Below are 115,343 nucleotides of genomic sequence, written 5' to 3'. Positions count from 1 at the left end.
TGCTGCAAGGAGCAATGTTTAAGTTTATAACCATTGTTGAGGCATCATTGGCAAACAGTACTCCCGGAGTAAGTGCGTCCGAAGTTTTCAACGAAGCCCGTCTTACGGAATTGTTCATAACAGTAATCATTCGTGCTTTTTGATCTGCTGTAAAGATGTTCATACAGGCGTCATCCGTATAGTCCATGTAATTTTCAACCATATCTAAGCCTGGGGATGCGGGACAGGAATCAATATTTGATGGGCAGCCCGTGTTTTCTTGTCCTGCATTAGGCGTATCTTGACAAAAATCGTCAACGTCACAGCCTCCGTCACCCCAGATGTGGCGCAGCCCAAGCCAGTGTCCTACCTCATGGGAGGTTGTTCTCCCTTTGTCATAAGGAGTAGAGTAGTTTCCTCCGGTAAAATAACTGGAGGAGCCAAAAACAGAATAACCAATCACAACACCGTCAGTGTTAGCGAAGCCTCCATTTGTATTAATTCCAGTAAGTCCTGACGTACTAGGAAATTGTGCATATCCCAAAAGATCGGTTCTGTTAAATTTGACTACCCAAATATTAAAGTATTTTTCAGGATTCCATTGTGTTTGTGGTTTTACAGAGCCATCAATATCGTCAGTAGACCAGCTTTCTCGCCCTAAGTTTACATGGTTTATCCCGTTTGATAAAATGCCCGATGGATCTCGTTTAGCCAATGCGAATTCTATTTCTACATCAGCTCCTACAGAATTGGTGTTGAAGCCAGGAGTACCTGATTTTTTTCTGAAATCTTCGTTGAGTACTTGAATTTGAGAAATTACTTGTTGATCAAAAATGTTTTCATCACTGCCTAAAAGGTCACCATTATGAATCACGTGAACGACAACCGGTATGGTAATTAATGCATTTGTTTTGAATCCTTGTGCAGCATTCTTTTTTTTATTTTTTTCGAGTTCAATCTTTGGTGTTATCCATTGTTCAAATTCAGCAGTAGATATTCTATTTGGATTTTTGGATTTTAGGTATTCTTCATATTCTGTCGTGGCACATCGAATTACAGAACCTTCCGGAATGATTTTATTTTTGCCAAAAAGAAGTGTTTTTGAAGGGTTGTTATTTACTTGTGCAAACGCAGGATTTATTAAAAAAAAAAAGCATAATGCAATAAAAAAAATAATTTTTTTCATGTTAGGGGGTGTTTAGAAACTGGTAATTTAATGCATTGATTTTTAGTGCGTATTAAAAATTTGCTCTAAAATTAATTATTATTTTTATCTAATACAAATTAAAAAAAACACGCAGGCATATACTACAAGTATATTCCCTTTTTTTTATTTCCCGTTAAATGTGGTCATGGTGATTTCCAGTCCTGCAGTTCCAAAGGATTTTATGATTTCGGAGGCTAATTCCAGTCGTTCCGGAAGCGCTATTTTTTCAGTATCATCCCAGTCGCCAAGGACATAGTCAACTTGTTTTCCTTTTTTGAATTCGTCACTGATCCCAAAACGGAATCGGGCGTAATTTTGCGTATTCAATACCAGATTGATGTTTTTGAGTCCGTTGTGTCCGCCATCGCTTCCTTTTTGTCGGATGCGAATGGCTCCAAAAGATAGATTCAAATCGTCAGTAATCACCAGAATATTTTCAAGTGGAATGTTCTCTTTTTCCATCCAGTACTGCACGGCTTTCCCGCTCAAATTCATGTAGGTGTTGGGTTTGAGTAGCACAAAAGTTCTTCCTTTGAATTTGTATTTGGCCAGTGTACCCAGTTTTACGGTTTCGAAAGTAACACTTTCTTTCCGGGCGAGGAAATCCACGATTTTAAAACCAATGTTGTGGCGAGTGTTAACATATTCGGCGCCAATATTGCCGAGTCCTACTATTAAAAATTTATTACTCACGTTTTCTATATTATTTTTTTGGTGTTCGAGAGGCTCTGATTTCCTACAATCTGTATTATTCTCAGTTTTTGTAGGTGAGAATAAATTTGAAATCCATTTTATCATATTGCAAAAATAGACTTAATTAGAATAGTGTACTATTAGATTTTTAGAAAATCGGTATTGGGAACAAAATAGTTCTGGATAGCCCTGATGGGAGTGGCATCCCACGCTTTTTGGCGTGGATACAACGGACAGCAGGAGGAGCGTTGTTGTGAAAATGGGTAGTGGTGCTCCTTATAATTTAAAATAGGATAATGAGGTTTTTCGTTGCTCTAAATGAAAAAATAAAAAGCAAAAAAAAGCACCAGTTGTTGAACTGATGCTTTCTTGAATGATTGAAAAAATATTATTTTTTCTTTCCTTTTACGGGAGCTTTTGCTGCTTTTGCTGCCTCTTGAGCTGCTTTCATAGCGGCACGAGAGATTTTCACTTGACAGATTACAGTGTTGTCCGGGTGCATGATTTTGTAGTCTGGAGAAGCTACTTTAGTAACGTACAATTTGTTACCCATGTCTAAGGCAGTAATGTCAGCTTCAATAAAATCAGGAAGATTTTTTGGTAAAGCTTTTACTTTTAGTTTACGAGTGTTCAAACGTAAATCTCCACCGGCCATAACTCCTTTAGAGTTACCAATGATTTTTACAGGAACTTCCATAGTGATTTCTTTGTCATCAAATAATTGAAAGAAGTCAATGTGTAAGATCTTGTCAGACACCGGGTGAACCTGAATGTCTTGTAAAATAGCGTTAAATGATTTTCCTTCACCTAGATTGATCTCAACTGTGTGAGCATTTGGGGTGTAAACCAAGTTTTTGAAAGCCATAACTTCTGCTGAGAAATGAACTGCCTGATTTCCTCCGTATAATACGCAAGGAACCAATCCAGCATTACGTAGGGCTTTAGTCGCAACTTTACCCACGCTTTCTCTTTCTGATCCTTTAATTGTAATCGATTTCATTGTAAAAAAAATATAGTTATTAAATAATATTACTTGTTTGGCTTTTAGCTTTTGGCTATCAGCATGACTTTATAACTTTAAGACATTGGACTTTACGACTAATGTATTACATTATAAATTTTCCACTTATGGAATTGTTGTGGTGCACCATGTGCATAACTTCAGCAAAAAGAGGCGCACAACTCAACACTCTTATTTTTTTTGATTCTTTCTTTAACGGAATAGAATCGGTGACAATTAATTCTAATAATTTAGAATTCTCTATTTTTTCGTAAGCATCCCCGGATAAAATCGCGTGGGTACAAATTGCTCGTACGCTCAGCGCTCCTTTTTCGATCATTAAATCTGCGGCTTTCGCCAAAGTGCCTCCAGTATCAATCATGTCATCTACTAAGATTACATTTTTACCTTTAACTTCACCAATCAATTCCATGGTGTCAATAATATTGGCTTCTTTTCTTTGTTTGTAACAAATCACCACATCCGATTCTAAGAATTTAGAGTAGGCGTACGCTCTTTTAGAACCACCCATATCTGGAGAAGCGATAGTCAGATTGTCTAAACCTAAACTTTTAACATACGGCATGAATATTGTCGATGCAAAAAGATGGTCTACTGGTTTTTCAAAGAATCCTTGAATTTGATCTGCGTGCAAATCCATGGTCATTACTCTTGTTGCGCCTGCTGCATCAAGTAAATTAGCTACTAGTTTAGCTCCTATTGGAACTCTTGGCTTGTCTTTTCTATCTTGTCTAGCCCAACCAAAGTAAGGAATCACTGCTGTTATGTGTCGCGCCGAAGCCCGTTTTGCAGCATCAATCATCAGTAACATTTCCATCAAATTATCTGCCGTAGGAAAAGTAGAACAAACGATAAAAACCCGTAATCCTCTGATAGACTCTTCATAAGAAGGCTGAAATTCACCGTCGCTGTATTTTGACATGGTGATTTTCCCTAAAGGAATTCCGTATTGCTCTGCTATTTTTTCAGCTAGATAGACACTTTGTGAACACGCAAAAATTTTAGCTTCTGGTTCTAGGTGTGACATTTAATTTATTGTTTTTATTCCGTTGCACTCCATACTGTTGGCTTTGTCATTTGTATAAAGCCGTATGTTTGTATTTGCCTCGGGTGTAGTTAGTTGTGTGTTGTGTTTTTAACGAGGTGCAAATTTATAAAATTTATTCAACTCTGAAAGGAAAAAATTAAGTATTTTTAGTTGAACATTTAATATTATTTTTTACATTTGCACCGTGTTAAAGGAATTGATGGTTGATTTAAACACAACCACCTCTTTTATTGCGTTGAAATAACTGTTGTTATTTCATGTCTAGCTAAGCCCGGATGGCGGAATTGGTAGACGCGCTGGTCTCAAACACCTGTGGGAAACCGTGCCGGTTCGACTCCGGCTCCGGGTACAAAAACCGCTTCGAAAGAAGCGGTTTTTTTGGTTTTATGTCACAACGAATTCCTGTGTAGTTTTGCTTTGTTTGCTATTGATTGCGGGTACGGAATTCAATTCCGCACGATCAAAGAGAGATGTATCCGGGCGATCTGGCTATTGAACAAAAAAAAAGGCGTTCCGTAATGGTTCGCCTTTTAACTCTTTTACTAAATCTTTAATTATTCAACTAAAGCAAGTGTTCTATTAATCAATTCCTTTTTGTGCTTTAAAACATCGTCAATGTGTTCTAAAGTATATTCATTGTTTTCAATAATCATTTTCATTTTTGAATCACTGAAAACTAATTTACAGATAACTTTTTTAGAATTGTCGTCAATACCAATATTGAGAAAGCTTTTGAAATCTTTGTAACCTAATCTTTCATTAGGAATTTTTTTGTCTTGAATTAACAAAGTTCTTATTGTGTGGTATGCTTGAATTTCTAATTCAGTAGTTACTACACCTAAAGAGTTTGAATTTGTTTCAGCAATAACTTTTTTATCATACAACGATTTTAACAATGAAGAATTAATTAAGCTTATCATTTTAACTTGTGTATCCTCATTAAACTTAGTTTTAAAATTCATATTCCTATGTATTATTTTTAATAAGTCTTTTGTTGGTGCTGTTAATTCCTTAAACAATGCACTTTCAAAATCTTCAACAAAAACAGATTCCTGTGCAGTTTGAATAATCTCTTTTACTAAAATATATCTTTTGTCAAATTTTATAAGTGTGTCTAAATCTTTATCTACATACTTACTCAAATTAAAAATAAAAAAAGGTTTACCATCAATTACGTTAGGATCTAAAACGTCAGAATAAAATCTATATTCAATACCATTTGTTAAAACTGCAATTTTAGAATTTTTAGTATTATTAAAATATCCGTTTAATTGTCCAGCTTCCTTATCTGTTAATTTACTATTTTGCTTTTTAGCTTCAATTAGTATAGTATCTTTTTTGTTTAATATGATAGCATAATCAATTTTTTGACTTATTCGTTCCCCAAAATCAGCATTGTATTCAGGAATTAAATCATTTGAAACATAGTTCAACATTTCAAAAAAAGGTTCAATTAAAAACTTACGTGTTTGTGCTTCATTTGTACTCAATTCAATTGCATCAGTAAGTTTAAAATTATCCAATGATTTTTTTAATTGATTGACTGACTGTTTAGGTATGTTTATTTCCATAATATTTTTGGTTTGGTTTTAGAAATCTAATCTACACACAATAAGTCATTTAAATTAAAAATGTCATTCTGATTATTAATTTTTTTATTTTTTTAAATTAACTTTCGTGATATTCCAATAAGGCGTTCCGTTATGGTTCGCCTTTCTTGTTTTATTCTTTTAAAACATTCCTGTTTCAATTTATCTCCTTTGTAACTTTTTTAATTTAAACGCATTCGTAATCTGTTAAAAAGATGTTCCTTATGGTTTATCAAAAAACACAGTCTTTATTTAATTATTATTGGTGTAAGTTCAGCTTTTAGTTTATCAAAATCTTCTTGTTTAACTATTCCTAAATCAAATAAATCTTTTGTTTCCTTTAATTTTGCGATAGCTTCTTCTTTAGTCATTCCATTTGTTCTAATTTCTTTTGTTTCTATAGCTAATTCAATATCAACAATTAAATTATTGCAAGTACCACATGTTGCTAATTCAGCCATTGTTTTAAATCCTAATTTTCTTGTTCCAGCTATAAATAACGTTTTAATTGTTATTTCGGTATTACTCATTGAGGTATTAACAGTTGAATTAAATCCGCTATTCCCTAGCATATCCATTACGGTTGGCTTGTTTTGTATGGAAACAAATGTTTTAGCTCCACCTTCAGGTCTGTTTATACGGAATTTATCACCAATTTTTATTACTGCACTATTTAAAGCAGTATATTGTGAAATTCCATCCTTAGTTAATACTTTTGCTTCAGCCTTTTCTTTTAAAGCCTTAACTTGTTCAAAATTTACTTGATTATCAACCAATGTTGTTTGCGCAAATGCTATTGTTGATAATGCTAATGCGAATACTAAAATAATTTTTTTCATTCTTTTTTTTAAATAAATATTCCTGCTAATAAACCCTTTTATAATCATTTCAGCAATACCCACTTTTAGTGATATTTAATAAAAAAATCACTCATCTCTGAACGGTTATAATAATAATAAAGACTTTCGTATATTAGTGTGGGTTTTATTTTTCTACTTCAACTTTTTCATCGAAAATAAACTTTGTTTGATCTGCGTTTGTAAAATAGATTTCATCATGTGTTTGTTTTATTTTTAGTAAAGGATTTGTTAAAGAATAACTTACCTTATATTTAGTGCTTATTATAGAGTCTGGATTTTTGGAATATAAATCAAATTTACTTTTCCAAGCTCCGGCGTATACTGAAATTTTAATGTTTTCATTTCGCTTTTCTTTATATTCATAGTTTTTATACTCCTCATCGTTCCTAATATTACCTAGTATTATTTCTTGATAAGTATTAGTTAATTTATTAAGTTCTTTTATCACGTAATTAAAAGTTAATGTGTCTTTTTCTGTCAAAACAGCATCTTTTCCAAGCCAAGCTAGAACAAGCTTATCTTTTAAAATTTTAATGCTATCGGAGGACTTAACTCCACCAATTTTCTCAATTGAATTTATTTCAAAATCTAACTCTTCTAAACTTGTGCTAAATAATTGTTTTATAGATTTAGACTTATAGTCATAGAGCATTTGTTCTTCATTACTTTTCCACAAGAAAACATTAAAGCAACAGCTAAAAATAATAATATTTTTTTCATTTTCATTTTTTTTTAATATTACGAATAAACCAATTTAAAATCATTGTCACAATACCCACTTTTAGTGATATTTCAAATATTAAATATAGACATCAAATTTACTTGTTGTGGTTGGTAAGTCCTGTTTTGTTGTTGTTTCGGGTTCTATCTTCATTTTAGCGAGAATGCTTCCATTCGCTTCGTGGTGGTATGGTTGTTTTTATGGAAATAATAATCAAAGTGTTGTATGACAACTTCTTTGGTGCCCAATGCATTTAGGAAGTCTTCAGGAATTCTAATCCCGTGAGAATTACCTATTTTTATTATTTGTGTTTGGCGGACTTTTATCATCCAACAAATGTATTTACTTTTGTGGTTACTTTTTTGTTTTTTTAACATATTATCTCAAAGGAGTTTATAGAGTTTAGTTCATTACAATGAATTCCTGACATTCAAAGCACTCTTATTCTCGATTTGTTCTTTTTTGCCTTTTAAAATCATCTGTGCCAATACCTTTCCCATGACTTCAAAGTTCGTTGAAATTGTAGTGATGCCGTTTTCAACTACCTTTTTAAGCGGGGTTTCGTTGTATGATATAATGCCGTAATCACTGCCCAATTGTAGGTTTTGCATTTTTGCTTTTTCTATAACGCTGACTAAATCCCGGTCACTCGGGATGATGTACACTTCGCCTTTATTAATTTCGCGATTCTTAAATTCAGTGATGATTTCATAATCGAAAGCAAAGTCGCTGCAGAAATTTTCAAAACCTATTTTCATGCCCAGCGGTTCACGAAATCCCGGGAAAATCATAATCAGTTTTTTGTATTTGTTCAATCTGGATTTCCCTTTCAGTAAGCCGTCATAAATGTCTTTTACGAAATTTTGATACACGGCAGGAAAGGATTTTAGTTCTGGATTGGTCTGGTCTAATATGTATACATCATTAACTGGTAGGGTTTTTATCACGGTGGCGGCCTGGGTTAAATTGGTCGGCATGATGATGTATTTGGTGTAATTACCATTACTGTCATTAATTAGTTTCTGGAAAACAGGAGCATTAAAATGATGAAAGAAAATGTCTACCTGAACATTTGTACCAATGTTTTCCAGAAACGAATTATACAGGTCTTCTTTGAAAATATTCAATTCGTCAAAAAGTAAAAAAATCCGTTGTTTTATAGTGACTTCAACACTTTTTATATAATAGCCTTTGCCCGGAATGGCATAAATAATACCTCTTTTTTTTAATTCGTCGTAGGCTAGAAGAACCGTATCTCGAGACAATGAAAACTCTAAGCACACTTTATTTATTGAGGGGAGTTTATCTCCTTTTACTAATTTTCCTTCTTCAATTCCCTTCTCAACGGTAATGATAATTTGTTTGTATTTAGGAACTCCAAGATTGTTTTGAATGGAAATTATTTTCATATAAAACGGAATTTCTTGGCAATATACAAAAACTGGTAGGTACTGGTATGTAAGTAACAGTAATTATTTTACTTTTGGTTTTAATATTTCATAAATAAATAATGAAAATAAAACACATATCACATTTTAAAGCTAATTCTGTAATGAAATTATTTGGTTTGATGCCAGATGGACAAGAGGTGTCGGTTTGTGAACTTATAAACAAAAATGGCATGCAACTTAAAGTTACCAATTACGGTGCAACTATTACTTGGTTGAAAATGCCACTGAAAAACGGTGCATTGGTAGATGTGGTATTGGGTTTTGATACTTTGGAGGCCTATATTAAATCATTTGATCTGAAAAGTGCGCCTTACTTTGGAGCGACTGTTGGACGTTATGCCGGCAGAATTAATAATGGCTTTTTTAGTTTGAACGGTAAAGCTTTTCATTTAAATAAAAACAATAACCATAATTCGTTACATGGAGGAAATATTGGATTTAGTCAAAAAATTTGGCGGGTAAAAAACGTGAAAGAAGGGAAGAATCCATCAATAACTTTAGCGTATTTCAGTCCTGATGGGGAAGAAAATTATCCAGGAGGCTTATCAGTAGAAATTACCTATATGGTATCGGAAGACAATGAATTAATTATAGAGTATAAAGCCATTTCAACCGAAGATACAGTTGTGAATTTAACCCATCACAGTTATTTTAATCTCGATGGTCACGATTCTGATATTTTAAAACAAGAGTTAATCGTTAACGCTCAAAAAATGGTAGAGACTACTGATCAAAATAGTCCAACTGGTAGGTTTTTGGATTTAGATAATAAACCTTTCGATTTTAATAAACCTAAAAAGTGTCCCTCAAAAATTGATGCCACTTTTATATTAGAAAAGAAAAATGAATTTGCTGCTTCCCTTTTTAATAAAAAAAATAATTTGAAAATGTCTGTTTACACCAATCAGCCCGCGGTTCATATCTATGTTGGTGGTAATTGTTTTAATACAATAAAAGGGAAAGATAACGCAGATTACCATGCTTTGAGCGGTATTTGTTTTGAAGCGCAAAATTTCCCGGATGCGCCCAATCACGAACATTTCCCGAATGCTATTCTAAAAAAAGGTGAAATATATTATCATAAAACAAGTTATAAATTCCAATCTTTTTAAAATGAAAAATAGTAAAACTATATTGTCGTTGTTACTGTCGTTTCTGTTTTTTACGTCTTGTAATTCTCAAATGAATGTGGATCATACGCCAGCTCCAACGGTTTCTGCTTTTGCAAAAGGAGCAGATGTGGGATGGTTGCCGCAGATGGAAGGTACTGGATATAAATTTTATGATACTGATGGTATTGAAAAAGATTGTTTACAACTCCTAAAGGACAGAGGAATGAATACCATTCGGCTTCGTGTTTGGGTCAATCCAAATGACGATAAAGCCAGTGGGCATTGCAGCAAGGAAGAAACCGTTGTCATGGCTTTGCGTGCGCAAAAAATGGGAATGCGCATCATGATCAATTTTCATTATAGCGATTCGTGGGCAGATCCTGCCAAACAATTTAAACCCAAAGCATGGGAAAACCATACTTTTCAGGAGTTAATGACGGATGTGTATGATCATACTTTTGATGTTTTGAGTGCCTTGAAATCAGCAGGAGTTACTCCGGAATGGGTTCAAGTAGGCAATGAAATTCCAGGCGGTATGATGTGGCCGGAAGGCAGCACTAAAAATTGGAGCCAACTCGCACAATTACTCAATAAAGGCTATGAAGCAACAAAAGCCATTGATCCTAAAATCAAAGTAATTGTTCATCTTGACGAAGGAAATAACAATGAAAAATTCCGCTGGTTTTTTGATAATGCGACTGCTAATAATGCAAAGTACGATGTGATTGGATTGTCCTATTACCCTTTTTGGATCAAGAAAGATTACACAGAAACTATTGGGGATTTAGCGTATAATCTAAACGATATGGTTGCCAGATACAACAAAGAAGTGATGGTTGTAGAAGTTGGTGGCGAATATGACAAAGTGCAAAATACGTACGAAATGTTAGCAGCAACAATCAAAGCAGTCGAAGCGATACCAAATAACAAAGGACTTGGCGTAATTTATTGGGAACCACAAGGAGAAAAAAGTTGGAGCGGTTATTCCCTGAGTGCTTGGCAGTCTGACGGAAAACCATCAATGGCTTTAGATGCGTTTAAGGATTAGTTTTGATTAGTTAAAGAAAAGAAATGCCGCTTAATCCTAGGAAAAAAACAGCATTTTATTAATTTTTTTTGCAACATAAGTAACAACCATTGTTTAATGTCGTGTTTTAAAATTAGACAAAACGACGCAACAGATTGATTTTAAACTACTATTCACAATATTGCTCTTTTTGACTTTATGACGTTTAAACTTTCGACTTACTTATAAGTCATATAAGTCTTTAATTTGAATTAAATCAAGTGAAAACTCAGAATTCATTTAAGTCATTAATCATGTAAAGAATATTTTAACTTACATTCACTGTAAATGGTTAATTGACAAGCGTACAATGCTATACAACCAGAAGTACATGGAGCAGGACTAAAGAGCGGTAAATTGACCTTGTACGCTACGAAACAAACCAAAATTCATATAGTTTTACTGAATATTTAAAAAAATAACAACAGCGAGTTCCTAAAAAAAGGAAATGGATAATTTTTAAATCATGAATGACATTTTAGTACACAAAACAATTGATTTTTTTCAGCAGACTTTTGGATCAGAGCCTGAAAAAATTGTTCTTTCCCCGGGCAGAATCAATATTATAGGAGAGCACATTGATTACAACGATGGTTTTGTTTTGCCTGCAGCAATTGACAAAATTATCTGTTTTGCTTTCGAAAAAAATAAATCTGATACGTCAAAGATTATTGCGATTGACCTTGACGATTCCTTTGAAGTAGATCTTTCAACCGATATGAATTTGAGTGAAAGTGTTTGGACGAATTACATCCGAGGTGTTATTCATCAACTGAAAATTAAAGGTTTTAAATTTGATGGATTCAACTGTGTTTTCAGCAGTAACATTCCGGTAGGTTCTGGATTGTCCTCTTCGGCGGCACTAGAATGTGGGTTTTTATTTGGAATCAACGAACTTTTTGATTTGAAAATAAAACCGGTTGATATTGCCTTAATGGGTCAAAGTGCCGAGCATTGGGTAGGGATTAATTGCGGAATTATGGATCAGTTTTCGAGTGTCATGGGAAAAGAAAACAAAGTCATAAAAATTGATTGTAAGACCTTAGAATATGAATATCACAATGCTGATTTTATTGATTATTCTTTGGTTTTATTCGATTCGAATGTAAAACATTCCTTAATGACATCGGCTTATAATGAAAGAAGACAGCAATGTGAAGAAGGGATTGCGATTATAAAAAGTAATTTTCCTGAGATAACTAGTTTTAGAGATTGTAACGAACAACATGTTTTAGGATTGCAACATGTAATGAGTGCCAATGTTTTTAAAAGGTGTCTTTTTGTTGTAAAAGAAATCAAACGAGTAATTCAGGCTTGTGAAGCATTAGATCATGGAAAGATTGAAGTTTTAGGTAAATTAATGTTCGAAACGCACGAAGGATTGTCGGTTGATTATGAAGTTAGTTGTGCTGAATTGGACATGATTGTGAATACGCTTAAAAAGGAAGAAGCCGTAGTGGGTTCCCGATTAATGGGCGGTGGTTTTGGAGGTTGCACCATCAACTTGATCAAAAAAGGGCATGAAGAACGAATCAAACAGCAACTATCAGCGCTCTATTTTGATACTTTTGGAATAGAATTAAAAATTTATGATGTTAAAATCGGAAACGGAACATCACTTTACAACAAAAATTAGAATGAAAAAATTTGATATCAACGAAGATCCGCACAGACGCTTTAATCCGTTAATTAACGAATGGGTTTTGGTTTCTCCCCATCGTTCGAAACGTCCTTGGCAGGGTCAAAACGAAACCGTTCACTCCGATGAACTTCCAGAATATGACCCAACGTGTTACTTATGTCCTGGGAATGTTCGAGCGAATGGAATGGTAAATCCGGATTATAAAAATTCTTTTGTTTTTGAAAATGATTTTGCGGCTTTAAAGCAAGACGAAATTGCTTTTGAAGAAAACAAGAAAGATACTTTTTTTAAAGCGATACCCGAAAGAGGAATTTCTCGTGTGGTGTGCTTTTCGCCAAAACATAATTTGACATTGCCTGAAATGCCAGTTAAAGCAATTGAAAATATCATTCATACCTGGCAACAAGAATATACGGAATTAGGTGCTGTGGACTACATCAATCACGTTCAGATTTTTGAAAATAAAGGAAGTGCGATGGGGTGCAGCAATCCGCATCCGCACGGACAAATTTGGGCGCAATCATCTTTGCCAACCGAAGTGGAAAAAACGCAAAAAAATCTAAAATCGTATTTTGATAAACACAACAGAACTCTTTTTCAGGATTACTTACAAGAAGAAATGAAACTGGACGAACGCATTGTTGTTGAGAATGATCATTTCGTGGCATTAGTTCCTTTTTGGGCGATTTGGCCCTATGAAACTATGATTGTCAGCAAACGAAATGTGACTAAAATAACTGATTTCACGGAAACCGAAGTGACGGATTTTGCAATTATTTTAAAACATTTGACAACCAGATACGATAACCTTTTTGAAACATCTTTTCCATATTCATCCGGAATTCATCAGTCGCCAACAGACGGAGAATTGCATCCGGAATGGCATTTTCACATGCATTTTTATCCACCGTTATTGCGGTCTGCAACCGTAAAGAAATTTATGGTAGGGTATGAAATGATGGGTGAATCGCAAAGGGACATCACGGCGGAGAAAAGTGCAGCCGTTTTAATAGCGCAATCAAATGTACATTATAAAAATAGATAACCATTAACCAATAACTAAATACATTTAACCAATGCAAACTTTAGCAATCCAAGATTATATTGTCTTTTTCTTCTATTTCATCCTGATTGTCAGTTATGGAATATGGATTTACAGAAAGAAAAAGAAAGAAGAAACGAGCAGTAAAGATTATTTCTTAGCAGAAGGATCGCTTACTTGGTGGGCCATAGGCGCATCATTAATTGCCAGTAATATTAGTGCGGAGCAATTTATAGGAATGAGTGGAAGTGGTTTTAAAATGGGACTGGCGATTGCTACGTATGAATGGATGGCAGCTTTTACCTTGATTATTGTTGCTATTTTCTTTATTCCGGTATACTTGAAAAATAAAATTTTCACCATGCCGCAATACCTGAATCAAAGGTATAACAGTAATGTTGCTATGATTATGGCTGTTTTTTGGTTGTTGTTGTATGTCTTGGTCAATCTTACTTCTATATTGTATTTGGGCGCTTTGGCGATAAGCAGCATTTCTGGTCTGGATATTACTTTGTGTATGATTTTCTTAGCGTTTTTTGCGGTGATGATTACGCTGGGCGGAATGAAAGTGATTGGGTATACGGATGTGATTCAAGTTTTCTTTTTGATCTTGGGTGGATTGGTTACTACTTATTTAGCATTGAATTTAGTTGCCGAAGAATTTGGTTCTACGGGAGTTATAAATGGGTTCAATTTGATGACGACGCATGCAAACGACCATTTTCACATGATTTTTGAAAAAACGAATCCTAATTATATGGATTTACCAGGATTGTCAGTTTTGATAGGAGGAATGTTAATCATCAATTTAAATTATTGGGGATGTAATCAATACATTACACAACGTGCGTTGGGGGCGGATTTAAAAACGGCGAGAAATGGAATTTTGTTTGCTGCTTTCTTGAAATTGCTAATGCCTATAATTGTTGTTTTGCCTGGAATAGCTGCTTTTGTATTGTATCAGAACGGGCATTTTGGTGCTGAAATGTTGCAAGATGGTACAGTAAATCCTGATCGTGCGTATCCGGTTTTGTTAAATTTGCTTCCTGTGGGCCTAAAAGGACTTTCATTTGCTGCTTTGACTGCGGCGATTGTAGCGTCATTGGCTGGAAAAGCGAATAGTATCGCTACTATTTTTACGTTGGATATTTACAAAACCAAATTGAATGTGCATGCCGATGAAAAGACATTAGTTAATGTGGGGAAGAAAGCAATTGTGGCGGCGATGTTAATTGCAGTTGTAGTAGCGCCTTTTCTTGGAATTGATAAAAAAGGAGGATTTCAATACATTCAGGAATATACAGGTTTTGTAAGTCCGGGCGTTTTCGCCATGTTTATTTTAGGATTCTTTTGGAAAAAAACAACTTCTAACGCGGCTTTGTTTGCAACAATTGGTGGATTTATGTTTTCTATTCTGTTTAAATTCATACCGGCTTTTGTAGATTTATCGTTCCTTCATTCTTCCGGTTTTTCAGTTCCAAATGGGAATGGTGTCTATGAAATTCCTTTTATTGATCGCATGGGATTTGTTTTCTTGATTTGTGTCATCGGGATGTACAGCATCAGTATGTATGAAACAGCTCGAGGCGTTAAAACTAACGGTCTGGAAATTGATCGTTCCATGTTTAAAATGTCACCAGGTTTTACTGTCGGGATGTTGATTGTTCTTTCGATTATTGCAGCGTTTTACACTATTTTTTGGTAGATAATGTTTTAGATGCAAAAAAAGTGATGCGTTCAATTTTTATTGAATTCATCGCTTTTTTGTTGTTTAAAAAAGTGTATTGAGGATCATAAAAACGATTCAAATCCATTAGTTATGAATCCATAAAAACTTCAATTAATCTTAAATAAAAAAGACATCTAATAAAAACATAGAAAAAAGAGCCAGATAGCCCAATTATTAGGTTGCTTCGCCAGTCCTTCTGTGGTATTGGGTCACATAGATTTGGTTTTTTCTAAAAAAAAGTGACAGGCCTACCGGAATTATAAAATCGATATTTCTAGCCAGCACAGAGCGAAGTCGGAGTGAGGTTTAAAAATTAGACCTAATGGGCTATAAGAACTTTTTTAATTTAGGACTGATTATTTCCCGAAGAAACGTTATATTCTTAGTTTAATTTTTCGTGTCCATTTTTTTATTAGATGAGACAAAACTCTAAAGGTGTATTAACCCAAAAATATAAGGCACAAAAAAAAGCCTTCGGAGTAACGAAAGCTTTTGTAGTTGTTAAGGTCTTTTTAGTTGGTTACTAATGCTTCTTGTTTCCAAGTTTTTACGGAAGCAATTCTGCTGTCAGAATAGTCTACTTCGTTTAAATTATTGCCATTCCAAAAAAGCCATTTTCCAGTTTTTTCTCCATTTTCATAAATAGCAACAGATAGTTTATTACCATTTGTGTCGTACGCAGTCCAGATTCCTTCCAATTTTCCATTTTTAAAGAAGCCTTCTTGTTGTACTTTTCCATTTTCAAAGTAGTAAGTTGTTTTTACTAAATCACCTAGAGCTTCTAATTTTGGATTATTTTCTTGAGCGAATGCTATTCCTGAAAAAAGCAGTGCGGTTAATATTATATATTTTTTCATGGTTTTGGGTTTTTAAAATTCATATTGGCTTAACAAATATATAAATTATTTTACAATAAAAAAACTTTTACTTAACAATTTAGTAACATTAGAATAAAATTTAACATTTTAACGAAGTGCCTTGCGTTACTCATTACTAAAATTTCTTATTTCTCAATTCATTATTCATAATTAGTCCTAAATTTGCAGCCATGTCCAAAGGACAAAATAATCAAAAATTTAGAACATGTATAGAAGTCATAACTGTGGCGAGTTGAACGCCTCACACATTAACACCGAAGTTACACTTGCCGGTTGGGTGCAAAAATCACGTGATAAGGGATTTATGAACTGGGTTGATTTGCGCGACCGTTATGGAATTACGCAATTAATTTTTGACGAAGGTCGTTCGGATAAAACAGTTTTTGAAAGAGCTAAAACCCTTGGTCGTGAATTTGTGATTCAAGTAAAAGGTACTGTTATTGAGCGCGAAGCCAAAAATAATAATATCCCAACGGGAGCGATAGAAATTTTAGTAACGGAACTTACTATTTTGAATGCTTCTCTCACGCCTCCTTTTACTATTGAAGACGAAACGGATGGTGGCGAAGATATCCGAATGAAATACCGTTACCTTGATATCCGAAGAAATCCAGTGAAAAACAGTTTGATGTTTCGTCATAAAGTAGCGATGGAAGTTCGTAAATACCTTTCGGATTTGGATTTCTGTGAAGTAGAAACTCCTTATTTGATCAAGTCTACTCCAGAGGGAGCCAGAGATTTCGTAGTGCCTTCCCGAATGAATGAAGGACAGTTTTATGCATTGCCACAATCGCCTCAGACTTTTAAACAATTATTGATGGTGGGCGGAATGGATAAATATTTCCAAATCGTAAAATGTTTCCGTGACGAAGATTTACGTGCAGACAGACAGCCGGAGTTTACACAAATCGATTGTGAAATGGCTTTTGTCGAACAAGAAGATATTTTAAATGTTTTCGAAGGACTGACCAGACATTTATTAAAAGAAATAAACGGTATTGAAGTAGATAAATTTCCAAGAATTACCTACGATTATGCTATGAAAACTTACGGGAATGATAAACCGGACATTCGTTTCGGAATGGAATTTGGCGAGTTGAATGAAGTAGCGCAACATAAAGAATTTTCGGTTTTCAATGCTGCCGAATTAGTGGTGGGAATTGCAGTTCCAGGAGTTGGAAACTACACCCGAAAAGAAATTGACGGACTTATTGAGTGGGTAAAACGTCCGCAAGTTGGCGCATCCGGAATGGTGTATGTAAAATGCAATGAAGATGGAACCTATAAATCATCCGTTGACAAATTTTACGATCAAGACGATTTAGCACAGTGGGCAAAAATCACCGGAGCAAAACCCGGAGATATGATTTTTGTGCTTTCTGGTCCTACTGATAAAACGCGAACGCAGTTAAGTGCGTTGCGTATGGAACTCGCCACTCGTTTAGGATTGCGAAATCCAGCTGAATTTGCTCCGTTGTGGGTGGTTGATTTTCCTTTATTAGAGTTTGACGAGGAAAGTGGCCGTTACCATGCCATGCATCATCCTTTTACATCTCCTAAGCCGGAAGATATGCACTTACTGGAAACCGATCCAGGGAAAGTTCGTGCCAATGCGTATGATATGGTTTTGAATGGAAATGAAATTGGTGGTGGTTCAATACGTATCCATGATAAAGCAACACAGGAATTAATGTTCAAATATTTAGGCTTCACAGCGGAAGATGCAAAAGCGCAATTTGGATTCCTGATGGATGCATTTCAGTTTGGCGCACCGCCACACGGAGGATTGGCTTTTGGATTGGACCGTTTAGTAGCCATTCTTGGCGGACAGGAAACCATTAGAGACTTTATTGCCTTTCCAAAAAATAATTCGGGCAGGGATGTTATGATTGATGCTCCGTCTAAAATTGACGAATCACAGTTAAAAGAGCTGCATATAAAGTTAGCGTAATTGTAGTTTGTCGATAAAATTCGTTAGAAAACGTTGAATGTCAATATTTTTGCAAAATAAAAACACAACATCGTATTTCGTATTATATTAAATATTACATTTGCTCCATTATAAATTATTATTACTATTACAATGCGTACAGGTACAGTTAAATTTTTCAATGAATCTAAAGGTTACGGATTCATTACAGACGAAGAAACAGGAAAAGACATTTTTGTTCATGCATCAGGAATCAACGCGGAAGAATTACGCGAAGGGGATAGAGTTAGCTATGAAGAAGAAGAAGGAAGAAAAGGAAAAGTTGCTGCGAAAGTAGCAGTGATCTAAGCATAAAAATTAATTTTTTTGCCTACGAATGTTTAAAACGTTCCGATATTTATCGGAACGTTTTTTTTTGCACCAAAGCGTAGTATTCAAAAAGACTACTGATATTTGACTTTGTTAAACCCTTGGGATGTTAAACACATCACAAGATAAATATTTTTTGTTATTTATAATTAATAAAAATTGTAAATTTACATCGATATAGTAGCCATGTATTTTTAAGTTTTCATTGCTATTTAATAATTTGAAGGGTATCTTTGTCATTTATATTTATTTAAAAAAACCACAACCATGCAATCCGATCAATTAAGTTATATTCCAATTTTAATGCAGTTAGTTTTAGCGGTGGGATTTGTTGTAGGCACCATAATAATTTCTGGTAAATTAGGGCCTAAAAGATCTTCAGAAGCGAAAGATAAAAACTTTGAATGCGGTGTTGAATCGGTAGGAAATGCCAGAATTCCATTTTCTGTTAAATATTTTCTAGTAGCCATATTGTTTGTTTTGTTTGATGTGGAGGTAATTTTTCTGTATCCCTGGGCAGTCAATTTCAAAGAATTAGGAATGGAAGGAATGGTAAAGATGGTGATTTTTATGTCTTTGCTTTTGATAGGGTTTTTCTATATCATCAAAAAGAAAGCGTTAGAGTGGGAATAAAAATTTATTTTTAAATGCTGAATTTTAAATTTTAAATGGTTTCATTATAATTTACAATTCAAAATTTGTAATTCAAAATAATAAAAGATGAGTGATTCTAAAATAAATATGGTAGCGCCACCCGAAGGAGTTGTAGGAGAAGGTTTCTTCGCTACAAAACTGAATGATGTTGTGGGTATGGCTCGTGCTAATTCATTATGGCCATTACCTTTTGCAACCTCTTGTTGCGGTATAGAGTTTATGGCAACAATGGCTTCGCATTATGATTTGGCTCGATTTGGCTCAGAGCGAGTGAGTTTCTCTCCGCGCCAGGCCGATATGTTAATGGTAATGGGAACGATTTCAAAAAAAATGGCCCCTATTTTACGTCAGGTATATGAGCAAATGGCAGAGCCTCGTTGGGTAATAGCCGTTGGTGCTTGCGCTTCCTCTGGAGGGATTTTTGACACCTATTCTGTTTTGCAGGGAATTGATAAAGTGATACCGGTCGATGTCTATGTTCCGGGTTGTCCGCCAAGACCGGAGCAAATTGTTGACGGAGTTATGAAATTACAAGAGTTGGTTCGAACTGAATCCGTAAGAAGAAGAAGTTCCCCGGAATACCAAGAATTATTAGCTTCGTATAATATCAAATAAAAGAATGGCGCTAGAAACGATACAAATCCAAGAGAAATTAGTTGAGACATTTGATTCAGCTGTTTTTGAATTCAATCAAGAGAGAGATATATTTTCATTTGAAGTTACTGCGGACAAAATTACTGCGGTGATTCTTTTTTTAAAAAATGATCCCATATTGCGTTTTCATTTTTTAACTGATCTGTGTGGAATTCATTACCCAGATAATGATGTAGAACATCAATTTGCGGTAGTATATCATTTACACAATTGGTACGAAAACAAAAGAATTAAAATCAAAGTGTTTATCAATGGTGAAACCCCTGAAATAAAATCGATATCAAGTATTTTCCTAAGTTCAAACTGGATGGAAAGAGAAACGTATGATTTTTATGGGATAAACTTTATTGGTCATCCGCAATTGAAACGTATCTTGAATATGGACGAAATGATTTCTTTTCCAATGCGAAAGGAATTCCCAATGGAAGACAGCGGAAGAACGGATAAAGATGACCGTTTCTTTGGTAGAACAACCGACAATTATTAAAAAAAACAATTATAATTTTTCACATTAAATAAATGTCAGAACTATTATTATCCCCAGAGCATCGCTATGCTAAAAGAATTGCAGCGCAGTTAAATGAAGATGGAAGCGAGCTTTCTATATTGAATTTAGGGCCTACGCATCCTGCGACTCACGGTATTTTTCAAAATATCCTGTTGATGGATGGAGAGCGAATTCTGGAGGCGGAACCAACCATTGGTTACATCCACAGAGCTTTTGAAAAAATCGCTGAAAACAGACCTTTTTACCAAATCACTCCCCTCACGGACAGAATGAATTATTGTTCGTCGCCTATCAATAACATGGGTTGGTGGATGACATTAGAAAAATTATTAGATATTGAAGTTCCTAAAAGAGCACAATATTTAAGAGTTATCGTAATGGAGTTGGCGAGAATTACGGATCACATTATTTGTAATTCAATCCTTGGTGTCGATACCGGCGCCTATACCGGTTTTTTGTATGTTTTCCAATTTAGAGAAAAAGTATACGAAATATACGAAGAAATTTGCGGGGCTCGTTTGACTACCAATATGGGAAGAATTGGTGGTTTCGAAAGAGATTGGTCACCAGAAGCCTTTAGAAAATTAGATGTTTTTTTAGCTGATTTTCCAGCCGCTTGGAAAGAATTTGAAAACTTATTCGAAAGAAATAGAATTTTTATTGACAGAACTGTAAATGTTGGCGCTATATCGGCTGAGCAAGCTATGGCATACGGATTTACCGGTCCTAACTTACGGGCTACCGGTGTTGATTACGATATTCGTGTTGCGCAACCCTATTCTTCTTACGAAGATTTTGATTTTATTGTTCCGGTGGGAAAATCAGGCGATACATATGATCGTTTCTGTGTTCGTAACGCTGAAGTTTGGGAAAGTTTGAGTATTATTCGTCAGGCATTGGAAAAAATGCCAGAAGGCAACGAGTTCCATGCGGATGTCCCGGATTATTACCTTCCGCCTAAAGAGGATGTGTACAACAATATGGAATCCTTAATTTACCATTTCAAAATTGTAATGGGTGAAGTTCCGGTTCCGGTTGCTGAGGTGTATCACCCGGTAGAAGGAGGTAATGGAGAACTTGGTTTTTACTTGGTTACTGATGGAAGTCGGACGCCGTACAGATTGCATTTTCGCAGACCTTGTTTTATCTATTACCAAGCCTATCCAGAAATGATAAAAGGAGCCTTGCTTTCAGATGCAATTGTTATTTTATCAAGTTTAAATGTTATTGCCGGAGAATTAGACGCTTAATGAAATTATAAAAGATGAATTATAAATTTTGAATAAAAGTTAAAAAACATTAAAAATTTAGCATTCAAAATTTGAAATAATAAAAAATGGAACGTACGTATCACAAACAAGAAATAAATATGACTGAAGTCTTGATGTCTCGCATCAATGAATTGATTAGTCATTATCCTGAAAACAAAAGAAAATCGGCGTTATTGCCTATTTTGCATGAAGTTCAAGACGCTCATGAGAATTGGTTGAGTATTGAATTAATGAATAAAGTGGCCGAAATTCTTTTGATTAAACCAATTGAAGTGTACGAAGTAGTGTCGTTTTATACGATGTACAACCAAAGACCAATTGGAAAATACATGTTCGAATTTTGCCAAACCTCTCCTTGTTGTTTGAACGGAGTCGAGGATTTAATGGATTACACTTGTGAAAAATTAGGTGTAAAAGTAGGTGAAACTACTCAAGATGGTCTTTTTGAAGTAAGAGGCGTGGAATGTTTAGGAGCTTGTGGTTACGCTCCAATGATGCAATTAGGAGACTTTTATAAAGAACATTTGACGGTGGCAAAAATCGACCAGTTAATTGAAGATTGCAAAAATGATACAATAGTTTTACACGATACATAATATGTCACAAAAAATATTATTAGATAAAATAAATATTCCGGGGATTAAAACTTACGAAGTGTACCGTCAGAATGGTGGATATGCTTCAGTAGAAAAAGCCATCAAAACATTAACGCCAGACGAGGTTGTCGAAGAAGTGAAAACTTCCGGATTGCGAGGTCGCGGTGGGGCAGGTTTTCCCGCAGGAATGAAGTGGAGTTTCATTGATAAAAAATCAGGAAAACCAAGGCATTTAGTTTGTAATGCAGATGAATCAGAACCAGGAACTTTTAAGGATCGTTATTTGATGGAATTTATTCCTCATTTGTTGATTGAAGGAATGATTACTTCTAGTTATGCTTTGGGTGCAAACCTATCCTACATCTACATTCGTGGAGAATATATGTGGGTATATAAAATATTAGAACGAGCCATTAACGAAGCAAAAGCCGCTGGATTTTTGGGTAAAAATATATTAGGTTCAGGCTATGATTTAGAACTATATGTTCATTGTGGTGCCGGAGCTTACATCTGTGGCGAAGAAACTGCATTGATAGAATCGTTGGAAGGAAAAAGAGGAAATCCTCGCATCAAGCCACCATTTCCTGCTATTTCAGGACTTTGGGCTAATCCAACGGTGGTGAATAACGTAGAGACGATCGCCGCGGTGCCGTGGATTGTTAATAATTCAGGTGCAGAATATGCCAAAATTGGTATTGGGCGTTCTACAGGGACCAAATTAATTTCGGCTTCAGGGCATATTAAAAATCCGGGTGTTTATGAAATTGAATTGGGTTTAAGTGTTTATGAATTCATGAATTCTGATGAATATTTAGGCGGAATGAGCTCTGACAGACCTTTAAAAGCATTTGTACCGGGAGGAAGTTCTGTTCCCGTTTTACCAGCGCATTTGATTTATAAAACTGCCGCCGGTGAAGATCGTTTAATGTCCTACGAATCGTTAAGTGACGGTGGATTTGCAACAGGTTCTATGTTAGGATCAGGTGGATTTATCGTTTATAATGATACGTCTTGCATCGTTCGTAATACTTGGAATTTCTCTCGTTTTTACCACCATGAAAGTTGTGGACAATGTTCCCCTTGTCGTGAAGGAACAGGCTGGATGGAAAAAGTATTGCACCGAATAGAAAATGGTCACGGTCGTGAAGAAGATATCGATTTGTTGTTGAGCATTCAAAGCAAAATTGAAGGTAATACAATTTGTCCATTAGGTGATGCGGCAGCTTGGCCAGTGGCAGCGGCGATTCGTCACTTTAGAGACGAGTTTGAATACCACATTCGTTTCCCTGAAAAAATAAAACATAGAGACCATTTTGTCGCTGAACCTTTTAATAGTCTCAATGTCTTAAAGTCGAAAGTCATAACGTAAAGAAAGAATGGGAAAATTTAAATCGTTTGAAGAAATTAATTCTTGGCAAAAATCTAGATTATTTAATAAAAGGATTTATGAAATAACAGAGAATACAATTTTTAAAAAAGATTTTGATTTAGTTAGACAAATTAGAAGAGCATCAATTTCAATTTCTTCAAATATTGCTGAAGGTTTTGAAAGGAATACAGATAAAGAGTTTGTTTATTTTTTATATGTATCAAAAGCATCAGCTGCCGAAGTAAGGTCGCAATTATATTTAGCATTAGATTTAAACTATATTTCAAAGATAGAATTCGATGAATTATATTTAAATGTTTCGGATATATCAAAATTATTAAGTGGATTTATAAAATATTTAAATGATAGTCAAAAGAAATAAAGTCGAAATGTATTCGGCATTAAGACATTTGACTTTAAGACGTTAAGACTTTAAACATGAAAGTAACCATAGACGGTCAAAGCATAGAAGTAGAACCAGGAACAACAATCCTGCAGGCAGCACGTATGATAGGTGGAGAGGTAGTTCCGCCAGCGATGTGCTATTATTCTAAACTAAAAGGAAGCGGCGGAAAATGCCGTTGTTGTTTAGTGGAAGTGGCAAAAGGAAGTGAAGCCGACCCGAGACCAATGCCAAAATTAATGGCATCTTGTGTAACGGGCTGTATGGACGGAATGGAAGTGAATAGTAAATCTTCGCCAAGAGTAACCGAAGCCAGAAAATCAGTAACGGAGTTTTTATTGATTAATCACCCTTTAGATTGTCCGGTTTGTGATCAGGCAGGAGAATGTGATTTGCAAAATTTAAGCTTTGAGCACGGAAAGTCAGAAACGCGTTTTATCGAGGAAAAAAGAACATTTGAGCCCGAAGATATAGGACCAAATATTCAATTACACATGAACCGTTGTATTCTTTGTTACCGCTGTGTGATGGTGGCTGATCAATTGACAGACGATCGTGTGCACGGAGTAATGGATAGAGGAGATCATTCTAATATATCAACGTGTATCTCAAAAGCGGTTGACAATGAATTCTCTGGAAATATGATTGATGTTTGTCCGGTAGGTGCTTTAACAGATAAAACATTTAGATTTAAATCGAGAGTTTGGTTCAGCAAACCTTATAATGCACACAGAGATTGCCCAACTTGTTCTGGAAAAACTACCGTTTGGATGTTTGGTGACGAAATTCAACGCGTTACAGGAAGAAAAGATGAGTACCATGAAGTAGATGAATTTATTTGTAATGGGTGTCGTTTTGATCACAAAGATGTTGCGGATTGGATTATTGAAGGACCGAGAGCCTTTGAAAAAGATTCTGTGATCAATCAAAATAAATACAATAGAAAATTACAAAAAGTGGAAATCGCTACCGAAGAGAATATTCTTTTAGGAAGAGAGAAAGACCGCAAGAAAATAAGCATGGTAGAGTTTCCATTGACTGAAGAAGATATTACGAATCAAAAAAGCTTAGGTAATAATGGATAGTACACTTATCATTGATAAAAGCGTCATTATTGTAGTAGTTTTTGCTATAACAATGTTGATGGCGATGTATTCTACTTGGGCAGAACGTAAAGTTGCCGCATGGCTTCAAGATCGAGTTGGCCCAAACCGAGCGGGACCTATGGGATTGTTTCAACCACTCGCTGATGGTTTGAAATTGTTTTCGAAAGAAGAATTTGAACCCAATACACCAAACCGAGTGTTGTTTTTTGCAGGTCCGGCCATTGCAATGAGTACGGCCTTAATGACTAGTGCTGTTATTCCTTGGGGCGATCGTTTTCATTTGTTTGGCAGGGATATTTTGCTGCAAGCAGCTGATATTGACATAGCATTATTATACTTTTTTGGAGTTGTTTCTGTAGGTGTTTATGGAATTATGATTGGAGGTTGGGCCTCAAACAATAAATTTTCATTGATTGGTGCGGTTCGTGCTGCCTCTCAAATGGTTTCTTATGAAGTGGCAATGGGGCTTTCAATTATCGCTCTATTGATGATGACCGGGACGTTGAGTTTGAGAGAAATTTCAGCACAGCAGTCTGGAATGAGTTGGAATGTTTTTTACCAACCTTTATCTTTTTTGATTTTCTTGGTGTGTGCTTTTGCGGAGACCAACAGAACGCCATTTGATTTGCCAGAATGTGAAACCGAATTAATTGGAGGGTATCATACGGAATATTCGTCGATGAAAATGGGTTTCTATTTGTTCTCTGAATATGCAAATATGTTTATTTCATCTACTATTTTGGCGGTTTTATTCTTTGGCGGCTATAATTATCCTGGAATGAGTTGGGTGGTTGAAAATTGGGGAATCAATATTGCTAATGTTATAGGTATTGGAGTTCTTTTTATAAAAATATGTGGATTCATTTTCTTTTACATGTGGGTACGATGGACTATTCCAAGATTTAGATACGATCAATTGATGCATTTGGGTTGGAGAATATTGATTCCACTGTCTATCATCAATATAGTGATTACGGGTATTGTAATTTTGAGAAGCGATATTGCGGCTTATTTAGGATTTTAATGTCTACTCTTAAAATGAAATTAATTAGCATTAAATTTAATACATAGATCTCAAAATCATTAACCCTGATAGTAGCGGCATCCTTTTATTTTTTTCTCTAAAAAATAAAAGATACAGCGAATAGCAGGATTAAGCTTCAAATAAAAATAAGTAGTAAGGATTAAAATTGAGTGTGCGATTGCTTCGTTCCTCGAAATGACTAAAAAATGAGTATAGAAAGCATATCCTTATCGGGAAGGAAAAAAGTGGTCTCTAACAAAGAGATGACTTTTTGGGAAAGAATGTACCTAGTTGCGATTGTCAAAGGCTTGATAATTACGATTCAGCATTTGTTCGCCAGAAAAGTAACGATTCAGTATCCGGAGCAAGTTCGTGAAATGAGTCCTGTGTATCGGGGGCAGCACATGTTGAAGCGAGATGAGGAAGGTCGTGAAAACTGTACGGCATGTGGTTTGTGTGCTTTGTCTTGTCCTGCAGAGGCCATCACGATGAAGGCTGAAGAACGCAGAGGGGATGAAAAACATTTGTATCGAGAAGAAAAATATGCTTCGATATATGAAATCAATATGTTGCGTTGTATATTTTGTGGATTGTGTGAAGAGGCTTGTCCTAAAGACGCCATTTACCTGACGACCTCTAAAGTATTGGTCCCTTCGAGTTATGAACGAGAAGATTTCATTTTTGGAAAAGACAGATTGGTCATGCCATTAGATATCGCAATGAAAAATGCTCAACTTAAAAACGCGAACTAAATGTCTACAATACTTATAATTTTTTGTGTATTGGCTGCTATCACATTAGCAACCGCCTTTTTGACAATTTTCAGCAAAAATCCGATTCACAGTGCTATTTACCTAGTGGTGTGTTTCTTTTCGATTGCGGGTCATTATCTATTATTGAATTCTCAATTTTTAGCCATAGTACATGTCATCGTGTATTCTGGAGCGATTATGATTTTGTTTTTGTTCACGATCATGTTGATGAATCTGAACGAAGAAAAAGAAGTCCACAAACCAAGAATAACAAGATTAGGAGCAATTGTTTCTTTTTGTTTGATCTGTTTGATTTTGATTGCTATTTTTATAAACTCAAAACCTATTGTTGGCGAATATGTAACCACTGGCGAAGATTATCAATCTATAAAAGTACTGGGTAAAGTGTTGCTCAACGAATATATGGTGCCTTTTGAATTTGCCTCTATATTGCTTTTGGTCGCTATGATTGGTACTGTTTTATTGTCTAAAAAAGAAAAATTGCAAAAATAAAATGAACAATATTTTAAACCACATTGGTATTGAAAATTATATATTCCTAAGCGTGATACTTTTTTGTATTGGCGTTTTTGGGGTGTTGTACAGACGAAATGCCATAATCGTATTTATGTCAATTGAAATTATGCTGAATGCAGTAAACTTATTGTTTGTAGCATTTTCGACGTATCATCAAGATGCGCAAGGACAAGTTTTTGTGTTCTTCTCGATGGCTGTTGCTGCGGCAGAAGTTGCGGTAGGATTGGCAATTCTGGTTTCTATTTTTAGAAATTTAGGTTCAATTACCATCGATAATTTAAAAAACCTAAAAGGATAAATGGAAATGAATACCAATATAGCTTTAGTTTTAGTTCTTGCTCCTTTTTTAGGATTTTTAATCAATGTTTTCTTTGGTAAAAGCCTTGGAAAATCGCTATCAGGAATAATAGGGACCCTGTCAGTTGTGGTTTCTTTTATTGCGACTGCTTATTTCTTCGGTGTAATTGCAGCGCAACCAGAAGGCATTCGAATTGCTCTTTTTGACTGGATCCAAATCAGTACTTTCAAAGTCGATTTTGGATTTCAATTGGACCAACTGTCCATTTTATGGTTGCTTTTTGTGACCGGAATTGGATCTTTGATTCATTTGTATTCGATCAGTTACATGCATGAGGATGAAAATATGCATACCTTTTTTGCGTATTTGAATCTGTTTATATTTTTCATGATCACATTAGTAATAGGAAGTAACTTATTAGTGATGTTCATCGGTTGGGAAGGCGTAGGTCTTTGTTCGTATTTGTTAATTGGTTTTTGGCATAAAAACCAAGAGTTCAATGATGCAGCTAAAAAGGCATTTATTATGAACCGTATTGGGGATTTAGGGTTGTTAGTTGGAATTTTCATTCTCGGTAATTTATTCTCGACTTTAGATTACGCTACTTTAAAAACTGCTATTGCCGGTGCAACGGATCTTGATATGTATTGGCTTTCTGTTGCTGCTTTCGCGTTATTCATTGGCGCTTGCGGTAAATCAGCACAAATTCCATTGTATACGTGGTTACCGGACGCGATGGCGGGACCAACACCGGTTTCGGCACTGATACACGCGGCGACGATGGTAACAGCAGGAATTTTTATGATTACCAGATTGAATTTCTTGTTTGATTTGACTCCGGATGTGCAATCGATAATTGCAATAATTGGAGCCGTTACTGCTCTGGTTGCTGCAACCATTGGATTGGTTCAAAATGATATTAAGAAAGTCTTGGCGTATTCTACTGTTTCTCAACTGGGATTAATGTTTTTGGCTTTGGGATTGGGCGCCTATGAAGTGGCTGTTTTCCATGTAATCACGCACGCTTTCTTTAAAGCTTGTTTGTTCTTGGGTTCCGGTTCTGTAATTCATGCTTTGCACGGTGAACAAGACATGCGCAAGATGGGTGGATTGAAAAAAGCGATGCCAATTACTTTTGCAACAATGCTTATTGCTTCATTAGCGATTTCAGGGGTTCCATTATTCTCCGGTTTTTTCTCTAAAGACGAAATATTATTAGTGGCTTTCCATAATAACATTCCGTTATGGATCGTGGCTTCGGTTGCCTCTATAATGACTGCTTTTTATATGTTCCGTTTAATGTTTTTAACGTTCTTCCAAGAATTCAGAGGAACAGCAGAACAAAAGCACCATTTGCACGAAAGTCCAGCTTTGATAACCATTCCTTTGATTGTTTTGGCAATATTGGCTACTATAGGTGGTATGATCAGTTTGCCTGGAAATAGTTGGTTGAATGAATATTTGACTCCTATTGTACCTAAATTAGCCACTGCAGAACACCATTTAGGAACTACTGAATACATCTTAATGGTTATTGCTGTTGTGGGTGGATTGGTTGGAATTGGTATTGCTTACGCCAAATACATCAAACAAAACGAGATTCCTACAGAGGATGCAGCCATTACAGGATTTTCTAAAGTTCTTTACAATAAATATTATGTGGACGAATTTTATGATGGTATTTTTGTTAAACCAATTAACTTTTTGTCCCGTTTTTTCAGAGACACAATAGAAACGGGTGTAACAGCTTTTGTTTTTGGTATTGGAAAAGTAGCAAACGAAATAAGTTTTCAAGGAAAGAAAGTCCAAAACGGAAGTATCGGTCTTTATCTCTTTGCCTTCGTTTTCGGACTTTGTGCTATTGTTTCGTATTTGTTTTTAGCAGAATAACCCTATTTACACACAATTTTTCATAATACTAAAATTATAATTTTAAAATAAATTCCCTTTTAAAAATCTGGTTCGAAGGATGTTTAAAAAACAATAAATAATTACAAATGAATGTATCTCTAATATTAATTATACTTTTGGTCGGTACGTTTGCAACGTATCTTGCAGGCGATAAGCTAGCTTCAAAAGTAGCTTTGTTCTTTGGGTTAGCTGCTGCAGGCGCTTCAATTGTATTATTAAATCACTATAATTTAGGTGAAAACATCAGTTTCATCAACCAGTGGATTACGCAACCTAATATTTCTTTCGCTCTAAAAGCAGATGGATTGTCAATGTCGATGCTTTTATTGACTACGGTTTTGACTCCAATAATTATATTCTCTTCTTTTGGAAATCAATACGAAAATTCAAAATCTTTTTATGCTTTAATCTTGTTCATGTCATTTGCAATGGCAGGAACATTCTTAGCATCAGACGGTTTGTTGTATTATGTTTTTTGGGAATTATCATTGATTCCAATTTACTTCATCGCTTTGATTTGGGGTAATGGAGACGTGGAAGAACGGAAAAAAGCAGTAGTTAAATTCTTTATCTACACCTTAGCAGGTTCTTTATTTATGTTAGTGGCTTTTGTTTATATGTATCAAAAAGCAGGGAGTCTTTTATTAGAAGATTTATACAAATTGAACCTAACAGCAACGGAACAATTGTGGATATTCTTAGCTTTCTTCTTGGCGTATGCCATTAAGATTCCATTAATTCCTTTTCATACTTGGCAGGCAAATGTGTATCAGAAAGCACCAACCGTTGGTACGATGCTTTTGTCAGGGATCATGCTAAAAATGGGATTGTATAGCGTTATTCGTTGGCAATTGCCTTTGACACCTCTGGCAGCTAAGGAATACATGTATATTTTCATCGGACTTGGACTTGCAGGGGTGATTTACGGGTCTATCGTTGCATTGAAACAAAAAGATTTGAAGAAATTATTAGCGTATTCTTCTTTGGCTCACGTTGGATTAATAGCAGCCGGAACGTACACGTTGACATTAGACGGATTGCGTGGTGCTGTTTTACAAATGATTGCACACGGATTTGTAGTTGTTGGATTGTTTTATGTAGCTGAAATTATTTATAGAAGATATGAAACTAGAGCAATTGCTGAAATGGGCGGCATTCGTTCACAGACACCAAAATTTACATCAATGTTTTTAATCTTGGTTTTAGCCTCTGTTGCTTTGCCAACTACTTTTAATTTCATTGGAGAATTCACCGTTTTATACAGTCTTTCACAAATCAACATTTGGTTTGCTATTTTAGGAGGAACAACCATAATATTAGGAGCGTATTATATGTTGAAAATGTTTCAACATGCCATGTTGGGCGAAACTAATTCAAAACCTTTTCCGGATGTAACGTTCAATGAAGGATTAACTTTGGTACTAATAATTGGTGTTTTATTCTTTTTTGGGATGTATCCAAAGCCAATTACTGATTTGATTACCCCAAGTCTGGAAGAAATTTTAACTCAAATAAACCGAATTAACTAAGTCAAATATAAAATGAATACATTAATAGCTATAATAGGATTAGGTGTTTTATGCCTTTTATTTGAAATATTTAATTTAAGAAAAGCCATTGTTCCAATAATGATTATTGGATTATTGGGAGTGCTGGGTTTAACCATATCTGAATATAATTCAACAGAAAGTTACTATAGCAACATGATTGTTGTGAGTAAATTTTCAACTACTTTTTCATCTTTGTTTATTGTGCTAACCATTTTCTTGGTAGCTTTAGGACATAATTTTTACGAAAATCACCAATCTAAAATTTCGGATTATATTGCCATAAAAATATTTTTATTAGCAGGGGCAGTGGCAATGGTTTCTTTTGGAAATTTAGCGATGTTCTTTTTAGGAATCGAAGTATTGTCCATTGCACTTTACATTCTTGCTGCAAGTGACCGTCTGAGTTTGAAAAGTAACGAAGCGGGAATGAAATATTTTTTAATGGGATCTTTTGCCTCGGGAATCATTCTTTTTGGAATCTGTTTAATTTATGGTGCCATGGGAAGTTTTGACGTTACTGAAATCAGTGAATTGTCGCAATCAGCGGAATTGCCAGTTTGGTTTCCAATAGGAATTGTGTTGGTTACCATAGGAATGTTGTTTAAAGTGGCGGCAGTTCCATTTCATTTCTGGGCACCGGATGTTTACGAAGGTTCTCCAGCGTTGACCACTGCATTAATGAGTACTTTGGCAAAAGTAGTTGCTATGGCTAGTTTGTACAAATTACTATCAGTAATGAATGCGGATGTTTCTGAGTCATTCAAAATGGTAGTCGTTGTGATTTCGATGGCTTCGATGACCGTTGGTAATATTATGGCATTGAGACAAACAAACGTGAAACGTATGTTGGCTTTTTCTGGCGTTTCTCATGCCGGTTTTATGTTGATGACTTTGTTGAGTTTGTCTACATCAGCTGGAAGTTTGTTGTATTATGCCTCAGCGTATTCTTTATCTGGAATCGCTGCTTTTTGTGTGATTTTATACGTTTGTAAAAATAGAGACAACGAAGATGTTGTAAATTTCCACGGATTAGGAAAAACCAACCCTTTATTAGCGGCCATTCTTACAGCAGCTTTACTTTCTATGGCAGGTATTCCTATTTTTGCGGGTTTCTTTGCTAAGTTGGTTTTGTTCAATCAAACAATTCAAGCGGGTTATTTGGCTTTAGTGATCGTAGCAGTGATCAATTCGATTATAAGCGTTGGGTACTACTTCAAATTGATTTTGGCGATGTATACCAAAGAACCAAATGAGGAACGAAAAGGAACGTCGGTTGTTATTTATGCGGTTGCCATTGTAGCAGTTGTGTTAAATATTGCATTAGGGTTGTTTCCATCCTTAGTGTTGGATTTGTTGGTATAAATTAATGTTCCAATACATCGTCTTTATTATCAAAAGAAAAATAGTGCTTTTGGCTTTCAATTGACCGTAAATAATCTATTCGATAACAAAGTCAAAAACGATTATTCTTTTCCGGACTATTTGGCTAGCGAGCGCACCACATTTGTTTTGCCGAGAGTATTCTTGTTATCGGTGTGTTATAAGTTGTAATTAATTATAAACTCGTAGTGACGTTCCATTGACTTGAACCCGATATTGCTTCATGGGATATTGTAATGTTCCTTGTCCGGTAAATAAACTGTATTCTTCGCTGTCACACCCGCAAAGGGCATTGATTCCCTTTATAGTCATGGTAGAGCAGGCACTTATCGCTTGATTGGGGCAAGCCGCATCAAAAGCATTGTATCCACTACCGGTATTAAAAACGATAACGCCTCGAGCGCCTATTCCGGTTACATAAACAGCATTACTAACGAATTTTAGATTAGAGTATTCCGGCAAATTCAGGTTTAGGTCTACGACGAAAGTATAATTAGGCACAAATGGATTGGTGTTGTTAAAACCAGAATCACTACACGAAAAAAGGAAAGGAATGACAAGAAAAACCAGTGCGTATTTTTTCATTTTAAAATATAGTCAAAGTATTAGTGAAACAAATTTAATTTATTTAACTTTGAATTATATATGATTAACATATATTTATAGGCAAAAAAAAATATAGTAGTATCTTTGTGGAAAGAAATCCCGTCCTGATGGGATTTTTTCTATTTATATAAAGGAATAAGTTATGAGTACAGTATCGTATTACACCGCAGAAGGGTTAAAGAAATTAAGAGAAGAATTGGATTATTTAAAAAGCGTAATGCGCCCAAAAGCCTCTGCTGATATAGCCGAAGCACGAGATAAGGGCGATCTTTCTGAGAATGCAGAATACGATGCCGCAAAAGAAGCACAAGGGATGCTGGAAATGCGTATTGCTAAAATGGAAGAAGTACATTCTAACGCCAGATTGATTGATGAATCTCATTTAGATCTTTCTAAAGTATTGGTTTTATCGAATGTAAAAATTAAAAATCAAACCAACGGAATGGAAATGACCTATACGTTAGTTGCCGAAAGTGAAGCTGATTTAAAAACGGGTAAAATCTCGGTAACCTCACCTATTGGGAAAGGTTTATTAGGGAAATCAGTTGGAGAATTTGCTGAGATCACGGTTCCAAACGGTGTGTTGAAATTCGAAATTTTAGAAATATCTCGCGACTAATTAAAGGTTTATTCGGTTAACCGATTAATCGATTCAACAATTAACCAATTTCACAATGTCAAGTATATTTACAAAAATCATAAATGGAGAAATTCCATGCTATAAAATTGCAGAGGATGAAAATTTTCTGGCTTTTTTAGATGTAAATCCAAATGCAAAAGGACATACCCTTTGTATCCCAAAACAAGAAATTGATAAGATTTTTGAAATCGAAGATGATTTATATATAGGGCTGATGCAATTTTCTAAAAAAATAGCAGTTGCCCTTGAAAAAACAGTTCCGTGTAAACGGATCGGAATGGCGGTTGTAGGACTCGAAGTTCCCCATGCGCACGTACATTTAATTCCGTTGAATGAAATGGACGAAATGCGTTTTCAAAATAAAGTATCCTTGTCCAATGAGGAATTTGAAGCCTTAGCAGCAAGCATAAAAACCAATTTATAATAATTGCAGAAATAGAATAAATTAGTATGATTTTAGTTTAAAAGGGGACAGGTGAATACCGGTTCCCTTCTCTGATTTAGGGAACTTACATTCGAGATTATGAAAAATATATTTTTGTTTCTTTCCCTCTTTTTCTCTCTTCTGAGTGCTGGACAGGTTTATTCAGGATATTTGTTAGTTGATGCTAAAATGGATGCTGTTCCTGCTAATTCAACAACTTCTATAGATGCTATTGGTTCCTATATCAATGCTAATTTTAATACAGAAACCGATAAAATAAGAGCTGCTTTCTATTGGACCGCATCTAACATCAGCTATGATGTTGCGAATAGGTATGCTGTGAATCCCAATGAAACAGAAGCTGAGAAAATAACGAAGACATTAAAAACTAAAAAAGGGGTTTGCATTCATTATGCAACGGTTTTTAATGCGCTTGTGCAAAAGATAGGAGTCCAATCTTATATCATTGAAGGATATACCAAACAAAACGGAAAAGTAAGTGACTTGGCTCATGCTTGGACAGCAGCTAAAATTGACAAAAAGTGGTATGTATTTGATCCCACATGGGGTTCAGGGTATGTCAATAATGGGCGATTTTCAAAAAAGCTGAACAATATTTATTTTAAGTCTGATCCGGCTAAAATAATCGCTTCGCACATTCCATTTGATTATTTGTGGCAATTTTCGAATTTTCCTATTACTAATGGTGAGTTTTATGAAGGAAAGATCCAAAGTAGTATAACCAAGAACCATTTTGATTTTGAGAAAGAAATCAACAAATACGATGCTTTGTCTGAAGCCGATCAGTTGTTTGCCTCAGCAGAAAGAATAGCAAGAAATGGAGTAAAAAATGCTATGATTCTGGAGCGTTACGAAGGCAAAAAGGAACAAAGGACTTTTTTGCGGCACAACATGAATATTGAAAAATTAAATGTGGTTGTCATCGAATTGAATGAAGCGGTTGTATTGTTGAATGATTTCATACACTACAGAAATAATAAGTTTAAGCCTTCTTTTTCAGATACTGAAATTAGCCGAATGATTGAAATTCCAAGAATGAAACTCGTAAAATGTCAAAACGATATGTACAGTTTGGGCTCCACTGGTAATCAAAACGCATCTAATGTAGCATCGATTAAAAAATCAATTGAAGCCTCTTTGGCGCAAGCCGAAGAGCACGCATTGTTTGTGAAAAATTATTTAAGTAAGTCCAAAATAGTCAGAAAAACAATGTTTTCTAAAGTTACATGGTTTGGAGTTCTATTACGCTAGGTTGTTTTTTTTAAAACTCACTTGCATCGTTGTTCCTTTTCCAATTTCGGAATTCAAGACTTTTATGGTTCCTTTGTGGTATTCTTCCACGATTCTTTTGGTTAGTGAAAGTCCCAATCCCCAACCTCTTTTTTTAGTTGTAAAACCTGGTTCAAAAATACTTTTGAATTGTTGTTTCTGAATTCCTCCACCGGTATCAGAAACATTTATTTTTACACAATCGCCTTCTTGTACAATTTCTAAAGCTAATTTTCCTTTTCCTTTCATTGCATCGATAGCGTTTTTTACTAAATTCTCGATGGTCCAACTGTGCAGCGTAGGATTAAGAGATACCATAATAGGAGTTTTTGGCGCTTGGAACGAAAACTCAATTTGTTTGGAGAATCGGGATTGCAAATAGTCGTAAGATTGCTGTGTTTCGGCTACAATATCTTTGTTTTCTAATTTGGGTTCCGATCCTATTTTTGAGAAACGATCGGTAATGGTTTGCAAACGCTCAATATCTTTTTCAATTTCAAAAGTAGTACTTTCATCCATGTTTTCAGATTTTAGGAGTTCAACCCAGCCTATCAGTGACGAGAGCGGCGTTCCTATCTGATGCGCCGTTTCCTTCGCCATTCCTGCCCAAAGTTTGTTTTGTGTTGCCATTTTGGTGCTTCTATAAAAATTATAAACTAAACCGCCAAAAAGCACTATGATCAGCACTAAAGCAACGGGATAATATTTCAATTTATTCAGTAAAGCCGAGTTGCCGTAATATAATTTTTGAAATTTCCCAGGAACATACTCAATGACTATGGGCACGTTTTCGTTTTTCAGGTTATGCAAGAATGCGGCTGCCTTTGAATTATTTTTTACAATAGCATCGTCAATATTTACGGTGTTTATGATGCTGTCATTCTCTGTCAGTATAATAGGAATTGAAGTGTTGTCACTGAAAATTTGCAACGGAAGATCAACATCTGTATTTTCATTGGCATTAATGAGTGTTTTTTGGGCTTGTGCCCAAAGATTCATTTTTAATCGTTCTTCGTTTTTGAAGATTTGAAAAAATGTGTATGTGTTCCAAAGAATCAGTGAAATGATTAAAAAAGAGGCAGAAATTATAATCCAACGGGTTGTATTTCTTCTTTCAGAAAACTGCATAAATGAAAATTTGAATTATAAATATAACGAAATAAACGCTGTGGTATTTTAGTTTTAAAGAAAGATTTTTTTTCAGAGTAAATTCAGATGTAATTTTATTCTAATTGGATATACTCTTTCATAAACTGATCCGATTTGTTTACTTTTGTACCACACTGCTATAAAGTAAAAAATATGATTACGATTGATCCTAAAAGTATCGAAACAGCAAAATTACAAGGCTATTTGCAAAGTTCAGTTGGACCTAGACCTATTGCTTTTGCCAGTACTATGGATGCGGAAGGTAATGCTAATGTATCGCCTTTTAGTTTTTTTAATGTGTTCAGCGCCAATCCTCCAATCCTTATTTTTTCACCAGCAAGGCGCGTTCGTGATAATTCGATAAAACACACGTTGATCAATGCTGAAGCAACTCGGGAAGTAGTTATTAATGTGGTGAATTATGACATGGTACAACAGATTTCTTTGGCTAGTACAGAATATGCTGATGGCGTCGATGAGTTTGTGAAATCTGGCTTAACTCCGGTAGCTTCTGAGGTGGTAAAACCATTTAGAGTAAAAGAATCTCCAGTACAATTTGAATGTAAAGTCACTCAGATTATTCCGTTGGGAACGGAGGGTGGAGCTGGGAATTTAGTGCTTTGCGAAGTGCTTCGAATTCACATTGATGAATCGGTTTTAGACGTTAATGGTGCGATTGATCAGTATAAAATCGACTTGGTTTCTAGATTGGGTGGTAACTGGTATTCAAGATCCAATCAAGGTCTTTTTGAAGTTCCAAAACCATTATCCACACTAGGAATTGGAGTAGATGCAATCCCAAATTTTGTTAAAGAAAGTTCGGTTTTTAACGGAAATGATTTAGGGATGTTAGGGAATATAGAAGCCTTGCCCACAATGGAAGAAGTTAGTATATTTGTAAAACAGAATTTTGCTGTAAAAGGAGTTTTAAGTGCTGATGACCAGCAAAAAGTACACTTGGAGGCAAAAAAATACCTGAATGAGAATGATGTCTTATCGGCTTGGAAAGTACTTTTGGCAAAAAAATAATATAAATAACATTAAAAACAACGAAGATGGAAGTTACAGGAAAAATTAAAATGCTTGGGGATGCAAAAAATGTGGGAAGCGGAAGTTTCTTAAAAAGAGAATTGGTAGTAACCACTGAGGAGCAATATCCACAACATATTTTAGTAGAATTTGTACAAGATAAATGCGATTTATTGAACAGTTTTAAAGTAGGTGAAGCGGTTAAAGTTTCGATCAATTTAAGAGGACGCGAATGGGTTGACCCACAAGGAGTGACTAAATATTTTAATGCAATTCAAGGATGGAGAGTAGAAAGAGTAGCCACAGAAGCCACTGCTGCTCAAATGCCTCCGATGCCGGCTGCTGCAGCATTTGCACCAGCAACAAACCTAAACGAAGAAGAAGCAGACGATTTGCCTTTCTAAGGGATGAAAAAGTTAGAATTTAGAAGTCAGAAGTTTGAGTTTTACTTGAATTTCTGACTTTTTTATTTTTTGAAATTGGTATTGATTTTTGAAATTGAAAAATGTATTATTTATCCCCAACCTTATTTTTCCCTCCTGTTGACCAAGCCAATTGCGATGGAATTTTGGCCATTGGAGGTGATTTGTCCCCGGAACGCTTGCGACTTGCGTATCAAAGCGGCATTTTTCCTTGGTTTGAAGCGGGAGAACCCATTATGTGGTGGTCTCCAAATCCCAGAATGGTGCTGTTTCTCGATGAATTGATTGTATCTAAAAGCATGCGAAATATCCTGAACCGGAATATTTTCAGTGTTACTTTCAATCAAAATTTCAGAGATGTAATTTCAAATTGTCAAAATATAGAACGTGACGGTCAAAACGGGACTTGGATTACCAATGACATGATTGAAGCGTATTGTAAGCTGCATGAATCAGGTATTGCAAAATCAGTTGAGGTTTGGCAAGATAAAGTATTAGTTGGTGGTTTATATGGAATTGATTTGGGAGGTGTTTTTTGTGGTGAAAGTATGTTCTCGAAAGTATCTAATGCGTCGAAAACGGCTTTTATAGCTTTGGTCAACCAATTAAAAAAAGAAGATTACAAACTTTTGGATTGTCAGGTTTATAATCCGCATCTTGAAAGTTTAGGTTGCAGGGAAATCGACAGAACAGATTTTATGGAAATTTTAAAAAGTAAATAACTCTTAAAATTCCAGCTTCTTAAAACTCCAATCCAGCGTATTAAAAAGAACCAATTCATTTTCCAATGTCGGTAAATCCATAACAAGTTTCAACGTTTCATGCGCCATCATAGTGCCAATAATCCCAGGGAGCGTACCCAATACTCCGTTCAAATCACAATTAGGAACATCTTTAGGATTTGGAGGTTCTGGGAATAAGTCCCGAAGATTTTTATTTCCATTATGGTTAAAAACGGACATTTGCCCCTCGAATTTTAAGATGCTGCCGTAAATTAATGATTTTCCTAATGTTACGCAAGTATCATTTACCAGATAACGGGTTTTGAAATTATCACAACCGTCAACAATTACATCAAAATCCTGGATGATTTGTACTGCATTTTTAAAGGTTAATTTTTCTTCAAAAGCAACAACATTAATCAATGGATTCAGAGTTTCTATAACCGATTTTGCCGTGATTGCTTTTAATTGACCAACGTGCCTCTCCGTATATAAAATTTGACGGTGTAAGTTGTGCAATTCGATTTTGTCAAAATCAACTATACCAATAGTTCCTACTCCGGCCGTTGCAATATATTGTAAGATTGGACAACCCAATCCGCCTGCGCCGATCACTAAAACTTTCGCTTTTTTGAGTTTTTCCTGTCCGGAATCGCCTATTTCCGGCATCATCATCTGGCGGTTATAGCGTAAAAAATCTTGAATAATACTCATTTTTTTAGTCTTAAAGTTGAGAAGTCATAAAGTTGGAAAGTCATAAAGTCAAAAGTCATAAAGTCAAAAGTCATAAAGTTTTAAAGTCAAAAACAAGTCAGTTCGAGCGCAGTCGATAACTTTTTTTAAAGTTAGTTGCTATTAGTAATAAATATTAAGGTGTGGCCCCATGTTGCTTTCTAAATTTTTAGACTCTTGTCTCTTGTCTAATTTTTTTGTTGATTTCTAAACTTTTAGACTTTCGACTTTTGACTAAAATTTCTGTCCCAATCTTTCCAAACGGGCTCGTATCCTTTGCTGGAAATAATTTTTGCAATCTCTGCCGCAGAACGTTCGTCACTGATTTCAAATTGCTCCAAGGATTGTGGGTCAACTGAATAACCCCCAGGATTAGTTTTAGAACCGGCACTCATACTAGTGATTCCAATTGGAATAATATTGTCCCGGAATTTTTCGTTCTCCCGGGTAGACAGGGAGATTTCTAAGTCTTCATTCCACAAACGGTAGGCACAAATGAGCTGGGTCAAATCAGCATCATCCATGATAAAGTTGGGTTTAATTACACCTTCTGCCGGTCGTAATCTGGGAAATGAAACTGCATATTTCGTTTGCCAATACGTTTTTTGTAAATAATCTAAATGCAAGGCATTAAAAAAACTGTCAGTGCGCCAATCTTCTAATCCCAATAAGACACCCAAGCCTATTTTATGAATGCCCGCAGTTCCTATGCGATTGGGTGTTTCTAAACGAAAATCAAAATTGGATTTCTTTCCTTTGGTATGGTACTGTTTGTAAACATCACGGTGGTAGGTTTCCTGATAGACTAAAATCGAATAGACCCCGGCTTCGTGTAATTGTTCGTATTCTTCTGTTGACAAGGGTTGTACTTCGGCTGAAATGGTGGAGAAATCGTTTTTTATCTGAGCAATTGCCTTTAGAAAATAATGAATGTTTACGGTCTGATTGGCTTCGCCGGTTACTAATAAAACATGATCAAATCCTGCTTTTTTTAAGACTTCAATTTCTTGTGTAATTTCATTTTCGGTAAGTGTTTTTCGTTTAATTTTGTTGTCTAAACTAAACCCACAATACGTACAAATGTTTTGGCATTCGTTGCTTAAATACAAAGGCGCATACATTTGAATCGTTTTGCCAAATCTTTTTTTGGTTGATTCCTGTGTGAGTTGTGCCATTTGCTCTAAGTAAGGTTTCGCAGCAGGTGAAATCAATCTCAGAAAATCATCGAGACTGCGTTTTTTTTTGTCTAACGCAGATTCGACTTCTATCGAAGTGGTATGGTATATTTTTGTTTTGATTGTTTCCCAATCGTAGTTGTCAAAAACCGATCTAAATGTGTTCATTGTTTAAGTTGGTTATTAGTACTCATCTTTTTATTATCCTGTTTACGCTCCCTCTCCTTTGGAGAAAGTTGGGGAGAGGATTACTCATACAAAAACGCGGTCAAAGGACTTGAAGCCATTGCACGATTTACTTTTTGGGCTAATTGTGATTCGAATGCTTTTCGACCTGCGATAACGGCTTCTCTAAAAGCCTCTGCCATCAATATAGGATTTCCAGCTACTGCTATTGCTGTGTTTACTAAAACCGCGTCAGCTCCGAGTTCCATCGCTTTTGCTGCGTCGGATGGTGCGCCAATTCCAGCATCTATAATCACGGGAACTCTGCTCTGTTCAATTATTATTTCTAAAAAATCGATCGTTTTTAATCCTTTGTTGCTACCAATTGGAGAACCTAAAGGCATCACCGCCGAAGTTCCTGCGTCTTCCAGTCGTTTACATAAAACGGGGTCGGCATGGATGTAAGGCAAAACGATAAATCCTAATTTGGCTAATGCTTCCGTAGCTTTTAAGGTTTCGATTGCATCGGGCATCAAATATTTTGGATCGGGATGAATTTCCAGTTTAAGCCAATTAGTCTCCAACGCTTCTCGTGCTAGTTGTGCCGCAAAAACCGCTTCTTTGGCATTTCGTGCGCCAGAAGTATTGGGTAGCAAATTAATCAGCGGATGTTTGAGATGGGATAAAATGGCATCGGTTTCCGTTTCTAAATCGATACGTTTTAGTGCTACGGTTACTAACTCGCTTCCAGAGGCTAAAATGGCTTCTTCCATCTGTTGGTTAGAACCGAATTTTCCTGTGCCTAAAAACAAGCGGGAATGAAAGGTCTTGTCTCCTATTTTAAATGGTATCATATAATTTGTCGTTAAGTTGCTTGATGAGTTGAGATGGATTTTTGCTTTGGGTGATCAAACCAGAAGCTGCAATACCCTGAATTCCAGTTTCCATCAGGTCTTCTACGTTTTCTAGTGTGATTCCTCCAATGGCATAAATGGGAATTTGGATGTTTTTTATTTTCATTTGTTGGATAATCAATCGATACCCTTCCAATCCTAAAATGGGACTTAAATTTTGTTTGGTTGTCGTAAATTGAAATGGACCCAGACCTATATAATCACAGTTTTCGGCTGTCCTTTGGCGCACATCTATAAAAGTATTTGCCGTTCCTCCAATGATTTTTGTTGTTCCTAAAATTAGTCTTGCTTCTTCCACTTTCATATCACTTAAACCCAAATGAACGCCATCGGCATCCAATTGCTTTACCAAATGCACGTTGTCATTGATGATAAAAGTGGCTAAATATTCTTTACATAACATTTTTACGGCTTCCGCCAAAGTGAAAACTTCAAGCGCGTTTTGATTTTTGAATCGCAATTGTATCCAATGGCAACCATTGTCCAGTGCTTTGTGAATGTTGTGCAATTGTTCTTCGACTGTATTTCCTTGCGAAATGTAGTGTAGCTTATTATACATGATGGTATCCTAATTTGGTTTGATTAGATTGTAAATAGGTTTCTATATATTTTTTGGCATTGATGCAAGCTGTTTTCAGGTCTAATCCCAAAGCTAAATTGGCTGTAATCGCTGATGATAATACACAGCCAGAGCCGTGTTTCTCGAAAACCAGAGTCTTATTTGGCGTAAGCCTGAAGGTTTCCTTTCCGGTATACAAACAGTCAACACCAATTGCCCGAGGATTGTGACCGCCTTTCAATAATACAGCGCACTGTTTTGACACCTCTTGAGCAATTAATTCAGGATTTTTTTCTACTACGGAAAGTTGTAGAATTTCATTATAATTGGGTGTTATTAAATCTATTTGTTCTAATATTTCAATCAAAATAGTATGATTGTCTATAGTTATAAAAGGGAATTCGGTTGTCGATTTTAAAACGGTATCCCAAACAATCTTTGTTTTTGGCGAAAGCTTTTTTATAGCAAAAACAATTTTTTTTAAACAATCCAGTGAAGGAACAATTCCAATTTTTACGGCTTTGATGCTATAATTTTCAAACAATTGATCCAGTGATCTCATAACAAAATCTTGGTCAGTCCAGTGCATTTCGAAGAACTGATTTTCGGTTTGAATGGTGTTACCGGTATTGACGGCAAAACCATAAACGTGATGTTGCTCGAATGTCTTGATGTCTGCTAAAACTCCCGCGCCTCCAGAAGGATCAAAGCCTGCAATTGTTACTACGAAAGGTCTGTTTTCTTGCATTGTTTAAAATTTTCTATTGGATGGTTACTATTCCAAATGGCACCTAAAAGTGCCACATCATCAAAGCCATATTTTAATGCCGTTTTAATTTTATCAGCTGTAATTCCACCAAGTGCTACTAATGAAGTTTCGTCATTCTTCCTTTGTTGCAATGCTTTTTTAAAGTCAATATCCGAAGCATACTTTGGTTTTGAAATACTTTCGAAAACAGGACCAAAAAAAGCATAAGCAAAAACAGTAGGTAGTTCTTCAAAATCAATCATTTGATGAATCGAAGTAGAGAGTTTAAATCCACTTTCTTTCCAGTTTTTTAAACTTTTCTCCGATGTTTCAATTCTTGCTTTTTCTGTAAAATGAATCCGATGTATTCCAGATGCTAAAGCCAGTTGGTGATGACTGTGCAAAACCACTTGCTGACGGAAATCTGATTTTATTTCGGATAAAAAAGCGTTCATTTCTGTTTCTGAAAAATCAGGTTTCCGAATATGAAGCAACTCCAGTCCATTCTCAAAAAGAGAATGAATGGTGTCGATTTCATTAATTACAGGAATTGGATTTGTGATTACGATCATAATCTTTTTTCTTTCCTCTTTCTTCTACAGTCTTATAAGTAAATTTCTTTGCCGCTTTCTACAAATTCTTTTGATTTTTCTTTCATGCCTTTTTCGGCTTCAGCTACATCGCGAATTTCTTGTGAAATTTTCATAGAACAAAATTTTGGTCCACACATGGAACAAAAATGAGCTACTTTGGCACCATCTGCTGGTAATGTTTCATCATGAAATTCACGAGCAGTATCGGGATCTAAGGACAAGTTGAATTGGTCTTCCCAACGGAATTCAAAACGGGCTTTGCTCAAGGCATTGTCACGGTATTGCGATCCAGGATGCCCTTTGGCCAAATCAGCAGCATGAGCCGAAATTTTATAGGTGATCACACCGTCTTTTACATCTTTTTTGTTGGGTAAACCAAGGTGTTCTTTTGGAGTCACATAGCACAACATCGCACAGCCATACCAGCCAATCATAGCAGCTCCAATTGCAGAAGTGATGTGGTCATAACCCGGAGCTATATCCGTTGTTAATGGTCCTAAAGTGTAAAACGGAGCTTCGTCACAATGTTCTAATTGTTTGTCCATGTTTTCCTTTATCATGTGCATGGGTACGTGACCGGGGCCTTCAATAAATACCTGAACATCGTGTTTCCAAGCTATTTTTGTCAGTTCGCCAAGTGTTTCCAATTCGGCAAACTGCGCGGCATCATTCGCATCGGCAATAGAACCAGGGCGTAACCCATCTCCTAATGAAAACGCTACGTCATATTGTTTCATGATTTCGCATATATCTTCAAAATGAGTGTAAAGAAAGTTTTCTTTGTGGTGAAACAAACACCATTTTGCCATAATCGAACCACCACGGGAAACAATTCCGGTAACACGTTCCGCAGTCAAATGGATGTAGCGCAATAAAACACCGGCATGGATGGTAAAATAGGAAACCCCTTGTTCTGCTTGTTCTATTAACGTATCCCGATAGACTTCCCAAGTGAGATCTTCGGCCACGCCATTTACTTTTTCCAAAGCTTGGTAAATAGGCACGGTTCCAATTGGCACAGGAGAATTTCGGATAATCCATTCTCTGGTTTCGTGAATGTTTTTACCGGTTGATAAATCCATAATCGTGTCAGCTCCCCAGCGGCATGCCCAAACTGCTTTTTCAACTTCCTCTTCGATTGTTGAGGTTACGGCGCTGTTGCCAATGTTAGCATTAATTTTCACTAAGAAGTTACGACCCACAATCATAGGCTCACTTTCTGGGTGGTTGATGTTATTTGGAATTATGGCACGGCCTCTTGCTACTTCGCTGCGGACAAATTCAGGGGTGATTTTCCCCACTCCGGTTCTCCCAGAAGGTGAGGGAGTGTTTGCGCCCCAGCTATTTCCTTCGTGTTGCTGTTGCATGGCCTTGGTTTGATCGTTTATCAACTCCAAGCGTTGGTTTTCGCGAATGGCTATGTATTCCATTTCGGGAGTAATGATTCCTTGTTTTGCATAATACAATTGGGAAACGTTGGCTCCTTTTTTGGCGCGCATGGGTTTGTGCAAATATTCAAAACGCAATTCGTTTAATTTTTCGTCATTCAAACGATTTTTCCCATATTCAGATGAGATTTCAGTCAGTTCTTCTACATCATTACGGTCCAGAATCCATTGTTCCCGAATGCGGGGCAATCCTTTTCGAATGTCAATTTCTATATTTGGGTCGGTAAATGGGCCCGAAGTATCATAAACCGTTACAGGTGGATTTTTTTCTATTCGGCCATTTGACATTTTAGTGTCAGCCAATGCAATTTCTCGCATCGCTACTTTTATGGGATGAATGGTTCCTTCTACGTATATTTTTGTAGAGTTTGGAAAAGGAGTGGTTGATATTTTTTCTTCGTATTTCATATTTTTTTTATTGAAAGATTTAAGTATTAAAAAATTGAAAGATTGAAGAGTAGATTTGATAAATATTTTAATCTATAAATCTTTCAATCTTTAAATTAAAATGGTTATCCACCTTGAGTTGCAGAGATGATTAGAATGTTATCGGTTTCTTGTATCTGGTAAGAATTCCAGTTGGATTTTGGGATCACGGTATTGTTTATGGCTACGGCAATTCCGTTTTGTTTTATGGGAATTTCGAAGTCAAGAAGTGCCTGAACAGTAAGACTGTCAGTTGCAAATTGTTTCGTTTGATTGTTGATTTTGAGTTCCATTCCTTTTGAATTTAGTATACAGTTATACTTTAGGAATGGCTACAAGAGTACATAAATGTACTAGGAAGTCATCTTACTTTTTCCTACGCTAGTATGAACTAGATCAGGTTCAGAGGGTAATTCTCAGCCTACAATGTTGTAGACACCCCTAAAGTGTGAAACAAATGTAATGGTTTTTTTGATTAAAGTTTCGGATTTAAAGTTTTATTTGATAATTTAACTGTCGAAAACGGATTACTCACTACTGTTTTTTCCAGCAATCTGCAACGTGGTCATCAACCATTCCGGTGGCTTGCAGGAGTGCATAAACTACCGTTGAACCGACGAATTTGAATCCGCGTTTTTTTAAATCCTTACTTATTGTATCTGAAAGCGGAGTAGTAGCCGGAACTTCTTGTAAAGATTGTCGGTTGTTTTGAATGGGTTTTCCATCAGTGAATTTCCAAACATAATTTGAAAAACTGCCAAATTCTTCTTGTACTTTCATAAAGGCTGCCGCATTTGATACTGCCGACCTAATTTTTAATTGATTGCGAATTATTCCGGCATCTTGAAGTAATTCATGGATTTTATTTTCAGTATAAAGCGCTATTTTTTTATAGTCAAATTGGTTAAAAGCAGCTCTAAAATTTTCTCTCTTGTTCAAAATAGTAATCCAACTGAGTCCAGCCTGAAACGTTTCAAGTAGTAAAAATTCAAATAAAGTGGCGTCCTCATACACGGGAACACCCCATTCTTCGTCGTGGTATTTTTTATACAAAACGCTAGAAGTACACCATCCACAGCGGGGTTTATCGTCTGTAATCATTTGTTATCAGTGGCTAAATAGTTTTTTATAATGTAGTGACCCAAGTAAATTAAAGGAGTCAAGAGAATGGCAATACCAAGTTTAAATGTATAGCCTGTTAAGGCGGAGGTTAAAAATGTATCAAAGTTTATTTTTCCGGGCAACCAAAAAGCGATTCCCAACACAATAAAAGAATCGAATAATTGCGAAATGATAGTAGAACCCGTAGCTCTGAGCCATATTTTTTTGTTTCCTGTACGGTTTTTGAAAAACCAAAAAACGCTTACGTCTATCAATTGAGAAACTAGGAACGCAATGATACTTCCCACTATGATCCACATGCTTTGTCCAAAAACGGCAAAAAACTGTTCGTCATTGACTGGGCTTATTCCTTTTGCGGCGGGAATATTGATCGCAAAAAGTAAAACAAGGAACGAGTAGACGATTAAACCGGCTGTGATTAAGGACAATTTCTTTACTCCTTTTTCTCCAAAGTATTCATTGATTAAATCAGTTGTCAGGAAAACAATAGGCCAAGGCAAAATACCGATGCTCATTACAAACGGACCTATTTGTATCAGTTTCCCACCGATGAGTTCAGCAGTAACGGCGTTAGTAATGAATATTCCGGCGAGAATAACGAATACAAGTTCTTTTTTGGTTTTGAACATAAATAAAAATTAAATTTCAAATTTAGTGTTTTAATTTTTTTTCAAACAAAAAAAATCCCATCTTGTTTTAGAACAAAATGGGATTTTATATTGAGGTTAGAAAACTTCTAAAATAAATTTAGAGATTCTAAAACCATTTTAGGATGATTATCCTAACGCAGCTCTTTTAAAACCGGTAACGATAAGATCTTTGTCTAAAGATTTAACATAAGCAGCAACGCTCATTTTGTTGTCTTTGATATAATCTTGGTTTACTAACGTATTGTCTTTAAAGAAACGGGCTAGTTTACCTTTAGCGATATTGTCTAACATTGCTTCTGGTTTTCCTTCTTGACGTAGGATATCTTTAGCAATTTCTATTTCTTTAGCGATTGTGTCAGCATCGACACCCGTTTCGTCTAAAGCAATTGGAGCCATTGCAGCTGCTTGCATAGACACGTTTCTTGAAACTTCCTCAGCACCTTCTACATTTGCAGATAGCGCCACTAAAGTAGCAATTTTGTTTCCGGAGTGAATGTAAGATCCGATAAAAGCACCTTCTAATTTCTCGAAAGTTCTGATTTCTAATTTTTCACCGATAACACCAGTTTGCTCGATTAATTTATCAGCAACAGTGATTCCATTGAAATCAGCCGCTAAAAATTCTTCTTTTGTGTTGAAGTTCAATGCTAAATTAGCCATTTCAGTAGCCATTTTTACAAAGTTTTCGTTCATCCCTACGAAGTCAGTTTCACAGTTTAATGTGATCGCAACTCCGACAGTTTTGTCAGCGTTAACAACAGCAATTGCAGCACCTTCTGTAGATTCTCTATCAGAACGATTTGCGGCTACTTTTTGTCCTTTTTTACGTAAGTTTTCGATAGCTAAATCAAAATCTCCTTCTGCTTCAACCAAGGCTTTTTTGCAGTCCATCATTCCTGCACCAGTGATTGTTCTTAATTTATTTACGTCTGCAGCAGTAATTGTTGCCATAATTTTTTTATTTTAAAGATTAAAAGATTGAGAAATTTAAAGAGTTCATTATCAATTTTACAATCAATAACTTTTATCTTTAAATTCTTCAATCTTTAAATTTATTTTTATTCTTCAGTTGCAGGAGTTGGAGCTACTGTTTCAGTAACAGGAACAACTACTTCTGCAGCAACAGGAGCTACTACTTCGGTTGTTGCTTCAGCAACAGGAAGATCAGTTTCTTTATCAGAACCTCTATCAGAAAGTCCTTCGATAATTGCACCAGTTACTAAAGTTAAGATTTTGTCAATTGATTTAGAAGCATCATCGTTAGATGGAATTACGAATTCAACCTCTCTTGGGTCAGAATTGGTATCCACCATAGCGAAAACTGGAATGTTTAATTTTTGAGCTTCTTTTATTGCGATATGTTCTGCTTTGATATCAACTACGAACAATGCAGCTGGTAGTCTTGACATGTCAGCGATTGAACCTAAGTTTTTCTCTAATTTAGCACGAAGACGATCTACTTGCAAACGCTCTTTTTTAGAAAGTGTCATGAAAGTACCATCTTTCTTCATTTTATCAATAGTTGCCATTTTTTTAACAGCTTTACGGATAGTTACGAAGTTAGTTAGCATTCCACCAGGCCATCTTTCAGTGATGTAAGGCATGTTTGCAGCTTTAGCTTTTTCAGCTACGATGTCTTTTGCTTGTTTTTTGGTAGCTACGAATAATATTTTTCTACCTGATGCAGCGATTTTTTTCAAAGCGTCATTCGCTTCTTCAATTTTTGCTGCTGTTTTATAAAGATTGATAATGTGTATACCATTACGCTCCATATAAATGTAAGGGGCCATATTTGGATCCCATTTTCTAGTCATGTGTCCGAAGTGTACACCTGCTTCTAGTAATTCTTTTACTTCTACTTTGTTTGACATTTTTTGTTTAGTTTACGTTCTGTTGATTAGCAATGTTCCTTTTTAATTTAAAGATTCAATCTTTTAATTGGGTTTCATTTAGATGCTAAACTAATTTCCCGTCTCAACGGGACAACAACAACATTGTTTTTAAATTTAATAATCAATACGTCTTGTATAAATAATACAAGACAGGTACTATTAACGTTTAGAGAATTGGAATCTCTTACGAGCTTTCTTCTGACCGAATTTCTTACGTTCAACCATTCTTGGATCTCTTGTCAATAAACCTTCTGGTTTCAGTATCGCTCTGTTTTCAGCATTTACTTCACACATAACGCGTGCTAATGCCATTCTTACTGCTTCTGCTTGTCCAGTTGAACCACCTCCGTAAACGTTCACTTTTACATCAAAGTTTGTTACATTTTCTGTCATGGACATAGGTTGTAATACTTTGTACTGTAACGTTGCAGTTGGGAAGTATGTTTCGAATGCTTTTTTGTTTACAGTGATCACTCCAGTTCCTTCCGAAACATAAACACGTGCAACAGCGGTTTTTCTTCTACCGATTTTGTGAATAACTCCCATTACTTAAGATCGTTAAGGTTAACTGTTCTAGGTTTTTGAGCGCCTTGTTTGTGCTCTGATCCTACAACAACATTTAAATTTCTAAAAAGTTCAGCGCCTAATTTGTTTTTAGGTAACATTCCTTTTATCGCTTTTTCAACTAGTAATGCAGGGTTTTTTGATTGCAATACTTCAGCAGTTAAAGTTCTTTGTCCTCCAGGATAACCAGTGTGACGGATGTAAGTTTTTTCTTTCATCTTGTTTCCTGTAAGGTTGATTTTTTCTGAGTTGATAACAATTACGTTATCTCCACAGTCAACATGTGGCGTATAACTTGCTTTGTATTTACCTCTAAGGATCATTGCGATCTTCGAAGCCATACGACCTAAGTTATGCCCATCAGCATCTACAACAATCCACTCTTTTGTAACGGTGGCTTTGCTTGCTGATTGTGTCTTGTAGCTTAATGCGTCCATAATATTATTTTAATTAAACATTCCATCCCCAATAAAGGGGTTGCAAAAGTACAATTAATTATTTTAATTACAAATACCTTAAAAGATTATTTTTTTCTTGTTTTAGTGCTGATTATCAAATGTATATTTGAAATATTTTTCCGGCAATGAATTTAGAATTAATCGAAACCGTCGATAGATTGTTTTGTTTTGAATTTTTATGTAAATTTATTGAATATTCCTCATTTTTCAGAACCAATTTTTATATTATAATCGCTATTTTTGTCGATCTAATTGTTAATATTCTATTTATTTACATCTTGTCCCTTTTTTCTATATTAATTACAATAAACATTTTTTTATGAAAGCCAGAGCTACACTAAAACAAATCGCAAAAGAACTGAATGTTTCTGTTTCTACAGTTTCAAAAGCACTTAATGATAGTCCGGAAATTAGTGAGTTAACCAAAATAAAAATAAAAGAATACGCAAAGCTAAAAAATTACAAGCCTAACGTAATTGGTTTGAACTTAAAAAACAGGAAAACAAAAACCATTGGGGTGATTATTCCTAATATTTTGAATTCTTTCTTTGCCAAAGTATTTAGTGGTATTGAAAAAGTGGCTGATGAAAAAGGATACAACGTGATTATGTGTATTTCAAATGAATCTTTGGATAAAGAAGCGCATACTTTGGAGATGCTCAGTAATGGTACTATCGACGGATTTATTGTTTCAGTGTCTGAAGAGGCTCAAAAAAATCAGGAATACAGTCATTTTTCGGCAATCATTAATGATGGAACTCCTATTGTGATGTTTGATCGAATTGCGGATGGAGTTGATTGTGACAAAGTTATTGTGGATGATTTTGATTCGGCCCTCGATTCTACTCAACATTTGATTGATTTAGGGTGCAAAAATATAGCGTTGTTTTCTTCGGTTGATAATTTGAGTGTCGGTAAATTGCGGGCCGATGGGTATTTGAAGGCGCTGGAAATTAACAATATTCCCGTTAATAATGCTTTAATTCTGAGAACTGATTCGGATGAAAATCTAAATAATCTCATAGAAAATATTTTTGATACCAATACAATTGACGGGATTTTTGCTTTGGACGAAAATGACTCCGTGGCTGCTTTGAGAATTGGACTCAAAAAAGGATATAAAATTCCCGAATCACTTTCTATCATAGGTTTTGCCGATGGTATACTGGCTTCCCGTAGGTTGTCTCCCAGTTTGACCACGGTCAGTCAGCATGGCATAGAAATAGGCGAAGTTGCTGCTAAACTGCTTATTGATCGACTGGAATCTAAAGAAGAACACATTCCCTATGAAACGGTCGTCATTAAGACAAAATTGAAAGAAAGGGAGTCAACAAGAAAACTTTAAAAGATCATATAACAATTCTGCGGAATCGCGTTTAGCAATGAAATGAACCCGAAAAAGAGTTTTTACGATGCCATAAAGCATAAAATCTGTTCTTTTTTGTTTTTATTGAACACATCATAGATGAGAATTAAAAAATCACTAGCGCTTTTATTAATTTGATTTTTAATTTTATAATAGGAACCTTTTTTCTGTTTCAAGAGAATGACCAGCGTGAAATGGAGGTTTTTTTTAGTTTTTGTAATTCTTAAAAAAGCATTATCTAAAGCATCATCAGCAATCTTTTACCGTGCCATAAAACACTCGGATCGATTAGTACAATACAAAATACTCCAGAGACAATTAAAAATTTCAGGATATTATGAAGCAATAGGAATTGTGGTTTAGCATTTGATTTCCACAAGTAAAGCAGGCATAAAATAAGGATTATGAGAGAGGAATAAAAATAAATATCCATATATCCCACATCGTAAATTTCGATTAAAACGTAAACGGGTAAAACGGTAAGTAGTGTCAAAAAGGTTATGATTTTTTTTGAAATTTCTTCGCCATAAACAATGGGAATCGTTTTATAATCAGTAATCAAATCACCTTTCAGATTTTCTAGATCTTTAATCATTTCCCGAATCAGCAGCAATAAGAACAAAAAAGAGGCATGCACAAATATTACTCCAAGCTGTCTTTTGTAATTTTCAATTTCTTCAAACGGGATCTGATTGTAGTAATACAATAGTATGGCAAAAAAAGGGGTCACGGCAAGTAAAGCTGCTGTCAAATTTCCTATTATAGGGTATTTTTTTATTTTATGGGAATAAAACCAAATAACGAAAATGTAAAGGGAAAAGAAGAAAAAAGCACGCCAGGAAACAAACAGAGCCATTAAGGCAACAATGAAATTTAATGTAAAATAGACATTTAATTTTGTTTTTTGACTCACTAATCGATCTAACATGGACTTGTTAGGGCGATTGATTAAATCTTTTTGGCTGTCATAAAAATTATTGATAATATATCCCGAAGCAATTGTTAGTGATGAAGCAAAAACCAAGATAAATAAATTGAAATCGAGTAAAATAGCCAAAGCTCTTGTGTCAGGAGCCAAAATAAATATGGCTGAGAGGTATTGTGCCAGGATAATGACCGGAATGTTGTAGCCTCTAACCACAGAGAACAAACTTGCAATTTTTATTAGGAGAAGTTTGTGCTGCCTGCTTAACATTTAGATTTATTTAAGAATGTGCTCCCAATAATAAGGGTACTATTTTAGGTTTTCTTCTCCCTTTCCTTTGGATAGGGTTGGGGAGAGGATGTTTAAAACTGGTACACGACTTCTAGTTTATACTCTTTCAGGGAAATTTTGGCTTTTTCTAAATCTTCTGTGAATCCTAAGATGTAACCACCGCCACCAGAACCACATAATTTCAAATAATAATCATTACTGTCAATTCCTTGTTGCCAGATGCTATGAAATTGTTCCGGAATCATTGGTTTAAAGTTATTCAAGACCACTTTAGATAGTTTCTTGGTATTCATGAACAATGACTTCATGTCACCACCTAGGAAATTTTCAACGCAGGCATCCGTATATTTTACGAATTGATTTTTTAACATGGCACGGAATCCTTTGTCTTTCAGGTTTTCCATGAAAATATTCACCATCGGAGCTGTTTCGCCTACAATTCCGGAATCTAACAAAAATACGGCTCCTTTGCCGTCAAAGCTTTGATTTGGAATTCCGGTAGCTTGAATGTTATCTTTAGAATTGATTAAAATAGGGATACTCAGATAGCTGTTCAAAGGATCTAATCCAGAACTTTTTCCGTGAAAAAAACTCTCCATTTGAGAAAATATATTTTTTAGCTGCAATAATTTTTCACGAGTCAAATTTTCCAGAACGGTAATTTTATTTTGAGCATATTTATCATAAATGGCGGCTACAAGTGCGCCACTGCTGCCTACGCCATAACCCTGAGGAATACTGGAATCAAAATACATTCCGGTTTCCACATCGTTTTTCAAGAGATCTAAATCAAAAGTAACCAGATTGGGGTGTTCGTGCTGTAAGGTGTCTAAATAGGCAACAAAACGTCTTAAATTTCCATTTGATTTTACCGCTTCCTCAGACGTGTTTCCGTCTCTTTTTAGTGCGCCATTATAAAAATTATAAGGAATTGAAAGCCCTTTTGAGTCACGTATAATTCCGTATTCTCCAAAGAGTAGTATTTTTGAGTAAAATAAAGGTCCTTTCATATGATGTTGTAGGTTAACAATATAATCTTGCTAATCAAGAGTATTAGTGAGCAATTTTTATAATTCGAGTTGATCTCCACGATTTGCTTCCTGAATTTCAAGGTCGATTTCTTCTTGTTGTTCAGGTGATAAATCTTTCCAAACCGCTTTTTTTTGTGATTTGAAAATATTTTTTAATGCCTCGATTATCGATTTGTCGTCAGTTTTTAACAACAATCGTATCAATTCTAATTTTTCTGATTGAATGTCCATGTTTTCAAGTCTTTAAAAATTAAAGATAGTGAAAAATAAATAAATTAAAGCAATACCGCTCCATTTCCAATTTGGTCACAAATGTACTGACCATTTTGACAATAGCCAACTAATTCGTGCTGAATAAATTGTAACACTTTCTCTTTGTGATCAAATGGATATAAAACATGCACATTTGCTCCGGCATCCAGCGTGAAACAAACAGGAATTTTAGTCTTATTTCTAAACTTCCAAATCGCATTTATAATCTCCAACGTATTCGGTTTCATTAGTATAAAATAAGGCATCGAAGTCATCATCATGGCATGTAAAGTTAAGGCTTCGCTCTCTACAATTTTGATGAATTCGTCCAGATTTCCACTTTCGAAAATTGAGATCAGTTGGTCTAAATTTTCATGTGCTTGAGCAAATCGCCTTTCGGCAAAAGGATGGTTGTGCATCAAGTCATGACCAACGGTACTCGAGACTTGTTTTTCACCTTTGTCAACTAGTAAAATAGTATCTTGGAAATTCTTGAAATTAGCATGTATCGCATTTGGAAATTCCACGCCAAATAAATCAGAACTTCTGGAAATGTTGGCGTGATTTCCCCACACTACAACTTGTCCTTTTACACTTCGGCAAGCGCTTCCTGAACCCAAACGTGCCAGCAAAGACGCTTTCTGATAAAAATATTCTTTGGTCATTTCAGGGTTTAGTGCTTTTTCTAAACTCATTAAGTTCATCGCCAACGCAGCCATTCCAGATGCCGATGAAGCAATTCCGGAACTGTGCGGAAAAGTATTTTCCGTGTCAATCGTAAAATGGTAGTCTTTTAAAAAAGGCAAATAGATTTCAATTCGTTCCAGAAATTTTTGAATCTTTGGTTTGAAATCTTCTTTTGGTTGTCCCTCAAAAAGTAAATCAAAAGAGAAATTATTACCCGTCACATTGAGCTCAGGGGAAATGTTTTTTTTGGCGAAAGTCAATTTAGTAATCGTTTTGCAATTATTCAACGTAAAACTCACCGAAGGATTCGCAGGAATTTGATTGTCCTTTTTCCCCCAATATTTTACAAGAGCAATATTGCTGGGCGCGCTCCATTGAAAATTGCCTTCTTCAATAGAATGTGTATATTTTGATGGAATAAAATCGTTTGCTGAAATCATGAATGTATAAATTTACGCAAAGATACTTTTTTTGCGTTATTTGTTTATTCGAATAGATGGTTAATCGTTAGAAAGATTTGAGTAAATTTGGGCAATAAAAATAATCATGTAAGTCCTTCAAGGATTTTAACCATCTAGGAATTAAGATTCATTAAGAATTGAACTTAATTTTTCTTAATGGTTAGAATTGTAAAGTTTACGAGATAATCAGTACACTTATTGTTTCTTAAATGGCTTATATGTTTCCAGAAAACAGTACATTTCAATAAATTAAAAATGAATAAAATCACCCGAATATTAGCTGTTGTTGTCACCTGTCTTGCCATTGGATATTTCTCTGGAACGGTTACTCGTTCCGCCATTACCACTTGGTATCCCACTTTGATAAAGCCAAGTTTTAATCCTCCTAATTGGGTTTTTGCACCTGTTTGGAGTATGTTATATGTGATGATGGGTGTTGCTGCAGGATTAGTATGGGATAGAATAGAGGTAGAAAAAGAACTAGTAAAAAAAGCGTTGATTTTCTTTGCAATACAATTGGCATTAAATGCTTTGTGGTCGTATTTATTCTTTGGATTACACAACCCGATGTTAGCCGGGTTAGAAATTATTGTGCTTTGGCTAATGATATTTGAAACCTACCTTCAGTTTTCTAAAATCAATAAAATTGCGGGTTATTTATTCATTCCGTATTTGGCTTGGGTAAGTTTTGCAGCAGTTTTGAATGGAAGTATCTGGTGGTTGAACAGATAGGTTTTATTCTTTCAAGCTTCCACACTGTGAAAGGGCTGATTATTATATAGCACTCGCCACAATAAACCCACTCGTCCAGGCATTCTGAAAATTGAATCCGCCTGTAATGGCATCAATATTTACTATTTCACCAGCAAAATAAAGGTTTTCATGCAATTTGCTTTCCATGGTTTTAAAGTTGATTTCCTTTAAATCAATTCCGCCTGCAGTTACAAATTCTTCTTTGAAGGTGCTTTTTCCATTCACTTGAAAAGTCCCATTTGTCAATTGATTAGCTAGATTTTGCAGTTGAATTTTAGACAAATCCGCCCATTTTGTCTCCACTTCAATTCCGGAAGCGAGAACCAAACTTTCCCATAATCTATTGGTTAATTCGAAAGGAGATTTCTTGGAAACTGATTTTTTCGCGTGTTCCTGTTTTAAATCTTTTAGTTTCTTCTCGACATCCGTAGTATCTTCATCATTTAACCAATTTATAAAAATGGTAAATTGATAACTTTTGTCATGTAAGATTCGGGCTCCCCAAGCGGAGAGTTTCAATATCGCCGGGCCACTCATTCCCCAATGGGTAATTAACAACGGACCTGTTGATGTAAGTTTGGTGTCTTTTACCTTTACGGTTACTTGTGCCGCAACGCCAGGTAATTCTTTTATTCTGGAATCTTTGATGTTAAAAGTGAATAGGGAAGGAACTGGGCTGACAACTGCGTGACCAAAATTCTGTAACATTTCCCATACTTTAGGATTACTTCCTGTGGCTAGAATTAGTTTTTCGGCAAGATAATTTTCAGTTTGGGTTTCGATTTTCCATTCATTCTCTTTCTTGAAAATTGATTGTACACTTTGTCCTGTAAGCACTGCAATACCCAGTTTTTGTGTGGCAGTTAGAAAGCAATCAATAATTGTTTGTGAAGAATTTGAAACGGGGAACATGCGTCCGTCTCCTTCTATTTTTAATTCTACACCATGTTTCTCAAACCATTCAATCGTATCGCCAGAACAGAACTGATGAAAAGGACCTCGTAATTCTTTTTCGCCACGCGGATAAAACTTCACCAATTCATTTGGCTCAAAACAAGCGTGCGTCACGTTGCATCTTCCGCCGCCGGAAATGCGAACTTTTTGCAATACCTCTGCACCGCGCTCCAGAATGGCAACTTTCAGTTTTGGATTTTTTTCTACAATATTTATCGCTGTAAAAAAACCTGCTGCGCCACCGCCTACTATTATTATATCAAAATTCTGATTCATATTCTATTTGGGAAATCGGTTATGATTCCGTTTACGTTGAATGTTTTTATTTTTTCAATATCTTCTAATTCATTGATAGTCCAAGGAAAAACCTGCAATCCTTTTTCTTGCATTTGCGCCGTGTTTTCTTTTGTCAATAAATGAAAATGCGGATGAATGGATTTTGCCTGAATGAATTTGGCGAAAGCCAAAGCCAAGTCTAAATCAGTTTCCGTTAAAACGCCAATTGAAATTTTATCATTTAAAAACGCCACTTGCTGCAACGCATTCCAATCAAAACTGGAAATTAAAAAACGATCGTATTTCCAACCTTTTTTAGCAATATATTTTTCAATGAGTGAGACTACTTTGTCTGTTGCTTCGTAGCTTTTGAGTTCAATATTGATCAGGCAGCCTTGGTTTACCAAATCAAAAACCTCTTGTAACGTAGGGATTTGGTGCTTTCCATTTATTCGAAATGCTGTTAATTCTTGCAACGATAAAACTTTTACAAAACCTTTTCCATTTGTCGTTCGGTCAATGGTTTCATCGTGAATAACGATTATTTCACCATCAGCGCTCAAATGCACGTCGAGTTCAATACCGTCTACTTGCATGTCTAATGCTTTTTGGAACGAAACCAAGGTGTTCTCCGGTTCGTATCCTTTTGCACCACGATGTCCAATTTTGAGCATTGCTTTCTAATTTTGAGTAAAGATAAACATAAAAAAAACGCCTTCATTTCTAAAAGCGTTTGGATTTAAGTATGGAACCTAAATTCAGTTTAACTTTTTCGGTTTCATCTCCCTTTCTTTTGGAGAGGGTTGGGGAGAGGACCTTTATTTTTTCATTTCTAATAAAACAATGTCAAAGTCGGTTCGAATAGTCACTTTTCCTTTTGAAACTTTGGCTTCTTTCCCGGAATAGGCATCCCTTACTTTAGATCCATCTTTAAAAATAGGGGCTACAATAATTTCTTTTTTGCCAGTAGAGAGATCCAGACCAACCACTACTTTGTCTGCGAAAGTTCCTTTAGTGTATGTTCTTGAAAATGTGTAGGGCGTGTCCGAAATCATGGTGTGAATTCCAGCTCCCACAGCAGGATGGTTCTTTCTGAACTTTCCTAATTTTCTCCAGTGTGTCAGTATTTTTTTTGTTTCAGGATTGGATTTTATGTCTTTCCAGTTCATAAAGGAACGCAAGGTAGCATCGCCGTTTGTACCTTCAATTACTAAGGGACGTGCACTCTCATCACCATAATATACTTGAGAAAGTCCTGGACTCAACAATAATTTTGTACCGGCTTCGATGCTTTTGGTGCGTTTTGCGTCAAATGGAGCGCCGTCATCATGTGAGGATAAATAGTTTAAAACACTGTATCCTTTTAGGTCGTTGTTGAGCCTGTCAGAGTATTTTGAGAATATGAATTCATAGTCTTTTTGGGCGTCCCATTTGAACTCAAAATTAATCATGTTGTTGAAACCATTTTTAAAATAGTTTATTTTTTTATCTCCAAAATCAAAATCTTGTCCGCCGCTGATACCATAATTATAGACTTCGGCAATGGTGTAAAAGGAGTTGTTATCCAGTACTTTTGTAGGGTTTTTTTTCTTCCAAGTCTCAAATGAATAGTCACATTGCGTTTTGAAATCTGCCCAGACGGTTTCGTCTGTATGTTTTACGGTATCTCCTCTGTAGCCGTCTATCCCATAATCAGCAACGTAGTCTGTCAGCCATTTTATGATGTAATATTTTGGAGTTTTAGGATAGCCTGTCCGAGAAAAAAAAGCATCTAACTCATTCATTTCCTGTTCGTATCTACCTTCTTTTTTCCATTTTTCGACAAGAAAAGGAGGTAAGTCTACATTCTGGGTGCTTTCAGTTCTGATATCTGGAAGATTGGCCACCAAAGTGCAGGTTGTTGTATTTTGATAATTTTTATAATCACAAACCGGATTGGTACGAACCCAGTAATTTGGCCAAACAGTATCTATTTCAGTCACAGGACCGGTGTGATTAATGACGCCGTCAAGAATGATTCTGATTCCTCGTGCATGCGCTTTTTTTACTAATTCAGCTAACTCTTTTTTAGTTCCAAAATTGGGATCTAATGCCGTCCAATCTTTGGCCCAATAGCCATGATAGCCATAACTCAATCCAGTGCCTTCATCTACAGCGTCATGAATTTGTTCCACTACAGGAGTAAACCAAATGGCATTTATCCCTAGTTTGTCAAAATAACCTTCTTCAATTTTTTTAGTAATTCCTTTGATATCTCCTCCTTCAAAACCACGAAGTTTTCCTGTAGTTTTAGTTCTGTTTAAAGTAATGTCATTGGAACGATCACCATTATTAAAGCGATCTGTCATAAGGAAATAGACATTAGCACCTTCCCAGACAAAAGGGGTTTTTTTTGTCTTTTTTATTGGAGTGTTGTTTTCCGTAACAGGTTTGGTACCGGAACAACTCACGCAAAAAGCGAGCACGGATAGAATTAATAGTAAAGATTTTTTTTTCATTTTTTTTAAATTGAATAATTATTTTTTTGCTGGAGCTTTTTTTCAAGGAGCAGCAGTCAGTATCTGGTATTTTTTTCAGTAGTTCTCCGGATTCTTGTATTTTAGAGTGTGAATTACTTCAGTTCTAAAATCAAAACAGATTTAGGTTCGATTATTATTTCGTTCGTCACCTCAAAGGTGAGTTCAGAAATGACATCTTTTCCAGTTTTAAAGTCTTTGATATTTTCTTTGAAACGATGTGTGTTTACCGTCTTGGTTTCGTTGCTGTTGTTCATTAAAACCATTACCGTTTCATTTGCGTTGTATCTAAAATAAGCGTAGATATTATTTTCCGGAATATAATGGGTTGTTTTTCCAAAATGAACCACTGCTTTTGTTTTTCTCCATTGGAACAATTTGGCGGTAAAATCAAAATATTGGTTTTGCTCCGGAGTTCGTCCTTCCTTCGTAAAAGCATTGTTTTTATCGCCTTCCCAACCGCCTGGAAAATCAAGACGAATAGCTGCATCACCTTTGTTTTTATCACCGGCCATACCTATTTCGCTTCCGTAATACAATTGTGGAATCCCGCGAACGGTAGCCATCAAAGTCATTGCCATCTTGTATTTTCTGATGTCGTTCCCGTAGGTTTGATTGATGCGATTGGTATCATGATTTTCTGCAAATAGCAACATATTATTGACATTAGGATACAGAAAATCATTGGTGAAATTGTCATAGAGTTTTACCATTCCTTTGTCCCAAGAGCCGTCATCTTCATTGAAAACTTTAGTGACTGCTTCATATAATGTAAAATCCATTACACTTGGCAGATATGAATTGTAATTTTGTATTGCTGCAATTTTATTGTCTTTTTGCCAATACGCCATTTGCGCTTGACTTTGCATCCAGACTTCGCCTACAATATTAAAATTGGGGTATTCATCGGTTATGGATTTGGTCCATTTTGCAATTCCTTTCGGATCAGAATAATTGTAGGTGTCGACTCTGAAGCCATCTAAATCAGCATATTCTATCCACCAAATGGCATTTTGAATCAAGTATTTTAAAGTCAACGGATTCTTCAAATTTAAATCGGGCATGGATGAAACAAACCAACCGTCTATTGTGATTTTTTTATCAATTTCAGAGGCATTGGTGTCGTGAATAACTGTTCTTTTATGATTTGTTTGGGTGTAGGTGTCAAATTGATTGATCCATTCTTTTGTGGGTAAATCTTTCATCATCCAATGTTCAATTCCCCAGTGATTCGTCACATAATCCATTACTAATTTCAGGTCTCTTTTATGCATTTCGTCAGCCAATCGAACATAATCAGCATTGGTTCCATAACGGGGATCTATTTTATACACATCAGATTGTCCGTAGGTATGATACGAAAAAGCAGCGTCATTATCTTCGCAAAGTGGTGTACTCCAAATTGTTGTTGCACCTAGTTCTGCTATGTAATCCAGATTTTTTATAATCCCTTCAATATCGCCACCGTGTCTTCCTCCGGGTAATTCTCTATTGTATTTTTCTTGGGTTGAATTTTCACTATCGTTGTTTCTGTTTCCGTTGGCAAAGCGATCTGGCATCAACAAATACATCATATCCGAAGCGTCAAAGCTTTTGCGTTGCGCTGAGTTTTCTCTTCTTTTCTTAAGGCTGTATTTTTGTGTAAAGGTTTCTTCAGTGTTGTTTTTAAAGGTAAAAATCAGATCTGATGCCACCACTTTTTTAGTGTCAATGGTAACAAATAGGTAGTTGGGATTTTCCGTTCTTTTTACGTCGGTTATTTTTATGCTATTAGAAACCGTTACTTGGTTTTGAGCAATGCCTTTGCCATAAAAAAGAATTTGCAGCTCTGGATTCTGCATTCCTGCATACCAAAAAGGCGGTTCCACTTTGTCGATTTGCGCATGTACAGTTATTGACATAAAAAAAAGGAATAAAGTTATTTTTTTTAGAACGCTTCTGTTTAAGAACGGAAATTGATCTGTTTTCTTCATTGTATGTATTTTTTAGTGCTATTTAATGTTGTATTGGCTTCAAATAAAACGGATTCATGTTTGAATAGAACTATTTTCAGCATTTTAGAGGCCATTCTTTTTTTATTTAAGAGTAGTTTTCAATCGAACAATCCCAATAGATATTGGGATTGTCAGTAAGCCTAGCAAGGCTTGGGTTCAAATGATAGAATTAACTACAAGTTCTAGCAAATGTTAGTTTACGGAGACTAAATTTTCAGTAGTGACCACAAGAGTCTTGCCATTTACCACAATTTCCAATTCTTTATCTCCAAGAATTGTAAATGAAGTCTCTTTATGATTGATCGCTACTTTCAGAATTTGATTTCTAAAGTTGATTTTAAACGAATAGCCTTTCCATTGTTTTGGAATTTTTGGAGAAAAATGAAGCGTATCATCTTTAACTCTCATTCCGCCAAAACCTTCTACGATACTCATCCATGTTCCGGCCATTGATGTTATATGACACCCTTCTTCGACCTCTTTATTGTAATCATCAAGATCCAGACGTGACGTTCTCAAATAGAACGAGTACGCCATGTCCATTTTGTCTAATAAAGCGGCTTGAATCGAGTGTACGCAAGGCGAAAGGGAGCTCTCATGGACCGTAAAGGATTCGTAAAATTCAAAATTGTTTTTTAGTTCTTCTTTCGAAAAATGCTCTTCAAAGAAATAAAAACACTGCAAAACATCGGCTTGTTTGATGTATGGGGAACGCAAAATTCTATCCCAAGACCATTTCTGATTGATGGGTCTTTGGCTTTTATCCAAATCAGCTACTCGAACCAATTCTTTGTCCAAGAAACCGTCTTGTTGCAAGTACACATTATATTCTTCAGAAAAAGGGAAGTACATATTGTCCGAAACTTTTTTCCAAGACTGTAATTCGGAATCGGAGATTTTTACCTTTTCGGTAATTCTTTTGTGATCCGAAGGATATTCCAGCGACACTTTCTGAATTTGTTCGTAGGTATATTCCAGACACCATTTTGCAATATAATTGGTGTAAAAATTATTGTTTACATTGTTCTCATATTCGTTTGGACCCGTAACGCCAAGAATTACATATTGGTTTAAATTAGTCGAAAAATTCGCTCTTTGATGCCAGAAACGAGCAATTCCTATTAACACTTCCAGTCCTTTTTCAGGAATATAACTGTAATCGCCAGTGTATCTGTAAAAGTTATAAATGGCAAAAGCGATAGCTCCGTTTCTATGAATTTCTTCAAAAGTAATTTCCCATTCGTTATGACATTCCTCGCCGTTCATCGTCACCATTGGATACAAAGCTGCTCCGTTAGTAAATCCTAATTTAGTAGCGTTTTCAATGGCTTTATCCAATTGATTGTAACGGTACGTCAATAAATTCCGAGCCACTTCCTGATCTTTCGTCGCCATGTAAAACGGAATGCAATAGGCTTCGGTATCCCAATACGTTGATCCACCGTATTTTTCTCCGGTGAAACCTTTTGGACCAATATTCAATCGGGAATCTTTGCCTAAATAGGTCTGGTTTAATTGGAAAATATTGAAACGAATTCCTTGTTGTGCCTTGACATCGCCATCAATTGTAATGTCTGACATTTCCCAAATTTTTGCCCAAGCATCAATCTGGTCCTGCAACATTTGGTCATAGCCTACTGCTAAAGCGGATTGAATCACTTTTTCGGCAGCAGTAATGGTATTTTCATGGTTTAAAGAAACCGTATATCCGCCAATTTTTTGGATCGATGATTTTTGACCCTGTCCCACAATTACATCATAACTAAACTGAATTTTGTCAGCAGTTGCATCAATATTAGAAGGAGAAATTCCCGTTTTTTCACCACTTGTAAAAATGCTATTTTGCATGAAAGTGGTTACTTTGAAATGTGTTTTGAAGGTTTGTGCCGTTACAAAAGCTTCATTTCCTGATTTTCTTACATCTAGCGGTTCCCAGAATTTTTCTTCCCAGTTCGCATCTTCATTGGTTACACCAGCATCAATATAAGGTTTGTAAACGATTTTTGAATCTTTGTTCAAAGGGGTAATTTCATAATTGATAACCCCAACTTCATCCAACACGATTGAAAGAAAACGACGAATACTAACTGCGATTTCGGTTCCGTTTTTTAAAGTGGCTTCAAAAGAACGGTGGTACCAACCTTCTTTCATGTTCAGCTCCCGACGAAAGTTTTTGACTTCAGCACAGGTATTCAAATCTAATTTTTCTCCATTGATTTCAATATCAATTCCAATCCAGTTTGGTGCATTCAAAACTTTAGCAAAGTATTCCGGATACCCGTTTTTCCACCAGCCCACTTTGGTTTTATCCGGATAATAAATTCCTGCAACATAACTTCCCTGAAATGTTTCACCAGTATAATTTTCTTCAAAATTAGCCCGTTGTCCCATAGCACCGTTGCCAATGCTGAACAGACTTTCAGATGATTTTACACACTCGGCATCAAATCCTTCTTCTATGATAGACCAATTGTCTGGTTTTATATAATCTTGATTCATTTTTTATAATTTAAAAATTCAAAGATTAAAAATTCAAAAATTATTGTGATGCACAAATAATATTATCCTTTTTACTTTTTTGAATTTGTTTCGTTATTTGTTAATTAATTCTTCTATGAATTGGGTATCGATAGCTGTAAAATCGTTGAAGATGTATTTTGCTTCGTGCAAAGTAGTTGCTTCCCCAATTCCTATGCTGGTCATATTACCAATATTCGCCGCTTGAACTCCTGCGACTGAATCTTCAAAAACAATTGAATCTTCTGGTTTTATTTTTAATAATTTTGCGGCCATTAAGAATACTTCCGGATCGGGTTTCGCATTGGTCACATCATTTCCGTCTACAACAGCGTCAAAATAAGAGAGTAGTCCTGTTTTTTCCAGAATGGGTCTGGCGTTTTTACTGGCTGAACCCAATGCGATGGGTTGGTTGTTTTGTTTTAAAAATTTTAAAATTTCAAAAACTCCCGGAAGAATCTCACTTTCATTCATATCCACTAAATAAGATAAGTATTCCTCGTTTTTTTGGACTAACCATTGGTCTTTGTCTTCTTGTGAGGCGGTTACTTTTCCTAGTTCTAATATAATATCCAAAGAGCGCACCCGGCTGACTCCTTTTAGTAATTCGTTGTGTTCCAGTGTAAATTCGATATTTAATTCATTTGCAATTTTTTGCCACGCTAAATAATGGTATTTAGCCGTGTCTACAATCACTCCGTCTAGGTCGAATATAAATGCTTTTGTATTCATTGATTATTGTTTTATTAGGTCATCAACATCTTGTACTTTAACTACTAAAATAGCAGCAATCAAAAAGCTGACACCACTAGTGACTAATGCAAATATGGCATTGTCATGGTATACATATTTAACTAATGGTCCGCCAATTAAGGCATTGATAATTTGGGGAATAACGACAAAGAAGTTGAAAATACCCATGTAAACTCCCATTTTCATTGGGGAGATTGATCCGGCTAATATGGCATACGGCATAGATAGAATACTAGCCCAAGCGATACCCACTGCAACCATAGAAAGAATAAGCCAGTTTTCGTTAGGGACAAAATAGATCGAAATTAATCCAAGGCCACCAATAATAAGGGATAGGGAATGGGTTAATTTTCTTCCGATTTTTTTTGCGATATAAGGCAACGCAAAAGCATAGAAAGCAGAAACCAAATTGTAAATACCAAACAACACGCCAACCCAGTCTCCTGCGTTTTGATACGCCTCACTTTTGCTGTCCGAAATAGGTAAACCATAAATATGATGGGCTATGGCCGGAGTGGTAAAAACCCACATTCCAAACAAACCAAACCAAGAGAAAAATTGTACCCAGCTCAATTGCCGCATCGTGGTAGGCATTTTTCTGAAATCATCAAAAATGTCCAGTACGCTGGATTCTTTAGCATTGGCATCAGCCACTTTGGTTTTCTGATGCGCCATTTCGTCTTCAAATTGGGCTAGCTCTTCCGGAGAATATTCTTTGGTAGAAAAAATGGAAACCAGGATAGAACCTATAAGTATAACAGCTCCTATTACAAAAGATAAAATCAAATGCATGGGAACACCGCCATCCTTATCTCTATTGGAAACGCCAAACCAATTCGTCAAAACATAAGGCAGCCAAGAACCAATCACGGCACCGAAACCAATTAAGGCGGTTTGTACGCTAAATCCAAGTGTTCTTTGATCCGTTCTTAAATTGTCGCCTACTAAAGCCCTGAAAGGTTCCATAGCAATATTGAAAGAGGCATCCATAATCATCAACATTCCGGCACCTACCCATAAGGCAGGCAAAAGAGCAATGAAAATTTCGGCTTGCGGCATTAATATTAAACCAATGGAGGCCAACAAAGCACCCACTAAAAAGAAGGGTTTTCGTCTTCCAAATTTTCCCCACGTTTTATCACTGTAATGGCCTATGATGGGCTGTACAATAAGTCCCATCAACGGGGCAATGATCCAAAACCAGGATAGTTCGTGCACATCAGCACCAAAAATCTGAAGAATTCTGCTGGCATTAGCATTTTGCAGTGCAAAACCCATCTGTATTCCCAGAAATCCGAAACTCATGTTCCAAATTTGCCAGAAACTTAATCTACGCTTTTCCATTATCGTAATTTATAAATTAATACGATAAGCGATATGCTTATCAAAACTTGTCTTATTTTCGAAGTAAAAGTGAGGCTTTGATGGGGTAAATATAAAAATATATTTTAAACTTTTGTTTTTCAGATACAAATAAAAAGAAACATTTTTCACTACAAGGTTGTAGTACTGAATATAATACAGCTGTTTTAAAAATTAGTCACAGTTTTCAGTCGCAGTTTTATGAAGGCAACTGAAAACGTATAATATCTAATGTGTAGATTCTCTTTCTATCAGATGCGTTTCAATTACTTCAGTTTTGTAATTTTCATCTTCTTCATCTTCCTCAGATTCGAGTCTTTCAATCAGCATTTTTGCCGCTTTATTTCCCATTTTGATACCATTCTGACTTACAGTAGTAATAGTAGGTGTAGAATATTTAGAAATGATACCATCTGTAAAGGCAATAACGGCTAAGTCTTTAGGAACATTTAATCCTATTTTATTGGCAGTTTTAATTATCGTTACTGCAAAAAGTTCGTTTACTGCAAAGACGGCATCAATGGCTTTGTCTTCTAATAGTTTTCCAATGGTGATTTCGCAGGTATCAACATCTTCAATTTTGATAATAAGATTTTCATTGAAGGGGATGTCATTGTCCAGTAATGCTTTGATATAACCATCTGTGCGAAGTTTACCCACACTCACATAATCAACAGTGGTAACTAAGGCGATTTTTTTCCGTCCTTTATCAATCAAGCTCTGAACGGCTTCATAGGCTGCAGATTGATCGTCTATAATGACTTTGTCGCAAAGGATATCGTTCGTAACTCTGTCAAACATGACTACAGGCATTCCCTGATTGATGACTTCTGTAATGTGGTGAAAATCGCCTTTGAATTGGGTTTCTTTAGACAGTGACATAATGAATCCGTCAATACTGCCGTTAGCGAGCATTTCCATATTCAGGACTTCTTTATCAAAGGAATCGTCTGAGAGGCAAATGAGTACGCTATACCCGTTTTCATTGGCCACTTGTTCAATTCCATTAATGACCGTGGAGAAGAAATGATGCACAATTTCCGGGATGATAATTCCAATGGTTTTTGTTTTTCTGTTTTTTAGGCTCAGCGCAATATTATTGGGTTTGTAATTGTAAAATTTGGCGAAAGCTTGTACTTTAAGTCTGGTTTCCTCGCCTATTTCTGGACTGTTCCGTAATGACTTAGAAACGGTAGAAATAGAAACGTCTAATTCTTTGGCAATTTGTTTAAGCGTTATTTTCCTTTTCATGTGGAGAGGGAGTAAAATTTTATTTCGTAATAAAGATAAAATTTAATTTTACAAATGGTAATTAAACGGGTTAAAATTTAAATAAATCAGAAAGTTTTCAACACTATTACGTTTTCGTAACCCAATTAAAAAGGGCTCTTGTCGGGCGTGCAAAAATTTACATAAATTTAACATTCGAAGTAATAGTTACGCTTGAAAATTCAAGGAAAATTCAATTAAATTAAAGAAAATGTATGAAAACAATTTATAAAAAGTTGTTGATTTTAGTACTGCTGCTCCCTTTTAGTGTTCTGGCTCAGAATATTGTTGGCGGAACCGTTCTTGATAAAGTGTCAGGAGAGCCAATTCCGGGAGTAAACATAAATGTACAGGGTACAAATAATGGTGTTTCTACTGATTTTGATGGTAAATATCAGTTGTCTAATGTAAAAAGAGGGGATAAAATTGTGTTCTCTTATATTGGTTACACCAATACGGTCGTGACTTATGTTGCTCAAAATTCATTAAACGTGTCTTTAGAAGAAGATGCCAATCAATTAAAAGAAGTGGTGATCCAAGTGGGTTACGGGACTGTTAAGAAAAAAGATGCTACAGGAGCGGTAACCGTGCTGACTTCCAAAGATTTTAATAAAGGACCTGTTACTTCTGCAGATCAAATGATAACAGGGAAAGTAGCTGGTTTGCAGGTTATTAATGGAGGAGGTTCTCCAGGTGAAGGTGCAACTATTAGAATTAGAAGTGGCTCTTCACTATCTGCTAATAACGATCCGTTGTATGTTATTGATGGTGTACCGGTTGCTGCTGGTGGCGTAGAAGGAAGTAGAAATCCTTTGAGTACTATTAATCAAAATAATATTGAATCGATTACGGTTTTGAAAGATGCTTCGGCAACTGCTATCTACGGATCTCGTGCTTCGAATGGGGTAATTATAATTACTACCAAAAAAGGTAAAGCAGGGGAAATGCAAATTAATTATAATGCAAACTTCCAGGTTTCTGAAATCACGAATAAAGTAGATGCTTTATCAAGTACACAATTCAGAGATTTTGTAACGGCTAACGGAAATGCTGCTCAAATTGCGTTGATGGGTGCTGCTGATACAGATTGGCAGGATGAAATATTCAGAACAGCTATTGGTACAGATCATAATATTGCCCTAAGCGGTGGTTCTGATAATATAGTGTACAGAGCCTCTGTGGGATATGCTAATTTGAATGGTATCTTAAAAAGAGATAACATGGAGCGTACTACAATGTCTGCTGGTATAACCGGAAACTTCTTTGACGATCATTTAAAGATAGAATTGAATAATAATACGTCTCTGATTAATAGTAATTATAGTAATCGTGGTGCCATTGGTTCAGCCATTCGTTTTGATCCAACACAGGCGGTAAGAAATCCTGACGGAACCTTTTTTCAATGGTATACGTCTCCAACTGAAATCAACCAATTGGCAGGCAGAAACCCATTGTCTCAAATCGAACAACAAAACAGTTTTGGAACAGCGTACAGAAGCATTGGAAATATTCAAACCGAATATAAAATGCATTTTTTACCAGAATTAAAAGCAGTAGCTAATTTTGGATACGATCAATTAACAGGACGTTCATTTGGTAATACAGAAGCTAATTTTTTGAATGGACTTTCCGGTTCCGGTTTCAAGAATACGTATGAAAAAACCCAATCACGGTTCAATAAATTGATGGATTTGTACTTAAATTACAACAAAAAAGTAGAATCGATCAATACCGTTTTTGATGTTACCGGTGGGTATTCCTACCAAGATTTCAGAGAGACTTTTTACTCTTCCAATTTTAATTTTCAGAGTAATAACACTACGGTAGATCCTAATTTCCCGTCTCGTATCAACTTGCAGTCTTTCTTTGCAAGAACTAATATTAATATCGCCGATAAGTATTTAGTGACTTTGTCCTATAGACGTGATGGTACTTCAAGATTTACAGAATCGAATCGTTGGGCTAATTTCCCTGCCGTTGCTTTGGCTTGGAAACTGAACGAAGAAAACTTCTTGAAAGACGTAAGTAGTATTTCTACCTTAAAAATTCGTGGGGGTTGGGGTATTACCGGACAACAGGATATTGGAATAAGTTATCCTTCTATTCCGTTGTATTTAGCCTCTAATACTGCTGCTCAATACCCGTTTGGAAGTCAGTTTTACACTACTTACAGACCACAGCCGTACAATAGTAATTTGAAATGGGAACAAACCACTACTGTGAATGCAGGGTTGGATTTTGGATTTTTGAACAATAGAATCAATGGTAGTGTTGATTTGTACAAAAGAACTACACAAGATTTATTATTGTACACACAAAACCCATCATTCTTCGGGTTTTCAAATTTTGACAATTATAACGTAGGAACAATTGAAAATAGGGGGATTGAGATTGCTGCAGAAGTAATCCCATTTCGTTCTGATGATTTTGAATGGAGAATTGGCGGAAACGTAACCTTTCAAGAGTCTAAAATCACTAAGCTGACTACTACACTTCCTAATACGCCAGGAATTAATGTTGGAGGCTATGAAGGTGCTACCGGAAATTTTATTCAAAATCACCAAGTGGGTTATGCACCAAGTTCTTTTTACGTGTATGAGCAAGCGTATGGTGTAAACGGAAAACCTTTAGATGGGGTGTATGTTGACAGAAATCAAGATGGAATAATATCAGAGTTGGATAAATACCGTTTTCATAAACCGGCAGCAGATGTTTTTTACGGGTTTAACACTAGTGTGACCTACAAAAATTTTGATATGGGCATGAACTGGAGAGGATCATGGGGTAATTACAATTACAACAATGTGGATTCCAGTAAAGGATCTTTCAATAATATTTTGATCAGAAACACAGATTTGTCAAACGGAGTTGAAAATGTTTTGGAAACAGGTTTCAGATCTAATGATACCAAACGTTTCGAATCTGATTATTACATTCAAGACGCGTCTTTTGTAAGATTAGACAACGTAAGTGTTGGATATACTTTCAATCAAAAAGAGAATACGTCTTCATTAGTTAAATTGACATTGTCAGCACAAAATGTTTTGTTAATAACTAAATATCAAGGATTAGATCCGGAGGTTGTTGATGTTCTTGGAAGGACTCAAGGTATAGACGGAAATTTATACCCACGACCAATTACTTTCACGTTAGGTTTAAACGTTAATTTCTAATACAAATAGCAAGAAAAATGAAAAAGATACAAATAAAATTATTGGGCATTTCTTTGTTACTGTGCGTGATGGTATTCTCATCGTGTACAGATGATTTGAGCCAAGCCCCGGCAAGTAGTGTTGCAGTTCCGGGAGAACAGTTTTTTAGCACCCCGGAATCGTACAAACAAAATCTAGCCAAGTTATACGCAGGATTTGCTACTTCAGGGCAAACTGCAGCTGGTTCTCCAGATATCTCCGGAATTGATGAAGGGGAAAGTCAATACATCAGAGGGATCTGGTTGATGCAGGAATTAACAACAGATGAAGCGGTTATTGCCTGGAATGACGGAACAATAAAAGACCTTCATTCACAAACATGGACTTCTTTAGACCGTTTTATCACGGCTACATTTGCTCGATTTTCTTTTCAAATTGTAAACTGTAATGAGTTTTTAAGACAAACTACGGATGCTAAATTAGCCTCCAGAGGTCTTGATGCCGCTTTGATAGCAAAGATTAAAACCTACAGAGCAGAAGCGCGTTTTATTAGAGCATTCACCTATTGGCACTTGATTGATATGTTTGGCGGAGGTTCTTTGGTTACTGAAGATTCCCCAACGAGTTTTTACTACCCGGAATATGCGTCAAGAGCAGAATTGTACAAATTTGTGGATGCCGAATTAACAGCAATTATTCCAGAATTGAAAGCGCCAAAATCAAATGAGGCGTATCGTGTGGATCAAGCTGCTGCCTGGATGTTACAAGCTAAGTTATACATGAATGCTAAAGTATATATTGGTACTGATAATTATGCAGGAGCATTGCCTTTGATTACTAAAGTAATAGGATCAGGGTATACTTTACACAACAATTATAACCAATTATTTTTTGCGGATAATGATAGAAACGGAGCTCAAAACGAATTCATTTTTGCAATTGCTTTTGATGGACTAAGAACGCAAACGTATGGTGGGACTACTTTCTTGACGCATGCACCAGTTGGTGGTACTATGAAGGCTTCTGAATTTGGAATCAATGGTGGTTGGGCTGGTATCAGAACAACATCAGCATTTGTAAATAAGTTTAGTGAAAATACTACAGACGCAAGAGGTCAATTTTATACCGATGGACAAACTAAAGAAATTGCTGACATTGGTACATTTACTGATGGATACGCAATTCAGAAATTTAGAAATGTGACGGTAAACGGAGTTCAGGGCTCAGATAAATCAGGAGACTTTTCTGATTCTGATTTTCCAATGTTCCGTTTAGCCGATGCGTATTTAATGTATGCTGAATGTGCGGTAGTTGGTAAAGTAGGAGATCTAGGAACTGCCAGAGGATATGTAAATGCTTTAAGAACCAGAGCGAATGCTTCAACGATAAGCGCTCTTACTGCGGATGCTGCAGGTGCTAACCTGATTCTAGACGAGCGAGCAAAAGAACTGCACTGGGAAGGACACCGAAGAACGGATTTAATTCGTTTTGGTAAATTTACAGGCGGTAGTTATGTGTGGCCTTGGAAAGGAAATGTAGCGGGTGGTGCGCCAACGCAAGCATTTAAAAATTTATTTCCTATTCCTGCTACAGCATTAGCATCAAACAATAAATTGAAACAAAACCCTGGGTATTAATAAAATTTAAATAATAAATAAAAAATGAAAAATATAACTAAATCAGTAATTGCCTTATTCGCAGTTCTTACCTTGTCTTGTAGCGTAGAGGATGTAGAAGACAGACCAGTAATTCAAGGAGTGGATACTCCTGAATTAGTGGCGCCTGAAAATGATAAATCATACGTTTTACTAGAAGAAAATGCGGAAGATGTTATAGAACGTTTTGTGTGGACCAAAGCAACTTATGCTGGTAATGTAGAGATTGGGTACAAACTTTTGATGGATGTTAAAGGAGGAAATTTTACAAAAGCAATTGAATTAGGAGGAACTTCTGGAGCAACTCAAATTGAAGTAACTGTAAAAACATTGAATCAAGCAGTAATTCAATTGGGAGGAACACCTGATCAACTGGGTTCTTATGATGTCAAAGTAGTTTCTAGTTTAGCAGGAATTGAAAAAATGATGTCTAAAACTCCACTGACTATTTTAGTTAATGCGTACACTGGATTAATTCCTTACGCATTTAAAGACTGGTATTTTGTAGGCGACGCAACTGCTTCAGGATGGAACAATAATAATAAAAACCAACCTTTATTCAGAAGCGGAACAAACCCAAGTTTGTATCAATTTACTGGATTTTTCAAAGCGGGTGCATTCAAATTAATTTCTACACTTGGACAATGGGCTCCAATGTATGGTAAAGGAGATAATGGTGCTATTGTGGCTAGACCTACAGAAGCTGATCCAGATCCAGCATCTTTTACTATTGCAACGGAAGGCTATTATACTTTTACAATGAATACTGAAACATTAAAATACACTTTAGTGACGTATAATGCAGCTGCTGCTAAAACTTTCACTACCGTAGGTATCATTGGAGATAGCACACCATTAAAATGGGATGCTTCAACAGCATTAACCCAATCTACGTTCAATTCTCATGTTTGGTCATTAAATTTGTTGCCATTAAATGATGGTAAAGCTAAATTTAGAGCAAATAATGCATGGGACGTAAGTTGGGGTGGAAACACTGCTTTTTCAGGATTCCCAAATAACGGAACAAGTGGAGGTGACCTACCGGTTGCAAAATCTAAATACAAAATCTATTTTAATGATTTAGATGGTAGTTATTTAATGATTCCTAATCAAGGATAATTTATTTCAAAAATTTTTAAGGGCTATCTATGGGTAGCCCTTTTTTTTAGTTTTTAATTTAATTAATACTTAGCCATGAAAAAAAATCTACTTTTTTTATTGTTCTTTCTTTCAATTGTAGCTACTGCGCAACAACAAACCATCGCGTATTCGATAAGTCCGGCCACTTTTGAAGAAACAACATCCGTAACAATCACTATTACTGGTAATAATGTGGATGAAGCAGCTTGGGGAATTACCGGGAATGCTTTGTATATGTGGACTTGGTCTCTGGATATCAATGATGCCAACAGTATAGATTGCCCCACTAATGGCACTTGGACTGCGTCTAACGAAGCCAACCGTTTTGCCTATAATTCGGCTACGAATACTTATACTAAAACGTTTACACCAAATGTTTTTTATAACAGAAATGGAATTGGTAGAATAGGATTCCTAGTAAAAGCGAAAGATGGAACGGGAGATAAAAAATCCCAGGATAATTTTGTTGAAGTTGGTGCGTACCAAGTGACACTAAATGCACCCGCAGAAAACAGTTCGACAATTATTGCATCTGGTGGCAGTTTGAATATTTCAGCTTCTAATACAGGCGGAAATGCCAGTTATGTTTTGAAGGCAAACGGAACAACTTTAAACATAAATACAGCTGCTTCCAGTTATACTTTTAATCACACAAATATCACCGGAAATCAAATCTATGAGTTGGAAGTTACTCAAGGAACTACTGTTATTACTAAAAAATTCAGTGTGATTGTAAATACGGGAACGATAAGTGCCGCGATGGCTAATGGTTTGTTAGACGGAATTAATTACAATACTGGTGATGCGACAAAAGCAACTTTAGTGTTGGATGCACCTTTAAAAGATTTTATTTATGTAGCAGGGAGTTTTAATAACTGGCAGCCAACATCAGCGCACTCTATGAAAAAAGACCCAACCAGCGGTAAATTTTGGTTAGAATTAACCGGATTGGTCTCGGGGACAAATTACATGTATCAATATTGGGTGGGGGACGCAACTCCCTTGGCCGGTTCGCCTGGTTTAGTAAAAACTGCGGATCCTTATTCCACTTTGGTTTTATCTCCTTTTGATGATCCAGGGATTTCATCTGTAAATTATCCAAATCTTCCGGTATATCCCGTTGGTCAGGAACGTGAAGTAACCGTTTTGCAAACCGGGAAAGCTGCTTACGCTTGGAGTAGCGCCACTACAAACTTTGTTAAACCAGCTAAAGAAAAATTAGTAGTTTATGAATTGTTAGTGCGTGATTTTGATGCCAATAAAAGCTATCAGGACTTGATTAATAAAATCGATTATTTCAAAAATTTGAAGATAAATGCGATTGAATTAATGCCAGTAATGGAGTTTGAAGGTAATGAAAGTTGGGGTTACAATACCTCTTTTCACATGGCTTTGGATAAATTCTATGGCACTTCGGATAAATTGAAAGAGTTTATTGATTTATGCCATCAAAACGGAATTGCTGTTATTCTTGATGTGGCGCTAAATCACGCTTTTGGTAGAAACCCAATGCTTCGCATGTGGATGAATGATCCTGACGGCAATGGTTGGGGCTCGCCTTCCACTGAAAATCCTTATTTTAATACAACAGCGATGCACAGTTATAGTGTGGGGGAAGATTTTAATCATCAACTGCCCAGAACACAAAATTATGTACAACGGGTCATTAAACAATGGGTTGAAGAATATAAAATTGACGGTTTCCGTTGGGATTTAACCAAAGGTTTTACACAAAATTGTCCAGCGAACGTAGCTGGCGGGCAAGAAAATTGTACCGGCAGTTTACAACAAGATAGAATAGATGTATTGAAAAAATATGCCGATTATTCTTGGAATTTAGATCCAAATCACTACGTTATTTTCGAACATTTGGGTGGTAATGAGGAAGAACAACAATGGGCTAATTACAGGTTGAATGAAACGCCAAGTAAAGGCGTGATGATGTGGGGAATAATGACTTTTGACTATAACAATCTTACAAAAGGGTATGCAGGTAATATTTCAAGAATGAGTTCATCAAGTCGAGGATTTACTGCACACCGATTGATGGGCTATGCAGAGAGTCATGATGAGGAGCGCTTAATGTACAATAATGTGCAAGCAGGAAACAATACCACTCCGGACCATAATGTACGAACCCTTACTGTAGCTTTATCCAGAATGTCTGCATTAGGAGCTGTTTCTTTATTGGTTCCAGGGCCAAAAATGATTTGGCAATTTGGAGAATTAGGATGGAATTCTTCTATTTTTACCTGCAATAATGGAACTGTGAACTCTCCTTCTGATGGTACATCCGGGGATTGTAAATTAGACACTAAGCCACAGCCACAATGGACGGGTAAATGGCTTGGAGATACCAGCAGAAGCATAATTTACGACGACTGGGCAAAAATGATTACGATGAAGACCGAAGAACCTGTGTTTTTAGGAACTGTAACAATCAATAATAGCAGTTCGTTATTACCGAATATCAAAATTACCAACAGTGCACTAGCATCAACACAACTGAAAGATGTATTGATTGTAGCTAATTTTGATGTGACGCCAAAAAATGCTCCTTCCGGGTTTCCATACACCGGAACATGGTACAATTTGATGGACAATACATCTATTAATGTAATCAGTACCTCAGTTGCAATTACTTTGAAACCGGGGGAATTTAAAATCTATGGGAATAAAACAGCATCATTGGCAATAGCGGATTACGAAAAAGCACCAACGATTGTGTTGTATCCAAATCCGGCATCTGATTATTTTACGTTGAATGAAACAACTGCTAAAGTGCAGGTATTTTCTATCACGGGACAATTGGTAAAAAGTTTTGATACCAATAAAACGGCAGGATCTCAATTTTTGGTTAGTGATTTGAATCAAGGACTTTACATCGTAAAAACATTTGATGAAAATAATGAAATGAAAGTATTGAAACTGTTGAAAAATTAAGAATACCTTGAAGATTGAAAAGGCTGTCCATAAAAAGGCAGCCTTTTTTGTATAAAAAAACTGCTCCATAAATGAAGCAGTTTTTAACTACAATTATAACTAAATATTAAATTTTACCGTCTTTGATTTCCTCCACAATTTCAGGATTTAACAAGGTTGAGGTATCGCCAAAATTAGAATAATCCCCTTCAGCAATCTTACGCAAAATTCTGCGCATGATTTTTCCGGAACGGGTTTTTGGCAAACCGGAAACAAACTGGATTTTGTCTAATTTGGCAATGGGTCCTATGTGATCGGATATGTGTTGGTTGATCTCTTTACTCAGGTTTTCTCTGTCGCGATATTCTCCGGTTTCTTTTAGAATTACAAAACCATACAACGCATTTCCTTTGATATCATGCGGGAAACCTACAATGGCTGATTCCGCAACAGCAGGATGTTCATTGATGGCATCTTCAATAGGGGCAGTCCCCAGATTGTGTCCGGAAACAATTACTACATCATCTACACGTCCAGTGATTCTGTAATACCCAACCTCGTCACGCAAAGCGCCGTCGCCAGTGAAATATTTACCTGGAAAGGTAGAAAAATAGGTTTCTTTATACCGTTGATGATCGCCCCAAATTGTTCTTGCAATTCCTGGCCAAGGAAATTTAATACACAAACTTCCGGTAACCTGATTCCCTTCTATTTCATTTCGTTTTTCATCCATCAAAACGGGTTGGATTCCCGGTAAAGGTAATGAAGCATAAGTAGGTTTTGTCGGGGTTACAAAGGCAATTGGTGAGATCATAATTCCTCCGGTTTCCGTTTGCCACCACGTATCTACCACAGGACATTTTTTATCGCCTACGTGGTTGTTGTACCAGTGCCATGCTTCCTCATTGATGGGTTCTCCTACAGATCCAATTACTTTCAAAGAGGTCAACTGGTAGCGTTGCACGTATTCGATGCTTTCTTTTGCTAAAGCTCTAATCGCTGTTGGCGCCGTGTAAAACTGGGTAACTTTGTGTTTTTCGATGGTTTGCCAAAAGCGACTGAAATCAGGATAAGACGGAACGCCTTCGAAAATTACGGTCGTAGCTCCGTTCAATAACGGGCCGTAAAGAATATAGGAATGTCCGGTAATCCAGCCAATATCAGCGGTACACCAGAAAATATCATTGTCTTCATAATTAAAAACGTTCTTGAACGTATATGCGGAATACACCATATAACCGGCTGTAGTGTGAACCATTCCTTTTGGTTTTCCTGTTGAACCGGAAGTATAAAGGATGAACAAAGGATCTTCGGCATCCATGATTTCAGCCACATTGTTATTCGAAGCTTGGTCTAAAAGTGGTTGCAGCCATTGGTCACGACCTTCTTTCATGTGGATAGTGGAGTTGATTCTTTTAGCTACTAAAACGTTCTCTACACAAGGGCAATTCAATAAGGCTTCGTCAACGATACTTTTTAAATCGATGGTTTTATTCCCGCGATACCCACCATCTGAAGTGATGACCATTTTACATTCGCTGTCATTGATTCTTGCGGCAACTGCCGAGGCGGAAAATCCTGCAAAAACAACCGAATGGATTGCTCCAATTCTGGCGCAGGCCAGAGTGGTAATCGCTAATTCAGGAATCATGGGTAAATAAATACAAACCCGATCTCCTTTTTGTATGCCTTGCTCCTTTAAGACATTCGCCATTTTGCAAACACGCTCGTATAACTCATTATATGAAATATGCAATGCCTCTTCATTTGGGTCATTCGGTTCAAAAATGATAGCTGTTTTATCTCCTTTTTTAGCAAGATGCCTGTCGATACAGTTTTTTACAATGTTTACTTTGGCATTGGTAAACCATTTTATTTCGGCGTCAGCCATATTGAAATCAACTACTTTATCCCATTGCTGGTACCAAGTAAAATTCTCTGAGGCCACTTTGTCCCAGAATTTTCCCGGTTCACGAATTGATTTTTTGTAATGTTTAAAGTACTCTTCTAGATTATTAATTTTATAGTAACTCATGATTATTGATAAATTTTATATGTTGTTAATTCCTATTTTATACTTTTTTAATGCGGTGATAATTTCTTCCACAATCGATTCGTCGTCAATGGTCGACGGAATTTGGAATTCGGCACCATCTGCAATGTTGCGCAGTAGTTTCCGAAGGGTTTTTCCCGAGCGCGTTTTTGGTAAGCGCGTTACAATAACTACATTTCGTAAAGAAGTGACCGCTCCAATTTGCTGGCGAATCAATTTAATAATTTCTTGCTCCAATTGATAATGCTCTATTGCAATATCTAATTTCGTTACGACCAATGCCAACGGAATTTGTCCTTTCAAATCATCTTGAATTCCAATGACCGCACACTCTGCAACGAATCGGTGGGAAGCAACAACTTCTTCCATTTCAGCTGTAGATAAGCGGTGTCCTGCTACATTGATAACATCATCCGTTCTTCCGGTGATGAAAATATAACCGTCCTCATCTTTATAACCACCATCACCAGATAGATAATAGCCATCAAATTTGCTGAAATAACTGGCTTTAAAACGGGCTTCGTTTTCCCAGATACCCAACATATTTCCCGGAGGCAAAGGTAATTTTATGACAACCAAGCCTTCTTCATTGGCGCTTAATTCGTCACCGTTTTCATTGAAAATCCGAATATCATATCCGCAAACTGCTTTTGTGGCAGAACCGAATTTCACCGGCATTTTTTCAATGCCGAGAGAATTGGCAATCATTGGCCAGCCTGATTCTGTTTGCCACCAATGGTCAATTACAGGAATAGGAATGTGTTGTTGATACCATTCTAAAGTGGCATTATCACAACGTTCGCCCGCCAAAAATTGATTTTTGAGACAACTTAAATCATATTGTTTGATGAATGTTCCATCAGGATCTTCTTTTTTGATAGCTCTAATGGCGGTAGGAGCCGTAAACATAGTGCCCACTTTATGCTCTGAAATTATTCTCCAAAACGTACTCGCATCGGGAGTTTTAATCGGTTTGCCTTCAAAAATTATGGTAGTATTTCGATTTAATAACGGAGCGTAAAGGATGTAGCTATGACCTACTGCCCAACCCATATCTGATGCGGCCCAAAAAGTCTCGCCTTCTTTGACATTATAGATGTATTTCATAGAGAATTTCAATGCCACAGCATATCCACCAGTATCTCTTACAATTCCTTTTGGCTTTCCCGTCGTTCCCGAAGTATACAAAATATAAAGCGGATGATTTGAATTTACAGGAACACAAGGAGTTTCTTCTGAGCCATAAACCAAGGCATCATAATCTACATCATATTTCTTAAACGGAATTCGGGCGCCTAATTTTCTGTTGAAAACGATTACTTTTTTTGGTCGGTGTGAAGCGAGTTCAATAGCTTGATCGACCAAAGGTTTGTACGCAATCAAACGATCCACTTCAATTCCCGAAGAAGCGGTAATAATGGCCCGGGGTTTGCAATCATCGATTCTGATGGCCAATTCATGTGGTGCAAAACCTCCAAAAACAACGGAATGGATTACGCCAATTCTTGCGCAAGCCAACATGGCAAAAGCTGTTTGTGGAATCATGGGCATGTAAATTATTGCGGTGTCGCCTTTTTTTAATCCCAGTGATTGCATGCCTCCTGCGAGTTTTGCAACTTCGGTTTTTACTTCCGAAAAAGTGTATTTTTTTACGGTTTGTGTTACCGGAGAGTCATAAATAAAAGCGACCTGGTCCCCACAGCCATCCTGAATGTGTTTGTCTAACGCCAGGTAACAAATGTTCAATTCGCCATCTTTGTACCAAAGCGGATAGCCATTTTCGTCTTTTGACAAAATTGTCTCCGGTTTGTTGTACCACTCAATTGCATCAGCTTGTTCAGCCCAGAATTTTTCTGGCTGCTCAATGCTTTCCTCATAAATTTCCTTGTATGTCATTGTGTTGAATTTGTTTCTTATTGAATTAATTCATGAACTTGGTCGACTAACTTTTTGATTGAAAAAGGCTTGACTACATATAAATTAGCGCCTAATGAAAGGCCTTTTTCAATGTCCTTTTCCTTGTTTTTTGCCGAAAGGAAAATGACTTTGCAATGCTGCAACCGTTCGTCTTTTTTTATTTGCTCTAATGTGGCATACCCGTCCACCATAGGCATCATGACATCAAGAATAATGACATCCGGAAGTTTATTTTTTAAAATATCCAATGCTTCCTGACCGTCGCGCGCAATGAAAACTTCAAAATTGTTCTTTTTGAAAGTGTACTCTAATGACATTACAATATTTGGTTCGTCATCTACAATTAAAATTTTTTTCATTTTTAATTATTTTCTGTTGTATTATAATTGGGTAATGTAAATACGAATGTGGCGCCTTCAGCGGTATCGTCTTCGGCCCAAATTTTACCTTTGTGATGTTCTATTATTTGTTTGCATATGGCTAAACCCAAGCCGCTTCCTATTGGTTTTTTTACGTTTTGGTTTCGAGATTGATAAAATTTATCAAAAATAGCTTGAAAATCTTCTTTCTTAATTGCCTTGCCGTTGTTGTGTATTTTGACTTCAATATTGTCTTTGTTTTCATGAATGGAAATCACTATTTTCCCGTTTGTCTCAGCGCAGAATTTTATCGCATTGGATACTAAATTGTGAATCACCTGAATGATTCGTTCCTCGTCATAAAAGGCTTTGATCTCTCTTGATTCCTCCTGAAATTCAACATTTATGTTTTTGTTTTTTAGGAGTTGCTGGAGGGAATTCAATGTTTTTTTGATTGTTTTTGAAATGTTGTTTTTAGAGAGGTAAATTTTTTGTTTTCCGGTTTCAAATTTTTCTAAATCCAGAATTTTATCAATTAAACGATTCAAACGATCGGACTCAGAAATGATATTTTGCAAAAACTGTTTTCTCAACTCCTCTGGAATGTCGTCATCATCATGAAGGATTTCGCTTGCCGCACGAATTGCGGTTATTGGCGTTCTCAATTCGTGGGTAACAGTGTCAAGAAATTCATCTTTTTGAATGTCTTTGTTTATTAATTCCAAATTGGCATTTTTGAGTTGTTCGGATATTTTTTTTAATTCATTTGAGGTGTCTGTCAGCTTTTTGTTGATGATGATGTTTTCTTTGGATTCTTCTAAAATTCGCAACACTTCTGGCAGACTGATTTTGTCTTCTTTGACCACGCTTGATATTAATATTTTGGCGGAAGCCGTACCAATGTGTCCCGTCAATAAATTCTCAGCAAATTTTATAAATCGGGCATCGGCGGTGGTGATGTCTTTGTCTATGTTGTATTTCAAATTGAAAATGGTCAGTGCACGTTTTGTTCTTTCTTCCCCTAGAAATCGCTGCAATACTTTTTGAATGTCGGAGATATAGGCCGTTCCTTTCCAAATAAAAGCATTTTCATGATTGGTAATGTATTTGTCGATGTCTACAAACATTTCGGCATAATTGCGTTCCCTGTAATTCCCTTTAAAACTAACGGAAATGGCCAGATAACTCATCAAATTGATTAATAAACTCCAAAAAACGGCATGTGGTATAGGTTCTAAATAATCCAGTCCGAAAAGCTGAAATGGTTTTAGAAGTTCAATTCCCCAAGGGCCTTCTTGAATGAATAAGCTTGTTGATTCGGTTATCCCAATGGCGTAAGGAACTAGAAGGGTATAAAAACAGGTTATAAATCCAAATAAAATCCCTGTTATAGCACCATTTTTTGATCCTCTTTTCCAGAATATGGCACCAAAAAAAGAAGGAGCCAATTGCGCGATTACTACAAAGGCGACAAGTCCTATGGAAACCAAAGAGTAGTCCAGAATAAAAATTCGATAGATAGCATACGCCAGGATAATGAGAGAAAAAATGCCTATTTTCCGACTGATCAAGATGCGTTTGTTGTTTTTTTTCTGGGAATCATTCTCGAGTGAACCTATAAAGCCATAAGGGATTAATAGGTTGTTACTAAGCATAGTGGCGAGCGCAATTGAGGAAACGATTATCATTGAGATCGCTGCCGAAAATCCGCCCAGAAAGACTAAAACCATTACGGTGTTGTTGTTGAAATATTGTGGGATTAACAATGAATAGGTATCGGAATTGAGTCCTTGCCCCTCAAATAAGATGTTTCCTCCCCAAGCAATTGGGAAAACAAAAAGATTAAAAAGCAACAGATAGAGTGGAAAAAGCCAAATGGCTGTTCGAATGTGGCTTTCTTTATTGTTTTCTACGATGGCGGTGTGAAACTGTCTTGGCAATAAAAAAATGGCAAACATAGACAACACACAAAGGAAAAACCAGTTGATTCCGTTTGTAATCCCGCCAATGGTATTTTTTTTGTCAAAATTTTCAAGGACACTCGCTTTTTGATAAATATCATCAAACCCATCAAAAACAAAGAAGGTTACGTAAATGCCAATCATTAAAAAGAAAACTAATTTTAGGATTGATTCCATGGCTACGGCAGTTACAATACCACGTCTTTTTTCGGAAGCATCCACGTAGCGTGTTCCATAATAAGAGGCAAATAATGCCAAAGCAAGACACACATATGTAGTTGTATCCGTAAAGATGTTGTCGCTTGATTGTGTTTTGCTGACAATATGAAAGGTATCTGAAATTGATTTTAGTTGTAGTGAAATATAAGGAAGTATCCCAATAACACAAACCATGGTGACTAATGCTCCAAGAAATCTACTGTTTCCGTATCGTAAAGAAATAAAATCTGCTATACTGGAGATTTTATTTACTCTCGAAATTCGGATAATTCTCTTTAGGATGATCATCCACGTTGGTATAATAATAATAGGTCCTAAATAAATAGGTAAATAGGCTAGTCCTGTTTCTGCTGCGACTCCTATACTGCCATAATAGGTCCAAGCAGTACAATATACTGCCAATGAAAAAGAATAGACATACGGATTGTTAGTCCATTTAGAATGTCTTCTTTTTTCAGACCAATGCGCTATGTAAAATAAAATGGAGACATAAAGCGCTAAAATCAGTAAAACCCCTACGCTATTCATAATATCTTTTTATGATTAAGTAGGTTATAGCGATTGAAAATAGCCATGCCGAAAAAATGTAGAGGTAAATTAGGGGTAAACCAAAAATAGGTTTAGAACTGTCAAATAATAGCAAAAGCGGAATATTCAATGCTAATAAGATTAACACTGAGAGTATAACCAGCTTTTGTTCATGTCTTTTTTTCATTGTAAAAAAATAAACAATCTCTGCAAAAAAATGCAGAGATTGTTTTTAAGGAATGCATTTAATTAATCGTTTTTTTCATCGTAATCTCCCATTAAGGAGAAGTACCCAAAGGTTCCCAATCCTAAAACAATTAGTGGGGTGAGTATGAATAGGATGATAATCCCGAATACTAAATCCTCTTGTTTACCGGACATAAATTTGGGCAATCCGAAAGTGAAGATGCAAAAATAGGCTGCAGCAGCTGCTAATGCAATCCAAACTAATCCTAAAATTCTTTTTATTTGATTCATAGCTGTGTTTTTTAAATGTGAGCGTTTTTGTCTTTATTTTTAATGTAAACCATTCCAATTACAAAGCTGATAGCAGCAATAACAATTGGATACCAAAGTCCTTCGAGGTAAAATTCCGGATTCCCGCCTTCTTTTGCATTTATAACAAAATAGGTTGAAATGGCAGGAAGCAGTCCTCCAAAAATTCCATTTCCTACGTGGTATGGCAACGACATAGACGTATATCTAATTTTTACAGGGAACATCTCTACAAGGAAAGCCGCAATTGGACCATATACCATTGTAACAAATATGACCTGAACGAAGACTAGAAATATTAACGACCATTCGTCAGCAGTTGTAATTTTGATTGTTGTTTTGGTGTCTACTTTTGGTTTGCCATCTACAACCATCGCCATTCCGTTTTCTAAATGTACGGTTTTTATTTCTTGAAAAGTAGTTCCATCCGCATACTCTTTACTGGTGGTGTAAATTGAGTCCATGGTTTGCTTCTTGTTCTCTTTCAGCTCCGCGATTAGCGTTGTTTTTTCTACCATTTCCGTTTTATTGGCTATCGAGGTAGTTTCGTACATACTTTTATAAATAGGTCTGTATAATATGATGGCTAACAACATCCCACCCATCATGATGTATTTTCGGCCTATTTTATCACTTAACCAACCAAAAAGAATGAAAAATGGAGTACCAAGCATTAATGCAATTCCCAGTAAAGTGTCAACTTGTGACGAATCAATAGCCATTACTGTTTTCATGAAATTCATGGCATAGAATTGACCGGTGTACCAAACGACCCCTTGGCCCATAGTAGCTCCAAATAAAGCTAATAAAACAAATTTCAAATTGTAACGATTTCCAAAACTTTCTTTCAATGGATTGGTACTAGTTTTTCCTTCCGCTTTTGCTTTAGCAAAAACAGGAGATTCATCCATATTTTTTCTAATTAAATAAGAAACGCCAACCATGATGATAGATACCCAGAACGGAACTCTCCATCCCCATTCGTCAAATTGCTCTGGCGTAAGGATATTTCGGGTGGCTAAAATCACCATCAAAGAGATGAATAAACCCACTGTTGCCGTAGTTTGAATCCACGAAGTCCAGTAGCCTCTTTGTCCTACAGGGGCATGCTCTGCTACGTATGTCGCGGCTCCGCCATATTCACCACCCAAAGCAAGACCTTGTAATAAACGAAGAATTAATACTAATAAAGGAGCCATAAATCCAATGGTTTCATAACTCGGAATACAACCTATCAAGAAGGTAGCACCACCCATTAAAAGTAAAGTAACCATGAAGGTGTATTTCCGCCCAATTAAATCTCCTAATCTTCCAAAGAAAAGGGCTCCAAATGGTCTAACTACAAACCCTGCTGCAAATGTTGCCAAAGTTGACAGGAAAGCAGCTGTTGGATTATCCGAAGGGAAAAATTTAGTTGAAATTACAACTGCTAAACTTCCAAAGATGTAAAAGTCATACCATTCGATCATGGTACCCATTGAGGATGCGGAAATAACTTTCCAAATTCCTTTTGTTGATTTTTCTTTCATGTATTGTTATTTTTAAAATTGATTATAGATAAATTTGAAGTTGTACTATGAAGTCTCCTAATGATCCTGAGCGGTTTGTTAGAGAGGTGTATACGGGTCTAGTTGAATATTGTGCCGTTATTTTGGCATGGTGTCCATCTATGAAAAAGTTAGATCCTACATCAAACTGTGTGCTTGATTGTTCCAAAGCATCAAAGTTTTTATAGGTAACAGCACCGAAAGGCTGGATACGAATTTTAGGTTTCGCTTCTTTACATGGCAATAAAACACCTGCTTGTGTGTACCAAATATTTCCAGATCCCATCGTTGGCTGTGCATTTCCAGCTCCCGCTATAGCTCTACTCCCTGTGAAATTTGGATCTACTGAGCCAATATTCATAATCCCAACATTACGCAAATAATTAGGACCAAAATCATAATCATATAGTACACTGTACGCTGTAACGGCCATTTTGTTTTCTTTTTTTCCAATAGGCATATCAAGAAAAACATCGGCAGAGAAAAGTTTGATGTCATGTTTGTTGATCGTGCTGTTTACAGAAGTTTTTGTGGCATCAGGTGCAGTGTAAAAACCAGCACCAATGTTGAATACTTTTTTAGTTCCTAAATAGCTACCTACTTTAAAAGGCAATACATTGGCTTCTTGATCTAAAAATTGATACTCAAAATAACCCGCTTTAGACCATTTTGTATTTCCGCTATTGTCAACCGCTACTGCATTATCGGCCACTGTTACATTAGTAGGAACTAAATTTGTAGCATACGGTTTATTATAACTCATTCTATATTCTAACTTACCGTATTTTCCTTTAGCGAATAAACCTACTTGTCTGGCAAACTGATCGGAGTTCTCTATTAAAGGCCAGTTAAAAATAGGGGCGTCTATGGTTAAGAAGTTTAGCGTTGAAGCCATCGTAAGTCTAGACAATCCCATGTAGTAGTGCAATCCAGCTCCGAGGGTAAAACTAAATTTCTTATCTTTTTCTGGTAATACAACTGCATATTCATTCCATGCGTCATGAAAGAATAAGCCAGGTTTTTTTCCGGCACCGTAGCCACCAGTACCTGAGGATCCTGCTGCGCCACCGTTAATAAAAGTTTGGTTGTTGATTCCAAAATGGGTTAAGATCATGTATCTTTTGGATACTTGAGCATAAGCTAGAAAACGCAAACGTCGATTACCAATGTCGGTTGCGGTTGAAGTTGCTTCGCCGCCAATCATTGTTCCTGGATTCATCGCAGAGGAACGCATCCAGATCTGGTTCCATGCAATTACCCGCATGAATTTGGAACCGTCTTCGTTCAGGTTAAATTTCAATCCAGCGCCATAGTCAGTAGAGCCTTGTGAAAAACTTTTTAGCGACAATAATAATAGTGCCGCGATAAAAAATATTTTTTTCATAAATAAAATTTTGGTTATTAAATGGTTGGTTAATAAAGTGCCAAATTGAGTTATTTAATTCTAGAAAAAAATTTTGATATATTTTTATGTAAAGAGATATAGTTAGTCCTTGAATCGTTCCCATTTTATGAGCATAAACTTGTCTCCCAATTCAGTAATGATCATGCCTGCTCCGGATAACAATTGTTTATTTTTGAGATATTCCACTAGTTCTAAGTGGCTAAAAATCTTATAAGTAGGGTGGTAATTTGCATGCGAAGGTTTTTTGATGTTAAAGGACTTTACCCAATTGCTGATCGTAACATGTGAAACGCCCAGAATACGCTCTATTTCCCGAAAACTGAGTCCTTCCAGATACAGCTGTAAAGCCTTGGTAACATAGTAATCATCAATCTTTTTTCCTATTTTATTTACCGTAAAAAAATACTTGCATTTTTTGCATAAGTACCTTTGTTTACTGTTGATTATGCCACTTTTTATTATCTGATTGTTTTGGCATTTAGGACAGCTTAAAATCTCCATATATATAAATTTTGCATAAATATAGTAATTTAGCAACAATTTAAAAATGAATTGTGTTAAAAAAATAGATTTATTTTACACACTATTTATTTTTATTGGTGAATGCTTTAATTATAAGTAGATAATTGCAGTTTTATGTAAAGCAGTTTTTAGAAAGTAGAAGTTTATTGGGTGTTAAAAATTAAATAGGGTTTGCCTCTTTGTAGCAATTTTTTTTAGACAAAAATATCTTTGGTAGTAAATAAAAAGCGCTATTCTATCCGAAGAAAAGCGCTTTTTATTGGTGTTAAAATTGGTTTTAATGTGAGGAGGCTTCACCAACACCTGAAGGAATTCGGATGTTTTCTACAATTTCCTGAACTTCCAAGGGTGGCTCCGGTGTAAAACTATTGATAATAAAAGCAACAATGAAATTGGCTAACATAGCGATTGTACCAAAACCCTCTGGAGAAATGCCAAACCACCAGCCGTCTTTTAATCCGGAAACAGCGTCTTGTCCGCCATCGAAAATTCCAAATTTGAATTTCAGCATATAAAAAAGCATCAAAAGCATTCCTACTATCATTCCTCCAATAGCGCCCTCTTTGTTCATTTTTTTGTGAAAAATACCCAGAATAATAGCTGGAAAAAAGGAGGCTGCAGCTAAGCCAAAGGCTAATGCAACGACGGCTGCGACGAATCCGGGTGGATGTATTCCAAAATAACCTGCAATAACTACTGCTACGGTTGCAGCTCCCCTGGCTGCCCATAATTCGGCTTTTTCTGAGATGTTAGGGTTGATCATTTTCTTGATCAAATCATGTGAAATCGAGGATGAAATAACCAATAATAAACCTGCAGCCGTTGATAAGGCTGCGGCCAAAGCACCCGCCGCAACCAGAGCAATAACCCAATCCGGTAAATTGGCAATTTCCGGATTTGCCAATACCATAATGTCATTATCAATTTTTAGCTCACTTCCCTTTAAGCCTTTTGCGTCGGCAGTGGCCAGAAAAACAAGATCTTTTGATTGATCATTATAGTACTGAATTACTCCATCTCCATTTTTATCATCAAATATTAATAAACCTGTTTTTTCCCAATTGCTAAACCATTCCGGCATACTGGCATATTCTTTATTGTTTACGGTTTCTAATAAATTAGTTTTAGCAAAAACAGAAATTGCTGGTGCGGTGGTATACAATATTGCAATGAGTAGCAAGGCTAGACCTGCTGATTTTCTGGCATCCTTTACATTTTTTACAGTAAAGAAACGCACAATAACATGCGGCAAACCTGCTGTTCCAGCCATTAATGCTAGTGTGATTGCAAAAATATCAATCACTGATTTCGTTCCGCTGGTGTATTCCGCAAAACCCAATTCAGTAGAGAGGCCGTTTAATTTGTCCAGTAAATAAGTGCCTGATCCGTCATTAATAGTTCCTCCCATTCCTAATTGCGGAATTGCATTTCCTGTCATTTGAATCGATATGAAAATAGCAGGCACCATGAAAGCAAAGATCAAAACGCAATATTGCGCAACTTGAGTATACGTAATTCCTTTCATCCCACCCAAAACAGCATAAAATAAAACGATTACCATTCCAATTATAACGCCAGTGTCAATTTCAACTTCGAGAAATCGGGAGAAAACTACTCCAACGCCTCTCATTTGTCCGGCTACATAAGTAAAAGACACGATTAAAGCACAAATTACGGCTACCGTCCGGGCGGTATTCGAATAATAGCGTTCCCCGATAAAATCAGGTACTGTAAATTTCCCGAATTTTCTCAGATAAGGAGCCAGTAATAATGCCAATAGCACATAGCCACCCGTCCACCCCATCAGGTAAACGGCGCCGTCATATCCTGAAAAAGAAATAATTCCGGCCATGGATATAAAAGAGGCGGCACTCATCCAGTCAGCCGCAGTAGCCATTCCGTTAGCCAAAGGGGAAACCCCTCCTCCTGCAATGTAAAATTCTTTAGTAGAGCCTGCTCTGCTCCAAATGGCTATGCCAATGTAAAGCGCAAATGATATACCTACTATGATGTAGGTCCAAATTTGTACATTCATATTTAGTAATTTTAAGATTAAATAATTAAACTGAAAAACCTATTCGTCATAACCATATTTCTTGTCTAATTTATTCATCAAATGAACATAGACAAAAATTAGAACGACAAAAACATAAATGGAACCTTGCTGTGCAAACCAAAATCCTAGTGGGAATCCACCCAGTTTTATGGTGTTTAATTGTTCTGCAAATAGTATTCCTGCTCCAAAAGAAGCGATAAACCAGATCGCTAGTAAAATAAAGAGGTATCGTAAATTTTCCTTCCAATAGGCGCTTGCGTTTTCTTGTGTTGTCATACTGTTTTTTTAATAGATTAATTTATAAATAGATCATGGCTTGTAATGTAATTGTATTGATGGTGTTGAACGTAGCATATTTCAGAGATTGAAATTCTAACGTTAATTTTGAATTATGGCCACTGAAATAAGCATTGGCGCCAATTCCAAATTGATTTGCAGAATCATCTAAAACATCAATTTGACGATTGTCATAAGATACATACGGCTGGATACGGTTTTTAGATTCTCCCGGAATAACATACCCTAAATGACCGTGAACTAGAGAGCCAGTTTCGTATGTAGTTCCTAATCTAAAATTTTTGCCATAATCTGTTTTTTGAAACATACCATAAGCGGTTATGGCTCCTCCTTTAGTGCCAACTGGGACATCGTAAAAAGCATCCAGAGCAAAAATGTTTACATTTTCACCACTTATATTTCCCGAAGCATCCGCTACGACTGCACCATTAGGATGGGAAAAAAATCCGGCTCCAATATTAAATACTTTTTGTGTTCCTAAATAGGATCCTACTTTATAGGGCAAAACATTGCTTTCGGTATCAAAAAGGCTGTATTCAAAATAACCGGCAAAGGTTTTTCCCGCAGCTTTTGAACCCAATAACCTTCTGCCTGTATAGGTAGCGGCTCCGCCATTAGTAGGCACAACTAATTGTTCTAAATTATTATTTGAGGCTTCATTCACAGAAACGCGATACTGTAACTTTCCAACGGTTCCTTTTGCATAAACCCCAATATGTCTAGCAAATTGATCCGATAAACCCAGCGTAGCCCAGCCTTGACGCGTATTGTCTAAGGTCATTAAGTTTAAAGTTCCTTGGTTGTTCATTCTGGAGATTCCGTTCCAATAATGCAGCCCTGCGCCCACGGCATTATTTGCGCCCAAACTGTATTGTGCCCATGCATCATGAAGAAAAAATTGTGAGCCATCACCAAGTCCGGTTGGAGTCATTGAATTAGCATTTAAACTATTCAATCCAACATGGGTGACTATCAGAAAGTCTTTATTAATTTGTGCTAACAATAATACTCTGGATCTCCTAACGCTAAAATCGATATCGCCTTGTTGGTTTCCATTGGCATCTAAAGGGCGATCCGAATTGTATTGTGACCAAATTTGAGCCCAGGAAATCACCCTTAGATATTTTGTTCCTTCGTCATTTAAATCAAATTTCATCCCAGCTCCATAATCCGGAGAACCTTGTGAAAAACCTTTTAAAAAGAGGAGCAGTAGGAAAGCTATCAAATACGTTTTTTTCATAATAAATTAGAATTTAAGGTGTTAAAAAATATTCTTGCAACAATGCTAAAGTCCAATTTTATATTTGGTATAAAAACATATGGTATATATTTAAGTTAAATGCTATAGTTTTATATAAATTAAAGACTTTTAATGTACAGGAATGGATAAGTCCGTTTGTGGTTTATATAAGTCTGACAGGAACGAAAAAGGATTGGTGTTTTGATGAAGTATCTTCAGTTAAAGCACTAAAATCAATCATTAAAATTAATTTTTACTTATATTTTTTTTTTTTAGGAATTTAACCGCGATTGGTTTAGCCGGAACAGCACGATTCTCAACTTGTTTTAAAATCAATATGATCTTTTACATTAGGAATGTTCTTGTTGTATTAAAAAAAGAGAAATAAGGGAAATGCAGGGGTTGTTTTATAAATACTTTTCAGATAGAATTTATTAGCTTCTTTCTGTTTTTTGTATTGCTGACGGTGCTTAAGCTGTTTGTGTGTGGTTGTATTCTGGGTATATTCAATAGGAAAAGGTTCGAGTGTATATAAATTTTACAAAAATATAGTAAATTAGCAATTATACAAAAAACGAATTATGTAAAAAATAAGATATATTTTTATATTATTCTGTTTTATATGCAGTTAATTATCTTAATAAACGATGATATAATAGGTTTTTTGCTTAATAATCACATATTGACTGTATCTTGAATTATTTTTATTTTTTAACTAAAACGATAAAACGACTAGGATTTTAATATAATTTTTGTCTTTTTGTATAAATATAATTTATTTGTCATAAATAAAAAACTGCTTTTGAAGAGGCAAATCGGATGCATCCTTTGATCGGAATCAATTCGAAACGAATACTGCCAGTTTTAAAAAAGGCAATTGATGAAAATGATTTGAAAATGACACGCTCAATTGCATCGGTACAACACCAATTGATTCCAATTCCGAATGAAAAACGACAGGTGTTTAAAAATATAAATGCTGTTGCCGAGTTGAACGAATTGAATACCAATTTATCCCAGTTAAAATGAAAAATTCCAATACACCAAAATTGACAATCGTAGGGGCAGGTCCCGGAGATGCAGAGTTAATTACTTTGAAAGCGATCAAAGTATTAGAAAGTGCCGCTGTTGTTTTGTATGATGCCCTTGTAAATGAAGAATTGTTGCAATATGCGTCGAATGCCGAAATTATTTTTGTGGGGAAACGTTTTGGTTGTCACGCCTACAGTCAAGATCAAATTAATGAGTTGATTGTATCGATGGCAAAACGGTTTGGTCATGTCGTCCGGTTGAAAGGCGGCGATCCATTTGTTTTTGGAAGAGGAAGCGAAGAGATTGAATATGCTGAAAAATTTGATTTGGAAACCGCAATTGTTCCCGGAATTTCATCGGCTTTAGGTGTCCCGGCGTCTAACGGAATCAGTTTGACACAGCGAAAAATTGCCGAAAGTTTCTGGGTAATCACCGGAACTACTTCGAATCATAAATTATCTAAAGATGTGGCTTTGGCATCGCAATCCGCCGCAACGGTGGTTATTTTGATGGGAATGAATAAATTAGACGAAATTATTTCGATTTATCAAAACAACAGAGCCGATGATTTACCGGTTGCCATCATTCAGAACGGAACAAAAGACTCGGAGAAAAAAGTGGTGGGAACCATCAATTCTATTGTGAAATTGGTTCACGAACACCAACTTTCATCACCTGCAATTATTGTCATTGGAGAAGTAGTGCGAAATGCTTCAAAACTAACGGCTTATTTTCAAGAGAAGAAAGTAGAAGATATACCTGTTTCTGATAAAGAAGTAGCTGAAAACAGTACTTTTACGGAGAATAGAAATAGGTTGTAGTATAAATATCATAAAGTAACCGAGTCGAAGGTCTTAAAGGCTAAAGTCATAAAGTCCGTTGTCGATAGCGATTGTCTTTAATGATTGTCTTAAACATTTTAAAGTACAAAAATAATTAAAAAGTAGCTCGTAGTTCCTATAATTAGTCGTTATCAGATTTAACCTGAAACTTTAAACATTTAAAAAAAATGGTTGATATCACACATAAAATAAGTACGCTTCGTACAGCAACCGCAAAGGCCACAGTAATTGTGAGTCTTCAAGCCACAATTGACGCCGTTATAAATAATCTGGTTCCCAAAGGAAACGTGCTGGAAATGGCTAAAACGGCTGGTTTGTTTGCCGTAAAAAACACGCATTTATCCATTCCGGATTGCCATCCTATTCCAATTGAATTTACATCGGTGGAATATGAAATTAACGAATTACGCATTGATATTATTTTCAACGTGAAAACGGTTTACAAAACCGGAGTTGAGGTAGAGGCGATGCACGGTGCTTCGATTGTGGCGCTTACAATGTATGACATGCTGAAACCAATTGATAAAAATATCGAGATTTCAACCATTAAATTAATTAGTAAGGAGGGCGGAAAATCTTCTTTCAAAAACAGATTTCCATCAGCCATCAAAGCGGCGGTTTTCGTTTGTTCCGATTCTATTTTTTCGGGAGATAAGCAAGATCGTTCCGGAAAAATAATCGTTGAAAAACTGGGAATTAACGGAGTAGAAACGACGCATTACGAAATCATACCGGATGAAATTGATGTGATTCAGGAGCGGACTAAAGCTTTTGCCAAAGAAAATCAATTGATCATTTTTACAGGAGGAACCGGGCTTTCGCCAAGAGATGTTACCCCGCAAGCACTGGAACCTTTATTAGAAACCCGAATTCCGGGAATTGAGGAGGCCATTCGCAATTATGGACAACAACGCATGCCGTATTCCATGCTTTCCAGAACAGTCGCGGGAACTTTAGGGAATTCGTTGGTATTGGCTTTGCCAGGTTCAACCAATGGCGCAAAGGAATCTATGGATGCGATATTTCCTCATGTGCTGCATGTTTTTCATGTTTTAAAAGGCAATAATCATGACGCCAAATAACGCTGTTTTATCGAATGATTTTGAACGTAAACACAACTATTTGCGTATTTCTCTAATTGAGAAATGCAATTTGCGTTGTGCCTATTGCATGCCAGATGATGGAATTGTAGTACCTCCAAAAGCGGGCCTGATGACGACTGACGAAATTCAAGCAATCGCCAGCTAGCGCGAGCGTCCCGCTCGTGCCCATAATCAAATACTTCAATTAGTTGAACCCCGTTCCCCGTTCGCTCAGATACCCACAATCGTTAGCGCAGAATTGTATTCTGTGCCCACAAACGACGGCAGGCAAAAAAGCCAAAAAAAGCTACATCCATAAAACAGAATAACTTTTTTTGTGCCTAAAGATTAATTGAGAAGCAGTTTTGTCAGGTTAGTTTTGGTTGTTAATTGAAGTATGCTTGAGAATAGCTATTTAAAACAATGCAGAACAGGAATAAGACGTTAACGGTTATTTTTTTCATTTTAGTTAGATTTAGGTATCCAAGCATTAATTTTATTTTCTAATATCGCTAAAGGCATTACACCGGATTCCAATACTTTTTCATGGAATTTTTTAATATCAAATTTAGCACCCATTTTTGTTTCGGCTTTTTTACGTAATTCTAGAATCTTCAACTGACCAATTTTATAGGATAAAGCCTGTCCAGGGATGGCCATATACCGCTCTATTTCTGGAATAATACTAGCTTCACTTTCGGCCTCATTTGCTAATGAATATTGGATGGCTTGCGCTCTAGTCCAGCCTTTGGAGTGCAGTCCAGTGTCAACTACTAGTCGCACTGCGCGGTGCATTTCATTGCCCAGCATTCCAAAATATTGATACGGATCTTGATACAATCCCAGTTCTTTTCCTAAGCTTTCCGTGTACAAAGCCCAACCCTCACCATAAGCGCCAAACCAATTGAATTTTCTGAAGTCAGGAAGATTTTCGTTTTCCTGCTGCAAGGATATTTGGAAATGGTGTCCAGGAACGGCTTCATGCAAAAACAAATCTTCATCGCCGTACATATTATAATTCGCTACATCAGGTATCGGAACATAGAAAATGCCTGGGCGCGAACCATCAGCAGTTCCTTGATTGTACTCGGCGCTAGCCGTTTTTTCTCTAAAGGCTTCTGTTCTTCTGATTTCAAACTTCGTCTTGGGTTGGAGTGCGAATAATTTATCTACATTCGGTTTGATTCGGGTATAAATGCTTTGAAAATTGGCTATAACCTCTTCTGGTTTTGTAAATGGTTTTAATTCTTTTTTGTTTCTAACCACCTCAAAGAATTCTAATAAAGTGCCCTTGAAACCTACTTGCGTTTTTACCTTTTCCATTTCGGAGTTCAATCGTGCGACTTCTTTTAATCCCAGTTCGTGAATTTGTTCGGGAGTCATATCAGTAGTGGTCCATTGTTTTACATACGTGGCATATAGCTCTTTTCCAAAAGGCAAACTTCCTATTCCGCTGGTAGCTCTGGAAGCAGGAAGATATTCTTTATTCAGGAAATCGGCCATTTTCTTGTATTGCGGAATCAATTTGTTGTTGATGGTTGCGGTATATTTTGCGGTTAACTCGTTTTTGATTCTGTCAGGAAAAGTAGTAGGCAGGAGTATTATAGAAGAATAAAACAAATTGTCTTCGATTTTAGGTGTAGCCATTTCTGCAAATTGTGGAATCAGTTTTACCGTTAATGATTTTGGTAAAACAACCCCTTTTGCCATTCCTTTTTTCATATACACCATTGCTGAATCGATCCAGACAGCATATTTGTCCATTCTTTTTAGGAAATTGGTATAATCTTGTTCTGTCTTAAATGGTTGTGCACCGGTTCCTCCCGCAAATTGTCCCATGGTTAGATGTGTTCCCCAAAATTGATGTACCGGCAGCAAATTTGTCGGTTGTTTTAATAAATCTTTCCCGATTTCAACTTCCCATTTGATGATTTCGTAACTGTTTTTTTCCTCTTCGGATAAGTCTTCAATAGCAAATCCTTTTAAGGCAGTTTGGTATTTGTCAAAGAAAGCTTCTTGTGATTTTCTAAAACTGTCCGTCATTTCAAACTGCAGTTGGTCGTTGTATTGGTTTTGACCACTTTGGGTCGCATCCAGAGGATTCATAGCATTTTTGTCGTCAAAATAATTTTCTGTCAGACTGCTAAAGTCTTGTTTTTTTTCTTCCGATTTACAATTAAGTAGCAATAATGAAGTGGTTACGGAAAGTAAAAGAGTGGTTATTTTTTTCATAATTATATTTGGTAATAGATTGAGCTAATTTATTGTTTTTTTTTCAAATTCAAATGTAAGAATAGTTTTTCGTTTGTAAAAACATCTTTATTTGTCATAAAATTTAGTTAACGCGCCATCGTACAGTTTGTTTTTAGTAGATTTCTGCTAAATTTACTTTTTTAATTAATCACACCTAAATGAGAAAAAAATCCTTTTTTATTTTGTTAGTTATCGGAAATATGCTAACAATTGAAGCACAAGAAAAACAAGAAAACACTAGTATGAATCCATTTTTTCAGGCTTACGACACGCCGTTTAATGTGCCGCCTTTCGATAAAATTAAAAACGAACATTTTAAGCCCGCGATTTTAGAGGGAATTAGTACCCATCAAGCGGAGGTTAATGCTGTTGCAAATAATACGCAACCCGCTACTTTTGAGAATACTATTCTTGCCATGGAAAATGCAGGGGAATTATTATCGAATGTGAATACGGTTTTTTCTAATCTGAATTCGGCGAATACCAATAAAGAGATTCAGAATATTGCCAAAGAAATGGCACCAAATCTTTCCGCGCACAGAGATAATATTTACCTGAACGAGAAATTATTCGCAAAAGTAAAAACGCTTTGGGACAAAAAAGAAACTTTGGGACTGAATTTAGAACAGGCTAAAATTTTGGATAATGCGTACAAAGATTTCGTTCGTAGTGGAGCCAATTTATCAAATGCTGACAAGGAAATATTGCGTAAAATAAACGGAGATCTTTCGCTGACCAGTTTAAAGTATGGACAGAATATTTTGGCGGAGACTAATTCATACGAGTTGGTTGTTGATGCCAAAAAAGATTTGTCCGGATTGCCACAAGGATTAATTGATGCTGCAGCTGTTGATGCCAAAGCAAAAGGCAAAGAAGGAAAATGGGTTTTTACCCTTTCTAATTCCAGTGTGATGCCATTTCTGCAATACAGTTCTAATCGAGAATTGCGCAAGCAAATTTGGAATGCCTACCAGACTAGAGGTAATCAAGATAATGAATTTGACAATAAAAAGAATGCAATAGCATTAGCAAATCTTCGTGGGCAAAAAGCACGATTATTAGGGTATAAATCACATTCCAATTATGTCTTGGAAGAATCAATGGCTAAAACTCCCGAAAATGTGAATAAGCTATTGAATGATTTGTGGAAACCAGCTTTGGAAATTGCTAAAACGGAAGCTGCCGATATTCAGAAAATGATGGCTAAAGAAGGAATTAAAGGTGCCGTACAGCCGTATGACTGGAGGTATTACACGGAGAAAATCAGAAAAGAACGTTTTGATTTAGACGAAGAAGAATTAAAGCCGTATTTCAGTTTAGAAAATGTTAGAAAAGGCGTTTTTCAAGTAACCGAAAAGCTATACGGGCTTCAGTTTAAAGTATTGACGGATGTTCCAAAATACCATGAAGATGTTACAGTTTGGGAAGTGACTGAGAAAGACGGAACCCATTTGGGTGTTTTATACATGGACTTTCATCCGCGTGAATCCAAACGAGGCGGTGCATGGATGACCTCATACAGAACTCAAAAAACGGTTGACGGAAAACGCGTGGCTCCAGTAGTTTCTATTGTTTGTAATTTTACTAAACCATCAGCGAATGCCCCAGCACTTTTGACATTTGATGAGGTTACGACTTTCTTTCACGAGTTTGGACATTCTTTACACGGAATGCTGTCTAATGTGACCTATAAAAGTTTAGCAGGAACAAGTGTTCCAAGAGATTTTGTAGAACTTCCTTCTCAAATTATGGAGAATTGGGCAGCTGAACCAGAGGTCTTAAAAATGTATGCAAAGCATTATAAAACTGGGGAAGTGATTCCAGAAACATTGGTGAATAAATTAAAAAAAGCAGGGACTTTTGACCAAGGTTTTACTACAACAGAATATCTAGCAGCTTCTTTATTGGATTTAGAATACCATTCTCAAACCAAAAACATTACCGTTGATGCAAACGCTTTCGAAAAAGCAGCAATGACAAAAATTGGTTTGATTGCATCTATTATTCCAAGATACCGAAGTACGTATTTCAGTCATATATTCTCTGGAGGATATTCTTCTGGATATTACAGTTATATATGGTCAGGAGTTTTAGATACGGATGCTTTTGAAGCGTTCAAAACAACTACTTTGTTCAATCCTGAAAAAGCCAAATTATTCCGTGAGAATGTTTTGGAAAAAGGAGGGACAGAAGATCCGATGGTTTTGTACAAACGTTTCCGCGGTGCGGAGCCAAGTATTGAACCGCTGTTGAGAAAACGTGGTTTGGACAAAAAAGAAGAAGTATTTAAAAAGATAAAAGGATAAAATAATTTTGTTCTAAAGCAAAAACCCTACAATACAAATAATGTGTTGTAGGGTTTTTTATTGTCCTTCAAAAAAGGCTTATCCGTGATACACTCTGGAAGCAATTATTTTACCTTCTCTGATATCTAATACTTCTGCTACCAGTAAATCTTCTTCACCGGCTACCGTTCGTATGTATTCCATAAAAACGCGGTCACCATTTGCGGTAAGCGATTTTACATTGTAATTCAAACTCGGCAAACGTTCAAAAGTATCTTTCCGCCATTCTCGCAAGGCTTCTTTGCCGGTGACAAAACCGTTGCTTTCGGGTTTGAATATTTTTAGTTTTGGACTAAAATGCACAGCATCGTCATCATACAAAGACAATAGTTTTTCTAATTCTTTATTGTTGAAAGTTTCAAACCATTTAAAAGCTATAGATTGTAATTTTTCTGGCATCATACTAATTTTAATTTGCATTTTTAATTAAAAAAATCCCGTTTTGCTACGCAAAAGGGATTTAATTTTATAATTTCAAAGAAATATTAAACGTTCTTCAAATTGATGATTTCTTGTTCCGTAAGCAATCTCCAGTTTCCTCTTGGTAAATTCTTTTTAGTCAAACCAGCAAAAGCAACTCTGTCAATACGCAACACATCATAACTGAAATGTTCAAAAATATTACGAACCACTTTCACGTTAGCGGATCTCAACTGTAATCCAATTTCACTTTTCGCTTCTCCGTCAATGTAGCTTACATCTTCCACAAAAACACGGTGTCCATCAAGAGTCAGTCCTTTGTTTATTTTTTCTAAATCCTCAAATTTCAAGTTTTTATCTAATGAAACTTGGTAGATTTTAGATGATTTTTGACTTGGTAACGTAAATTTACGAATCATATCCGTATCATTCGTAAACAATAGTAAACCAGTTGTATTCTTGTCCATTCTCCCAATAGCGCCAATTTTTGCTGTTGTAGAGCCTTTTACTAGTTCCAGTACATTACGATATTCCTGACCTTCGTCCATCGCAGTAGTAAAGTTTTTTGGTTTGTTCAATAAGATGTATACTTTTTTCTCCGGTGTCAAAGTGGCGCCATCAAAATTTACTACGTCTCCCGGTTTTACCATATATCCCATTTCGATAACGGGAATTCCATTTACTTTTACAGTTCCGGATTGAATGTAAATATCCGCATCACGACGCGAGCATGCCCCAGAATTAGCGATGTATTTATTCAAACGGATTTCGTCTTTTACCTTTGGTCTTTTAGGAGCTTGATTTGGTTTTTTTTCTACTTTATCCGTATCGACAGCTACAACTTTAGTATTTATTTTAACTTTTTTTGGCCCTTGTGCCCGTTTTTGCATCGCAGGTTTTGGCTTGTTAGAACTTGGTCTTGAACTATTTGTTCTAGCACCACTTCCTTTATTGTTGCCTTGCTTATTATTCATAATATTCCTTAATTTGCGCAAAGATAGTATTTATATAATTGAGAATCAATAGATGGCAATTATAAAAAAGGTAACTGGCTTGTTAATAAGCGAATTAAAAAAAATTAAATTCGCTTTTTAGAGCTGGCTCTCGATTTCTACTGTTCCCCCTTTTCTTTTTAAAACAAAAAAAATCTAGTCATCTTGCTATTTTCATAAGTTGTTTTTGTTCGTTTTATCAGGAATGAAATAGTGAAATACTGCCGCAATAAAGCGCTAATTGTACTATTTAGATGCAATCTTTCTGGGATATTTCAAGCAGTTATTAATGCGCTTCCAGCCAATCTTTCCCCATTCCTAAATCTACATCCAAAGGTACATCAAGTTTAAACGCATGTTCCATTTCATGTTTAATCATCGGTTTGATTTTTTCGAGTTCGTCATTATGCACATCAAACACAAGCTCATCATGAACCTGTAGCAACATTTTACTTTTCCAATTTTCAGAGGTTAGTTTTCCGTGAATATTAATCATTGCAATTTTGATGATATCAGCAGCACTGCCTTGAATTGGTGCGTTTACCGCATTTCGTTCTGCTCCACCACGAACAATGGCGTTTTGTGAATTGATATCTTTCAAATAACGACGACGGCCCAGGATGGTTTGCACATAGCCGTTCTCTCTTGCAAAATCTATTTGTTCCTGAATATAAGACTTTAATCTTGGATAGGTTTGGTAATACGCTTCAATCAAATCAGCACTCTCTTTACGAGATAAGTTAGTTTGATTGCTCAATCCAAAAGCCGAAACACCATATATAATTCCGAAATTGACCGTTTTGGCATGACTTCGTTGCTCGCGAGTCACTTCTTCCAGCGGAACATTAAAGACTTTTGAAGCAGTAGATTTGTGAATGTCTTCGTGATTCTGAAAGGCTTTGATCATGTTTTCTTCACCGCTTAATGCAGCAATTACCCGCAATTCTATTTGGGAATAATCTGCAGAAACCAATGTGTAATTTTCATCTCGTGCCACAAATGCTTTCCGGATTTGTCGGCCACGTTCGGTTCGAATCGGGATGTTTTGTAAGTTGGGATTATTCGAACTCAATCGTCCTGTTGCCGCAACGGTTTGCATATAATCGGTGTGTATGCGGTTCGTGATTTTGTCAACTTGGTTGGGTAAAGCATCAACATACGTGTTTTGCAGCTTTATCAATTGTCGCCAATCCAGAATGTCTTTTACAATTGGGTTTTCAGCGGCTAAATAGCTTAAGATTTCCTCTCCGGTTGCGTATTGACCGGTTTTGGTTTTCTTTTGTTTGGCTCCTCCAATTTTCAATTTGTCAAATAATACATCGCCCAGTTGTTTTGGGGAAGCGAGATTGAATTTTTCACCGGCAGTTTCATAAATATTTGCTTCCAATATCTTTATATCATCATCCAAGGTTTTCGACAGGGATTTCAAGAAATCGACATCTACACGGATTCCTTCTTTTTCCATAGCGGCCAAAACAGGTACCAATGGAATTTCGATTTCCTCAAAAAGTTTTTTGGTGCCGGTTTTGTCTAATTCTAAAGTGAATATTTCCTTGAGTTGCAAAGTTACATCAGCGTCTTCAACCGCATATTCTTTGATTTCTTCCAGTTCAACGTCGCGCATTGATTTCTGGTTTTTTCCTTTTTTCCCAATTAAAGTTTCAATAGATTGCGGGGAATATTTTAAATATGTTTCTGCCAAAATATCCATATTATGACGCATATCCGGATTGATTAGATAATGTGCAATCATGGTATCGAATAGTTTTCCTTTTACGGTAACCTTGTAATTAGAGAGTATCTTTAAATCGTATTTTAAATTCTGACCAATTTTCTCGATGTTTTCATTTTCGAAAAAAGGAATGAATTTCTCGATTAAAACTTGTGCTTCCTCTTGATTTTCCGGAAAAGGAACATAGAATCCTTTTCCTTTTTCGAAAGAAAACGAAATCCCCACTAATTCGGCATGCAAAGCATCTAGACCAGTTGTTTCGGTGTCAAAACATACTGAAGCTTGTTTTTGTAAATTTTGCAACAGCAACTTCAGCCCTAAATCCCCTTGGATTATCTGATACGAATGTTCTGTGTTTGCTAGTGAACTATAATATTGATGGCGTGTTTCTTCTGATGAATCTTCCTGAATGGCACTTCCAAAAAGATCAAATTGTTCTTCAGTTTTAGGTTGTGTTTTTTTATATAATTTAGTTTCATCAACCGGGTTATTGGCTGTCGCAGTCGCTCCTTTTTTGAATATAGCGTCAAACTGCTCTGCCATTCGGCGGAATTCTAACTCGTTGAACAGTGCGTCTGTTTTTTCGACATCAGGAGTGGATAATTCATAGTCCGTTTCATCAAAAATAACGGGACAATCCAGTAAAATTGTGGCTAAGGTTTTAGATAATAATCCTTTTTCCTTGTTCGCCTCAATGTTCTCTTTCATTTTTCCTTTCAGCTTATCCGTATTAGCTAAAAGATTTTCCATGGTTCCAAATTCTTTTAGAAACTTCTTTGCAGTGACTTCGCCTACCCCGGGAAGTCCTGGAATATTATCCGCTGCATCACCCATCATTCCAAGGAAATCGATTACCTGATCCGGGCGTTCAATTTCAAATTTTGCCAAAACCTCAGGAATTCCCCAGATCTCTATTCCATTCCCCATTCGGGCAGGTTTGTACATAAATATGTTTTCAGAAACAAGTTGTGCAAAATCCTTATCCGGGGTGACCATAAAAACTTTATAATTTTGTTTTTCGGCTTGTTTGGCAATGGTCCCAATTAGGTCATCAGCCTCATAGCCTTTGACTTCTATTATAGGAATATGCATGGCTTTCAGTAAATCTTGGATATAAGGAATAGCAATTTTTATGGCTTCCGGAGTAGCATCACGATGGGCTTTGTATTCCGGGAAGATGTCATTTCTCAACTGGCTGCCACCATTGTCAAAAGCAACGGCTAAATGATCTGGTTTTTCTCTTTTTATAACATCCATCAATGAATTCATAAAACCCATAATGGCGGATGTATCCATTCCTTTAGAATTGATCCGTGGATTTTTTATAAAAGCATAATAGCCTCTGAAGATTAAGGCATAGGCATCAAGAAGAAACAGGCGTTTTTGTTGTGACATGAATTGTAATTTTTGTAAAGTTTTCAAAAGTACAAAACTTGTCAGATAAAGGCATGAAATATTTCTTCAAATCAATTTCACTATATTTTTTAAAATAAAATAGGCGAATCCGGGGCTTAGGTGTAGCGATTTTATATTTGTTAAACTTGTTTATTAAATAAAGTACGAATAATTTGTACGATAACGGTTTTGCTTTTTATTTAAAATTAAGTTTTCTATTTCAGCTAAGCTGTTTCAAGTTGATTTAATGTAATTTTAGTTAAATTTAGATTAATAAAAACGCATACTATTTTCTTAATTTGTTATTTTGTGTAAAATTTGATTAAAAATGATTTTCCGTGTCGTATTCTTGTGTTCAATTCTACTTATTATTGAGCTGTATACTTTTCAGATCTTAAAAACTTTGATAAAATCAAAACTAATATTGTTTTCAATTCAGGGTATAAGCCTATTAGTTTTAATATATATCGTGTATTCTTTAATGCAATTTGACCGTAGCGTAGGACAAACCCAGCAATTCATGTTTAGCATGGGATTGTTGCTTATTGTTTATGTTCCAAAATTAATTTTAGCCTTAATTTTAATAGGGGAAGACATTTTTAGAGTAGGTGCTGGAGCCTTAAATTTTTTCGTGGATTATGACAAGAGTACTGATTTCCTTAATTCCAGAAGAAAGTTTATCAGTCAAATAGGATTAGGGTTAGCGGCGGTTCCGTTTTTATCCTTGATATATGGAGTCACGATTGGGAAATACAATTACAAAGTGATCAGGCAGCGTATTTTTTTTCCGGATTTACCGGATGCTTTTGATGGTTTTAAAATTACTCAAATATCCGATGTTCATAGTGGAAGCTTTGATGACCCGGAAAAAATTAATTATGCGATTGACTTGGTAAATGAGCAAAATTCAGATATGATTCTGTTTACTGGAGATATTGTCAATACGCACGCCAAAGAGATGCATCCTTGGATAGAAACATTCAACCGAATTAGGAAACATGAATATGGCAAATATTCCGTTTTGGGGAATCATGATTACGGAGAATATGTAACCTGGGCAAGTGAAGCCGCAAAAGCAGATAATTTTAAGGCAATAAAAAATTTATACGGAGAAATTGGGTTTGATTTATTGCTGAATGAGCATACGTTTATCGAGAAAGGAGATGCCAAAATAGCATTAGTAGGTGTCGAAAACTGGGGACATAATTTCAAGCAGGCCGGAGATTTGAATAAGGCTTCGGGGCAGTTAAAGAAAGAAGATTTCAAGATTTTGATGAGCCATGACCCTTCCCATTGGGAGCACGTGGTGCAGCACGATGATAAACACTACCACCTTACGCTTTCCGGGCACACACACGGAATGCAATTTGGAATCGAAATTCCCGGTTATTTCAAATGGAGTTTGGCGCAATACGTATACAAACAATGGGCCGGCTTATATGAAAACCTGGGAAGATACGTTTATGTCAATAGGGGATTTGGTTTTCATGCCTTTCCCGGCAGAGTAGGAATCATGCCGGAAATAACGGTCATCGAACTAAAAAAAGGCACTAATGTAGCAGAATTCGTTTAAAATGCTACATTTGTAAAAATAATATCTCTGTTTAGTGAATTTTAAAAATTAAATTTTTGGTTTTATGTCAAAATTTGGAGAACTTATAAATACTAAAATTCCGGTATTAATTGACTTTTATACGGAGTGGAATGAATCCTCCGTTTTAATGCATCCTGTGATCAGAGATGTAGCGGCGGCTCTTGGCGATAAAGCGAAAGTCATTAAGATTGACGTGGATAAAAATCAAGAATTAGCGGATGCTTTGCGGATCAAAGGGTTGCCTACGTTGATGATCTATAAACAAGGTCAGATGATCTGGAGACAGTCCGGAGAACTTGACGCCAATACGATAATTAGTCTCGTTCAGGAACAATTGTAATATTTTTATAAAGGGTTGCAATTAAAATTATTTTCTTTTAAATAAGCTAGTGTTTTTGGCAACACGTATTGTAGGTTCTTGAACGCTTTTATACTGTCGTGAAAAACAATAATACTCCCCGGTCTTACATTTGACAACACATTATTCAGGCATTTTTCTTTAGATATTGTGGCATCAAAATCCGCACTCAGGACATCCCACATAATTATTTTGTACCCTAGTTTTTGTAGTTTTTTTGATTGCGATTTTTTTATTTTTCCATACGGAGGGCGAAAAAGTTTAGCGTCTGGATGGGTGTGGTTTTCAATCGCTTCTTGAGCTTGTTTCGTGTTTTTGATGTACGTCTCAGTAGTTGTTTGCCAGCCATTTAAGTGGTTGAAAGTGTGGTTTCCTATGGTGTGGCCTTCCCGAATCACCTTTTTGAATATTTCAGAATTTTTCTCGATATTATTTCCAATACAGAAAAAAGTGGCTTTGATTCCGTATTTTTTTAATTCCACCAAAACCCATTCTGTAACTTCTGGAATGGGGCCGTCATCAAAGGTAAGGTATACAGTATTTCCTGTATTGGAGACATCCCAACTATAATTAGAGAATATTTTTTTTATAATCGAATGGGTCTTTGTCCAGTACAATTTCATTTTTTTCATTTTAAAATTAAAAAAAATAGCGACATTGAAAAATGTCGCTATTTTTTTAATGGCTCTCTAATATTACTCTTTGTCGCGTCCAAAACGTTCAAACATTATGATGTACGTATTGAAGACAATTTTGTTCTTATTGTAAAATGCGAGATCGCCATTTTCTTTCATGACTTGCAAGAGGCTTCTGTAGCGCTCAATATCAGTTATGATTGGAATTGCAATACTGCTTTGTTCAGAAGATTTAAGATTGCCATAATAGTTGAGGTTTTCTTGGTACTTAAAGACTAATCGGTCCAATAATTGTTCGGCTTTTATTTTTTCGCCAGTTTTATAATAGCCTCCCGCAAAAGGTTCTACTAATGAATAATAGCCAAAGCTGTCCAAAGGCATTTTTGCCATAGCTAAATCAATGATTTTTTTGGCTTTTTCTTTCTGTCCTTCCAGGATTAACTGATTCATCAGTCTTGACAGATTGTTTCGGTAGGTGATGCTGTTTTTTCTGGTTTCTGGATCATGATAAATAGAAGGACTATCACTATTTCCCCAATCCCATTTCATGACCTTTGCATACATTCTGTCAGTGTCTATTTGTCCCATTTCAAGTGGACTTCCATCTTTGGACATTGGAGTTTTTATTGGAACTAGTTTGTACACCATACCTTCGAGTTGAAGATATTCTTTCATCCAGAGGTAGTCCTCGCTATCATAAGCACCACCGCTAAAATAAATGGGTCTTTTCCAGTTGTTATTAGCAACAATGTCAAGCATCATTAATCTGTTTTTGTACAAAGCATTCCCTTTGATGTCGATATCAATGTAAGACACTATAGCGTCATTGTATTTAGGGGATACTACTTTATTTTGTATGACCGTATTTTTGTCAACGGGAATCCGAATCTTATTGGTTGGGTAAAAATGGATGGTTTGTCCGTTTTGCATTCCTACCGTTGATTTTGGATTTTTAATAAAATCGATAAAATCTTTTATATCCCAGCGACTTTCAATTTTTGGAATATGGGCTACATAATCTAATTTATCTCCTACATATTCCTCGTGTGTAAATGAAACCGGTACCGGGTCTGATTCGTATGTTTTGGTTTTCATTTGATCGATATACCAGTCCGTCATGAATAAACTGGTGTTTACAATTTTGACATCGGTTCTTATTTTTTCAATTTCCTGTGCGTACCAAAGCGGGAAAGTGTCATTGTCTCCAATGGTGAATAAGATGGCATTAGGGTCACACGAGGTAAGATACGCTTTTGCCATAGACAAGGCGGTATATTTGCCGGAACGGTCGTGGTCATCCCAGTTTTGTGACGCCATAAGCATTGGTGCTGCTACTAAACTTAATGCGATAAGGAGAGGGCCAGCTATTTTTGGAGCGAGGTGTTTTTTGACGCTTTCATACAAGGCGTATACACCAAAGCCTATCCAGATGGCAAATACATAAAAGGAGCCTACCAGTGCATAATCCCTTTCTCGAGGTTCAAAAGGTCTTTCGTTCAAATAAATTTTCAGGGCTATTCCCGTAAAAAGGAACAAGGCAAGCAAAACATAAAAGCTTTTTAAATCCTTATTGGCATGATACATAAGTCCAATAAGGCCCAGAATAAAAGGCAAAAAGAAATATACATTCCGACCTTTATTGTTCAATACATCCGATGGTAAGTTGTCCTGACTTCCTAAATGCAATTCATCAATGAATTTTATACCACTGAGCCAGTTGCCATCCAGATAATCGTATCGTCCCTGAACATCATTTTGACGGCCAACAAAATTCCACATCAAGTACCTCCAATACATGTATCCAAATTGATACTCTACCATAAAACCTAGATTGTCCGCAGTTGTTGGTTTTTCAACAATCAAATAGTCGCCATAACTTTTTAGGAAGGTGACATATCCTTCGTTGTCAATTTGTTTTTGTGCGTAGGCTTGTCTGAATTCAGAAATTATTTTTTGAGTTTCATTTTTGAGTTGAGCAATCGCTTTATTATAATCTTCTTCACTAAGCTGACTGGCATCAATACCGTATTTTGCTAAATCATCCTCGTAAGGATAATTAGGATTTAATTTGAATTGAGGCGGATTGGTAAAATTCATGTAATTTTCAATATGTCCATCGCTCCACATTCTTGGCAGAATGGTTTTGTGATTATCATCTGAATTTTGGGAAGCATTTTTATAATTATTGACAATAACATATTTCCCTGTTTTATAATCTCTTTCATAATTGGGTGCTTTGTCTAAATAAGGATTATTGGCATCTAATCCGGCAAAATTCTCTGTGTATTGTGGACCATAGAACAATGCATTTACGCCATATTGTTCTCTATTGTAATAGGCTAAAACTTCGCGGGCATCAGACGGTTTGTTTTCATTGATTACAGTATTTGCATTTGCTCGAATGGGTAGCATCATCCATGTCGAGAAACCAATTAAAATAAAAAGGATGCAAAGAATTATGGTGTTGTAGAACACAAACCCTTTTTGTTTGGTGTATTTCAATCCAAAGTAAAAGAAAGCAATCAAAGCTATTGTAACAAACACAGTGCCCGAGTCAAACGGCAGTCCTAAACTATTGACCATAAAAACTTCTGTTTTACCAAAGAATCCCATGGTCATAGGAAGTAGCAATTTGAAAATAAACAACAAAATAGCAATTACTACAACATTTGCAATAAAGAAACTTTTAACTGTTACTACCTTATAGTTTTTAAAAAAATAAAGAAAACCTATTGCGGGAATTGTTAGTAATGCCATAAAGTGAACCCCAAAGGAAAGTCCTACAACAAGAGAAATAATCAATAACCACTTATTTCCTCTTGGAGTATTCATGTCTTGCTCCCAGCGTAAACCCAGCCAAAACAATAGGGCAATAAACAAGGATGCCATGGCGTAAACCTCAGCCTCGACAGCATTGTACCAAAAGCTATCTGAAAAGGTGAAGGCTAAAGCACCAACAAATGAACTTCCTAGTATAACGATTTCATTGTTTCTGTTAGTCTCTGAAAATCGGGAAATCAATTTTTTTAGAAGTATAGACGAAGACCAAAAAAGGAATAAAATAGTAAAGGCACTCGAGAATACAGACATCATATTTACCATTAAGGCAATGTGTTGATCATCTGATGCAAACATGGCAAAAAAAGCGCCAATCATCTGGTATAAAGGAGCTCCCGGAGGGTGGCCAACTTGAAGTTTTGCTGCGGTGGAAATGTATTCGCCACAATCCCAAAAACTCATAGTAGGCTCAACAGTTAAAGTGTAAGTTAATAATGCGATTCCAAATGTTAACCAACCAACAATTGTGTTCCATTTATTGAAGTTGAATGTTCCTTTGTCCATGTATTAAAATTTAGTTTAAATGTAAGTTACAAAGAAAATGTTTTTTTATTTAACCCTTGTAGCATTAACACTATTTTCTGGAAAAGTAATAAAATTCAATAATCAATTGATTGTAAAGCTCTTTTGAGATGCTTTGCAGCTGATTTTATTTTTTGTTGTTATTTTTTTAATAAAAAGACAAAAAAAATTTGTGCAAACTAAATATTATTTTAAATTTGCACTCGCTTAGCAGCAATGCTGGTCTATGGTGTAATGGTAACACAACTGTTTTTGGTGCAGTCGTTCAAGGTTCGAGTCCTTGTAGACCAACAAAAAACCTCTCAATTCCTGAGAGGTTTTTTTATAGATAAAATTCTGAGTAGTGTTTGTTGGGATTTCCGAGATAAGAGAGTGAAGTTGGTTAGTTGTTTTTGCAAAGCCAAAAGGAGTTAAATTCTAAAAATGATAACAGGTCTGGTGGTGTGGTTTACTAAGTCCTCACTGATGCTTCCGTTAAAAAAATGCGCTAAACCAGTTCTGCCATGAGTGCAAAGGCCAATTAAATCAGCATCTATTGTTTTTGAAAAATTGATTATTCCACTTTCAATATTTGCATCATTAAATAGATGTGAGGAGTAGTTTGGAAGATCAAATTCAGCCATAAAAGCGCCCATCACCTTTTCGGCAGCAAGAGTGGTCTTAAAACTATTGGGAGTGCAAATCATGACTAAAAACAAATTGGCATCAAAGATCTTCGCGAACTCCATCATTTTTTTAAAAGGCTTTTTAGCTTCTTTTGAAAAATCAGAGGCAAAGACGAAATTTTTAAATTTTAATTTACCTACATCTTTTTTTATAACTAAAACTGGAATTTCGGAGAGTCGGACCACTTTTTCAGTATTAGAGCCAATAATGATTTCTTCAATGCCTGAAGTGCCATGAGAGCCCATAACGATTAAATCAATTTTATTCTTTTTGTTAAAGGATAAAATACCGCTAAAAGCTTTTTCAAATTGTACAGAGACATGTACCGGAATTCCTTTCAAGTAGGGCTGTTCTTTTATTTTTTGAAGGTTTTCGTTAACTTTTTTGATGAACAACATAAGCGCCGGAGTAATGTCTGCTCCAGTAACAGAGTCATTCATGTGGTTTGGGAGTTCTAACAAATGCAATAGGAATATTTCACACTTGTTTTTTCTTGCAATTACAGCAGCCACTTTTAGAGCGTTTCCGGCATGATCAGAAAAATCGGTTGGGACTAAAATACGTTTCATAATTACAGCGTGTTAAATTATGGTAAAACTGTTGTTTTGAATTGTTCATTAAAGATAAGAAATTATTTTAGAGCAATCGATTATTTTGGTTTATAAAAAAAAACACTATATTTGCACCGTTATTTATTAAAATCTAGATAATGAGGGGACTAAATGTCCCCTCTTTTTATAAGCGTATGACATTTAAAGAAAAAGTAAGCACGTTATTGGCAGAAGGCCTGGTGGAGAAGCCGTCAATTTTTTTGATAGACCTGATTATCACGGATGCTTTTAAGGTTATTGTGACCTTGGATGGGGATAATGGAGTGGCGCTTCAGGATTGTATTGATGTGAGCCGTTCCCTAGACAATAACCTGGACCGTGAGGAGCAGGATTTTTCTTTAGAAGTGGCTTCGGTAGGAGTAGGATCTCCATTGAAATTGATCAGACAATACAAGAAAAATATAGGGCGTACATTGATTGTGAAGACTGGAGCAGAAATAATTGAAGCGGAATTAGTGGAAGCTAATGATGATTTTGTAATTTTGTCATGGGAAGCAAGAGAGCCAAAAAAGATAGGTAAAGGGAAGGAGACCGTTCAAAAAGAACTTAAACTGCCTTATGGAGACATTAAAGAAGCAATTGTTACAGTAACATTTTAATTAAAGAATTCGCATGGAAAATTTAGCATTGATCGATTCATTCTCAGAGTTTAAAGATGATAAACTTATTGATCGTGTAACGCTTATGGCAATTTTAGAAGATGTATTTAGAAATGCATTGAAAAAAAAATACGGTTCAGATGATAATTTCGATATCATTATAAATCCTGATAAAGGAGATATGGAGATTTGGCAAAGAAGAGTAATTGTTGCGGATGAAGACTTGGATTTTGATCACCTTGAAATTACATTGACTGAAGCTAGAAAAATAGAGCCTGATTTTGAAATTGGAGAAGAGGTTTCTGAAGAAGTTAAATTAATTGATTTAGGAAGAAGAGCAATTTTAGCTTTGCGTCAGAATTTGATTTCTAAAATTCATGAACACGATAACACCAATCTTTACAAGCAGTTTAAAGATTTAATAGGAGATATTTACACCGCTGAAGTGCACCACGTGCGTCCAAGAGTTGTGATTTTAGTTGATGATGAAGGCAATGAAATTATTTTGCCAAAAGAAAAACAAATACCTTCTGATTTTTTCCGCAAGGGGGATAATGTAAGAGGGATAATTGAAAGCGTTGAGTTGAAGGGAAATAAACCTCAAATTATTATGTCTAGAACTTCAGAGAAATTCTTGGAAAAATTGTTTGAGCAAGAAATTCCAGAAGTATTTGATGGTTTAATCATGGTAAAGAAAGTGGTTAGAATACCTGGCGAAAAAGCAAAAGTAGCTGTTGATTCTTATGACGACAGAATAGATCCTGTGGGTGCCTGTGTGGGTATGAAAGGGTCTCGTATTCATGGAATCGTACGTGAATTAGGTAATGAAAATATAGATGTTATCAATTATACAAGCAACATTCAATTGTTTATCACAAGAGCATTAAGCCCTGCAAAAGTATCTTCAATCAAGATTAATGAAGAGACTAAAAGAGCGGAGGTTTTCTTGAAGCTTGAAGAGGTTTCAAAAGCAATTGGTCGTGGGGGACACAATATCAAATTAGCGGGCTTACTAACGGGCTATGAATTAGACGTTATTCGTGAAGGTGATGTTGCTGGTGCTACCGCTGATGATGATGATGTTGAATTAACAGAGTTTTCAGATGAAATTGAAGACTGGGTTATTGAAGAATTTGCAAAAATTGGATTGGATACTGCAAAAAGTATCTTAAAGCAAGATGTAGAAGATTTAGTACGAAGAACAGACCTGGAAGAGGAAACGATTCTGGATGTAATGAGAATATTGAAAGAAGAATTTGATAGTTAGTCATTAAATCTTCAACGATAAACATGCCATTTTACAATTAATTCTTGCTCGGTAGGTATCGAGTCGGGAGTAAAGTGAGGAATAACAAAAAAGGTAATAATAAAAAGGTTTTATGTCTGAAGAGAGAATTATTAGAATAAACAAAGTTTTAAGGGAATTGAATATTTCTTTGGAAAGAGCTGTGGATTATCTAAAAGATAAAGGGATAGCTATTGAAGCAAACCCAAACACAAAAATTTCTGATGATGTATACAATGTCTTGTGCGGTCAATTTGCAGGTGACAAAGGGAATAAAGAAGCTTCGAAAGAAGTTGGGGAAGAAAAAAGAAAAGAAAAAGAGGCTTTGCGTTTAGAACGAGAGAAAGAAATCGAAGACAAACGTAAGATTGAGGAAGAGCGTCTGAAACAGCAAGAAGTGATAAAGGCGAGAGCAGTTATAGCGGGTCCTGTTCAGGTAGGTAAGATTGATCTTAATCCTAAAAAACCTTCCATCGTTCCTCCTGCGAAGGCGATTGAAAAAGTGGAGACTCCAGTTGCTAAAGTAGCGGAGGGGAAAGCAATTCAAAAAGAAGCTTCAACAGAAAAACGGTCGCCAGAAAAATCTTTAGAAGAAAAACCTGTTTCAGATAAAAAAGAGATAAAACCGGTTGTTGGAATTAAAGAGGTAAAAAAAGAGACTGTAAAAGCAGTCCCTGCTGAACCAAAAGAGGTAGCGAAAACGGAAATCGCTAAAACTGATGACGTGCCTGTTGATGAAACCATCACAACGCAATATCAAAAATTATCAGGAACTACTTTGACAGGGCAAATCATTGATTTGTCACAATTCAACAAACCAAAAAAGAAAAAAGAAGAACCTAAAATCACTCCTAATAAACCGGGTGCTCCAGGATCGGCTGCGGCTAATGCTAATGCAAATAAAAATAAGCGTAAAAGGATTGCTCCTAAACCGGGAGCTCCAAGGCCGCCTGGAGTTCCGGGAGCGCCAAATCCTAACAAGATTACGCCAAATGTTGGTGGTGGCGGATTTAATGCTAACAGAAGTGCAAGACCTGGTTTCGTAAGAGGAAACAGGCCTGCTATTGTTGCTAAAGTAGAGCCTACGGAAGAAGAAGTAAAAAACCAAATTAGAGAGACTTTAGAAAAACTTCAAGGAAAAGGAGGTAAATCTAAAGCTGCTAAATATAGAAGAGATAAGAGAGATACGCATCGTCAAAAATCAGATGACGAGCAAAGAGCTATAGACGAAGGAAGTAAAACGATTAAGGTTACTGAATTTGTTACCGTTGGTGAAATTGCTATCATGATGGATGTGCCAATTACAAAAGTTATTGGAACTTGTATGTCGCTTGGAATCATGGTTACGATGAATCAGCGTCTTGATGCGGAAACATTGACAATTGTTGCGGATGAGTTTGGTTATGAAGTTGAATTTATCACGGTAGATATTGAAGAGGCCATTCAGGTAGTTGCTGATAAAGAGGAAGATTTGGTTTTCAGAGCGCCTATTGTTACGGTTATGGGTCACGTCGATCACGGTAAAACATCGTTACTGGATTACGTTCGTAAAGAAAACGTAATCGCAGGGGAGTCTGGAGGAATTACACAACATATTGGTGCCTACGGAGTAACTTTGGATAACGGACAAAAAATTGCATTCTTAGATACACCGGGTCACGAAGCTTTTACAGCGATGCGCGCGCGTGGTGCTCAAGTTACGGATATTGCAATTATTGTGATTGCTGCGGATGATGACATCATGCCACAAACGAAAGAAGCGATCAGTCATGCTCAAGCAGCAGGCGTTCCTATTATATTTGCCATTAATAAAATTGACAAGCCAAATGCCAATCCTGAAAAAGTAAAAGAAAGATTAGCGGGTATGAATTTACTAGTAGAAGATTGGGGTGGAAAAATTCAATCTCATGATATCTCTGCAAAAGTTGGTACAGGTGTCAAAGAATTATTAGAGAAGGTATTGTTAGAAGCAGAACTTTTAGATTTAAAATCAAATCCAAATAAAGCGGCTCAAGGTACAGTGGTTGAGGCATTTCTTGATAAAGGAAAAGGATATGTTTCTACCATATTAGTACAGCACGGAACGTTACGAGTTGGTGATTATATGTTAGCAGGGAAGCATCATGGTAAGATAAAAGCCATGCATGATGAAAGAGGGAATATAGTTACAGTTGCGGGACCTTCAACTCCGGTTTCTGTTCTGGGTCTTGATGGAGCAGCCACTGCAGGGGATAAGTTCAATATTTTTGAAGATGAAAAAGAAGCCAAACAAATTGCTTCAAAACGTTCTCAATTGATGCGTGAGCAGTCTGTACGTACACAACGACACATTACATTGGATGAAATTGGACGAAGAATAGCATTGGGTCAATTTAAAGAATTAAATATTATCCTTAAGGGAGATGTGGATGGTTCTGTTGAAGCATTGTCTGATTCGTTCTCTAAATTATCTACCGAAGAAATTCAAATTAATATTATTCATAAAGGGGTTGGTGCAATTACAGAAACTGACGTAATGTTGGCTTCGGCATCGGATGCAATCATCATCGGATTCAATGTTCGTCCTGCTGGAAACGCAAGACAATTAGCAGATAAAGAAGAAATCGATATCCGTTACTATTCTATTATTTATGCTGCAATTGATGACTTGAAAGATGCCATGGAAGGGATGTTAGCTCCGGAAATGAAAGAAGAGATTCTGGGTACTGCGGAGATCAGAGAGATATTCAAAATCTCTAAAGTTGGTTCAATTGCGGGTTGTATGGTAATGGACGGTAAAATTTCCAGAAGTGCTAAAATGAGAATCATTAGAGATGGTGTGGTGGTGCATACAGGTGAACTGATAGCACTGAAACGTTTCAAAGATGATGTTAAAGAGGTTGCTAAAGGCTATGATTGTGGAATTCAGATCAAGGGATATAATGACATTGAGGAAAGAGATGTTATTGAATCTTACCATGAGGTAGCAATTAAGAAGAAATTGAAATAGAATTGTATTATTTATAATTAAAATCCCGACTAGTCGGGATTTTTTTGTTTTAAACAAAGGCTGCTTTAGTCTTGAAATTTTTTTTAAATGGTTGAATAAAAAAGGGCTTTTATTTTAAGGATGTGTCCCGTCCTGAAATAGCGATACACAAAAAGTATCCTAATGGAAAAACATGAAGAAACACGCTATGTGAAGCGGAC

Annotated in this window: 101 protein-coding genes, 2 tRNA genes and 1 riboswitch (1 of these 104 running past the window's edge); of the genes, 47 read left to right on the top strand and 56 right to left on the bottom strand. The window is 36.1% G+C overall.

Annotated elements, in window-relative coordinates:
- The 4 genes from EKM00_RS02890 to EKM00_RS02875 form a co-directional block, all read right to left on the bottom strand.
- Positions 1-1,165, bottom strand: the 5' portion of a protein-coding gene (locus EKM00_RS02890; protein ID WP_126515174.1) for a T9SS type A sorting domain-containing protein. 875 nt of this gene lie to the left of the window's left edge; 1,165 of the gene's 2,040 nt are visible here — the first part of the coding sequence; the start codon lies at positions 1,163-1,165; the stop codon falls past the left edge of the window.
- A 144-nt stretch (positions 1,166-1,309) separates the two neighbouring features.
- The gene (gene pth, locus EKM00_RS02885; RefSeq protein ID WP_126515173.1) at positions 1,310-1,984 is read right to left on the bottom strand and encodes an aminoacyl-tRNA hydrolase; all 675 of its coding nucleotides are present in this window, start codon (positions 1,982-1,984) and stop codon (positions 1,310-1,312) included.
- A gap of 283 nt (positions 1,985-2,267) precedes the next feature.
- On the bottom strand, positions 2,268-2,879 hold the full coding sequence (locus EKM00_RS02880) for a 50S ribosomal protein L25/general stress protein Ctc (RefSeq protein ID WP_126452005.1): 612 nt from the start codon (positions 2,877-2,879) through the stop codon (positions 2,268-2,270).
- Between the two features lie 106 nt (positions 2,880-2,985).
- Positions 2,986-3,927 (bottom strand): ribose-phosphate pyrophosphokinase, encoded by a 942-nt coding sequence (locus EKM00_RS02875; RefSeq protein WP_126515172.1) that lies wholly within the window; start codon positions 3,925-3,927, stop codon positions 2,986-2,988.
- Between the two features lie 290 nt (positions 3,928-4,217).
- On the opposite strand from EKM00_RS02875, the gene EKM00_RS02870 reads away from it, so the two are divergent.
- Both EKM00_RS02870 and EKM00_RS02865 read left to right on the top strand, forming a co-directional pair.
- A tRNA-Leu gene (locus EKM00_RS02870) sits at positions 4,218-4,297 on the top strand.
- Positions 4,261-4,467: a hypothetical protein gene (locus EKM00_RS02865; protein ID WP_126515171.1), complete on the top strand. Its 207-nt coding sequence runs from the start codon at positions 4,261-4,263 to the stop codon at positions 4,465-4,467. The genes EKM00_RS02870 and EKM00_RS02865 overlap by 37 nt, the downstream gene beginning before the upstream one ends.
- 35 nt (positions 4,468-4,502) lie before the next feature.
- Here EKM00_RS02865 and EKM00_RS02860 read toward each other — a convergent pair whose 3' ends face one another.
- The 5 genes from EKM00_RS02860 to EKM00_RS02840 form a co-directional block, all read right to left on the bottom strand.
- Positions 4,503-5,519, bottom strand: coding sequence for a type I restriction enzyme HsdR N-terminal domain-containing protein (locus EKM00_RS02860; RefSeq protein ID WP_126452007.1), 1,017 nt, complete (start codon positions 5,517-5,519; stop codon positions 4,503-4,505).
- Between the two features lie 266 nt (positions 5,520-5,785).
- Positions 5,786-6,376: a hypothetical protein gene (locus EKM00_RS02855; RefSeq protein ID WP_126515170.1), complete on the bottom strand. Its 591-nt coding sequence runs from the start codon at positions 6,374-6,376 to the stop codon at positions 5,786-5,788.
- Between the two features lie 145 nt (positions 6,377-6,521).
- Complete coding sequence (locus tag EKM00_RS02850; RefSeq protein ID WP_126515169.1) at positions 6,522-7,073, bottom strand: hypothetical protein; 552 nt, start codon at positions 7,071-7,073, stop codon at positions 6,522-6,524.
- Between the two features lie 194 nt (positions 7,074-7,267).
- Positions 7,268-7,447, bottom strand: coding sequence for an AbrB/MazE/SpoVT family DNA-binding domain-containing protein (locus tag EKM00_RS02845; protein ID WP_126515168.1), 180 nt, complete (start codon positions 7,445-7,447; stop codon positions 7,268-7,270).
- An 81-nt stretch (positions 7,448-7,528) separates the two neighbouring features.
- Positions 7,529-8,527, bottom strand: a complete 999-nt coding sequence (locus tag EKM00_RS02840) for a GntR family transcriptional regulator (protein ID WP_126515167.1) — start codon at positions 8,525-8,527, stop codon at positions 7,529-7,531.
- A 101-nt stretch (positions 8,528-8,628) separates the two neighbouring features.
- Here EKM00_RS02840 and EKM00_RS02835 point away from each other — a divergent pair, with 101 nt between their 5' ends.
- The 5 genes from EKM00_RS02835 to EKM00_RS02815 all read left to right on the top strand — a co-directional run bounded on the left by EKM00_RS02835 (position 8,629) and on the right by EKM00_RS02815 (position 15,136).
- Complete coding sequence (locus EKM00_RS02835; RefSeq protein WP_199734588.1) at positions 8,629-9,681, top strand: aldose epimerase family protein; 1,053 nt, start codon at positions 8,629-8,631, stop codon at positions 9,679-9,681.
- A gap of 1 nt (position 9,682) precedes the next feature.
- Positions 9,683-10,729 (top strand): glycoside hydrolase family 53 protein, encoded by a 1,047-nt coding sequence (locus tag EKM00_RS02830; protein ID WP_126515166.1) that lies wholly within the window; start codon positions 9,683-9,685, stop codon positions 10,727-10,729.
- A 484-nt stretch (positions 10,730-11,213) separates the two neighbouring features.
- Entirely contained in the window at positions 11,214-12,383 is a 1,170-nt protein-coding gene (galK, locus tag EKM00_RS02825; RefSeq protein ID WP_126515165.1) for a galactokinase, read from the top strand.
- A 1-nt stretch (position 12,384) separates the two neighbouring features.
- Positions 12,385-13,434: a UDP-glucose--hexose-1-phosphate uridylyltransferase gene (locus EKM00_RS02820; RefSeq protein WP_126515164.1), complete on the top strand. Its 1,050-nt coding sequence runs from the start codon at positions 12,385-12,387 to the stop codon at positions 13,432-13,434.
- Between the two features lie 31 nt (positions 13,435-13,465).
- On the top strand, positions 13,466-15,136 hold the full coding sequence (locus EKM00_RS02815; protein WP_126515163.1) for a sodium/sugar symporter: 1,671 nt from the start codon (positions 13,466-13,468) through the stop codon (positions 15,134-15,136).
- Between the two features lie 536 nt (positions 15,137-15,672).
- On the opposite strand, the gene EKM00_RS02810 is transcribed toward EKM00_RS02815, so the two are convergent.
- Positions 15,673-16,017: a toxin-antitoxin system YwqK family antitoxin gene (locus EKM00_RS02810; protein ID WP_126515162.1), complete on the bottom strand. Its 345-nt coding sequence runs from the start codon at positions 16,015-16,017 to the stop codon at positions 15,673-15,675.
- 226 nt (positions 16,018-16,243) lie between these two features.
- Here EKM00_RS02810 and aspS point away from each other — a divergent pair, with 226 nt between their 5' ends.
- The 17 genes from aspS (at position 16,244) to EKM00_RS02725 (ending at position 32,332) form a co-directional block, all read left to right on the top strand.
- Positions 16,244-17,989 carry an aspartate--tRNA ligase gene (gene aspS / locus EKM00_RS02805; protein WP_126515161.1) on the top strand — a complete coding sequence of 582 codons (1,746 nt, stop codon included), beginning with the start codon at positions 16,244-16,246 and terminating at the stop codon, positions 17,987-17,989.
- A gap of 132 nt (positions 17,990-18,121) precedes the next feature.
- The gene (locus EKM00_RS02800) at positions 18,122-18,316 is read left to right on the top strand and encodes a cold-shock protein (protein ID WP_007137066.1); all 195 of its coding nucleotides are present in this window, start codon (positions 18,122-18,124) and stop codon (positions 18,314-18,316) included.
- Between the two features lie 288 nt (positions 18,317-18,604).
- On the top strand, positions 18,605-18,970 hold the full coding sequence (locus EKM00_RS02795; protein WP_126458217.1) for an NADH-quinone oxidoreductase subunit A: 366 nt from the start codon (positions 18,605-18,607) through the stop codon (positions 18,968-18,970).
- Positions 18,971-19,057: 87 nt separating this feature from the next.
- Positions 19,058-19,606 (top strand): NADH-quinone oxidoreductase subunit B, encoded by a 549-nt coding sequence (locus EKM00_RS02790; RefSeq protein ID WP_113664545.1) that lies wholly within the window; start codon positions 19,058-19,060, stop codon positions 19,604-19,606.
- Positions 19,607-19,610: 4 nt separating this feature from the next.
- The gene (locus EKM00_RS02785) at positions 19,611-20,132 is read left to right on the top strand and encodes an NADH-quinone oxidoreductase subunit C (RefSeq protein WP_126458220.1); all 522 of its coding nucleotides are present in this window, start codon (positions 19,611-19,613) and stop codon (positions 20,130-20,132) included.
- A 32-nt stretch (positions 20,133-20,164) separates the two neighbouring features.
- Positions 20,165-21,403, top strand: a complete 1,239-nt coding sequence (locus EKM00_RS02780) for an NADH-quinone oxidoreductase subunit D (protein WP_126453972.1) — start codon at positions 20,165-20,167, stop codon at positions 21,401-21,403.
- Between the two features lie 86 nt (positions 21,404-21,489).
- Entirely contained in the window at positions 21,490-22,020 is a 531-nt protein-coding gene (locus tag EKM00_RS02775; RefSeq protein ID WP_126515160.1) for a complex I 24 kDa subunit family protein, read from the top strand.
- Position 22,021: 1 nt separating this feature from the next.
- Entirely contained in the window at positions 22,022-23,389 is a 1,368-nt protein-coding gene (gene nuoF, locus EKM00_RS02770; RefSeq protein ID WP_126515159.1) for an NADH-quinone oxidoreductase subunit NuoF, read from the top strand.
- Between the two features lie 7 nt (positions 23,390-23,396).
- On the top strand, positions 23,397-23,771 hold the full coding sequence (locus EKM00_RS02765; protein WP_126453966.1) for a four helix bundle protein: 375 nt from the start codon (positions 23,397-23,399) through the stop codon (positions 23,769-23,771).
- Between the two features lie 56 nt (positions 23,772-23,827).
- Positions 23,828-24,877 carry a 2Fe-2S iron-sulfur cluster-binding protein gene (locus tag EKM00_RS02760; protein ID WP_126515158.1) on the top strand — a complete coding sequence of 350 codons (1,050 nt, stop codon included), beginning with the start codon at positions 23,828-23,830 and terminating at the stop codon, positions 24,875-24,877.
- On the top strand, positions 24,870-25,922 hold the full coding sequence (nuoH, locus tag EKM00_RS02755; protein WP_126453962.1) for an NADH-quinone oxidoreductase subunit NuoH: 1,053 nt from the start codon (positions 24,870-24,872) through the stop codon (positions 25,920-25,922). The genes EKM00_RS02760 and nuoH overlap by 8 nt, the downstream gene beginning before the upstream one ends.
- 206 nt (positions 25,923-26,128) lie before the next feature.
- Positions 26,129-26,674 carry a NuoI/complex I 23 kDa subunit family protein gene (locus EKM00_RS02750; RefSeq protein WP_126515157.1) on the top strand — a complete coding sequence of 182 codons (546 nt, stop codon included), beginning with the start codon at positions 26,129-26,131 and terminating at the stop codon, positions 26,672-26,674.
- On the top strand, positions 26,675-27,187 hold the full coding sequence (locus EKM00_RS02745) for an NADH-quinone oxidoreductase subunit J family protein (RefSeq protein ID WP_126453958.1): 513 nt from the start codon (positions 26,675-26,677) through the stop codon (positions 27,185-27,187).
- 1 nt (position 27,188) lies between these two features.
- The gene (gene nuoK, locus EKM00_RS02740) at positions 27,189-27,509 is read left to right on the top strand and encodes an NADH-quinone oxidoreductase subunit NuoK (protein ID WP_066079401.1); all 321 of its coding nucleotides are present in this window, start codon (positions 27,189-27,191) and stop codon (positions 27,507-27,509) included.
- 6 nt (positions 27,510-27,515) lie between these two features.
- The gene (gene nuoL / locus EKM00_RS02735; RefSeq protein WP_126515156.1) at positions 27,516-29,399 is read left to right on the top strand and encodes an NADH-quinone oxidoreductase subunit L; all 1,884 of its coding nucleotides are present in this window, start codon (positions 27,516-27,518) and stop codon (positions 29,397-29,399) included.
- Positions 29,400-29,506: 107 nt separating this feature from the next.
- The gene (locus EKM00_RS02730; RefSeq protein WP_126515155.1) at positions 29,507-30,949 is read left to right on the top strand and encodes a complex I subunit 4 family protein; all 1,443 of its coding nucleotides are present in this window, start codon (positions 29,507-29,509) and stop codon (positions 30,947-30,949) included.
- A gap of 12 nt (positions 30,950-30,961) precedes the next feature.
- Positions 30,962-32,332, top strand: coding sequence for an NADH-quinone oxidoreductase subunit N (locus tag EKM00_RS02725; protein WP_126515154.1), 1,371 nt, complete (start codon positions 30,962-30,964; stop codon positions 32,330-32,332).
- A 189-nt stretch (positions 32,333-32,521) separates the two neighbouring features.
- On the opposite strand, the gene EKM00_RS02720 is transcribed toward EKM00_RS02725, so the two are convergent.
- On the bottom strand, positions 32,522-32,935 hold the full coding sequence (locus EKM00_RS02720; protein ID WP_126515153.1) for a hypothetical protein: 414 nt from the start codon (positions 32,933-32,935) through the stop codon (positions 32,522-32,524).
- A gap of 163 nt (positions 32,936-33,098) precedes the next feature.
- On the opposite strand from EKM00_RS02720, the gene greA reads away from it, so the two are divergent.
- From greA to EKM00_RS02705, 3 genes are all read left to right on the top strand, one after another.
- Entirely contained in the window at positions 33,099-33,575 is a 477-nt protein-coding gene (gene greA, locus EKM00_RS02715) for a transcription elongation factor GreA (RefSeq protein ID WP_073204618.1), read from the top strand.
- A gap of 55 nt (positions 33,576-33,630) precedes the next feature.
- Positions 33,631-34,020: an HIT family protein gene (locus EKM00_RS02710; RefSeq protein ID WP_126515152.1), complete on the top strand. Its 390-nt coding sequence runs from the start codon at positions 33,631-33,633 to the stop codon at positions 34,018-34,020.
- Positions 34,021-34,119: 99 nt separating this feature from the next.
- Positions 34,120-35,292 carry a transglutaminase domain-containing protein gene (locus tag EKM00_RS02705; protein WP_126515151.1) on the top strand — a complete coding sequence of 391 codons (1,173 nt, stop codon included), beginning with the start codon at positions 34,120-34,122 and terminating at the stop codon, positions 35,290-35,292.
- Here the strand turns inward: EKM00_RS02705 and EKM00_RS02700 are convergent.
- A complete protein-coding gene (locus EKM00_RS02700) occupies positions 35,284-36,438 on the bottom strand; it encodes a sensor histidine kinase (protein WP_126453944.1) in 1,155 nt (384 codons plus the stop codon). The genes EKM00_RS02705 and EKM00_RS02700 overlap by 9 nt on opposite strands.
- A gap of 174 nt (positions 36,439-36,612) precedes the next feature.
- Here EKM00_RS02700 and EKM00_RS02695 point away from each other — a divergent pair, with 174 nt between their 5' ends.
- From EKM00_RS02695 to aat, 3 genes are all read left to right on the top strand, one after another.
- Positions 36,613-37,488 (top strand): flavin reductase family protein, encoded by an 876-nt coding sequence (locus EKM00_RS02695; protein WP_126515150.1) that lies wholly within the window; start codon positions 36,613-36,615, stop codon positions 37,486-37,488.
- Between the two features lie 26 nt (positions 37,489-37,514).
- Positions 37,515-37,892, top strand: a complete 378-nt coding sequence (locus EKM00_RS02690) for a DUF3127 domain-containing protein (RefSeq protein ID WP_126515149.1) — start codon at positions 37,515-37,517, stop codon at positions 37,890-37,892.
- Positions 37,893-37,993: 101 nt separating this feature from the next.
- On the top strand, positions 37,994-38,632 hold the full coding sequence (aat, locus tag EKM00_RS02685; protein ID WP_126515148.1) for a leucyl/phenylalanyl-tRNA--protein transferase: 639 nt from the start codon (positions 37,994-37,996) through the stop codon (positions 38,630-38,632).
- Positions 38,633-38,635: 3 nt separating this feature from the next.
- Here aat and EKM00_RS02680 read toward each other — a convergent pair whose 3' ends face one another.
- The 14 genes from EKM00_RS02680 to rplM form a co-directional block, all read right to left on the bottom strand.
- The gene (locus tag EKM00_RS02680; RefSeq protein ID WP_126453938.1) at positions 38,636-39,346 is read right to left on the bottom strand and encodes a HesA/MoeB/ThiF family protein; all 711 of its coding nucleotides are present in this window, start codon (positions 39,344-39,346) and stop codon (positions 38,636-38,638) included.
- A gap of 233 nt (positions 39,347-39,579) precedes the next feature.
- Positions 39,580-40,707 (bottom strand): 2-iminoacetate synthase ThiH, encoded by a 1,128-nt coding sequence (gene thiH / locus EKM00_RS02675; RefSeq protein WP_126515147.1) that lies wholly within the window; start codon positions 40,705-40,707, stop codon positions 39,580-39,582.
- A gap of 80 nt (positions 40,708-40,787) precedes the next feature.
- Entirely contained in the window at positions 40,788-41,558 is a 771-nt protein-coding gene (locus EKM00_RS02670; RefSeq protein WP_126515146.1) for a thiazole synthase, read from the bottom strand.
- Complete coding sequence (locus EKM00_RS02665; RefSeq protein ID WP_126515145.1) at positions 41,545-42,177, bottom strand: thiamine phosphate synthase; 633 nt, start codon at positions 42,175-42,177, stop codon at positions 41,545-41,547. The genes EKM00_RS02670 and EKM00_RS02665 overlap by 14 nt, the downstream gene beginning before the upstream one ends.
- The gene (locus tag EKM00_RS02660) at positions 42,170-42,925 is read right to left on the bottom strand and encodes a hydroxymethylpyrimidine/phosphomethylpyrimidine kinase (RefSeq protein ID WP_126515144.1); all 756 of its coding nucleotides are present in this window, start codon (positions 42,923-42,925) and stop codon (positions 42,170-42,172) included. The genes EKM00_RS02665 and EKM00_RS02660 overlap by 8 nt, the downstream gene beginning before the upstream one ends.
- On the bottom strand, positions 42,901-43,497 hold the full coding sequence (locus EKM00_RS02655) for a thiamine phosphate synthase (RefSeq protein ID WP_126515143.1): 597 nt from the start codon (positions 43,495-43,497) through the stop codon (positions 42,901-42,903). Before EKM00_RS02655 ends, EKM00_RS02660 begins: the two co-directional genes overlap by 25 nt.
- Before the next feature lie 32 nt (positions 43,498-43,529).
- The gene (gene thiC / locus EKM00_RS02650; protein WP_126515142.1) at positions 43,530-45,374 is read right to left on the bottom strand and encodes a phosphomethylpyrimidine synthase ThiC; all 1,845 of its coding nucleotides are present in this window, start codon (positions 45,372-45,374) and stop codon (positions 43,530-43,532) included.
- 104 nt (positions 45,375-45,478) lie between these two features.
- Positions 45,479-45,685, bottom strand: coding sequence for a sulfur carrier protein ThiS (gene thiS / locus EKM00_RS02645; protein WP_126515141.1), 207 nt, complete (start codon positions 45,683-45,685; stop codon positions 45,479-45,481).
- 63 nt (positions 45,686-45,748) lie between these two features.
- A riboswitch (TPP riboswitch) is annotated at positions 45,749-45,845 on the bottom strand.
- A gap of 81 nt (positions 45,846-45,926) precedes the next feature.
- A complete protein-coding gene (locus EKM00_RS02640; protein ID WP_126515140.1) occupies positions 45,927-46,493 on the bottom strand; it encodes a DNA-3-methyladenine glycosylase I in 567 nt (188 codons plus the stop codon).
- The gene (locus EKM00_RS02635) at positions 46,490-47,143 is read right to left on the bottom strand and encodes a queuosine precursor transporter (protein ID WP_126515139.1); all 654 of its coding nucleotides are present in this window, start codon (positions 47,141-47,143) and stop codon (positions 46,490-46,492) included. The genes EKM00_RS02640 and EKM00_RS02635 overlap by 4 nt, the downstream gene beginning before the upstream one ends.
- Before the next feature lie 147 nt (positions 47,144-47,290).
- A complete protein-coding gene (gene tsf / locus EKM00_RS02630) occupies positions 47,291-48,115 on the bottom strand; it encodes a translation elongation factor Ts (RefSeq protein WP_126515138.1) in 825 nt (274 codons plus the stop codon).
- A gap of 107 nt (positions 48,116-48,222) precedes the next feature.
- The gene (rpsB, locus tag EKM00_RS02625; protein ID WP_126515137.1) at positions 48,223-49,035 is read right to left on the bottom strand and encodes a 30S ribosomal protein S2; all 813 of its coding nucleotides are present in this window, start codon (positions 49,033-49,035) and stop codon (positions 48,223-48,225) included.
- Between the two features lie 180 nt (positions 49,036-49,215).
- Positions 49,216-49,602: a 30S ribosomal protein S9 gene (rpsI, locus tag EKM00_RS02620; RefSeq protein ID WP_126453913.1), complete on the bottom strand. Its 387-nt coding sequence runs from the start codon at positions 49,600-49,602 to the stop codon at positions 49,216-49,218.
- Entirely contained in the window at positions 49,602-50,057 is a 456-nt protein-coding gene (rplM, locus tag EKM00_RS02615) for a 50S ribosomal protein L13 (protein WP_066080505.1), read from the bottom strand. The genes rpsI and rplM overlap by 1 nt, the downstream gene beginning before the upstream one ends.
- Positions 50,058-50,397: 340 nt before the next feature.
- Here rplM and EKM00_RS02610 point away from each other — a divergent pair, with 340 nt between their 5' ends.
- A complete protein-coding gene (locus EKM00_RS02610) occupies positions 50,398-51,423 on the top strand; it encodes a LacI family DNA-binding transcriptional regulator (protein ID WP_126453911.1) in 1,026 nt (341 codons plus the stop codon).
- Positions 51,424-51,682: 259 nt separating this feature from the next.
- Here EKM00_RS02610 and EKM00_RS02605 read toward each other — a convergent pair whose 3' ends face one another.
- The 4 genes from EKM00_RS02605 to EKM00_RS02590 all read right to left on the bottom strand — a co-directional run bounded on the left by EKM00_RS02605 (position 51,683) and on the right by EKM00_RS02590 (position 55,070).
- Positions 51,683-52,639: a geranylgeranylglycerol-phosphate geranylgeranyltransferase gene (locus tag EKM00_RS02605; protein WP_126515136.1), complete on the bottom strand. Its 957-nt coding sequence runs from the start codon at positions 52,637-52,639 to the stop codon at positions 51,683-51,685.
- 92 nt (positions 52,640-52,731) lie between these two features.
- Positions 52,732-53,670 carry a mevalonate kinase family protein gene (locus EKM00_RS02600; RefSeq protein WP_126515135.1) on the bottom strand — a complete coding sequence of 313 codons (939 nt, stop codon included), beginning with the start codon at positions 53,668-53,670 and terminating at the stop codon, positions 52,732-52,734.
- A 57-nt stretch (positions 53,671-53,727) separates the two neighbouring features.
- The gene (locus EKM00_RS02595; RefSeq protein ID WP_126515134.1) at positions 53,728-53,922 is read right to left on the bottom strand and encodes a hypothetical protein; all 195 of its coding nucleotides are present in this window, start codon (positions 53,920-53,922) and stop codon (positions 53,728-53,730) included.
- A gap of 44 nt (positions 53,923-53,966) precedes the next feature.
- Positions 53,967-55,070: a diphosphomevalonate/mevalonate 3,5-bisphosphate decarboxylase family protein gene (locus EKM00_RS02590; RefSeq protein ID WP_126515133.1), complete on the bottom strand. Its 1,104-nt coding sequence runs from the start codon at positions 55,068-55,070 to the stop codon at positions 53,967-53,969.
- 276 nt (positions 55,071-55,346) lie between these two features.
- Between EKM00_RS02590 and EKM00_RS02585 the strand changes: the two genes are divergently transcribed.
- Positions 55,347-55,823 carry a TspO/MBR family protein gene (locus EKM00_RS02585; RefSeq protein ID WP_126515132.1) on the top strand — a complete coding sequence of 159 codons (477 nt, stop codon included), beginning with the start codon at positions 55,347-55,349 and terminating at the stop codon, positions 55,821-55,823.
- Between the two features lie 42 nt (positions 55,824-55,865).
- Here EKM00_RS02585 and EKM00_RS02580 read toward each other — a convergent pair whose 3' ends face one another.
- The 8 genes from EKM00_RS02580 to EKM00_RS02545 form a co-directional block, all read right to left on the bottom strand.
- A complete protein-coding gene (locus EKM00_RS02580) occupies positions 55,866-57,074 on the bottom strand; it encodes an NAD(P)/FAD-dependent oxidoreductase (protein ID WP_126515131.1) in 1,209 nt (402 codons plus the stop codon).
- Positions 57,071-57,748: a glycerophosphodiester phosphodiesterase gene (locus EKM00_RS02575; RefSeq protein WP_126515130.1), complete on the bottom strand. Its 678-nt coding sequence runs from the start codon at positions 57,746-57,748 to the stop codon at positions 57,071-57,073. The genes EKM00_RS02580 and EKM00_RS02575 overlap by 4 nt, the downstream gene beginning before the upstream one ends.
- 144 nt (positions 57,749-57,892) lie before the next feature.
- The gene (locus tag EKM00_RS02570) at positions 57,893-59,572 is read right to left on the bottom strand and encodes an alpha-amylase family glycosyl hydrolase (RefSeq protein WP_126515129.1); all 1,680 of its coding nucleotides are present in this window, start codon (positions 59,570-59,572) and stop codon (positions 57,893-57,895) included.
- 113 nt (positions 59,573-59,685) lie between these two features.
- The gene (locus EKM00_RS02565) at positions 59,686-61,563 is read right to left on the bottom strand and encodes a glycoside hydrolase family 13 protein (RefSeq protein WP_126515128.1); all 1,878 of its coding nucleotides are present in this window, start codon (positions 61,561-61,563) and stop codon (positions 59,686-59,688) included.
- Positions 61,564-61,776: 213 nt separating this feature from the next.
- A complete protein-coding gene (locus tag EKM00_RS02560) occupies positions 61,777-64,083 on the bottom strand; it encodes a glycoside hydrolase family 65 protein (protein WP_126515127.1) in 2,307 nt (768 codons plus the stop codon).
- Between the two features lie 93 nt (positions 64,084-64,176).
- On the bottom strand, positions 64,177-64,833 hold the full coding sequence (gene pgmB, locus EKM00_RS02555; RefSeq protein ID WP_126515126.1) for a beta-phosphoglucomutase: 657 nt from the start codon (positions 64,831-64,833) through the stop codon (positions 64,177-64,179).
- Between the two features lie 3 nt (positions 64,834-64,836).
- Positions 64,837-66,198 (bottom strand): MFS transporter, encoded by a 1,362-nt coding sequence (locus EKM00_RS02550; RefSeq protein WP_126515125.1) that lies wholly within the window; start codon positions 66,196-66,198, stop codon positions 64,837-64,839.
- Between the two features lie 246 nt (positions 66,199-66,444).
- Positions 66,445-67,467: a LacI family DNA-binding transcriptional regulator gene (locus tag EKM00_RS02545; RefSeq protein ID WP_126515124.1), complete on the bottom strand. Its 1,023-nt coding sequence runs from the start codon at positions 67,465-67,467 to the stop codon at positions 66,445-66,447.
- 233 nt (positions 67,468-67,700) lie between these two features.
- Here EKM00_RS02545 and EKM00_RS02540 point away from each other — a divergent pair, with 233 nt between their 5' ends.
- The 4 genes from EKM00_RS02540 (at position 67,701) to EKM00_RS02525 (ending at position 76,375) form a co-directional block, all read left to right on the top strand.
- The gene (locus tag EKM00_RS02540) at positions 67,701-70,658 is read left to right on the top strand and encodes a SusC/RagA family TonB-linked outer membrane protein (protein ID WP_126515123.1); all 2,958 of its coding nucleotides are present in this window, start codon (positions 67,701-67,703) and stop codon (positions 70,656-70,658) included.
- Positions 70,659-70,675: 17 nt separating this feature from the next.
- Positions 70,676-72,274, top strand: a complete 1,599-nt coding sequence (locus EKM00_RS02535; protein WP_126458356.1) for a RagB/SusD family nutrient uptake outer membrane protein — start codon at positions 70,676-70,678, stop codon at positions 72,272-72,274.
- Positions 72,275-72,298: 24 nt separating this feature from the next.
- Positions 72,299-73,411 carry a SusE domain-containing protein gene (locus EKM00_RS02530; protein ID WP_126458358.1) on the top strand — a complete coding sequence of 371 codons (1,113 nt, stop codon included), beginning with the start codon at positions 72,299-72,301 and terminating at the stop codon, positions 73,409-73,411.
- Positions 73,412-73,486: 75 nt separating this feature from the next.
- Positions 73,487-76,375, top strand: a complete 2,889-nt coding sequence (locus EKM00_RS02525; RefSeq protein ID WP_126515122.1) for an alpha-amylase family glycosyl hydrolase — start codon at positions 73,487-73,489, stop codon at positions 76,373-76,375.
- Between the two features lie 106 nt (positions 76,376-76,481).
- Here EKM00_RS02525 and acs read toward each other — a convergent pair whose 3' ends face one another.
- From acs to EKM00_RS02465, 11 genes are all read right to left on the bottom strand, one after another.
- Positions 76,482-78,389, bottom strand: coding sequence for an acetate--CoA ligase (acs, locus tag EKM00_RS02520; RefSeq protein ID WP_126458363.1), 1,908 nt, complete (start codon positions 78,387-78,389; stop codon positions 76,482-76,484).
- Between the two features lie 15 nt (positions 78,390-78,404).
- Positions 78,405-80,303: an AMP-binding protein gene (locus tag EKM00_RS02515; RefSeq protein WP_126515121.1), complete on the bottom strand. Its 1,899-nt coding sequence runs from the start codon at positions 80,301-80,303 to the stop codon at positions 78,405-78,407.
- 17 nt (positions 80,304-80,320) lie between these two features.
- Positions 80,321-80,683, bottom strand: a complete 363-nt coding sequence (locus EKM00_RS02510; RefSeq protein WP_126453872.1) for a response regulator transcription factor — start codon at positions 80,681-80,683, stop codon at positions 80,321-80,323.
- A gap of 2 nt (positions 80,684-80,685) precedes the next feature.
- Positions 80,686-83,391 (bottom strand): ATP-binding protein, encoded by a 2,706-nt coding sequence (locus EKM00_RS02505; protein WP_126515120.1) that lies wholly within the window; start codon positions 83,389-83,391, stop codon positions 80,686-80,688.
- A 249-nt stretch (positions 83,392-83,640) separates the two neighbouring features.
- Positions 83,641-83,868, bottom strand: coding sequence for a DUF6814 family protein (locus EKM00_RS02495; RefSeq protein ID WP_126515119.1), 228 nt, complete (start codon positions 83,866-83,868; stop codon positions 83,641-83,643).
- Between the two features lie 11 nt (positions 83,869-83,879).
- On the bottom strand, positions 83,880-85,415 hold the full coding sequence (locus EKM00_RS02490; RefSeq protein ID WP_126515118.1) for an MFS transporter: 1,536 nt from the start codon (positions 85,413-85,415) through the stop codon (positions 83,880-83,882).
- A gap of 22 nt (positions 85,416-85,437) precedes the next feature.
- A complete protein-coding gene (locus tag EKM00_RS02485) occupies positions 85,438-86,817 on the bottom strand; it encodes a porin (RefSeq protein ID WP_126453862.1) in 1,380 nt (459 codons plus the stop codon).
- Between the two features lie 102 nt (positions 86,818-86,919).
- Positions 86,920-87,339, bottom strand: a complete 420-nt coding sequence (locus EKM00_RS02480; RefSeq protein ID WP_126453860.1) for an IS1/IS1595 family N-terminal zinc-binding domain-containing protein — start codon at positions 87,337-87,339, stop codon at positions 86,920-86,922.
- Positions 87,340-87,637: 298 nt separating this feature from the next.
- Entirely contained in the window at positions 87,638-89,395 is a 1,758-nt protein-coding gene (locus tag EKM00_RS02475) for a sodium:solute symporter family protein (RefSeq protein ID WP_126515117.1), read from the bottom strand.
- A 39-nt stretch (positions 89,396-89,434) separates the two neighbouring features.
- Positions 89,435-89,692: a DUF4212 domain-containing protein gene (locus EKM00_RS02470; protein ID WP_126515116.1), complete on the bottom strand. Its 258-nt coding sequence runs from the start codon at positions 89,690-89,692 to the stop codon at positions 89,435-89,437.
- Between the two features lie 22 nt (positions 89,693-89,714).
- Positions 89,715-90,953, bottom strand: coding sequence for a hypothetical protein (locus EKM00_RS02465; protein WP_126515115.1), 1,239 nt, complete (start codon positions 90,951-90,953; stop codon positions 89,715-89,717).
- Between the two features lie 819 nt (positions 90,954-91,772).
- Between EKM00_RS02465 and EKM00_RS02460 the strand changes: the two genes are divergently transcribed.
- The 4 genes from EKM00_RS02460 (at position 91,773) to EKM00_RS02445 (ending at position 94,075) form a co-directional block, all read left to right on the top strand.
- On the top strand, positions 91,773-91,982 hold the full coding sequence (locus tag EKM00_RS02460) for a hypothetical protein (protein ID WP_126453852.1): 210 nt from the start codon (positions 91,773-91,775) through the stop codon (positions 91,980-91,982).
- On the top strand, positions 91,979-92,806 hold the full coding sequence (gene cobA / locus EKM00_RS02455; protein ID WP_126515114.1) for a uroporphyrinogen-III C-methyltransferase: 828 nt from the start codon (positions 91,979-91,981) through the stop codon (positions 92,804-92,806). Before EKM00_RS02460 ends, cobA begins: the two co-directional genes overlap by 4 nt.
- Positions 92,807-92,994: 188 nt before the next feature.
- A complete protein-coding gene (gene moaCB / locus EKM00_RS02450) occupies positions 92,995-93,909 on the top strand; it encodes a bifunctional molybdenum cofactor biosynthesis protein MoaC/MoaB (protein ID WP_126453848.1) in 915 nt (304 codons plus the stop codon).
- A complete protein-coding gene (locus tag EKM00_RS02445; protein ID WP_199734586.1) occupies positions 93,896-94,075 on the top strand; it encodes a hypothetical protein in 180 nt (59 codons plus the stop codon). The genes moaCB and EKM00_RS02445 overlap by 14 nt, the downstream gene beginning before the upstream one ends.
- Positions 94,076-94,374: 299 nt before the next feature.
- Here EKM00_RS02445 and EKM00_RS02440 read toward each other — a convergent pair whose 3' ends face one another.
- On the bottom strand, positions 94,375-96,141 hold the full coding sequence (locus tag EKM00_RS02440; RefSeq protein ID WP_126515113.1) for a DUF885 domain-containing protein: 1,767 nt from the start codon (positions 96,139-96,141) through the stop codon (positions 94,375-94,377).
- Between the two features lie 179 nt (positions 96,142-96,320).
- On the opposite strand from EKM00_RS02440, the gene EKM00_RS02435 reads away from it, so the two are divergent.
- Positions 96,321-98,468 carry a M3 family metallopeptidase gene (locus EKM00_RS02435; protein WP_126458387.1) on the top strand — a complete coding sequence of 716 codons (2,148 nt, stop codon included), beginning with the start codon at positions 96,321-96,323 and terminating at the stop codon, positions 98,466-98,468.
- Between the two features lie 78 nt (positions 98,469-98,546).
- On the opposite strand, the gene EKM00_RS02430 is transcribed toward EKM00_RS02435, so the two are convergent.
- The 3 genes from EKM00_RS02430 to polA form a co-directional block, all read right to left on the bottom strand.
- Positions 98,547-98,927 (bottom strand): nuclear transport factor 2 family protein, encoded by a 381-nt coding sequence (locus EKM00_RS02430; RefSeq protein ID WP_233592229.1) that lies wholly within the window; start codon positions 98,925-98,927, stop codon positions 98,547-98,549.
- Between the two features lie 65 nt (positions 98,928-98,992).
- Positions 98,993-99,901, bottom strand: coding sequence for a pseudouridine synthase (locus tag EKM00_RS02425; protein ID WP_126458390.1), 909 nt, complete (start codon positions 99,899-99,901; stop codon positions 98,993-98,995).
- A gap of 304 nt (positions 99,902-100,205) precedes the next feature.
- A complete protein-coding gene (gene polA / locus EKM00_RS02420) occupies positions 100,206-103,046 on the bottom strand; it encodes a DNA polymerase I (protein ID WP_126515112.1) in 2,841 nt (946 codons plus the stop codon).
- 328 nt (positions 103,047-103,374) lie between these two features.
- Here polA and EKM00_RS02415 point away from each other — a divergent pair, with 328 nt between their 5' ends.
- Both EKM00_RS02415 and EKM00_RS02410 read left to right on the top strand, forming a co-directional pair.
- Positions 103,375-104,619, top strand: a complete 1,245-nt coding sequence (locus EKM00_RS02415) for a metallophosphoesterase (protein ID WP_126515111.1) — start codon at positions 103,375-103,377, stop codon at positions 104,617-104,619.
- Positions 104,620-104,683: 64 nt separating this feature from the next.
- Positions 104,684-104,980 (top strand): thioredoxin family protein, encoded by a 297-nt coding sequence (locus tag EKM00_RS02410; protein WP_126458398.1) that lies wholly within the window; start codon positions 104,684-104,686, stop codon positions 104,978-104,980.
- 5 nt (positions 104,981-104,985) lie between these two features.
- On the opposite strand, the gene EKM00_RS02405 is transcribed toward EKM00_RS02410, so the two are convergent.
- Together EKM00_RS02405 and EKM00_RS02400 are read right to left on the bottom strand one after the other, a co-directional pair.
- Complete coding sequence (locus EKM00_RS02405) at positions 104,986-105,621, bottom strand: polysaccharide deacetylase family protein (RefSeq protein ID WP_126515387.1); 636 nt, start codon at positions 105,619-105,621, stop codon at positions 104,986-104,988.
- Positions 105,622-105,693: 72 nt separating this feature from the next.
- Positions 105,694-108,975 (bottom strand): glycosyltransferase family 117 protein, encoded by a 3,282-nt coding sequence (locus EKM00_RS02400; protein ID WP_126515110.1) that lies wholly within the window; start codon positions 108,973-108,975, stop codon positions 105,694-105,696.
- Between the two features lie 238 nt (positions 108,976-109,213).
- Here EKM00_RS02400 and EKM00_RS02395 point away from each other — a divergent pair.
- Positions 109,214-109,284 (top strand) — tRNA-Gln (locus EKM00_RS02395).
- 119 nt (positions 109,285-109,403) lie between these two features.
- Here EKM00_RS02395 and EKM00_RS02390 read toward each other — a convergent pair.
- Positions 109,404-110,228, bottom strand: coding sequence for a universal stress protein (locus EKM00_RS02390; RefSeq protein WP_126515109.1), 825 nt, complete (start codon positions 110,226-110,228; stop codon positions 109,404-109,406).
- 176 nt (positions 110,229-110,404) lie between these two features.
- Between EKM00_RS02390 and rimP the strand changes: the two genes are divergently transcribed.
- From rimP to infB, 3 genes are all read left to right on the top strand, one after another.
- A complete protein-coding gene (gene rimP / locus EKM00_RS02385; protein WP_126453982.1) occupies positions 110,405-110,869 on the top strand; it encodes a ribosome assembly cofactor RimP in 465 nt (154 codons plus the stop codon).
- 13 nt (positions 110,870-110,882) lie between these two features.
- Positions 110,883-112,136 (top strand): transcription termination factor NusA, encoded by a 1,254-nt coding sequence (nusA, locus tag EKM00_RS02380; RefSeq protein ID WP_126453830.1) that lies wholly within the window; start codon positions 110,883-110,885, stop codon positions 112,134-112,136.
- A 112-nt stretch (positions 112,137-112,248) separates the two neighbouring features.
- Complete coding sequence (infB, locus tag EKM00_RS02375; protein ID WP_126515108.1) at positions 112,249-115,143, top strand: translation initiation factor IF-2; 2,895 nt, start codon at positions 112,249-112,251, stop codon at positions 115,141-115,143.
- Positions 115,144-115,343: the final 200 nt, after the last annotated feature.

Origin of the sequence: Flavobacterium sp. RSP15, from assembly GCF_003968755.1 — a bacterium.
In the GTDB taxonomy this organism is placed as follows: Bacteria; Bacteroidota; Bacteroidia; order Flavobacteriales; family Flavobacteriaceae; genus Flavobacterium.
The sequence above is the reverse complement of the archived record's forward strand: the minus strand, read 5'-3'. Positions and strand labels throughout refer to the sequence as shown.

Coding starts and splice junctions, on each gene's coding strand:
- pth (WP_126515173.1), bottom strand. CDS start 1,984: ATGATAAAATGGATTTCAAATTTATTCTCACCTACAAAAACTGAGAAT.
- EKM00_RS02880 (WP_126452005.1), bottom strand. CDS start 2,879: ATGAAATCGATTACAATTAAAGGATCAGAAAGAGAAAGCGTGGGTAAA.
- EKM00_RS02875 (WP_126515172.1), bottom strand. CDS start 3,927: ATGTCACACCTAGAACCAGAAGCTAAAATTTTTGCGTGTTCACAAAGT.
- EKM00_RS02860 (WP_126452007.1), bottom strand. CDS start 5,519: ATGGAAATAAACATACCTAAACAGTCAGTCAATCAATTAAAAAAATCA.
- EKM00_RS02855 (WP_126515170.1), bottom strand. CDS start 6,376: ATGAAAAAAATTATTTTAGTATTCGCATTAGCATTATCAACAATAGCA.
- EKM00_RS02845 (WP_126515168.1), bottom strand. CDS start 7,447: ATGATAAAAGTCCGCCAAACACAAATAATAAAAATAGGTAATTCTCAC.
- EKM00_RS02840 (WP_126515167.1), bottom strand. CDS start 8,527: ATGAAAATAATTTCCATTCAAAACAATCTTGGAGTTCCTAAATACAAA.
- EKM00_RS02835 (WP_199734588.1), top strand. CDS start 8,629: ATGAAAATAAAACACATATCACATTTTAAAGCTAATTCTGTAATGAAA.
- EKM00_RS02830 (WP_126515166.1), top strand. CDS start 9,683: ATGAAAAATAGTAAAACTATATTGTCGTTGTTACTGTCGTTTCTGTTT.
- galK (WP_126515165.1), top strand. CDS start 11,214: ATGAATGACATTTTAGTACACAAAACAATTGATTTTTTTCAGCAGACT.
- EKM00_RS02820 (WP_126515164.1), top strand. CDS start 12,385: ATGAAAAAATTTGATATCAACGAAGATCCGCACAGACGCTTTAATCCG.
- EKM00_RS02815 (WP_126515163.1), top strand. CDS start 13,466: ATGCAAACTTTAGCAATCCAAGATTATATTGTCTTTTTCTTCTATTTC.
- EKM00_RS02810 (WP_126515162.1), bottom strand. CDS start 16,017: ATGAAAAAATATATAATATTAACCGCACTGCTTTTTTCAGGAATAGCA.
- aspS (WP_126515161.1), top strand. CDS start 16,244: ATGTATAGAAGTCATAACTGTGGCGAGTTGAACGCCTCACACATTAAC.
- EKM00_RS02800 (WP_007137066.1), top strand. CDS start 18,122: ATGCGTACAGGTACAGTTAAATTTTTCAATGAATCTAAAGGTTACGGA.
- EKM00_RS02795 (WP_126458217.1), top strand. CDS start 18,605: ATGCAATCCGATCAATTAAGTTATATTCCAATTTTAATGCAGTTAGTT.
- EKM00_RS02790 (WP_113664545.1), top strand. CDS start 19,058: ATGAGTGATTCTAAAATAAATATGGTAGCGCCACCCGAAGGAGTTGTA.
- EKM00_RS02785 (WP_126458220.1), top strand. CDS start 19,611: ATGGCGCTAGAAACGATACAAATCCAAGAGAAATTAGTTGAGACATTT.
- EKM00_RS02780 (WP_126453972.1), top strand. CDS start 20,165: ATGTCAGAACTATTATTATCCCCAGAGCATCGCTATGCTAAAAGAATT.
- EKM00_RS02775 (WP_126515160.1), top strand. CDS start 21,490: ATGGAACGTACGTATCACAAACAAGAAATAAATATGACTGAAGTCTTG.
- nuoF (WP_126515159.1), top strand. CDS start 22,022: ATGTCACAAAAAATATTATTAGATAAAATAAATATTCCGGGGATTAAA.
- EKM00_RS02765 (WP_126453966.1), top strand. CDS start 23,397: ATGGGAAAATTTAAATCGTTTGAAGAAATTAATTCTTGGCAAAAATCT.
- EKM00_RS02760 (WP_126515158.1), top strand. CDS start 23,828: ATGAAAGTAACCATAGACGGTCAAAGCATAGAAGTAGAACCAGGAACA.
- nuoH (WP_126453962.1), top strand. CDS start 24,870: ATGGATAGTACACTTATCATTGATAAAAGCGTCATTATTGTAGTAGTT.
- EKM00_RS02750 (WP_126515157.1), top strand. CDS start 26,129: ATGAGTATAGAAAGCATATCCTTATCGGGAAGGAAAAAAGTGGTCTCT.
- EKM00_RS02745 (WP_126453958.1), top strand. CDS start 26,675: ATGTCTACAATACTTATAATTTTTTGTGTATTGGCTGCTATCACATTA.
- nuoK (WP_066079401.1), top strand. CDS start 27,189: ATGAACAATATTTTAAACCACATTGGTATTGAAAATTATATATTCCTA.
- nuoL (WP_126515156.1), top strand. CDS start 27,516: ATGAATACCAATATAGCTTTAGTTTTAGTTCTTGCTCCTTTTTTAGGA.
- EKM00_RS02730 (WP_126515155.1), top strand. CDS start 29,507: ATGAATGTATCTCTAATATTAATTATACTTTTGGTCGGTACGTTTGCA.
- EKM00_RS02725 (WP_126515154.1), top strand. CDS start 30,962: ATGAATACATTAATAGCTATAATAGGATTAGGTGTTTTATGCCTTTTA.
- EKM00_RS02720 (WP_126515153.1), bottom strand. CDS start 32,935: ATGAAAAAATACGCACTGGTTTTTCTTGTCATTCCTTTCCTTTTTTCG.
- greA (WP_073204618.1), top strand. CDS start 33,099: ATGAGTACAGTATCGTATTACACCGCAGAAGGGTTAAAGAAATTAAGA.
- EKM00_RS02710 (WP_126515152.1), top strand. CDS start 33,631: ATGTCAAGTATATTTACAAAAATCATAAATGGAGAAATTCCATGCTAT.
- EKM00_RS02705 (WP_126515151.1), top strand. CDS start 34,120: ATGAAAAATATATTTTTGTTTCTTTCCCTCTTTTTCTCTCTTCTGAGT.
- EKM00_RS02700 (WP_126453944.1), bottom strand. CDS start 36,438: ATGCAGTTTTCTGAAAGAAGAAATACAACCCGTTGGATTATAATTTCT.
- EKM00_RS02695 (WP_126515150.1), top strand. CDS start 36,613: ATGATTACGATTGATCCTAAAAGTATCGAAACAGCAAAATTACAAGGC.
- EKM00_RS02690 (WP_126515149.1), top strand. CDS start 37,515: ATGGAAGTTACAGGAAAAATTAAAATGCTTGGGGATGCAAAAAATGTG.
- aat (WP_126515148.1), top strand. CDS start 37,994: ATGTATTATTTATCCCCAACCTTATTTTTCCCTCCTGTTGACCAAGCC.
- EKM00_RS02680 (WP_126453938.1), bottom strand. CDS start 39,346: ATGAGTATTATTCAAGATTTTTTACGCTATAACCGCCAGATGATGATG.
- thiH (WP_126515147.1), bottom strand. CDS start 40,707: ATGAACACATTTAGATCGGTTTTTGACAACTACGATTGGGAAACAATC.
- EKM00_RS02670 (WP_126515146.1), bottom strand. CDS start 41,558: ATGATACCATTTAAAATAGGAGACAAGACCTTTCATTCCCGCTTGTTT.
- EKM00_RS02665 (WP_126515145.1), bottom strand. CDS start 42,177: ATGTATAATAAGCTACACTACATTTCGCAAGGAAATACAGTCGAAGAA.
- EKM00_RS02660 (WP_126515144.1), bottom strand. CDS start 42,925: ATGCAAGAAAACAGACCTTTCGTAGTAACAATTGCAGGCTTTGATCCT.
- EKM00_RS02655 (WP_126515143.1), bottom strand. CDS start 43,497: ATGATCGTAATCACAAATCCAATTCCTGTAATTAATGAAATCGACACC.
- thiC (WP_126515142.1), bottom strand. CDS start 45,374: ATGAAATACGAAGAAAAAATATCAACCACTCCTTTTCCAAACTCTACA.
- thiS (WP_126515141.1), bottom strand. CDS start 45,685: ATGGAACTCAAAATCAACAATCAAACGAAACAATTTGCAACTGACAGT.
- EKM00_RS02640 (WP_126515140.1), bottom strand. CDS start 46,493: ATGATTACAGACGATAAACCCCGCTGTGGATGGTGTACTTCTAGCGTT.
- EKM00_RS02635 (WP_126515139.1), bottom strand. CDS start 47,143: ATGTTCAAAACCAAAAAAGAACTTGTATTCGTTATTCTCGCCGGAATA.
- tsf (WP_126515138.1), bottom strand. CDS start 48,115: ATGGCAACAATTACTGCTGCAGACGTAAATAAATTAAGAACAATCACT.
- rpsB (WP_126515137.1), bottom strand. CDS start 49,035: ATGTCAAACAAAGTAGAAGTAAAAGAATTACTAGAAGCAGGTGTACAC.
- rpsI (WP_126453913.1), bottom strand. CDS start 49,602: ATGGGAGTTATTCACAAAATCGGTAGAAGAAAAACCGCTGTTGCACGT.
- rplM (WP_066080505.1), bottom strand. CDS start 50,057: ATGGACGCATTAAGCTACAAGACACAATCAGCAAGCAAAGCCACCGTT.
- EKM00_RS02610 (WP_126453911.1), top strand. CDS start 50,398: ATGAAAGCCAGAGCTACACTAAAACAAATCGCAAAAGAACTGAATGTT.
- EKM00_RS02605 (WP_126515136.1), bottom strand. CDS start 52,639: ATGTTAAGCAGGCAGCACAAACTTCTCCTAATAAAAATTGCAAGTTTG.
- EKM00_RS02600 (WP_126515135.1), bottom strand. CDS start 53,670: ATGAAAGGACCTTTATTTTACTCAAAAATACTACTCTTTGGAGAATAC.
- EKM00_RS02595 (WP_126515134.1), bottom strand. CDS start 53,922: ATGGACATTCAATCAGAAAAATTAGAATTGATACGATTGTTGTTAAAA.
- EKM00_RS02590 (WP_126515133.1), bottom strand. CDS start 55,070: ATGATTTCAGCAAACGATTTTATTCCATCAAAATATACACATTCTATT.
- EKM00_RS02585 (WP_126515132.1), top strand. CDS start 55,347: ATGAATAAAATCACCCGAATATTAGCTGTTGTTGTCACCTGTCTTGCC.
- EKM00_RS02580 (WP_126515131.1), bottom strand. CDS start 57,074: ATGAATCAGAATTTTGATATAATAATAGTAGGCGGTGGCGCAGCAGGT.
- EKM00_RS02575 (WP_126515130.1), bottom strand. CDS start 57,748: ATGCTCAAAATTGGACATCGTGGTGCAAAAGGATACGAACCGGAGAAC.
- EKM00_RS02570 (WP_126515129.1), bottom strand. CDS start 59,572: ATGAAAAAAAAATCTTTACTATTAATTCTATCCGTGCTCGCTTTTTGC.
- EKM00_RS02565 (WP_126515128.1), bottom strand. CDS start 61,563: ATGAAGAAAACAGATCAATTTCCGTTCTTAAACAGAAGCGTTCTAAAA.
- EKM00_RS02560 (WP_126515127.1), bottom strand. CDS start 64,083: ATGAATCAAGATTATATAAAACCAGACAATTGGTCTATCATAGAAGAA.
- pgmB (WP_126515126.1), bottom strand. CDS start 64,833: ATGAATACAAAAGCATTTATATTCGACCTAGACGGAGTGATTGTAGAC.
- EKM00_RS02550 (WP_126515125.1), bottom strand. CDS start 66,198: ATGGAAAAGCGTAGATTAAGTTTCTGGCAAATTTGGAACATGAGTTTC.
- EKM00_RS02545 (WP_126515124.1), bottom strand. CDS start 67,467: ATGAAAAGGAAAATAACGCTTAAACAAATTGCCAAAGAATTAGACGTT.
- EKM00_RS02540 (WP_126515123.1), top strand. CDS start 67,701: ATGAAAACAATTTATAAAAAGTTGTTGATTTTAGTACTGCTGCTCCCT.
- EKM00_RS02535 (WP_126458356.1), top strand. CDS start 70,676: ATGAAAAAGATACAAATAAAATTATTGGGCATTTCTTTGTTACTGTGC.
- EKM00_RS02530 (WP_126458358.1), top strand. CDS start 72,299: ATGAAAAATATAACTAAATCAGTAATTGCCTTATTCGCAGTTCTTACC.
- EKM00_RS02525 (WP_126515122.1), top strand. CDS start 73,487: ATGAAAAAAAATCTACTTTTTTTATTGTTCTTTCTTTCAATTGTAGCT.
- acs (WP_126458363.1), bottom strand. CDS start 78,389: ATGAGTTACTATAAAATTAATAATCTAGAAGAGTACTTTAAACATTAC.
- EKM00_RS02515 (WP_126515121.1), bottom strand. CDS start 80,303: ATGACATACAAGGAAATTTATGAGGAAAGCATTGAGCAGCCAGAAAAA.
- EKM00_RS02510 (WP_126453872.1), bottom strand. CDS start 80,683: ATGAAAAAAATTTTAATTGTAGATGACGAACCAAATATTGTAATGTCA.
- EKM00_RS02505 (WP_126515120.1), bottom strand. CDS start 83,391: ATGAATAGCGTAGGGGTTTTACTGATTTTAGCGCTTTATGTCTCCATT.
- EKM00_RS02495 (WP_126515119.1), bottom strand. CDS start 83,868: ATGAATCAAATAAAAAGAATTTTAGGATTAGTTTGGATTGCATTAGCA.
- EKM00_RS02490 (WP_126515118.1), bottom strand. CDS start 85,415: ATGAAAGAAAAATCAACAAAAGGAATTTGGAAAGTTATTTCCGCATCC.
- EKM00_RS02485 (WP_126453862.1), bottom strand. CDS start 86,817: ATGAAAAAAATATTTTTTATCGCGGCACTATTATTATTGTCGCTAAAA.
- EKM00_RS02480 (WP_126453860.1), bottom strand. CDS start 87,339: ATGGAGATTTTAAGCTGTCCTAAATGCCAAAACAATCAGATAATAAAA.
- EKM00_RS02475 (WP_126515117.1), bottom strand. CDS start 89,395: ATGAATGTACAAATTTGGACCTACATCATAGTAGGTATATCATTTGCG.
- EKM00_RS02470 (WP_126515116.1), bottom strand. CDS start 89,692: ATGACAACACAAGAAAACGCAAGCGCCTATTGGAAGGAAAATTTACGA.
- EKM00_RS02465 (WP_126515115.1), bottom strand. CDS start 90,953: ATGAAAAAAACGTATTTGATAGCTTTCCTACTGCTCCTCTTTTTAAAA.
- EKM00_RS02460 (WP_126453852.1), top strand. CDS start 91,773: ATGCATCCTTTGATCGGAATCAATTCGAAACGAATACTGCCAGTTTTA.
- cobA (WP_126515114.1), top strand. CDS start 91,979: ATGAAAAATTCCAATACACCAAAATTGACAATCGTAGGGGCAGGTCCC.
- moaCB (WP_126453848.1), top strand. CDS start 92,995: ATGGTTGATATCACACATAAAATAAGTACGCTTCGTACAGCAACCGCA.
- EKM00_RS02445 (WP_199734586.1), top strand. CDS start 93,896: ATGACGCCAAATAACGCTGTTTTATCGAATGATTTTGAACGTAAACAC.
- EKM00_RS02440 (WP_126515113.1), bottom strand. CDS start 96,141: ATGAAAAAAATAACCACTCTTTTACTTTCCGTAACCACTTCATTATTG.
- EKM00_RS02435 (WP_126458387.1), top strand. CDS start 96,321: ATGAGAAAAAAATCCTTTTTTATTTTGTTAGTTATCGGAAATATGCTA.
- EKM00_RS02430 (WP_233592229.1), bottom strand. CDS start 98,927: ATGCAAATTAAAATTAGTATGATGCCAGAAAAATTACAATCTATAGCT.
- EKM00_RS02425 (WP_126458390.1), bottom strand. CDS start 99,901: ATGAATAATAAGCAAGGCAACAATAAAGGAAGTGGTGCTAGAACAAAT.
- polA (WP_126515112.1), bottom strand. CDS start 103,046: ATGTCACAACAAAAACGCCTGTTTCTTCTTGATGCCTATGCCTTAATC.
- EKM00_RS02415 (WP_126515111.1), top strand. CDS start 103,375: ATGATTTTCCGTGTCGTATTCTTGTGTTCAATTCTACTTATTATTGAG.
- EKM00_RS02410 (WP_126458398.1), top strand. CDS start 104,684: ATGTCAAAATTTGGAGAACTTATAAATACTAAAATTCCGGTATTAATT.
- EKM00_RS02405 (WP_126515387.1), bottom strand. CDS start 105,621: ATGAAATTGTACTGGACAAAGACCCATTCGATTATAAAAAAAATATTC.
- EKM00_RS02400 (WP_126515110.1), bottom strand. CDS start 108,975: ATGGACAAAGGAACATTCAACTTCAATAAATGGAACACAATTGTTGGT.
- EKM00_RS02390 (WP_126515109.1), bottom strand. CDS start 110,228: ATGAAACGTATTTTAGTCCCAACCGATTTTTCTGATCATGCCGGAAAC.
- rimP (WP_126453982.1), top strand. CDS start 110,405: ATGACATTTAAAGAAAAAGTAAGCACGTTATTGGCAGAAGGCCTGGTG.
- nusA (WP_126453830.1), top strand. CDS start 110,883: ATGGAAAATTTAGCATTGATCGATTCATTCTCAGAGTTTAAAGATGAT.
- infB (WP_126515108.1), top strand. CDS start 112,249: ATGTCTGAAGAGAGAATTATTAGAATAAACAAAGTTTTAAGGGAATTG.